The organism is Pseudoalteromonas sp. OOF1S-7 (assembly GCF_022347765.1).
In the GTDB taxonomy this organism is placed as follows: domain Bacteria; phylum Pseudomonadota; class Gammaproteobacteria; order Enterobacterales; family Alteromonadaceae; genus Pseudoalteromonas.
In genome coordinates this window covers 1-115,343 of record NZ_JAKRFZ010000005.1, presented here as the reverse complement: position 1 = coordinate 115,343, position 115,343 = coordinate 1, and the positions used below count along the sequence as shown (strand labels likewise).

The following is a 115,343-nucleotide window of genomic DNA, read 5'->3' as shown; positions in this document are numbered from 1 at the left end:
CACTCGCAAATCATTTTTTGGTCGCCATGCCAAACCTGCAAGATCCCTTCTTTAAGCACACGGTCACCTACATTTGTGAGCACAACGAAGAAGGCGCAATGGGCCTGGTCGTCAATCACCCTATTAATGTCACTGTGGGTGAGCTGCTTGACCAGATAGAGATAGACAATGATAAATCCAGTACAGCTGCTCGCCAATCTGTGTTTGCCGGTGGACCAGTCCATACTGACCGAGGCTTTGTACTGCACACGCCCAAACCCGGTTATGCATCCAGCCGTGAACTCAGTTCAGACATCATGATCACCACCTCCAAAGATGTGTTGGCGTCACTGACCTCACACAATTGTCCGGATGCATTTATCATTACGCTGGGCTATTCAGGGTGGGAACAAGGGCAGCTGGAAAAAGAGATCCTGGAAAACTCCTGGCTGATCATAGAAGCCGACCCGGCCATTATTTTTAATACACCACCGGAAAAACGCTGGGAAAAAGCGGTAGAAATGCTTGGCATTGACGCCGGCCAGCTGAGCACCGAGGCGGGCCACGCCTGAACCACACTACCCCAGTTAACAGCCTGTTGCCACTTAACCTGTTGGCGACGGCCTGTGATTAATTGAGACATACACCATGAGCAATAACGAAAAAACAGCCCCTGGCCAGCGTACAGTCATTGGCTTTGATTTTGGCACCCGCAGCATCGGCCTGGCCGTAGGACAGGAAATGACGGGCACAGCCAGCAGCCTGGGCGCAGTTAAAGCCCGTGATGGTATTCCCGACTGGCAGGATATCGCCCCGTATATCGAGCAGTGGAAACCCGACCTGTTGGTGGTTGGGCTGCCACTGAATATGGATGGTTCGCATCAGGATCTGACCTTTCGCGCCAAAAAATTCGCCAACCGACTACACAACCAGTTTCGCTTACCGGTCGAAACTCAGGACGAACGTCTGACGACGGCAGATGCCAAAGCCCGGTTATTTGAGCAAGGCGGCTACCGCTCTTTGGCCAAAGATAAGATTGATGGTATGTCTGCCATTATCATTCTGGAGAGCTTTTTTGAGGCGCAATGGGGTTGAGCACCCGATAGCGCCGCTGGTCGGGGATAAATCCGGCCTGCTCATAAGCCTGACGGATCATACCTTGCGCCCTGAGTTGCTTTAAGCCGCTTTGTAATGCCTTAAATGCTCTTTCCCCATCGGGATGCAGTCGCGACACCACAAAATGGCGACTGCCATCAAACTGCACCACTAAGTTGGGGTGTGCCACCAAAAAGATATCATCCAGCCTGAACTCATTATCCAGGCTCGGCATCAGCGGCATGAGCATAAAGTCGACCCATTGCCGGTTGACCATTTGGGCCTGCGATGCCCAGACGGGTTCATTCATCAAGTGCTTAAGGCCCAGACTGTTCAGCGTTTGCCAGTCTGTTCGCCAACGACTGGTGGACACCGCACTCAACTCACGCAATTCATCTAATCGGGTGATGCGTGCTACCGCCAGATTCTCCGGGGCATAGAAAATGCCGGCAAAATACTCACCCCGACGGATCACCGCATCACTGATAAACAGTTTATCGGCTTTGGCTTGAGCATCTTCGAGCCAGTAACTGTCGAAGCTCAGCAGCAGCTTACCCTGTTCGAGCAGATTAGAGTGGCGAAAACTGACATTACCAGGCCGGTAGGTGAAAACTTTTCTGAAGCCACCCAGAGCCAGTGCTTGTTGCGCCAGCACCATATCTACCACATCTCTGCGCACATAGTTGCCCGAGAACTGAGTCACTTCAAGAGGTTCGCGACCATTCAAAAAGCGCAGGTAGTCGGCATAGACATCGTCGCGGATAAACATATCTACCACATTGTCGCTGGCCGGCTGCTCAGCAGCAATCCTCGCTGCCAGCGCAGCGGGGCTGACCACCAGGCAGCACAGGCATATTAGCGCCGTGCGCAGCGCCCTGTTAACGTTTTTTATCATCCAGGCCGTCAACAGTCACCCCTTGCAAAAAGCCAGCGCCTTTTTGCTCGTTGTTCTGCAGTTTTATCATTAGGCGCAGATCATTCGGTGAGTCGGCATGGTGCAACGCATCGGCATAGTTGATCCTTTGTTGTTTGTATAAATCAAATAACGCCTGATCAAAAGTTTGCATCCCCATCTCTTTAGACTTAGACATGGTCTCTTTAATCGAACCAATGTCGCCTTTTTTAATCAGCTCTGCCACCATAGGAGAGTTGAGCATCACCTCAATGGCCGCCACACGCCCTTCCCCTTTGGCCGACGGTACCAGCTGCTGCGCCACAATGGCTCTGAGGTTGAGCGCCAGATCGTATTTCAGTTTGTCGTGCTTCTCTTTTGGTACCAGGTGCATAATACGGTCAATGGCCTGGTTGGCATTATTGGCGTGCAAAGTCGCAACACACAGATGGCCGGTTTCGGCAAAGCTCAGCGCATACTCCATGGTCTCACGAGAGCGGATCTCACCGATCAGGATCACATCTGGTGCCTGACGCAACGAGCTTTTCAGTGCCGATTCAAAGCTTTCCGTATCCAGCCCAACTTCACGCTGAGTGATGATACTTTTACGATGCTGGTGAACAAATTCAATCGGATCTTCTATGGTTAAAATATGACCGCGCTGGTTGCGATTACGATACCCCAACAGGGCCGCGAGTGAGGTCGACTTACCGGTGCCAGTACCGCCGACAAATAGCACCAGACCACGTTTAGACATGATCACATCGGTCAGTACCGAAGGCAGGCCTAAGTCGGTCACTTCAGGGATATCCGTGACAATACGACGGATCACCATCCCCGCACAGTCCCGCTGCCAGAACGCCGATACCCTAAAGCGGCCAATCTCATTCGCCACCGCAAAGTTACATTCTTTTTCACCATGAAATTGCTGTTTTTGCTTTTCGCTCATGGCCGACTCAACCATGACGAGTGACGCCTCAGCATCCAGCACATCATCGTCCAACGCCCGCAGTTCACCATCAATTTTGGCACTCACAGGTAAACCAGCAGACACAAACAAATCCGATGCCCCTTTGTCCTTCATCGTTTGCAAGTAATGTACAAGCTCCATCACGACCTCCCGGGTTTAATATGAAGTACCAAACTGGTTTTTATCATGGGCTTTCGCCTGCGCATCCTGGTTAGTGATCAGGCCGCGGTTTACCAGATTGGTGAGACATTGATCCATGGTCTGCATCCCGTGCATCGCACCGGTCTGAATGGATGAGTACATTTGCGCGATTTTATCTTCGCGGATCAGGTTCCGGATAGCCGGGATCCCCATCATGATCTCATGTGCGGCAACCCGGCCGCCACCGACTTTCTTCACCAGGGTTTGTGAAATAACCGCCTGCAGAGACTCTGAAAGCATAGAGCGCACCATGTCTTTTTCCTCACCCGGGAAAACGTCAATAATACGGTCAATGGTCTTAGGCGCTGAGGTGGTATGCAACGTGCCAAATACCAGGTGACCGGTTTCGGCTGCGGTCATGGCCAGGCGAATGGTTTCCAGATCACGTAGCTCCCCCACCAGGATCACGTCTGGATCTTCACGCAATGCGCTACGCAGCGCAGCATTAAAGCTATGCGTATCACGGTGCACTTCACGCTGGTTAATCAAACTCAGTTTGTTATCGTGCACAAATTCGATAGGATCTTCGATAGTCAGAATGTGGTGGTGCTTGTTGCTGTTAATATAATCCACCATGGCAGCCAGGGTTGTTGATTTACCAGACCCGGTAGGACCCGTGACCAACACTAAGCCACGCGGGCAATCGGAAATTTTGCGGAAAATTTCGGGGGCACCGAGATCTTCTAAAGTCAAAACCGAACTGGGAATGGTCCTAAATACTGCCGCAGGCCCGCGACTGGCATTAAACGCATTGACACGAAAACGTGCCAGGTTTGGCACTTCGAAAGAGAAATCTACCTCAAGATTTTGCTCATAGTCCTTGCGCTGGTTATCATTCATAATATCGTAAACGAGGCTGTTAACGTCCTTCGCTTCCAGTGCAGGAATGTTTACCCGGCGCACATCGCCATCAACGCGGATCATCGGAGAAACACCCGATGAAAGGTGTAAATCCGATGCTTTGTGTTGCACACTAAAGGCCAATAATTCAGTAATATCCATCTTAGACTCCACAACGAGCAAATAATAATATGGTTACAATAGCAGAACGGCTGAACAACGCCTATGATCGCATAGCAAAAGCGCAGCAAAAGTATGCCACCGATCAGGAGGTCGCTTTGCTGGCCGTGTCAAAAACCAAACCGATCGCACTTATAGAACAAGCTTACGCTGCTGGTCAGCGATTATTTGGTGAGTCCTATGTGCAAGAAGCCGTCGACAAGGTGCGTCACTTCGACAAGCAAAAGGACATCGAATGGCATTTCATTGGCCCCATTCAGTCGAATAAATCACGCCAGATAGCCGAGCATTTTTCCTGGGTACAAAGTGTCGATCGCCTCAAGATCGCCCGCCGCCTGAATGAACAAAGGCCTACTAACCTGATGCCACTCAAGGTGCTTATCCAGGTGAACATCAGTAACGACGAGCAAAAGTCCGGGTGCACTGCGCATGAACTGGACGAGTTGGCCGCTTATGTTGATGGCGCGCACCAGCTGGAGCTGCGCGGATTGATGACAATCACCGCACAAACCGATGACACACAGCAACAGCTGGAATATTTTAGCCAAATGAAGGCTTGCTTTGATAGACTAAAGGCTCAATATAAACAGCTGGATACTTTGTCGATGGGTATGAGTGGCGATCTGGAAATGGCCATTCAGGGTGGCGCGACCATGGTGCGCATCGGCACGGACATTTTTGGCAAACGACAATAAGGTGACACACTCCCAATGGCTAATAAAACGATTGCATTTATCGGCACAGGTAACATGAGCTATGCCATCATAGGTGGCATGATCAAAAACGGATTTGCCCCACAGAGTATCATTGCAACCAATCGCAACGCTGAGAAGCTGGCTAAGGCCCATGCCGATTTCGGGGTGCGTACCGAGCAGGATAACCTCAAGGCAGTGCAGCAGGCTGATGTGATCGTGTTGTCTGTAAAGCCACAGATGATGGCTGAATTATGTCAAACCTTTGTGGATGCCGGGCTGGATATCAGCAACAAGTTGTTTGTTTCTGTTGCCGCGGGGATCACCGTTAAGCGCCTGCGTGAGATGCTGGCACAGGATGTCAAATTAGTGCGCTGTATGCCTAACACACCGTCCCTACTTGGACGTGGCGTTTCTGGTCTGTTTGCCGCAGACATCAATGAGGAAGAAAAAGCCTATATTGAACAGGTCTTTTCATCAACAGGCATCGCCATCTGGCTGGAAGAAGAGTCGCAGATTAACGATGTGATTGCCGTCACGGGTTCTTCTCCCGCTTACTTTTTCTTGTTCATGGAAGCCATTGAAGAAAAGGCCATCGCGCTGGGCTTCTCACCAGAACAAGCGCGTGCGCTGGTACAACAGACCGCACTGGGTGCCGCGGAAATGGCACTGTCTCAGCAGGATATCAGTATTGCGCAGTTGCGTGCGAACGTCACCTCCAAAGGCGGTACCACCCATGCAGCCGTTGAACATTTAAAAGCAAACCAGTTACCACAAACCGTGGCTGACGCCATGGATGCCTGCATTGCCCGGGCACAGGAAATGGAACAACAAATTTAGAGGACACACAATGAACGCCATGCAATTTTTGGTAGGGATTATTTTTGACCTGTTTTTGATGGTCGTACTACTGCGTTTCTGGTTACAATTGGTTAAAGCAGACTTTTATAACCCACTGAGCCAGGCCGTGATTAAAGCGACTTCGTTCGCTGTGAACCCACTGCGTAAACTCATTCCCGGGTTTGGGGGGTTGGATCTGGCGTCGCTGATATTGGCACTGCTGGTCGGCTTTGCCAAGATGTCAGTCCTGATGCTGATGTTTGGTGGATACTGGGATGCCATGGGAGCAGCCATTTCAGGTGCACTGACTGTGGTCAAAGAAGCCTTTTCGCTGGTATTTTGGATTTTAATTATCCGGGCTATTCTCAGCTGGGTAGCACAAGGTTACAATCCAATCGCAGCGGTCTTTGACCAACTTACTGAACCTATGTTGCGCCCTATTCGTAAAGTTATTCCGCCACTGGGTGGACTGGATCTGTCTATTTTAGTGCTGCTGATCGGCATGCAGTTTTTGCAAATTTTAGTAATGGACTTATTACGTTAAGCATTTGGAGAATTCATGATGAAAACTTTATTTACACTGATGTCTTTGCTGGCTGTACTGCTGCTAGCTCAGCCTGCGAACGCCGCCAACACACAAGGTGGACAGTATAAGCAACTGGGAGATTGGCAGGTACATTATATCGCCTTTCCGTCGACTTTTATTCAGCCAACCATCGCCAGCGCATACGGCTTAACCCGTAGTAACAGCAAAGCCATTATCAATATTTCCGTGCTGGCTGACGATGCGAACAACACAGCACAGCGTGCCACATTAACCGGCCATGCACGCAATTTGATCGGCACCAAGACCAACTTGACCTTTAAAGAAGTGGTTGAGGGCGATGCCGTGTATTACCTGGCACAGATGGATGTGGATCATGAAGATACCTATCGTTTTGAAGTCACAGTCCGTCAGGGCAACACCCAACACGTACTTAAATTTCAGCAAAAATTTTATATAGATTAATATGACCAGACAAATTGTTCTTGCCACCGGCAACCAGGGCAAAGTCGCCGAACTTGGCGGTATGCTTAAAGACCTGAACATCGACATCCTGCCACAAAGCCAATTTAATGTCGGTGATGTCGCAGAAACCGGCACCACGTTTGTGGAAAATGCCATTATTAAAGCGAGACATGCGGCTAAAGTCACAGGGTTGCCGGCCATCGCTGACGATTCAGGTCTGGAAGTTGATGCGCTCAAGGGCGCACCGGGTGTTTATTCTGCACGTTTCGCCGGTCCGGGTGCCAGCGATCAGGACAATATAGACAAACTACTGGCCAGCCTGACTGATATAACAGAGCGTACAGCCCGTTTCTGGTGTGTACTCGTCTATATGCGCCACGCTGATGACCCAACCCCTGTTATTTGTCAGGCCAGCTGGGAAGGACGTATTACCGAAGACCAGCAAGGTTTACAGGGCTTCGGCTATGATCCGGTTTTCTGGGTTGAACAAGCTCAGTGCACTTCAGCACAACTGAGCAAAGAAGAGAAAAATGCCGTCAGTCACCGCGGTCAGGCCTTACAGCAATTGTTGGCACATTTTAAAGGTCAGCTGTGAAACTCCCACCGTTAAGTTTGTATATTCACGTGCCCTGGTGCGTGCAAAAATGCCCTTATTGTGACTTTAACAGCCATGGCCAGAAAGGCGAGATCCCCGAGCAGGAATATATTCAGCACCTGCTCGCAGACTTGCGCGCAGATTTACACCTGGTGCAGGGCCGTAAACTGCATAGCATTTTTATTGGTGGCGGCACGCCCAGCCTGCTCAGTGGCGCGGCGTACACGCAACTGCTGGGCGACATTGAAGCCCTGATTGGCTTTGCTGATGGTATAGAAATTACCCTTGAAGCCAACCCGGGTACGGTGGAAACCGATCGCTTTAAACACTATGTAGCGGCCGGTATCAATCGTATCTCTATCGGTGTTCAGAGCTTACAGGCGGATAAACTTAAGGCACTGGGCCGCATCCATGGTGAACACGAAGCCCGCCACGCCGCCTTAGAAGCGCACGACGCGGGTCTTAATAGCTTTAACATGGACCTGATGCACGGCTTGCCAAACCAATCCGTTGCAGATGCGTTAAGTGACCTGCAACAAGTGATAGATCTGAACCCACCGCATTTATCCTGGTATCAGCTTACCATTGAGCCAAACACGCAATTTGCTTCTAAACCACCTACATTACCTCAGGATGACGTATTGTGGGACATTCAGGAGCAAGGCCAGGCAATGCTTGCCAAACACGGCTATCAACAATACGAGATCTCAGGCTATGCTAAAGATGGCTATCAGTGCCGGCACAACCTGAATTACTGGCAGTTCGGCGATTATCTGGGTATTGGCTGCGGCGCTCATGGCAAAATTACTCAACCAGAGAGCAATGAGATACTGCGTACCGTCAAGGTCAAACACCCGCGCGGCTATATGGATCTCACTAAGCCCTACTTATACGACAGTTGGCAGGTGGCACCCGCAGATCGCCCGTTTGAGTTTTTTATGAACTGCTTGCGCTTACACTCCCCCTGTACTAAACAGGATTTTTGTGATTATACCGGCTTGTCACTGAACGATATTGAGCCAGCCATTAGCCGAGCGATTGAGCAAAAGCTGCTGACAGACCAGGGTGATTCATGGTTGGTAACAATTAAGGGCCACAGATATCTGAATGACCTGCTAGAATTGTTCGTCTGATACCTGCTCTTAGGATAAGATTGGGCTGGTAAGCTCATCGGTAGATGAAAATACACCTGCCGGTAGACAATTTTTGTTGGTGATATTGCACCAACACCCGAATCCAAGTGGAACACAATAAAAAAGGTAACCCATGCGTAAAATGACACTCCTTGCCGCAGCCGTGGCAGCAGCGCTCCTCTCAGGTTGTCAGCAAACAGCAGAGCAACCAACCAATACCGCTAAGGCGGCAACAACACAACAAGTGGTACAAAGTGAAGTAGAAAAGGCCAATGCTTTTTTTGACGAAGTTTTTATGCGCGGTGTGATGCGCAGCCCGGTTTATCAAACTTATCTGGGTATCAAACAAGACTACGACAAGTGGGATGATGATTCAGAAGCGCGTCAACTCGAAGATCTTGAACTGACGAAACAAGATCTCATTGCCCTGCAAGCCATCGATCGCAGTAAGCTGGATGCACAAACTCAGGTCAGTTACGACTTGTTCAAGCAAGGCTTAGAAAATCAAATTGCCGACTTCCAGTGGCGTTTCCATAACTACCCGGTTAACCAGATGTATGGTACGCACTCTATGCTACCGGCATTTTTGATCAACCAGCATCAGATCACCGATGTTAAAGATGCACAAGCCTATATTTCACGTCTGAATGGTATACCTGCGGTCTTTGAGCAACTGGTTAAAAACCTTGAGATCCGTGCAGATAAAGGGATCATTGCCCCCAAATTTGTTTTCCCTCATGTGATTGAATCAAGCAAGAACATTATTAAGGGCGCGCCATTTGTTGAGGGTGAAGACTCCACCTTACTGGCTGACTTTAAACGCAAAGTCGACGAGCTGGACATTGCAGACAACGACAAGCAAGCGCTGATCGGTGAAGCCACCGAAGCGCTGCAAACGGCTGTGAAGCCAGCCTACAGCATGTTGATTGGTTACCTGCAACAGCTTGAGAAGCGTGCGGATACCCGCGATGGTGCCTGGAAGTTCCCTGATGGCGAGAAATACTTTAACAACGCCCTGGCGCGCACCACCACCACAGACTTAACCGCCGCAGAGATCCACAAAATTGGTCTATCTGAGGTTGCACGTATTCATGATGAAATGCGTGAAATTAAGGAAAAAGTCGGCTTTAAGGGTGACTTAAAAGCCTTTATGGAATTTATGCGCACCGATAAGCAGTTCTACTTGCCGAACACTGAAGAGGGCAAAGCCAAATACCTAGCCGATGCAACTGCCATGATCGACAACCTGAAAGGTCGCCTTGATGAACTGTTCATCGTCAAGCCGAAAGCCGATATGATAGTCAAGCGCGTGGAAGCCTTCCGTGAAAAATCAGCAGGTAAGGCCTTTTACCAACAGCCTTCTCCGGATGGTTCACGCCCGGGTATCTACTATGCGAACCTGTACGATATGGAAGCTATGCCAACCTATCAGATGGAAGCACTGGCTTACCACGAAGGTATTCCAGGCCACCACATGCAAATCGCTATCGCAATGGAACTAGAAAACATGCCTAAGTTCCGTAAGTTCGGTCGCTATACCGCCTACACTGAGGGCTGGGGACTGTACTCTGAACTGGTACCAAAAGAAATGGGCCTGTATGAAGACCCGTATTCAGACTTTGGTCGCCTGGCAATGGAACTATGGCGTGCCTGCCGCCTGGTCGTAGACACAGGTATCCATGCGATGAAGTGGACACGTCAGGAAGGCATTGATTACTATGTAAACAACACGCCAAACGCGAAGTCAGACGCTGTTAAAATGGTAGAACGCCACATCGTGATCCCTTCTCAGGCAACCGCTTACAAGATTGGCATGCTAAAAATTGTGGAACTCCGTGAAGCTGCTAAGAAAGAGCTGGGCGACAAGTTCGACATCCGTCAATTCCACGACGTCGTACTGAAAAGTGGCCCAGTCCCTCTGAATGTACTGGAGCAGTTCGTGAACGAATGGGTTGCCAGCAAAAAAGCCTAATCACATGGTTCTGGTGACACCATCTTAAACGCAGTGTTTGCCAGAATAATGTGTAAACAAGCCCCGCCATGTGCGGGGCTCTGTATTTTAATCTCCCCGCCAAGCTTTTGCGTCACCAGATTATAGATAATACTCAGCCCCAGCCCAGTGCCGCCCGAATGACGTTTCGACGTGACAAAAGGCTCAAAAATTACAGGGAGCAGCTCTTTATCAATACCCTGTCCATCATCTTTAAAATAAAAATGAACATAGTCATTCACAATATGCGCCGAGACAATGATAGTCAGTGGCCGGTCCGGATGTTTACCATGTAATATACTGTTATTCAGGCTGTATCCAATGATCTGATTAAACACATTGGGATAGCTGCTGAGGATCAGGTTATCCGGTATTTCTATCTCGATTTTGTACTCATCTTCCGGTAAATCACTGCGATAACAGTCAAAAACGCCTTCTACCAGGGTTTTCAGATCAAATTCCATTTCTGTATCGTAATGTTGCTGTGCCGACACCTTCTTAAAATCATCGATAAGAGAGGCGGTACGATGTAGGTTATTTTCGAGTAAAAACAAGGCTGACTCGGCCTCCCCAATCAGATTAGTCAGCGTTGTTTTTTTCAGCTGCCCACTGTCTAAATCGCGACGCATGTTTTCGACCTGGGCTTTGAGATGCGACTGGCTGGTAATGGCAATCCCCAGTGGGGTATTCAATTCATGAGCAAAGCCACTGACCATATTACTCAGGCTTGCCATCTTAGCTTCTTCAATTAAGCGCTGCTGGGCGGCACTGAGCCGTGCCATCAGGGTCTCAATAAAGTCCAGCAGCTCATCCAGATGATGACCAATCTGTGCAATTTCATCTTCACTGTTCAGATTGACCCGCAAAGAAAAGTCTTCATGCTTCGCTACCCTGACCAGCACTCGGCCAATGGCCATGACCTGCGCAGATACACGACTGTTAAGATAGTACAGAAGGAGCAGACTAAAACCGCTGCTCAGTACAATTGATAGTAAACTTATCAGGATCAACTGCTGCTGTTCCTCCTGATAGGCACTGAAAAGCTGTTTGGCCACAATCGTAAAATGGCCACGTATTGCCAGTTTCAATTCACCCAACTCACCTCGTACGCCCTGATTATGATCCAGCCCCTGTTTTTTCAGGACATTGGTGTACACGATAAAGCCATTCTGGTAGTGCTCCAGCGTCAACAGAAAAGCCTCTGCACGCTCGGGAAACTGTGTCCGGATGCGGTTTTTGGCCTGTAAAATCAGATCGCCATGCTGGTTGAGGTAACTTCTGTCGAGCCTGAGTAGAAAGTCTTTTTCTCGTCGCCTCAGCTCCAGTAGCAAGATCTCCAGTTGTGGATCTTGTGCTGCTTTGGCCAGTGCCTGCAAGGCGTGAGCTTTACTACGGAATTCACCATATACACCATCGTTTTTGTCGTAGCCCAGCAATGCCTGCATCGAGGCCAGCTGCTCATACAGCCCGGCAAAACGCTTAACCTGCTCATCGAGTTTAAACAACAGCTCCAGATGCTGATGGTCCGTCATCAGTAAAGCAACCAGCTCATTGAAGCTATCCCGATACGCATAGCGATATTCATCAATGGAGAGCAGCGAGGCTTTCTGCCTTTCAATCACAAACCGCTCTTCCTGATCCAATAAACGTTGGATCTGGGTTTGTAATTTAAACAAGTGATCATTGAGCTGCTTGCTGTGGTCCAGCTCCCGATAAAGAAACCAACTCACCGTCGCAATGATCAACGCCGCACCAATTGCGGCCACTTTGAATAACAAAAGCGACTGTTTTAACTGCACAAATGACTTCCTTCGAAACTTTACACATGAACATAAGCTTAGCCACAATGTGACTATTAGGCGAAATTTCAATAACACTTTTCGACGCGAAATATGCAGACAGCTTAGACCATTCAATTCGCTCAAACGGTTTAACAGAACAGACTCATCTAAGGTCAGTTTTTGCTGTCAATTCTGGCACTTTGGGTCTATACCTAAGTGATAGTTGAGCTGGTCTTTACTGCGCGCTGTTTACATAAGGAATATATCCAGATAGCGGGAGAGTTCCTATGTTGAAAAAATTTTTGTTACCTATTCTATTACTTTTGGTGCTACTCACGCTCAGCGTGACCATACTCTTGCCTTCGTTAAGTGAGAAAGCAATGATAGAGTCGGGCATTGTTGATGCTCAGCTGACCGCCCAGCAGTTTAAGACACTACGCAGCTACTACACCCGCAACGTGATCAGTAAAGCAAAAGCATTTGGTATGCAGCCACATTACGAGCATAGCGATCCACAACGACTGCCATTACCTGCAACTATGATCCACGAATTGAGTCAGGAGCTGGAAAGTCAGGGCACCCGGCTTTCGTTATTCAGTCCTTATCCTTTCCCAAATCGAGCTTCGCGCCAGCTGGATGATTTTCAGCGTCAGGCCTGGCAGGCACTGAATAAAGATCCCAGTTCAACCTACATAGACACGCAAGAGATCAATGGTAAGCCCTTTATGCGTGTGGCCGTGGCGGATACAATGCAGGCTGAGGGCTGTGTGAACTGCCACAACAGCCACCCACTGACCCCAAAAACCGGCTGGCAGCTGGGCGATGTCCGTGGTGTGCTGGAGGTCATTAAGCCTCTGGAAGGAATTTATGCACAATCTACTCGCCTGCGGCTCACTATCATAGCAGCCACTCTGATAATTGCCTTGCTGTTAGCAATTACACTCACCTGGCTGTTTAAACATATCGTCTTACAGCGCAGTGAAGTCTTGCAGCAGGCCTTTGCTGAACTGGCATCGGGCAACGGCGATCTCACCCAAGACATTGATGAAGGGGCCAAGGATGAAATAGGTCTTATCACCCGACACTTTAATCACTTTTTGGCCAGTTTTCGTCAGCTGGTCAGTCGGGTGATCAAAACAGCGTCAGAAGTTAAGGTTGGCTCCAGCGAAGTAAATACCTCAGCTGATTCTATTTCTGAACGTTTACACAGCCAGGATCAGCAAACCGAGTTGATCGCAACCGCGATTAACCAGCTCACCGCCAGCATAAAAGAAATTGCCGACAATGCAAACCGGGCAGTGCAGTTCACTCACGATGCCAGACAAAAATTGCAGCACTCCACACAACAGGTGCAACAGTCAGTTGATAGAATTACCCAGCTGGATGCTAAAATGACAGGCACAGGCGAACTGATTGTGAGCCTAAAAGATAATAGCGATCAAATCGGAGGGGTGCTCGATGTGATCAAATCCATTGCCGAGCAAACCAATTTGTTAGCACTGAATGCCGCCATTGAAGCTGCCCGAGCGGGCGAACAAGGCCGGGGGTTTGCCGTCGTTGCCGATGAAGTCAGGGCCCTGGCCCATCGTACTCAGGAATCCATCAATGAAATCCAGTCCACCGTGGAAGGTCTACAGCAGCAGGCGCAGTTGTCCTGTGATCAGGTGCAAAGTAACTGCACCTTATCCGAACAGGTTCAGTCAAACATACGAGAAGTTGATAGTCAGATCTCTGCCGCACTTCTTAGCAGCGAAAACGTCCTTCAGGCCGTTGACAATATTGCCGCCGCCATGGAGCAGCAGTCCACTGTCGCAGAGGAAATGGATCGTAATGTCGTCTCTTTAAGCACAGTCAGCAGCGATACGGTCAAAGAGGTTGAAAACATTGTGCGCCAGATTGAGCTCGTTACGCAACACGCCAGACAGCTGGCTGACGATTTGGCCCAGTTTAAAGTTTGATCTGCCTGACATAGCATGCAAGTGAGATGAAGACTCAACGGAGTAACAAGCCCAGCTTTCCTGAGCGACGCACTTTTTTACGCCAAAGTGCAGTGCTGTTGCCCCTGCTCGGAACAGGCTTACCCGCTTTGTCTGCACAACAGCAAAGCTGCGCGGGTGCTCGGCATCGCCTGATCTTCGCCTCTCCCTACGACAGTGACTTGTGGCTTTCTTCTCCTCACATGCATCAGCAGTTGAAACACAATATTGAGGACTTTTCTAATGGCAAGATCTGTGTGGAGATCCGCGATAAAGGCCAGCAAGGTGTGGGCCATGAACTTGCTGTACAAGTTTCCCGGGGCGCCATTCAGGGTGCCCTGCTGAGTGTTTCTAACCTGTCACCCATAGTGCCTAAACTCGATATTCTCAATATTCCATTTTGGGCTGCGCAATCCCAGCCCTATCTGAATCTTATCACGTCAAAGCTATGGCAACAGCAGATCACAGATAAGATCCTGGCACAAGGCAAACTGGCCATTTTACTCCACCATCTGCCGGGCGCCAGAACCGCGACTTCCACCCGCCAGTACGGAAAAGTGCTGAAAACACCCGGTGACATTACCGACATTGTTTTTCGTGTCCCGGCCAGCCAGGTGCTCAGGCAGTTTTATCAACTTTGCGGCACAACACCGGTCCAGGTCGAATGGAAGAAAACCGCGATGTTGGCCGCCAGCAAACGCTTTGATGCCCTGGATCCCTCAGTCACCGGCTTGTATAACGGCCCGGGCGGGCTCAACCAGCACATTGGCGCGGTGTCCATGATTAACTCAGTGCAGGATGGCTGGGTATCGGTGATCAATCAGCAGTGGCTCAATTCTCTGCCACGAAAACTGCGTATCGCCGTTTGGGAAGGCGCGGAAAAAACCTTTACTCAGCATCTGTCGATGGCCCGCCGGGCTGCGCTTTATTGCCAGCGTGGCCTGCTCAGAAATGGCGCGACCATCTATTACCCCAGCGCCGCTGAGATGGCCGCCTGGCAGGATATTGGCGGTTATCAGCGCCGTGAATGGCACGCCACTAAAGTGGCGCTGTTGGGAAAAGTCAGTACCTTTGACGCCTTTGTGGCGGCCACTCAAGTCAACAATGGCCTGACTTTCCCAACCTAGCCAGGTTATCGTGATTGCTGTATTTGTACGTTAAAGCGTTGCAGCGCGGGCTTTTTCATCAGGCTGTAACACACCGGCAAGACCAGTAACGCTAATACCAGCGCACTGAGCATACCCCCCACCATAGGCGCGGCAATCCGGCTCATTATTTCAGAGCCAGTGCCTGTGCCATATAAAATGGGCAGCAAACCAATGATGATCGTCGCGACGGTCATCATCACCGGGCGCACGCGCAGTGCGGCACCATGCAGCAAAGCATCAATGTATTGCGACTCGTTCACGGCAACCTGTCGTGCTCTGGCCTCGCTTTGCAAGTCTTTAAACGCCTGCTCCAGATACACCAGCATGAGCACGCCAATCTCAACCGCCACACCGGCCAGTGCAATAAAGCCAACCCCCACGGCGACGGAGAAGTTAAACCCCTGCAGATACATCAGCCACAGGCCGCCCACAGTGGCCATAGGCAGAGTCAGCAGGATCAGCGCTACCTCACCAAAACGACGGAAGTTAAGGTATAGGAGCAACATGATGATTGCCAAAGTCAGCGGTAGTACATAACTGAGCTTTTCCTGGGCCCGGAGCATATATTCATACTGACCCGCCCAGTTTAATGAGTACCCCGCGGGTAATTCCAGCTCTTCGGCAACCACATTGCGCGCCTGTTCAACATAACTGCCCAGGTCCACACCGTCTATGTCGACAAAGGTCCAGCCATTGATGCGGGCGTTCTCACTTTTGATCCCCGGCGCGCCACTTTCTACGTACACATCGGCCACATCCCCAAGTGCAATACGCTGACCGGTGGGCGTCACTATTGGCAACCGTGCCAGCTGCTCGGGCGAGCTACGATAATCCTGCGGATAACGTAAATTCACCGGGTAGCGCTCCTGCCCCTCAACGGTTTGAGTGACATTCATACCACCAATGGCGGTGGCCACCACCTGCTGCACATCGGCAATATTCAGTCCGAAGCGACTGGCCTGCCCGCGGCGAATATCCACCTTAATATAACGCCCGCCCGCAACTCGCTCGGAATATACAGACGCCGTGCCCGGCACCTTGCTGAGAATGGTTTCCAGGCGCTGGCCAAGCGATTCGATAACGGCCAGATCCGGGCCCGCAATCTTAACCCCGACCGGCGTTTTGATCCCCGTCGCGAGCATATCGATACGGGTTTTGATGGGCATCACCCAGGCATTACTGACACCCGGTAGCTTCACCAGACGATCCAGTTCCGCTTTGAGCTTATCTGTGGTCATTCCCTCACGCCATTCGCTGCGTGGCTTAAGCTGAATAAAGGTTTCAATCATGGTCAGCGGCGCGGGATCGGTGGCCGATTCGGCGCGGCCGACTTTACCAAACACATTCTCTACCTCGGGCACTGTGGCAATCAGTTTGTCGGTTTGCTGCAACAGCTCACGCGCTTTACCGATGGAAATCCCCGGATAAGTGGTGGGCATATACATCAGATCGCCTTCATCCAGTGGCGGAATAAATTCGCTGCCGATTTTATTGAGCGGATAAAAGCCCACCACAGTCAGCGCGACCGCTGCCAGCAGCGTAGCTTTGGGGAAACGCATCACCTGCCGCAGCAGCGGCATATAGGCGGCTATAAGCAGCCGGTTGAGTGGGTTCTTGCGCTCCGGCGTAACTTTGCCACGGATAAAGTAGCCCATCAGCACAGGCACCAGGGTAATTGCCAGTCCGGCAGCTGCCGCCATGGCATAGGTTTTAGTATATGCCAGCGGCGCAAACATGCGCCCTTCCTGCGCTTCGAGAATAAACACCGGCAGGAATGACACTGTGATGATCAGTAAGCTAAAGAACAGGGCTGGCCCCACTTCCGTGGCGGCTTTTGCCACAACCTGCCAGCGATTGTCATCGGTCAGCGGGGTCTTTTCCATGTGCTTGTGGAGGTTTTCTATCATTACGATTGCCCCATCGGTCATCGCACCGATGGCGATGGCAATCCCGCCAAGTGACATGATGTTGGCATTGATCCCCTGAAAATACATGACAATAAAGGCCACCAGGATCCCCAGCGGCAAAGTGATCACCGCCACCAGCGAGGAGCGTAAATGGAACAGGAAGGCGGCACAGATCACGGCCACCACCACAAGCTCTTCAAGCAATTTTTGCCACAGGTTATCAACCGCCCGCTCGATCAGCTGGCTGCGGTCATACACAGTGACCACCTCAACCCCTTCGGGTAAGGACGCCTTCAACTCATCCAGCCTGGCTTTCACACCGGAAATGGTCTGTTGCGCATTTTCACCAAAGCGCATGACCACCACGCCGCCAACCACTTCACCTTCGCCGTTAAGCTCGGCAATGCCACGTCGCATTTGCGGGCCTATGGTTATTTGCGCGACATCACCCAAGGTCAGTGCAGTCCCCTGTGCATTAAGGCCCAGTGGGATCTGGGCAATGTCGGTGACCGAACGAATATAGCCGGTGGCCGTCACCATATATTCGGCTTCTGCCATCTCGATGACTGACGCACCAGTTTCCTGGTTACCCCGTTGCAGCGCCTGCTGAATATGACTCAGGGGCAGGTTATAGGCGCGCAGTTTATCCGGGTCAACCTGCACCTGATATTGCTTAACCATACCACCCACAGAAGCCACTTCGGAGACTCCTGGTACCGTCTGTAACTCGTATTTTAAAAACCAGTCCTGAAGACTGCGTAACTGGCTGATGTCGTGCTTACCCGAGCGATCCGTCAGGGCATAGATATACACCCAGCCCACCCCGGTGGCATCCGGTCCAAGCTCTGGTTTGGCAGTCGGTGGCAGTAAATTGGCCGCCTGGCTGAGATACTCCAGCACCCGGCTGCGCGCCCAGTAAAGATCGGTGTCGTCATCAAAGATCACATACACATAGGAGTCACCATAGAAGGAGTAACCCCGCACTGTGGTTGCGCCAGGGACGGACAACATGGCGGTAGTAAGCGGAAACGTGACCTGATCCTGGACCACCTGCGGCGACTGGCCCGGATAACTGGTTTTGACTATGACCTGGACATCCGATAGATCCGGAATGGCATCGACCGGCGTTTGCTTCAGTGCAAACAGGCCGCCCGCCACCAGCATCAGCGTGCTCAGCAGGACCAGTACACGATTGTGCAAAGACCAGGTTATGATTGCTGCTATCATGATAATACTCCTGGCTTAATGATGCGCATGTTCAGACATGGCTGAGTCTTGCTCGCCATGCTGCATCCGGGTCACAACAAAATCATCCCCCACCTCAAAGGTAAAGGTGATCTGATCGCCCACATTAAACGCACTCAGGTCGATGTCTTCGGCTATCACAAAGTCCATGGTGGCCGCTGCCCGGCCCCATTTTTCAATGGCACCGCGATGGATGGTGGCGATACGAGAGGCGGCGTCTATTGCCTTGATGTGGCCGTCCACGGTCGCCGTTGGCAAGGTCGGTTCAGCCATAATGTGAATGGTGGTGATTTCATACCCGGTATCCGTTTTGGTGACCTCAAAATGCAGCGACTGGCCGGTTTTTAGCGCACTGTTGTCGAGCGTCTCGGCAAGTTGAAAGTCCATGGTCATTTCGGGCCATTCCCACTCGGGCACGGCATCATGGGTTATGTTGATCACGTCCGATTGCGCCTCATAGTGGTTTACTATACCGGCCATCCAGACCTGAGTTGGTTTTGCATCCGCACTCATACGCTTAAAGTCAGAGCTTTTGCTGGACTCCGAATCAATCAGGAAATGAGCCGAGGTGACGACCCGGTCGTCCTGCTGAAGTCCATCGAGGATCTCAGTGCTTTGCAACCCTACTCTACCTAAACTGACGGCCACAGATTTAAAGCGCCCGTCGCCCAGCGCCACAACAACTCTGTCCTGCTTACCGGTGCGGATCACCGCCTCGCTCGGCACCTGCATGGCTTGTGCTTTGCTGCCGGCCTGAATTTGCACCTGAGCAAACATGTTAGGTTTCAGTTGCCCTGCTGCATTGTCAAACTTCAAACGTACCCGCAGGGTTCGGGTGGTTTCATTGAGGGTTGGATAAACATAATCTACATTGCCCTGCCAGCGCTCACCGGGCAGATAATCCAGCGTCATGGTAACGGGCTGACCGGCTTTCACCAGCGCGGTATCGCGTTCGAATACTTCGGCTTCTACCCAGACCTGATCCAGCTGGGCAATGCTCATCAGGGTATTACCCGGATTGACATAAAACCCTTCGCGGATCTTCAGCTCGGCTATCACGCCGCTTTGGCGAGCATAGAAGGTGATGGTCTGACGCACCTGACGCTGCGCCTCTAAACTGGCGATAAAATCGGCCGACAATTGCAGCGCCATTAAACGCTCGCGTGCCGCTTTGATCAGAGTGGCATTGTTACGATTTAGCGCAATCAAAAATTCTTCCTGCGCATTCACCAGCTGTGGCGAATAGAGCGAATACAAAGGCTGCCCCTGCTCCACCGGCTCGCCGGCCGCTTTGATGTACAGGGTTTCCACCCAGCCATCGACGCGCGGGTGAATGTGTACCAATTTGTCTTCGTCATATTGCACGTAACCGACCGTCGAAATTGTGCTGTGCATCGGCCCCACTTCAACCGCAGCGGTTCTCACGCCCAGGTTATTGACCACTTCAGGAGAAATGGTGACGGCCCCCGCCACCTGCTCTTCACTTTCGGCATAAACAGGCACCAGATCCATGCCCATTGGCGACTTACCGGGTTTATCACGGCGATAATTACTGTCCATTGGCGCCACCCAGTAGAGCGGCTTATTGCTATCGACCTCTGCATCAGCGGTATGAGAGGGAGTGGCGGTCAGCGTCATCAGGGCATAGCTCAGCGCGCCCCCTGATAAGCCGGCTAGCAATAGTTTCAGCGTATTATTCATCATTCACTCCTGGCTGATAGGTGGTGAGGTAATAGTTCAGTCTGGCAACGGTTTTAAGGGCATCGACGTCAATTTGTTTGGCCGCTACTCTGGCATTAAGCTCGGCAATGCGAGCACGCACGACCTCGGCAAAATCGCCGTTATCATTGGTGTATGCGGTAAGTGCAGCTTCTGCCTGTTCATGTGTTTGTTGCAGTAATTGCTCCCGATACAAGGTCTGACGCTCAGACAATCGCCTTAGCTGGCTGGCCTCTTTTTCAACCTGACCAGACAGCTCACGCAGCAACAGTAATTTATCGGTTTTAATCGCTTCGCGATTTGACTGAGCTGAGTTCAGCCATTGGTCCTGACGGTTGTCGGTAAATAAAGGCACATCCAGCGTCACCCCCAGCGAAAAGAAGTCGGCGCGACTGCTGCCATCTGGCATATCACTGCGATATCCATAACTGGCATTCACGCCCCACTGCGGCCTATATTGCTGGCGGGCAATCGCAACCCCTTTACCAGCCGCCTCAATACGCACATCCTGCGCCAGCACCACCGGATGGCTGGTGAGCCGTGCCAGCAGTCGCTCTGCATCCGGCTTACCTTGTATAAAAATAGCCGGGACAGCCACCTTTAGCTGAGGCAAGGTCTCTGGCAGATTGATATCAGACCAGGCGATGTGTGCCTGAGCGCCTCGCAGCCAGGCCAGCAGCTGTGCACGCGCAGACTCCCGTTTTTGGTATTCAACACTGAGGCGGTCGTCGAGCTGTACCAACTCCAGCTGCGCGCGGATCACATCCTGCTGGCGGGTACGCCCGACCACATTGGCATAACTGGCCTTACTGACATCGACCAGTTGCTCAAACAGGGCTTTATCCTGCTCTATCAGAGCAATGGTGCGCTCGGCCAGATAGGTATCGAGCCATAGCTGAGTGACTTGTGCCCGTATTTGCGCAACCCGGTCGGCGCGCAGCAGCGGGTACTCTTCACTGGCAATCTGTAGCTGCTCGCGTTTAAGTGCTAACTCATCGCCACGGCCAAACTGTTGGCTCACGCCCACCTTAAGCTGGGTCATTGCCTCGCGGTCGTGTTGCCAGCCATCCACCGGCAGATTCATCACAGACAAAGACACTTTGGGATCGGGTAACGTACCGGCAGCGAGGCCTTGCGCATAGGTGGCTTGCTGCTGATGGTGGCGTTTTTGCAACAAGGGATCCTGAGCGATTGCCTGCTCTATGGCTTGTTGTAAAGGCAAACTGGCAGAGGCCTGCACAGAGCCGGTTGCCATTATCAGTGCGCCCAACAGCGCGCAACGGGCTGTTGCAGGAATTAAAAACGACATCAAAACTGCTCCTCATAGGTATCAATTTGCGCATAAACCTGATGGCTGCCATCTTTCATCAGCAGTAAGACCTGATATGGCATAAAGCGCTCATCCACTTCCATGCCAGGCGAACCCAGTGGCATGGCAGGTACACTCAGCCCAATGGCATTCGCTTTAGGGTTGGCCAGAAACTGCTGAATAAACTTAGCCGGGACATGCCCTTCAAATACCCAGCCGTCATGGCTGAGCGCGGTATGACAAGAGCGGTAACGCGGTGCAATACCGTGACGTGATTTAAGCGCACTTAAAGACGCCAGCTCCCGGCCCTGCGCCGCTACGCCTTGCGCCAACAGGTGCGACAGCCACTTTTTACAGCAGCCACAGGTTGGTGTTTTGTAAACAGTTAACGCCTGTAACGGGCCCGGCTGAGCCTGGCTGCTCAGGCTCAGCAGCGAGAACAAACAGGCGCTCAGAAATAGACCATATTTATTGGTAGTAAAAGACATCATTTGCCTCCGTCTTCTTCTGCCTGCCCATTCAAATAACGAAAGCAGGTCAGAATCATATAAACATCACACTGCGCAGCGCAGTGAAATCATCTTAAGAAGTTGGATTGACAGGTCAGGCGCCGAATTTCAGACGCACTTCACCTGGGTCAGGCAAAAATGGGAGGGCGATATAAGGACTGAGCGACGGCAATGGGGAGTTGGTCGTCATGCCAAATTGCAGCAAGGAACACTAAGTCTGTAGTGAGAGAAAATTCGGCAACAGGCAGCAACTGTGCACTACCGCAAGCATGCGTCAGGCATACGCAATCACTGTCATCATCACAGCAGTCCATTGGCTGCTGCGTGTGACTCATCTTGCCATGGCCATGCTTGAGCTGAACTGAGGTCTCCGTTACTTCTGGCGCTGCAGCTTCATGGTGATGCTGCATCATAGCGGTGTGCATATCGTGACCCTGCATATGTGCTTCACACGCCATCACAGCATTCGCCATACCTTGTACAATAAAGGCAAGCAAAGCGGCTATCATCAGTAATGTGGCGGAGAATTTGCTCATAGGGTCCTCGGTTTATCGCTGTGAATTCTCACATAAACGACAAAAAAAGAAAAGCTTTAGCCTGGCAGCCGCGGTTAATTGCCTATACTGTCAAAGACGTGGCTTTAATGGTAGTAAACTTGTGTGGGTGGTAAAGCGCTTTTTTTATTTGATATTACTCATGCAGCTTAGCCCCTGCGTGGCTGCACAAACCAGCCAGCAGGCAAGGCCCGAACTGCACATCACTTTGCCGGTACGCCAGGTCAAATTACAGAAGTACCTGAGCGAATTACTCCATGAGTCGCTCTATGGCCTGGGCTACAACCTGACCCTCACCATGACCCCCAACCCTTTATATAAACGTGAGTCACGTCTGCTCAATAGTGGCAAGATCACGATGATCATGCGCCTGGCAACGCCCCAGCGTGATGCCACTTTTCATAAGGTAGCGGTGCCGCTTACTCAGGGTCTGATAGGCAAACGGCTGTTACTCATTCATCAGCGCAATCAGCCGCGTTTTGACACGGTAACATCGCTGGACGCCCTGCGAGACAGCAAACTGGTCGGTGTCTTTGCGCCTGGCTGGTACGACGCCCAGATCTGGCAGACCAACCACCTGCCTTATGTTGAAAGTGCCAGCGACCACGCTACCATTTTGCGAATGCTCACTGATGGCAATCGAGGGTTTGATTACTTTTCGCGGGGTCTCAACGAAATAGATGACTACACCCTGGACAATGGTCTGATCATAGAGCCTCATTTGGTGCTAAGTTACCCGCTGGATTTTTATTTTTACCTGCACCCGGACAACAAAGCCCATATTTCAATTCTTACACGCGCACTGGAACAGGCGCGGGACAGCGGTTTACAATCCCGGTTGCTGCGCAAGCACTTTGGCTATCTGCAGCAGCGCCACAGACTGTCGCAGCGGCGCGTTATTTCGCTTTCGCTCCCCCCCGCGTCAACTCATTCTAAACCACTTCCGACACCATCGCATTGAGCCATAACAGTAGCCCAGTTATTGTTGTATTAACCCTGTAAACTACACCTAACTTATTGAATAAATTATTTGCGTTATCTCAGGGTAATTCTCGAAGAGCTAGGCTAAAATAGCGATACATTTTATCTGGAGTATCTTTTCAATGAGCATTCATGTAATCAAACACCCGCTTGTACAACATAAACTTGGCCTGATGCGTGAGCATGGGATCAGCACAAAAAGCTTTCGCGAGTTATGTCAGGAAGTGGGTACCCTGCTGACCTATGAAGCAACTAAGGACATTCCATTAGAAGATATCACCATCAAGGGCTGGCAGGGAGATGACCTGACAGTACAACACATTAAAGGCAAGAAAATTACCGTTGTGCCTATCCTGCGTGCTGGGCTGGGTATGATGGAAGGCGTGATGCAGTTAATTCCAAGCGCCAAGGTCAGTGTGGTTGGCCTGCAACGCAACGAAGAAACGCTTGAGCCTGTACCCTATTTTGAGAAGCTGGTTGGTAACATTGAAGAGCGCATGAGTCTGGTAATTGACCCTATGCTGGCCACCGGTGGCTCTATGATTGCCACCATCGACATGCTGAAAAAAGCCGGCTGTAAAGAGATCAAAGTCATTGTGCTGGTTGCGGCACCTGAAGGCGTAGACAAAACCCTGGAAGCCCACCCGGACGTAGAGATTTTCACCGCCTCACTGGACAGCCACCTGAATGAAAAAGGCTACATAGTGCCAGGCCTTGGCGATGCCGGCGATAAAATCTTTGGCACAGTGTAGGACATTCTGAATGTCCAATACGTCTTTCACATCGCTTAAAACCATAGTGAGCGGTGCCCAGATGCTGTTTGTCGCCTTTGGCGCGCTGGTACTGGTGCCCTTGCTGACCGGTCTGGATCCCAACGTTGCACTGTTTACCGCAGGCCTGGGCACTTTGGTGTTCCAGTTTGTGACGCGTGGCCAGGTGCCGGTTTTTCTGGCCTCTTCCTTTGCTTTTATCGCGCCCATCATTGCCAGCGTGCAGGTGTGGGGGATCCCGGCGACCATGGGTGGACTCATGGCTGCCGGGTTTGCCTATATTTTACTGAGCTTGCTGGTGCGCTTTAAGGGCGCTGACATCCTGCATAAAATCTTACCTCCTGTTGTTGTCGGTCCGGTGATCATGGTGATCGGCCTGGCGCTTGCTCCTGTTGCCGTTAATATGGCCATGGGCAAAAGTGGCGATGGCAGTGTGCAGCTGGTTGCCTACGAGCAGGCAATGGTCATTTCACTCTTGTCACTCGTTGTGACCTTAGTGGTGGCCGTCACCGCCAAAGGGATTTTTCGTCTCATTCCCATTCTGGCAGGGATTATCACCGGGTATGCCTTATCGCTGTTTTTCGGCATAGTGCAGTTTGATGCCGTGGCCAATGCCAGCTGGCTGGCCGTGCCCGCGTTTGTCTGGCCGGAGTTTTACTGGCCTGCCATTTTGTTTATGGTGCCTGTGGCGATTGCTCCGGCCATTGAACACATAGGCGATATGATGGCGATTAGTAACGTCACCGGTAAAGATTACCTGGAAAAACCCGGCCTGCACCGCACCTTACTGGGCGACGGCCTGGCCACCTCTACGGCTTCTTTATTCGGGGGTCCGCCCAATACCACCTATTCAGAAGTCACCGGGGCGGTGATGCTTACCCGTAACTTCAACCCTCAGGTCATGACCTGGACGGCCGTGATAGCCATCGTACTGGCCTTTGTTGGCAAAATGGGCGCCGGATTACAGACCATTCCGACCCCGGTTATGGGCGGGATTATGACCCTGTTATTCGGCTCGATTGCGGTGGTTGGTCTAAACACACTGGTTAAGTCAGACACTGACCTCAGTGCACCGCGTAACCTGAGTATCATCGCGCTGATCCTAGTATTCGGTATCGGTGGTATGCAACTTGGCAGCACCGAGTTTAGCCTGCAAGGGGTGAGCTTGTGTGCCATTTTGGGCATTGTGCTTAATCTGCTGCTACCTAACCCTAAGCAAGAAAATTAAGTTACTAATAATGCTCAGCATAACCGGCTATGCTGAGCATGTTAAACTCTAAAAATAAAATAAAGTGCTATCTATTCACCCTATATGCTGTATAGTGGGTCACAGCTCAAACAGCTGAGCTATTAATGAATATTTAGTACAAGCTTTCCCAGTTTCTTTTCGATTCACTTCGTCATACTTACCCTGCGATATCTTTTCCTACATTACAGATTTAGTAGCTTAAATTTAAATTTTATCGAGGTATGTATGTCTAATAAAACAACTGGTTCAGTAAAATGGTTTAACGAATCTAAAGGCTTTGGCTTTATCACACCTGACAATGGTGGCGCAGATGTGTTTGTACACTTCAGAGCTATTGAAGGTGATGGTTTTAAAACTCTGGTTGAAGGGCAAAAAGTAGCTTTCAATTCAGAACAAGGCGCCAAAGGCCCACAAGCTGCCAACGTCACTGCAGCTTAATATCATAATAAAGGGATGTGTTGTTTAAAGCGCATATCCCTTTATGTAACCCCAAAAATACGGCTGAAATGCTAACCAGAAATTAATTCTCTATTTCTGACCCCTCCATATAGAAAACTGGCGTACAAAGTTAATCGTTATTACCGCATTATCAATTTGACCGGCCCGTATTTCTCATAAAACCTTATCTATCAAATTGAGACTTAGCATGCGAAAGCAATCAAAGAAAACCGCCAATAAAGGGCGAAAAATTAGTTTTGAAGAAAAGCTCGAAAAAATGGTGAATGAATATCGCCAGGAAAAAGAGTCTCTTGAATTATTAAATGAAGATGCCCCCGAATATCAGAATCAGCTTGAAAAATGCGACAAGCTTTTTGCCAACGTAGAGCGTTTTTTGAACCGAAACCGCTGATCTGCACGCCCTTATTCCATTGGGCTTAAGCTTTACGACACAGATCAGCGCTCACTCAAGATTAAGGCCATAACAGACCCCTTTGTTCGTCCTGAAAATAAACATAGCCGAGCGCTATAAATGTTCAAAGCAATTCAATTGGAACAAAAGGGTATGTCAGAGGCCTGTTACATATCAGTCATGCACATGCTACCTGGCTGGGCAAGGTAGCCAAAGAGCGCCATCCTCACTGCAGAGTTTTGTATGCGTGCCATCGCTGTGATAGGTGGTTTTAAGCCAATTCTTGTCTGCAAACCGCTCCGTAATCACCCGATACTCGCTGCTATTATCCGTCATCCGTTTATACCAGCTAAAAGCAGGTAGGGTCAGCGTTTTTTCCAATTCATAACCGCTCGCAACAAAATAGTCTGCCAGCTCTGTGGGTACTAATACAGTGTGTTTGTTTGCCAAAGAATGCCACTCACTCAATCCCGCAAACATCCCGTCACGCTGCTCTAACTGAGTGTACTTTTCTATCAGTTCTGTTCCGTATGTGATTGACAGCAGACGTGCTGAGCGCGCACTAAAGTCTTGCTGCCAGTCGCAGCCTTGTGCTTCGTTGTCGCGTTTACGTTCCATTGAATTGGATAACTCATAATTGATCCCATCCAGTGAAACTGAGACAGCTTCTCTGTAGACACAAGTGCCGATATCATCGACATGCTCTTTAATCAGGTCCACTTCCTCGCTATATCGACCGAATTCTCCCCACGGCCGATGAGCGGTGGTGCGAAGATATTCGACAAATAATACGTTTTCCAGCGTCTCGTCCATTTGTGCCATTTCACTGAAATAAGTACTATTGTGTTTGCCAAATACAGTGATTTCTCTATACCAGCGTGGCTCTCCCCCTGCCCTCGGCACTTTATGGTAGTGCACAACCCGGATCTCGAGCGCATCGGGATGCTGCTCTGCCAGCTCAAGACGCTTTTTCAGACTGGCTTTCAGGCCAACAACAATACGCTCTGCAAGTTGTTTTGCCTGCTCGTCCTGAGCGGCTATGTAATCACTAAACAGCTGTTGTTCAGAAATATTATAGTGTGCAATCACTTCATCTATCGTTTGACGCAGAATACTCAGTAACTCATTCAGCAGCCCGGGATCTTGCTGTAACTGAGCACAGCTTTTTCCCTTGAACGTCTCAGATTCACTCAGTGCCTGCCAGAGCACCGTTGTTAAAGGCGTGACATGTGCACTCACCCTGTCGTCTTCAACAGCATCCAAAGAGGGGGGTAGCACCAGCTGGTAGGGCTCCGTAACTTCACCTAAATCTTCATCAATTGCTCCCACAGGCACATCAACGTAAGTAGGCACATACACACTACATTGTCGTTGAGATTCGGTCAGCTCAAGTATATAGCTCCCCTGATCCGTCGACTGCACGCTGGGCTCATCGCTGTCGAGCTGACCATTATTATTGATGTCCAGCCAAACAGTGGCGCCTGAGACATAGCCATCAATCACTCGCCCGCGCTGACTATACCGGCTCTGCTCCCCATCCACCGAGCCAGCGTCTCCCGTGCCGGTTCCACCACTGTGATCATTTGAGCCATTCCCTTGGTTGTTTTGAGCATCATTATTGTTTGAGTTGCCCGAAACCTGGCTATTTTTCGATTTATCCGCCGTACCAACCGGCTCCGATTGTTTGAGCATATTATCTGAACCGCCACCGCACCCCGCAAGAGTACCAACACAGATAGCCAATAAACTGAGCTGGCCGAATTGTCTTTTGTTCATATTATTGTTTCCTTTATACTGCCTGACCCTGATCCACAAACGATTATTGGAAACCAGAACAGGGTTGATGATGGTTGCAATTGTACCCTGTGCGGTATAAAACCCAATATCCGAGATTAGACATATTTCTGTAAATATCGGCCATTTTGTATCTCTGCAGGTTTGTTTTTTACTTGCTGCAAGCTATGATTAACAGACTAAATACAATATAAAAACAAAAGCATAAATAACAACAACTTAAATCAATGACACACGTTCTAAACACAGCCTTGCTGCGCCCTATCACGGTTGCACTGATACTACTTTTACAGCTTAACCTGGCTGTACTTGCTAACACCTACACAACACTGACTGTCGCCGATGGCCTGCCCAGCAATCGTGTCTTTGATATTGAACGAGACCATCGCGGCTTCGCCTGGTTTGCGACCGACAAGGGACTAGCTCGCTATGATGGTGCCCGCATTGAGGTTTTTTCGCGTTATCACACCCCCAGGCTTAGTCAGTCTCTGTGGGTAAGAGATATTTTGTTTGATAAGCAACAACAACTCTGGGTTGCTGGTAAACAAGGCCTGGAAGTGCTCAGTCCACAAGCGGAACACTTTCAGTCTATCAGGGTGCCAAAACGCACTGAGCCGCTGAATATCTATGCCTTATACAAATCAGAAAACGGCCAGCTTTGGGCAGGTGCTGCCGACGGCCTGTACCTGCTGGAACAAGGTTCGCTGACGCCCATCTTAACCAAACTCAACGGTCAGCCTGTCAATTTCAAGATCCTGTCGATAACACAGGCTCAGGAAAAGACACTATTGCTGGCAACTTCACGCGGTTTATATTTGTTTGATCCGGCAAGCACTGTTGTAACTCCGATCACCAATTTAACCGGCGCACCTGTGATAGCCGATAAACTCTGGACATTGCCTGACAGCCAGATCTGGGTGGCCATGCATGGCATCGGGCTGGGGCGTTACCACCCCGAGCAGCGTACCGTGGAGTTAATTTATAAAGACCCAAACGAGTTTGACACTGTGGGTTATATATTTGACTTACATAGAGAGAATAATGAACTACGGGCTGCATCATTGAACGCCGGGCTACTCTATCTGAGCACAGATACAATCAATCGCACCCCGTCATTGCCACCGTTATTGTCACTCTTCAGGGACAATAACCTAAATATGTATGGCACTTTCAGTGAAGGCGTCATTATCGAGACTCTCAATCACCAGGCAATCAACAATTTTAGCTTTACGCACCCCAGTGATACCGGCACGTATGAAGTAAACCAGCTAGTGCAGACTGATGAACATCTATGGATAGCCGACCAACTTGCGGGTCTGTGCCAATATACACTAACCGGGCTGTTTCTCAATTGTGTCGCATCAGAGAGCCACTCAGCTCAGGCGCTTGCCCCCTCAAAGGACGGAAGCTTGTGGGCAGCGATGTATCATGAACTGCTTTTGCTCGACCCCAGCAGTGCAATTGTCAAAGCACGCTACCCCCTTGCAGAGCGAGGAATCGCAGAAGCAATCAACACCTTGTCACAGTCTGCAGATGGTGCACTGTGGCTGGCGCACAGCTTTGATGGCCTGAGCCGGTTTGACCCAGACACTCGTACCACAACCCGGTTTACCAGCGCTAACAGTCAACTGCTCAGCGATCAAGTCCATCACCTGGCAATCAGACAAGGTAAAATATGGCTGGCAACAGCGCAGGGATTACAGGCTTACTCATTCAACACCGCTCAGTTTGAGCACGTTGTGAGCCCGGCTTCTCAGCCATTTCATGCCGTTTATGCAGTCACGCCAGGGCCCGATAATAAACTTTGGCTACAAACAGACCGCGGCTTACGTGCCTATGATCCTGATTTACAACATTGGCAAAACTTGCCTGAACCGCTGAGCCGCCTCAGCAACACCAGCCTGGTATTTGATGAACACAACACGGTATGGGTCGCTTCAGATAAAGGCGTCTGGCACTGGCTGGGGGACAATAAAACGCTTGCTTTTTACAATCACGGAGACGGGTTGTTCAAAAACGGATATCTGGAGGGGGTCTCTGCACGCAGCAAATCAACAGCTATATTCGCATCTACGGAAGGAGTAACGCGTATCAGCACAGACAAATTGCACGCAGTTAACGCGCAACCTCAGATAAGCGCACTGTCGATCACCGCCCTCAATGGCTCCGAACAGCATTTTTACACTACCAGCTCAGTACCAGAGATAGACCCAAAGCATGCCAGTTTACGTTTTCAAATTGCGAATGGCGATCTGATAAACCAGACCAAACAAGCCTTTCGCTATCAACTATCGGGTTTAACAGAAACCTGGGTTGAACTGGGGAATGAGCACACCCTGATTGTACCACGTCTTCCGTGGGGCACTTATACCCTGCGACTCAAAGGCACAAATAATCAGGGCAACTGGTCCGAGCAAATCAGCGAATTACATTTTACCGTACGCACGCCATGGTATGCGACCGCCTCAGCTAAAGTGAGCTATGTTCTGCTGAGCATAATCACGATATATCTGGCATATCGGCTGCGGATCCGCTCACTGCAACGCCGGCAACAACAACTTGAAGACACCATTGCTGCGCACACACGTACGATGCGAGCACAAAACAACCAGCTTGAGGCTGCTCAGGCTCAGCGAGCCGCTTTGTTGAAAACCCTGTCTCACGAGCTTATGACACCCGTCACTTTGATCCAGGGACCTGCTGAACAACTGCGTACCAGTTCCAGCGAGGTACAACGCAATCAGATGGCAAACCTGGTAATAAGCAATACCAAGCGACTCAAAGTGATGATCGAGCACCTGATGCAGCTTTCGTCTCACAGTCAGCCATCGGATTCTGTCACACCTGATGCCTGGCAGCATTACGACTTAGCCACACTGGTCAAAGAACAAGTTCAGTCATTTGAGCCTTTAATCCAGAGTAAATCAATGCACTGCAGCGCTAAGCTTGAGTCAGGACTCAAGGTAAGTTCACCGCCTGATCAGCTCCAGCAACTCATCAGCAACTTACTGAGCAATGCCATTAAATATAGTTATGAAGGGGGTGAAATAAACCTGTTGCTGGGCCCTGATGAAACAGCCCAGCATGCGGTTTTAACGATTGCCGATCAGGGTGTCGGCATTGCCCAAGCAGACCATGAGCGAATTTTCGAGCCTGAATATCGCACCAAGCACGGCAGCGAGTTTGCCAGTGGCCAGGGCCTGGGGTTAAGCCGTGTCAGGGAACTAGTGACTCAGTTAAGCGGTCAGATCCAGCTTGAATCCTCAATTAGTAAGGGCACAACCTTTACCGTCAGGCTGCCTATTATTGATTGCCACAACAATGTGCAACCCCATTTCGACGTGTCAGCTCCCCCGCAACCCACAAGCCTGTCTCGGAGTATTCTGTTGATTGACGACACTCCTGATATGCTGGCCTTTGTGCATAGCATACTGGCTGCGGACTATCGCGTGCTTACTGCCAGCGACGGAGAAACCGGGCTGGCACTGGCACGCGCCCAGTTACCGGATATGGTCATCTCTGATGTGATGATGCCAGGTATCGATGGTTTTGAATTAACACAGCGACTTAAATCCGATCCCCTGACTGCACATGTTCCTGTCATGCTCATTACTGCAAACCTGAATGAAGAAAAACACCTTCAGGGGCTAAAACTACAGGCTGACGACTACCTGACTAAACCCTTTAACCTGGAGGCCTTCAAACTCAAAATCAGCAACACTTTTGCTTTAATTGAGTCGACTCAGGCTAAATTAAAACAACAATTTCGATTTAACGAAGACACACACAATCATAACGCAGACGCTAAACAACCACACGGCGACCAGGCAATCAAAGCGAAGACTCCCAAAGATCTGTTTGCAGATAACCCTGCCACTGTGACCTTTCTGGAACAACTCGAATCCGTTTTGTATGAACTATATAGCGAACCTTCTCTTACGGTTGCTGTCGTAGCTAAAGAAATGGCACTGAGCGAACGTCAGCTGCACAGAAAGCTCACTTCAGTGACTTCTTTTGGCGCCAATGAGTATCTTCGCCAGTACCGTCTGTATCGTGCACTGCCACTGTTACTCTCAGGTTTAAGCGTCGCCCAATCCGCAGAACAATGTGGATTCAACTCCCCTTCATATTTCAGTGCCTGCTTCAAAAAACAGTTTGGACTAACAGCAAAAGCGTATGTGCAGCTGCCCCAGTCCAAGTAGCTAAATTAACCTTCGTATGACTGCTATTATGTACTATAAATACACAAAGACAGTCTGAATTCAGTAAGCGATAACAACCTTATACGGCTTATACCAGCCTTGTTAAATCGAGCGCCTGGTTATTGTGCCGATGTAAAAGGAGCAGCCAAATTCAATCTATTTGATTATCCATAATTCGCTGATTATGGGGTAAGTTGCAGTACCTGCCCAAAATGGAATTACCTCACAGCCAGCCATATACAGACCTATCTTTTGTTCCGCAGCAAAAGCAGTTAAGGCAACAGAAAGAAAGTGAGACTTTGCCGGATTATCAGCACGAATATGCACATTCCCGATATTGTCACAACTTCCGGCCTTTCTCTCCAGCCCTTTAACAAACAAAGTAACGCCGCCGTTACTATGAACAAAAACTCCGCTCACGGTTGCTGTTGTGTCATACAAACCTGTCATATACCCTTTACCATGTGAGAGCGTTGGTACCAAGAATGCGAGCATAAGAAGTGTTCTTTTTAAATAGTTCATTAGAATTCCCCAATAATAAACCCGGGAATATACCGTGCTATATTACGGCTTTCAATAAAGTAACAGAGGAACCAGCGGCACTTTGCCGCGCAGATACGTACACCACCCAGAAAATACGTACCATATACGCTTGTCTCGCACTGCTATCAGATCGTTAAATCAAAGGGACTAAAAATTTTACTGTTAACTGAAAATACTGCTTCAGATGTTATTGCCTCTGTTGTTTGCAGCTCTGAACTAAGTTGAATATTTTCAACGACAACGGCGATGTCATTTGCAAGCTTTTGTCTGTTACTACCCAAGCCTAACGTGAAATACTCAACACTTTTTCAGGGGGACAGGTGATCACATGATCCTGCTGAGGTGCTGTAATATCGAGCTTTTTCTTGCTTCTAATTTCTGAGTTGTTATATGAAAGTCTTTTTTCATCCACAGCCGAGATAACTTCCGCGACTTTGAGATGCTGGCTCAGCTTTTGAGACTATGTCACAAGCTTTTTGCCAACGTAGAACGTTTACTGAAGAAATCTTTAATCTGCTTGTCCTTACTCCACCTTGCTTAACTTTTTACTGCCATTGAGCGTTCACTCAGATCACCAGCCAAAGTCCGACACGCCAGATAAGCCACTTGCTGACTCGCTCATCTAAATTAATTTCATAATCACAACATAAATACGAGCCAGTACAGGCTGGCTCGTCATTTTTAAAAGTGCAGCGCAGGGTGTCGAATTAGAAACCCTTAATAAATGTATCCGCCATCACAAAGTACTGATTAAGATACTTACGGGTCTCTTCTTTACGGTTTCTTTCTGAATTAATGTGAATATTTTCAACCACCACCGCAATATCTTCAGCCAGCTTTTTCTTGTCACCAATCAAGTTAAGCGTAAAGAATTCAACGCTCTTCTCCAGAGTGTAAGTGATCACATGGATCTCCTGAAGCTCGGTCGCATCCAGGTCTCGTTTACTTCTGATTTCCGATGTCTTTTCAATAAAGATCTTTCTCGCATCCTCAACCGAAGCCACATCCGCGACCTTGAGGTGCTGAATGGATTTTTCATCTGCATGGGCTGAAAAAGCAAATACAGCGCTCATAAGCAATACAATTAACGTTTTCATTTAATCTCTCTAGCGTTGAAATATAGGGTTCAAAAAGGTGATTTATGAGTATGACGTACTGACAAAACCGGTCAACTGATGGGCGTTATTTTACCGCCCATCATCGGCTTAAGAAGTGACAAAGTAAAGCCCTCAGAGCCGGGTGTGCAACCACCGATAATGGTAACCCGCACATAACAATTGACCCTTCCTGCTAGTGACTTCGACAAGCTCAAACTAAAACCGCATTACTCTATCAGTGTAAGACGTCCAGAAGCAGTAGAAATTTACAATTTATTATGCAAAATATATCTTCCGGCTCTAAATTGGCGCGGTGTTACCAGTGATATTCTTCGTCTTCTTCACCGATAATTTTTGCATCGAGTAGTTTGGCCAATTTAACAGCAGCTATTCTTACTGGGTTTTCAGGTACCTCTAGACTGTCTGTATATACAAAAGCACCATACGAATGTCTGAAAAAGAATGAAGTATGCCAACTCGTCTTATTCAGGAGCCCCAGGAACCCTCTTTCTGTAAACTTTACTGCGACATCTCCGTGCGCTCCCTGTATCGCAACTTTTTCACCGTTGCTTGGATTTAGTAACGCTACACCTGCTGTGTCGGGCTTAGTTAATTCGCATTTATCAACAGCTTCCAGCCACTTCTCAAGCGTAATACCTTCATCTCTCCAAATCATTAATTCATATGCCATCTTTGCACTCTTTCTTCCTGACTCTCGATTGGCCCACTTAAATTAGCGGCCAAATTATATTAACACGTAAATTTTCTGCACAAAAAACCAGCTTAATAGCTGGGTTATAAAAAGGGGTTCAGTGGGCGGATTCGTACCTTGCATCAGTGCCACGCCCGGCGTGGGGCTCAAGTCCGACTCCACTTCAAAAAGGCAGATTTCAGGCATAAAAAAACCCCGACCTATTCGGTCAGGGTTATAAAAAGTGGGTCCAGTGAGCGGACTCTTAACTTACATCAGCACCACGCCCTGCGTGCGGCTCAAGTCCGACTCCACTTTGCTTCAAGATGATTACTTGAATTACAGACATAAAAAAACCCAGCTAAAAAGCTGGGCTATAAAAAGTGGGTCCAGTGGGCGGACTCTTAGCTTACATCAGTGCCACGCCCGGCGTGGGACTCAAGTCCCACTCCACTTCAAAAAGGTAGATTTCAGGCATAAAAAAACCCAGCTAAAAAGCTGGGTTATAAAAAGTGGCACCTGTGGGTGGACTCGTACCTTGCATCAGTGCCACGCCCGGCGTGGGGCTCAAGTACGACTCCATTTCACAGGAAGTAAATTTCAGGCATAAAAAAAACCTGACCTATTCGGTCAGGGTTATAAAAAGTGGTACCAGTGGGCGGACTCGTACCTTGCATCAATGCCACGCCCGGCGTGGGGCTCAAGTACGACTCCATTTCACAGGAAGTAAATTTCAGGCATAAAAAAACCCTGACCTATTCGGTCAGGGTTATAAAAAGTGGGTCCAGTGGGCGGACTCTTAACTTACATCAGCGCCACGCCCGGCGTGCGGCTCAAGTCCGACTCTACTTAACATAGAAGTTTCAGGCATAAAAAAACCCCGACCTATTCGGTCAGGGTTATAAAAAGTGGTACCAGTGGGCGGACTTGAACCGCCACGCCCGAAGGCAACGGATTTTGAATCCGTCATGTCTACCAATTCCATCACACTGGCATAATTTTTCTTTTATCTTCTAACTTAGAGAAAATAAAGAAAAACCACTTTGAGCTTAGGCTTTGTTTTATATGCCTTCGTCTCTATGCCCAGCATTATACAAATTGGCGAGAGGGTAGCAAGCGTTTTTTACAAAACGTCGTTCAAGTGCTTGGTAAATGAACAATCGCTTAAAACTAATCAGGTTTTTTAGTGTTAGGTCAAAAATCAGGTAGAATGGGTCATATTTCAGCTTTAATGAGTGAACCAAATGGCTACGTTTCCCCGCGCGGGCTTAACCCGTCGTCTTGCATCTTTGATTTATGATGGTCTGGTCGTGATTGCATTTGCAATGCTGTCAATGGTGGTTTTTTTATTGGTGATTGAAGGCTTTATCTCAGCGGGTTGGATCTCACAAGGTAACCATGAAGATGTTTCGGCGCTGATCCAGGCTTCTCCTTTGTTGTCATTTTTCCGCGGCTTTGTACTCATTGCCGTCTCAGTGCTGTTTTTTGCTTACTTTTGGACAAAGAGCGGCCAAACCATCGGCATGCGTGCCTGGCGGCTGAAGGTGCAAACACCGGATGGCGAAATGCTAAGCTGGCCGAGAGCCAGCGTACGGGCTTTGTGTGCACTGTTAGGGCTGGGTAACCTGTTAGTCTTGATCGACTATAAACACAAACGCGCGCTGCAAGATATTATCTGTGGCACTGAAGTCGTGGTTTTAAGCAAAGAAGAAAATAAACGGATTTACAATAGCCTGGACTGATCTACGCAACACCAAAACTGAACACAAAAAAGCCTGATCCAGTCAGGCTTTTTTGTTGGTTTTATCATCACCCTCTGTGCTAACCGCGTTGCCGGTTTAACAGATAAAACGCCGTTGCAGTAAATAGCACACTGGGCATCACTGCGCCCACCACTGGAGGGATCTGATAAACCATCACAATTGGGCCAAAAATCTCATTGCTCAGATGGAAAATAAGCCCCGTGATCACGCCCATGATAATACGTGCGCCCATGCTCACTGAACGCAGCGGCCCGAAGATAAAGGACAGTGCAACTAACAACATCACGGCAATCGTCACAGGCTGCATGACTTTGCGCCACAGTGCCAGTTCATAGTTACTGGTATCCTGCTCGTTCTGCTTCAGATACTGTAAATACGACCACAATCCAGAAAATGACAATGCATCAGGTTCAACGGATGCCACATCCAGTCGATCCAGAGTTAGCTGAGAGGCATAGTTAAGGGTTTGCGCATACTGTGTGCGGATCTGCTGCTGCTCAATGAGCACTTCTTCAATGGCTCGCAACTGCCAGCCCTCATCCGTTGCTGTGCCTGACTTAGCCCGGGTGATCTTCAGCAGGTTCAGGTCATCGTCAAAGTGGTATATATTGATATTTTGCAGATTGCCGGACTTCTCGATATTAGCAATATTAATGAAATTGCTGCCATCTTTGGCCCACACGCCCTGCTGTGCCTCAAACACCTCGCCGCCATTAATTGCCTGATTACGCAACTGTTTAGCAGTTTGCTCTGCCTGAGGCGCCCCCCACTCGCCCAGCGCCATCATACACAGCGCCAGCACAATGGCTGATTTCATTACCGAGCCTATGATCTGCAACCGCGACATGCCCGCGGCCTGCATCACTACCAGTTCGCTGCTTGATGCCAACGCCCCCAGCCCGGTTAAGCCACCGATCAGAGCGGCCATCGGGAAAAACACGACAATATCACTGGGCATACTGTACAAAGTGAACAACAAAGCGTCCATCACCTCGTAGGTACCACGGCCCACTGAGCGTAATTGCTCGATAAACTTAATTAAGGTATTGATACCCACGAACACCAGCAACGCAAAGCCGGTGGTCTGCAAAATACTGCGCCCGAGATACCAGTCCAGGGTTTTCATCATTGTTGTGGCTCCCGTTTTAACAGCATGGAGCGCACCCAGACCCCAAATGGCCGGCCTTTGGCAATCAGGTAAGCACCAATAAACAACACACACAAGTGGATCCACCACAAGCCAACCGAGGTTGGCACCTTGCCTTCAGCGACCAAATATTTACCCGCGTTAAGCATGATAAAGTAGCCCAGGTAGATACAAATGGCCGGAACCAGCTTGGCAAATTTCCCTTGCCTGGGGTTCACCACACTGAGCGGCACCGCCAGTAAGGTCAGCAAAATAATGGAGATAGGCACAGATAAACGCAGCTGAAACTGGGCAATGGCCTCTGGCGTGCCCATCTGTAGCAAACTGGATGAGGGCAAATCTTCAAGTTTACGACGTCGTTGCTCAATTTCCTGTTCGCGGATCTGCACCTGATAGCTGCTAAATTCGGTCTTATTCAGGGCCTGACTGAAACCATCGGTTTCGAACCGCTTGCCATCACTCAGCACCAGTTGCTGCTCACCGGAGCCTTCTTCAACCACCCGACCACTCTGCGCAAACACAATACGCGCCGCCAGATTAGACTCGCGATCCGGTAATTGAGCAACAAACACCCGATTCAGCTCTTTGCCCTGATCACTGGTATTATGGACAAATACCACCGCTTTTTCATTGCCCGTCTGCTGGAATCGTCCTGCCCGGATCTGGCTGAGCCCGGACTCAGCATTGGCTTGTTCACGCAGCTGATTTTCTTTTTCACCTGCCCAGGGCGCCAAATATAAGCTCAGCACTGCGGCCATCAGCGCAATCACAAAACTGGATACCAAAGTCACACGCACGACATACCATTCACTGACACCGCACGCTTTCAGTACCGTCATTTCGCTGTCAGCATAGACCCGGCTATAGGCGAGGATAATGCCCAAAAATAAGCTTAATGGCAGGATATACACCGCCAGCTTGGGTAAGTTTAGGGCCAGAAAAGACATAACAAGTTTACCCGGAATGCTGCCACCCGAGGCTTCCGCCAGGATCCGGACAAACTTCTGCGAGATGAATATAGTCATAAGGGTCATGAAAACGGCGACCTGAGATTTTAAAATCTCAGCAGTCAGGTATCGAAAAATAAGCAATGTCCGCCCCTATAAAACGTCTCATTTCACTGGAATAGTGGGAAATTTTGAGTAAACTGGTTATTTTAATCACTTTATTATATGCCATCGGATCCAAATATCCTACTAAAGCAACCGGCTAAAGCGCCAAATGCGTGCGTTAGTTAGCCGTTTTTTAGTTCAGCCCCCAGAAATGGAGTGGCTGAGGCATAAAAAGTTCAAAAAAGACAGCACATTGACTCAGGAGTCGCAATGGAATTCAGCGTAAAAAGTGGTAGCCCAGAAAAACAACGCAGTGCGTGTATTGTTGTTGGCGTATACGAACCACGCCGCCTTTCACCCGTCGGGGAACAGCTGGATAAAATCAGCGAAGGGTATATTTCTAACCTGCTGCGCCGCGGAGATCTCGAAGGTAAACCCGGCCAGGTGCTTTTACTTCATCATGTACCAAACGTATTGAGTGAGCGTGTGCTACTTGTTGGCTGTGGTAAAGAGCGCGAGCTCGACGATAAACAATACAAACAGATCATCGACAAAACCATCAGCACCTTAAATGACACAGGCTCCATGGAAGCCGTCTGCTTTTTAACTGAGCAACATGTTAAAGGGCGTGATACTTACTGGAAAGTGCGTCAGGCCGTCGAAACCACTCAGGACAGCCTCTATACCTTTAACCAGCTAAAGAGTAAAAAGAGCGAAGCGCGTCGCCCGCTACGCAAAATCGTCTTTAACGTCCCAACGCGTCGCGAGCTGCCCATTGGCGAGAGCGCCATCGAGCATGGCCTGGCTATTGCTGCGGGCTCAACCTTATGCAAAGACGTGGCGAATATGCCACCCAATATTTGTAATCCTCGCTATTTAGGTGAGCAGGCGCAGGCACTGGCCGATGAATTCGATAACGTTACAGTTAACCTGGTCGGCGAAAAAGAGATGGAAGAGCTGGGTATGCACTCATATCTGGCAGTTGGCAGAGGCAGTGCCAATGAATCCGTGATGTCGGTGATCCACTATAATGGCGCACCGCAAAAGCAAGCCCCTATTGTATTTGTCGGTAAAGGTCTGACATTTGATTCCGGCGGTATTTCTCTCAAGCCGGGCGAAGGCATGGATGAGATGAAATACGATATGGGTGGTGCCGCCGGTGTATTGGGCCTGATGCGTGCTGTGGTACAGATGCAGCTGCCACTGAACGTGATCGGCGTGCTGGCTGGCTGTGAAAACATGCCAGGCAGCAACGCCTATCGTCCAGGTGACATACTAACGACTATGTCTGGCCAGACGGTTGAAGTACTCAACACCGATGCCGAAGGCCGACTGGTGCTGTGCGATGCACTGACCTATGTTGAAGCGTTTGAACCTGAAGTCGTGGTCGATGTTGCCACTCTGACTGGTGCCTGCATTATTGCACTGGGCCACCATGCAACGGGTTTGTTGTCGAACCACAACCCGCTGGCGCATGACTTGTTAAAAGCGTCTGAACAAAGTGGCGACCGTGCATGGCAGTTACCACTTTGGGATGATTATCAGGAACAACTAAAGAGCCCGTTTGCCGACTTCACCAACCTGGGTGGACGCCCGGCGGGCACTATCACCGCGGCTTGCTTCTTGTCTAAGTTCACCAAGAAGTACAACTGGGCACACCTGGACATCGCAGGGACAGCCTGGCGCAGTGGTGCCAACAAAGGCGCAACCGGTCGTCCGGTGCCCATGTTAATGCAATACTTGCTCAATCGCGCTGACGTCACTGAGCAGCCTCAAGACTAATAGGTGGCGTGACATCTCATGTCACTCTCCACGTTGATTGATGATAGCCGCATTCTGTGTCAGAATGCGGCTTTATTTTGAACGCCGTGTCATTTGCAGATTTACCCACTATGACAGGGCGTTTCGCTAGCTAGAAAACCACATGTCATGACCATCAACGCACGCTTTTTTGTATTAAAGCAGGACAATGAGCCGGGCAAACCAGTACCGGCTCATTTTGATCTCGCCGCACGCAGCGCCGCTAAGCTGTACCGCGCCGGACAACGTGTCTTTATTTACGTAGACAGCGTTGAAGATGCCCATGCGGTTGACGAGCATTTGTGGTGTTTTGAGGCCGACAGTTTTGTGCCTCACAATCTGCAAGGCGAAGGCCCCAAAGGGGGCGCACCGGTCGAGATTGGCCAGATGCCACCCGTTGGCAGACGCACCATTTTGATTAATCTGGCACAGCAGCTGCCGGATTTTGTGCGCCGATTCGACAAGATCTATGATTTTGTGCCGGTTGAAAGCAATGCCAAACATGCGGCACGCCAGCGGTTCATGCAACTGCGTCAGCTCGGCGCTGAAATTTCAACCAAAGAAATTGACAACTAAAGTATTTTTTAAGGTTCTGTGTAATGGATAAAACCTATAATCCGCAAGATATCGAACAGTCTTTGTACCAAGGCTGGGAAGAGAATGGCTACTTTAAGCCATCAGGTCAGGGCGATGCCTATTCGATCATGATCCCGCCACCGAATGTCACGGGTAGCCTGCACATGGGTCACGCTTTCCAGGACACCATCATGGACACCCTGATCCGCTACCAGCGTATGCAGGGCAAAAATACTTTATGGCAGGTGGGAACAGACCATGCTGGTATCGCAACACAAATGGTGGTTGAGCGTAAACTGGCAGCTGAAGAAGGCAAAACCCGTCATGATCTGGGCCGCGATGAATTCATCAACCGCATCTGGCAGTGGAAAAACGAGTCAGGTGGCACCATCACGAAACAGCTTCGTCGCCTTGGTGCCTCGGTAGACTGGGATCGTGAGCGCTTTACTATGGACGACGGCCTGTCTGAGGCGGTCAAAGAAGTATTTGTACGTCTGTATAAAGACGACCTGATCTACCGCGGTAAGCGTCTGGTGAACTGGGACCCGAAACTGCACACTGCGATTTCTGATCTGGAAGTAGAAAACAAAGACAAGCAGGGCCACATGTGGAACCTGCGTTACCCGCTGGCAGATGGTGTTAAAACCAAAGACGGCAAAGATTACATCGTGGTTGCTACAACCCGTCCTGAAACCATGCTGGGCGACACTGGCGTGGCTGTCAACCCGGACGATGAGCGTTATCAGGACCTGATCGGCAAAGAGATCTTACTGCCGATCGTCAACCGCCGAATTCCAATCGTTGCCGATGAGCACGCCGATATGGAAAAAGGCACAGGCTGTGTAAAAATCACGCCGGCCCACGACTTCAACGATAACGAAGTGGGTAAACGCCATCAGCTACCCATGATCAACGTATTTAACAAAGATGCGGCAATCTTAAGCGAAGGCGAAACCTTCACCTTTGATGGCAAGCCACTGGAGCTGGATGCGCCCTTGCCAGAGCGCTTCCATGGTCTGGACCGTTTCGATGCCCGTAAACTGATTGTTGATGAGTTTGAGCAAGCCGGCCTGCTGGAAAAAATCGACGACCACAGCCTGACCGTACCTTACGGCGACCGTTCTGGTGTCGTCATTGAGCCGTTGCTGACTGACCAATGGTACGTACGCGTTGCACCACTGGCTGAGCCGGCAATCAAAGCCGTTGAAGACGGCGACATTCAGTTTGTGCCTAAACAGTACGAAAACATGTACTTCTCGTGGATGCGTGATATTCAGGACTGGTGTATTTCTCGTCAGCTGTGGTGGGGACACCGTATTCCGGCCTGGTACGACAATGAAGGCAATGTGTATGTTGGCCGCGACGAAGCCGAAGTGCGCCGCGACAACAACCTGACAGACGACGTGGTGCTGAGCCAGGACGACGATGTACTGGACACCTGGTTCTCATCTGCCCTGTGGACCTTCTCAACGCAAGGCTGGCCAGAGAACACCGACGACCTGAAGATGTTCCACCCGTCAGACACGCTGGTAACCGGTTTCGACATCATTTTCTTCTGGGTTGCCCGTATGATCATGATGACACTGCACTTTGTGAAAGACGATCAAGGCAAGCCTCAGGTGCCCTTTAAAACCGTTTACGTGACCGGTCTGATCCGCGACGAAAATGGCGACAAGATGTCAAAGTCGAAAGGTAATGTACTGGATCCGCTGGACATGATCGACGGTATCGATCTGGAAAGCCTGGTTCACAAGCGTACCGGTAACATGATGCAGCCACAACTGGCCGCTAAAATTGAAAAGAACACCCGCAAGACCTTTGCCGATGGCATTGAAGCACATGGCACAGACGCCCTGCGTTTTACCCTGGCCGCCATGGCCTCAACCGGTCGTGACATCAACTGGGACATGAACCGCCTGGAAGGGTATCGTAACTTCTGTAATAAGCTGTGGAACGCCAGCCGTTACGTGCTGATGAACACCGAAGAGCAGGATTGTGGCTTCAACGGTGGCGAGATGCAGGTGTCTCTGGCAGATCGCTGGATTTTGGGCCAGTTCCAGAACACAGTAAAAACCTTCAGCGAGCACCTGGACAACTACCGCTTTGACCTGGCGGCGAACACCATTTATGAGTTCACCTGGAACCAGTTCTGTGACTGGTATCTGGAACTGACTAAGCCAATTCTGTTCAAGGGCAACGAAGCGCAACAGCGTGGTACACGTCATACCCTGATCACGGTGCTGGAAGGCCTGCTGCGCGTGATGCACCCGCTGATGCCTTACATCACAGAAACCATCTGGCAGCGTGTTGCACCACTGGCAGGGATCGAAGCCAACACTATCATGCTACAGAGCTTCCCACAGTTTGATGCGTCGCAGGTAGATACACAAGCGATGGAAGACCTGGAGTGGGTTAAGCAGTTCATCCTGGCTATCCGTAACATCCGTGGTGAGATGGACATCAGCCCAAGCAAACCGCTTGGCGTATTGCTGGCCAATGTCTCTGAACAGGATCAGCGTCGTCTTGATGACAACCAGGCATTCCTGAGTTCACTGGCCAAACTGGAAGACATCAGGGTACTGGCAAGCAAAGACGATGCACCTGCATCGGCAACTGCCTTTATCGGCGACCTGGAGATCATGATCCCAATGGCGGGTCTGATCGATGTCGAAGCCGAAATGGCCCGTATCGCCAAGCAGCTGGAAAAAGCAGAGAAAGGTCTGGCACAGGTTGAGAAAAAGCTGGCAAACGAGAAGTTCGTCAACAACGCGCCAGCGGCGGTACTCGACAAAGAAAAGGCCAAACTGGCTGAGTACAGCGATGCCAAAGCTAAGTTGCTTGAGCAAAAAGCGAAAATCGAAAGCCTGTAACAGTCATTGACTGTTGTTTATTTTGAAAAAGAAGTCGCTAAGCGGCTTCTTTTTTTCAGACCAAACCTTCCCTTCTATTCCAGCTGCAATATTTACAGCCGAAAATCTGGCACAAAAGCACCTCCGGCTTACTGTGGATTCAATAAACACCAGGTTATTCAATCTGCCAGGTTGCACATAAGCTAGTATTTTATAATACAGATTGAGCACAACCTGTCTGAAAACAGCCTGTTGTTACGCAATATTTATACTTGCCAGGATTACCGCCCTTCTTTTATTAACCAAATATCAAAATAAACAACCTTGCATTTTCAAATGTGACAATATAGGGTACACGCAGAAATAGGGACAAATCAGAAAGAAGAAGAATCCAAACTCATGATAAAAACCAAACTCACCATGCTGGCCACGCTTATCGCGGCCTCACACAGTGTGGCCGTTTCGGCTGCCGACTATCCCCTGATGCCGGGCGATCCGCTGGTATCTCACCAGTGGCATCTGCAAAATACTGGTCAGGCTGCGTTTTCAGAGCGCGGCGGTCAGGCTGGCGAAGATATGAACCTGTCGCTGACCCATGCACTGGGTATTATGGGCACCGGCGTTACCGCCGCGGTCATTGACGGCGCGGTCGAGCTGACCCACCCAGACTTGCGCGATAATGTGCGTCCGGGTTCATGGAACTTTACCACCGACACGCCCGATCTGGTGCCTGGCGGTCCTACTGATCGTCACGGTACCTCGGTTGCCGGTATTATCGCTGCCAGTGCATTCAATGGCATTGGTGGACGCGGCATCGCACCACGCGCCGGTATTGTGGGCTTTAACCTGATCTCGTCAGGCAACTACAACACCGCCAACTGGTTGCAGTCTCACGGCATGTATTCCGATGGTTACAATAAGCATTCGTTTGATTTCCCACGTATATTTAACCAAAGCTATGGTCGCACGCTGTCGGCACCAGTCGGCTTTGACTATGACGAAGACCCCTGGCTTAAAACCTATGAAGAGGCGCAGGAAGAGATCACTCGCACTACGCACGGTGGTCGCGGCGCGTTGTTTGTAAAATCAGCCGGTAATGGCTACACCAGCCAGAGATATACGGATCCACGCTTTGGCTCCGGCAACTTGCGCTTTGATGATAAAAACCACGGCTTGCCATTACAGAATGTCAACCTGGAACGCATGGATACCTCGTTCTGGAACCTGGTTGTTTCCGCTTATAACGCCGATGGCCAGCTTTCTTCATACTCCACCGTGGGCTCAGCGGTGTTTGTATCGGCTACAGGTGGCCAGTACGGGGTCTATTCACCCGCGATGATCACCACAGACTTGAGTGGCTGCGAGGCAGGATATAACCCGGCATATGGCCGTAACGCATTGCACGGCGGTCATCCACTGGATCCCACCTGCGATTATGGAGCGCGCTTTAACGGTACTTCGTCTGCCGCTCCCAGTGCTGCCGGTGCCATCGCCCTGATCATGTCGGCAAACCCGGCGCTGACATGGCAAGATGTCCGTCATATTCTGGCCTCCACTGCACGTCAGATAGATGCGGATAACCCCGGTGTCTCGCTGTCATTTAATGATGCTCAGGGCGAAACCGTCAGTTACCAGGCAATTGATGCATGGCAGACCAATGCTGCCGGCTACGCGTTCCACAATAACTATGGCTTTGGTGCCGTGGATGTAGACGCTGCTGTTAACATGGCGCGATTCTACAACCTGAACCTCGGACAATTTACTCAGACTGAGCGCTTCATGATCACCGCAAACGCAGAGATCCCTGATGGCGATGTAAACGGTGTACAAAGCACTTATCAATCAACTGAAGAGATGACCGTTGATGCGATTCAGGTACGCGTCAATATCGACCACACCAGCACCCGAGATCTCGCCATTGAGTTGATCTCTCCTGCGGGTACTCGCAGCGTGATCATGACACCACGCACCGGAACCATTCTGGGTAAAAATGGCATGGAAAACAGCCAAATGCTGACCCACCATTTCTATGGCGAACCGGCACAGGGTGAATGGACACTACGCGTGATTGATACTGCAGCCGAAGATGAATACTACATTTTTGATCCGCGCGCAGCGGGTGCGCCCAACGTCAACATGGTGCACAGAAACAATCTCGAAGATGGCTTGCTGAAGTCATGGGACATTCGCTTTATTGGTCGTAAATAAGGAGCACCAACATGAAAAAATGCTTAATCACAACCGCATTACTTGCCTGCGGTATGTCAGTTGCCAGTGCCTCCAGCAGCGAAGTTTACGAGGCGAAACCACTCAGCGTAAGCACCATGCAAACGCTCAGCCTGAATGGTAAAACGTACCAAACGGCCAGTGTCACCTTGCAGGCCGGTACTTCCCTGATTGATGTAAAATCAGGTACCGCCTACACCCTGACCGGAGAAGTGGTCACCGAGCTGGAGCCGATGATCAACGCCAATGAATTTGCCAAAGCTCATGATCTGGATCTGGTGTATGTTCGAGGCAGTCGCGCCATTTTTAGCGCAGATACAGGTGCAGACTTGCGCGAATTTAAGGCTCGTATTACGGCTTTGAGTGGCGTGCTCAATACTCAGTTCGGTATTGATATCGAAGGCTTAGAAGCTGAGTAGTCCAAAAGATAAAACCCAGCACCGCACGGTGCTGGGCTGTTGTTATTTTTTAATTTTTTGTTCACCCAGCCAGTTGATCCGATACAGATCTCGTCGTCTGTCAAGATAGTTTCTGACCGACCCTTCATGGCGCAGCTCATGCAGTTTTTCTAAATCCAGATCGACTATCAAAGTCATTTCCGTATTCGGGGTGGTTTCTGCCATGGTCGCATCATGGGGAAAGGCAAAGTCTGAAGGGGAAAATACCGCAGACTGAGCGTACTGAATATCGGCGCCGTCCACTTTAGGCAGGTTGCCCACACTGCCCGCTGTTACCACATAGCATTCGTTTTCGATGGCCCGGGCCTGTGCACAACAACGTACCCGCAAATAAGCATTCTTGGTATCTGTCCAAAATGGTACAAAGAGAATTTGCATGCCCTGCTCTGAGAGCAATCGTGCCAGCTCCGGAAACTCCACATCGTAGCAGATCAGGATCCCGATTTTACCAAAGTCGGTGTCGAATACGTTCAGGCTGTCGCCACCTTGCATGATCCAGGCGCTTTTTTCGTAAGGGGTTGGGTGAATTTTCGTTTGCGATTCTATGGTGCCATCGCGACGGCAGAAATACGACACATTGTAGAGCTCTTTGTCTTCAATCACCGGGATTGAGCCTGCGATAATGTTGATATTGTAACTGACCGCCAGATGTGAAATGGCCTCGACCACTTCATTAGAAAATTCAGCCAGTGCCTTGATCGAGTCGAACGAATTGTCGTGGGCTTCAATGCCCATTAACGGGGCGTTAAAGAGCTCAGGCAACAGCGCCAGATCGCACTGATAATCTGCCAGCGCATCAATGAAAAACTCCACATGCTGGGTCAGCTCTTCCACAGAATTAAGTGGTCGCATTTGCCATTGCACGCAGCCCACCCGGGCAGACTTTTTAACCGCACCGAATAAAGGCGACGCATTGCGCTCATAATAGAGATTGGTCCATTCCAGCAAGGTCGCATACCCTTTGGACTCCTTGTCTTCGGGCATGTACTTATTGAGGACCCGCTTCACCTCAAAATCGTTAGACAGCTGAAAGCTCAGAATGGGATCGTAAATTTCTTTCTTTTTAACCAGTTCAATGTACTTTTGTGGTGACATTTCACTGGCATAGTGCTGGTAGTTGGGAATACGCCCGCCCGCGACAATCGACTTAAGATTGAGGTTCTGGCACAGCTCTTTTCTGGCTTCGTATAAACGCCGCCCCAGCCGCATGCCCTGATAATCGGGGTGGACAAACACCTCTGCGCCATACAGCACATCGCCGAGTGGGTCGTGTGTTGTCAGGTAGGCATCACCGGTGATTTCATCATAGGTATGGTGATCGCCAAACTTATCGTAATCCACAATTAATGAAAACGCCGCGGCCACCACTTTACCATGGTCTTCAATGCAGATCTGGCCTTGTGGAAAGCTGGAGAGCTGAGCCCTGAACTGTCTCTGTGAAGGCGCGCCGCCAAGGTTAGGATAAACAATTTCCATCACCTCTTTGAGATCGTCATAATCACTCGCCTCCAGGCTGCGCAGATTGAGTTTATGTTCAAAGTTTTCAGTTAAATTACTGTCGCTCATTGTGTCTCCTGCTTATTTTACTTGTAGTTTATAATAGGATATTGGCGCTGCAATTGCGTATTCAAGTGCCAGCAGTCAATAAGCGCCCCCTCTAATCAGCACGTACCAGCCAGGCCATAACATTGAGTAAAAACCCCTCGTTGTGCTCGGCCCCGGCGCTGTTCATGCCGTACTTTTTGCCGCTGCTGGTATCGCGCTGAGACGAAAACATCATGCCTTCGGCAAAGACTGCAACCCGGCCTTTGCCAAGCTCCAGTACTGCCCCCTGGCTCCAGCCATCCACAGCAACGCGCGGCGTATCGGCGGTTACCTGAAAGGGGATATCCGGGGTCACAGACGTCGCGCCCGGACCCAGAGTCAGTAATGAGGTTGCGCCATCCGGCACCTTAAAAGCCGAGCCGCCAAATGAGCGCACCTGTTCAATTTGACCGGATGGCGGCTCTGCCACCGCAGCGGAGGCTGCCCCACCTACGGCACTGGTTACCCCAAACCCGGTCATAGACGTTGCCCCCGGCAGCTTTCTCAGTGCCGGCACCGAGGCCAGCGTGATTGCATGGGATGCCAGAGTTTGATCTGTGATGCTAAAGTGCGCGTTGCCAACATGACCATCGCTGAATTCAATGCCCAGCGCGGTGGTGAGATTGTCTATCACTCTGGGAAACGGAGTGTGATCGGCTACCAGAAATAACGCACCGCCCTGCTCTATCCAACGCATCACCGCAGCCACCTCTTGTGCTGTAAACGCGCTGCCAAATGGCGGGCTAAAGTCGCTGCGCTGTCGGTCCAGTGCGTTGGTAATCACCAGAATATCGGCCTGGTTAAGGTGTGCCTCGGTAAACGGCTGCGTGCTGGCAATAACGGTGTAACCATCGCTTTGTAAAACGTCAGTAAAAGCCCGATAACGGCCATGCATAGTGAGAAAGTTATGGTGTGCTTCATCGAATAAGACGAGCGGGCTATTATCCGATGAGAAACGGCGCTCGGTGTTTTGCGGGGTAAAATCGGGGTCGGCCTGCTGGTTGCTATCGCTGCAGGCACTCAGCCCCAGTGCAAACAAGCCCGTTGTCAGCGTTTTGGCTAACCAGTTCATTGTGCTGTCCTTGTTTATCAGTCGCGCATGGGCAAGTATTAGCAAAGATCCGCGCGACTTGCCAGCCAGGGACAGTCAAAGATGCGCTCGCTTCTCCCGGTAGAGATAAGTGAGCACGTCTGTTCAAAACGAGTTAGCGAATGCCAATACTCTCACGGATCTTGGCCATTTGCTCTTGCAGACTGTGCTGAATATCGCGCACCTGCTGATTTGAGCCATTCACCTGTTGTTTCATCGTTGCCATGGCACTACTGAAACTATCGACCAGAGAGCTTTGCTGCTGAGCCAGCTCCATGGCGTGCTCCGCAACCTGATTAGCACTCTGAGCCCGCTCGGCGACACCTTCCGAGTTGCTCTTCAGCTCCTGGGCATGCTCAGTCTGTTGCTGTGCTTCATCGGCCAGTGCACTGATCTGCGAAGATACTTTGCTTGAATTATCGCTGAGAATAGTCAGCTGCTCATTGATATCAGAGAGTGAATCCTGGGTTTGTTGTGCCAGCTTGCGCACCTCATCGGCCACAACAGCAAACCCTCGCCCGTGCTCTCCGGCCCGTGCCGACTCAATGGCGGCATTCAGCGCCAGCAAGTTGGTTTGTTCTGCAATGGTGCGGATCATTTCAATGACTTTGCCCACATCCGCAACGCCATTGAGTAGCTCGTTGAGACTCGACAAACCCTGCTCCACGCGCTGCTGAGTACTGGAACTGGCACTCAGCATGGATTCGGCATAGCCGACACTTTGCTTCATCGCAGAGAAGGTTTCACCGGCGTTATCCGCTACCTGCTGGTTAATGTCGCTGGCTTCAACGCCCAGCGCTTTGATCTCATCCAGCTGTTGCTGGTTTTGTTCTACCTGGGTTGAGGTGGTCTCTGCCAGCGCACTGATGCTGGCCAGGTTGGTGTTCATATCCTGCATAAAGTCGTTGATCACTGCCAGCATTTGCTCACGCTCTTCGGCTTCGCCACGCTGACGCTCAATCAACTGATTGAAGTAACTGGCAATCTCGCCAATCTCAGTATTGGCATTCTGGCTGTCGATGTTTTTCAGCTCATTGCTTTCAATCAGAAAAGCAAAGCCGTTTCGTAACTGACGAAGCGGCGTGAGTACCTGGCTAAACTGAACGATATACACCGCAATGGCCAGTAACACCAGCAGGCCTATGGCCACACCAAAGATGGTAAAGACCTTTTGTTTGAGTGCGTTTTGCTCAGCCTGCAGTGCTTCCTCAGCACTCAACACCAGTGCCGAAATAGCCTTAATATCACCCCGTAATTGCGCCATCCCCTGCTGTCGTTGCTCAGCCTGCGCCAGGGTGTTTTCCAGGTCACGACTGAAACGCTTGGGCCAGCTACCCAGCTCAGCTTTGATCTCCAGCGCCAGGTCTTCTGCTTCGGCTCCCAGAAACAGCTCGTCTTCATCAATTTCGCTCATCACCCCCAGATTATCCAGACGGTCTATCTGCCGCGCCAACTCCTGAAGACGGCGCACGCTGCTCATCAGGTTTTGTCGGGTTTGCTGTTCAAAGTGGATCACCAGCTGGTAGGTGTAAATACTGAGGTTGGTGACTTCGCCATAATAATCTGATGCCAGTGCATAGTAGCGCGGCGCCAGCGGGTGCTCAGGCGCTTTTGCGGTGTAACTCATTACAGACGATGCCGAGCCCGACATCTGCCTGATGGCATTGTCCAGTAGCGCCATTTCATTACCCGACAACTTGCCCAGAGCACGATATTTACCGTTAATGTCACTATCCAGCGCATCAAGCCTGCTGGTCATATCCCCGGCTAGTGTTGAAGGCAGCGCTGTCAATTGTTGCTGCTTAAGAACGCTTATTTGTTCGCTGGCTTTGCTGAGTTCCTGGCTGTCGCCTGTACTCAGATAGTCTTCGACCGTACCGGCTAAATCGATCAGTATGGTGTTTTTCAGCGTAACATAAGCGTTGTTTTGTTTGTCTAATTCACTAAAGACCTGACTGGCCCAGAACAAAGTGGCAGCCAGCACGATACTGGCAAGCGCCAGTAACACGGCAAGCAGCCGGGTAAAGGTAGAAACACGCATAGATACTACAGCCATATTGATTCAAATTCGGGCGTAGACTATTAATGTTTTATGACAGTTTAATGTAAAGTGGTCAAAAAACAATCTGGCGGTTTTAAAAACATACTTTTGGCGTAGGTGAACTCTATACCTTTTACAGGAACTTTACTTCATACAGGTGGCATGCTGCATCCAAAGGTGGTTTGGCTATCTTTCTGCTGCTTCCAAAATCTATTTGAGCACCCATTTTTATGGCTTTTACGTAAGGTTCTTACCGAAGGTATTCTGCAGCTCGTTACTCAGCCGATATGTCGTCTCGTCGTCGTTGAATACAGTGTCGGTGATTAATAACCTCCGCCATCGAGCCTCCACCTCAGTGCTCCCGGCCTCCGAGCCGGGAACCATGATAATTTAGCAAATGCCACCAATGCTCCACTGAGCTGCCTGTTAGCAGATCCCGCATCAAGTGCGGGAGGACTGGAAAGGATCTGGGAGTTGGTGCAATTGTCGGCACTGTGAGCCGCCTGTGCGTAGCACTCAAATCGAGTGCGAGCTAACAGGCAGAGTTTTGCAGGCTGGTATTACTTCATCGCGGCTTTAACATACACATCAAAGCGGTTCTTTTTGGTCTCGATCTGCATGCTGGGCTTTTGCTCGTTCAGGAAAGGCGCGTAATCGGGACGTTTCACCACCACGCGTTTGGTCGCCAGTGCATAGGCAAATGGTAACAAGGCATCGGCATCGGCATCCCCGCCAACCAGCGACTGGAATACCCGCATTTCTTTTTTAACCTGGGCAGATTTTTCACGATGCGGAAACATAGGATCCAGGTAAACCACATCTGGATTTAATTCACTCTGAGCGAGCAGGTCATGACTGGAGCCAAAGATCATGCGCATATTTTGCTGCATCCAGCTGCCTATTTCACTGTCCTGATACGCACGCTCCAGGCCATCAAACAGCAGGGCTGCCACCACCGGGTGACGCTCGTGTAATATCACTTCGCAGCCCAACGCAGCCAGCACAAAGGCATCTCGCCCAAGTCCTGCTGTGGCATCCAACACCACGGGAGTGGCGCCTTTATTCAACCCCACCGCCTTAGCAATGGCCTGCCCTTTGCCGCCACCAAACTTACGACGATGGGCACTGGCACCGGTCACAAAATCGACCCGGATACCGCCTAGTTTAGGTTCATCCAGCTTTAATAACTGTAAGCCGGCTTCATCATAGGTCAGCCGAAAGTTTGGATTCGCCTGCTGCCAGCTTTGCAATGCAAACTGTTGCTCAATACGTTCTAGGTGAGGTCGGTTTTCAGCAAAAGGGGTATGGATGATCAACAGCAGGCTCCGCAAGTATAAACACTGGGATTATATCTGGATCATCACAGTTATGAAATCTTTGTGGCGCTGCGCATTATCCCCGCTAAAATAGCTCTATGTCGGTTTGTGCCGGTACGTCTTCTTCGCCCCAGGGTTTGGCCATCTGATTCAGGCTCTGGATCAGTTCATGGCGCACTTCGGTTATCTCACCCAGTTTGTAACGGATAATTGAAAAATCATCGTTGATCAGTGAAAAATGCTCAAATAATAGCTTTGCCTCTGCCTGTTTGCCATTGGCCTGCTCGCAGCTTACATACTCTGAAAACTGCGCCAGTTTGTCATTATAGGCGCTCGCCACTTCTCCCAGCTGGTCGCTCAGCTCCTCAAAGGCGAGGCCGATTTGCTCCACTTTTGTTAGTGCCACTTCACTAACTTCCATATCTTTGATTTTGGCATTGGTGGCTTCCAGAATGTGCGGCAGCAGATCTTTATAGCGCCCGTACAAACCGACATCATCTGTTGGCATGTTTTTAATCAGCAAAGACACTTTGGGATAATTAATAATGGTGCGGCGACCAAAATCGACAAAGCGGTCGCCATCGCGGTGTTTTTCCAGCAGCTCTTGCTCCAGCGGCTGAATAGCCCCTTCCTGCGAGTAAAACACTTCGCTGTCGTGGTACCAAAACGCCACCGCGACCTGAAGCTGTAACGGCACAAAAAACTCAAAAAAGTACTCCGACAGCGTGTTCAGGTCATGGGCATGATACGACTGGCCCACATAGCGCATTATGCGGCCCATATCACCCGAATCCGACATAGCGATTTCAGCGGTGATCTGTGCTTTTTGTACATCCTGCTTAAGCTTGAGCGACTGGCGACGATATTCGTCCAGTACTTTGATCCGTGCCAGCATTTCATCGCTGTCGAACGGTTTAACAATATAGTCTGCCCCACCGGCGTTATAGCCACGCATCCGCTCAGAAATGGCGCTTTTGGACGATAAGAACATCACCGGAATATCGCACAACTGCGGGTTGGCTTTTAATCGCTCACACACCTCAAAGCCGGAAGGGCCGGGCATTTCAATATCGAGCAGGATGATATCCGGGCGCTGCTGCGCCGCCATTTTTAGTCCTTCTTCGCCACTGTAAGCGTGAATGACTTTGCAACTGTGCAATAAGGATTGTTCAACAATGTGGTGTACCAGTTTATCGTCGTCAATGGCCAGTACTAAATTGCTCATGCAGCGGTCCCTACAAGGTTAGTTCTTTAAAACAGCATAGCGTGAACTGTCTAATTTGCGAATGGAAAACACCACACAAAGTGCTTATGTGGTGTTTTTGAGGCGGCTCTGGTGGCATGCGGGGAACAGATGTTCAAAACGCCACCAAAGTGCAGTACTTATGCTGCTTTTTCGATGCCACTGTGACGCAGCAGTGCGTCTACACTTGGCTCGCGACCACGGAAGCGGGTAAACAGGGCCATAGGCTCTTCTGAACCGCCCTTCTCCAGGATATGCTGCATAAAGTCAGCACCGGCCTGACGATTGAAAATCCCCTCTTCTTCAAACCGCGAGAAGGCATCCGCAGATAATACTTCGGCCCACTTATACGAGTAATAACCCGCGCTGTAGCCACCGGCAAAAATATGGCTAAAGCTGTGCTGGAAGCGATTGAACTCGGGCGCTTTCACCACGGCGGTTTTTTCTCGTACGGCATTCAGCGTTTGCTGGATCTGGCACGGCCTGGCCGGATCGTAATCGGCATGAATATGGAAATCAAACAAGGAGAACTCCAGCTGACGCAGCATCTGCATCGCCGACTGGAAGTTTTTCGCCGCCAGCAGTTTATCGAGTAGCTCTTTTGGTAATGACTCACCCGTTTCGTAATGACCAGAGATAAAGGCCAGCGCTTCTTCCTCGTAGCACCAGTTCTCCAGGAACTGACTGGGCAGTTCCACGGCATCCCAGGCAACTCCATTGATCCCCGCAACCGGTGCGGCATCAACCTGAGTCAGCATATGGTGAATACCATGACCAAACTCATGGAATAAGGTCGTGACTTCGTTATGGGTAAACAACGCAGGTTTATCGCCTACCGCTTTATTAAAGTTACACACCAGGTATGCCACCGGCGTTTGTAGCTCGCCACTGGCACGCACTTTACGGCCCATGCAGTCATCCATCCAGGCGCCGCCACGCTTGTGCTCTCGGGCATACAGGTCCAGATAGAAATGACCGCGTAAGGTATCCTGCGCATCATGAATAGCAAAGAAACGCACATCAGGATGGTAGCTATCAAAATCTTTAACCTCAGAGACTCTGATGCCAAACAGGCGATGTACGGTTTCAAACAAGCCTTTGAGCACCGTATCGGCGGGGAAATAAGGACGCAGTAGCTCATCGGATATGGCGTACTTCGCCTGCTTAAGCTTTTCGCCATAGTAGCCGTAATCCCATGCGGCCAGCTCAGTCGCGCCATGTTCTTTTTCTGCAAATGCTTTAAGCTCAGCCAGCTCTTTTTCGGCCTGTGGCTTAGCGTGCAAGGCCAGGTCGTTTAAGAAAGTAAAGACCTGCTCCGGCGACTGTGCCATTTTGGTCGCCAGCGATTTATCTGCGTAGCTGTCAAAGCCCAGCAATTGTGCCAGTTCGTGACGCAGTGCCAGCTCCTCGCTCATCAGTGCTGAGTTATCAAATTCGTTGGCGTTGGGCCCCTGATCTGATGCGCGCGTCACAAAGGCGCGATACATTTCTTCACGCAGTTCTCGGTTATCCGCATAGGTCATCACCGGCAGATAAGACGGAATGTCTAAAGTAAACACCCAGCCTTCTAATTCTTTACTTTGCGCCGTATGCGCTGCCAGCGCCAGTGCAGACTCTGGTAAGCCAGACAACTCGGCCTCGTCGGTGACATGCTTAGTCCAGGCCTGTGTCGCATCCATCACGTTATTACCAAATTTGGCGGCCAGCTCCGACAAACGCGCGCTGATCTCGCCATAACGCTTCTGTTGCTCTGGTGCCAGTGCAATGCCCGACAACTGGAAGTCTCGCAGTGCATTATTAATGGTTTTTTGCTGCGCCGTGCTAAGCGTCGCGAAGGAGTCAGACTCTTTCAGCGACTTATAGGCCTTATACAGCCCCTGATGCTGACCAACATAAGTACTATATTCAGAGATCAAAGGCAGGCAGGCATCATAGGCCTGACGCAGTGCGTCGCTATTGACGACCGAATGCATATGCGACACAGGCGACCACATGCGAGACAGCCTGTCATCGACTTCTTCGAGCGGCAGGACCAGGTTTTCCCAGCTGTATGAATCGTTTTTTAAGACTTCATCTATGGTGTTACGGCATTGCTCGATGGCCTGTTTAAGTGCCTCTACAACGTGTTCTGGTTTGATTTTTGAAAACGGTGGCAAGCCTTCCATGCCAATTAACGGGTTAGTCATAACGCCTCTCTCTTGATCTTTGCATATCTCATGTATTTGGGGTGTTTTTTGACAAAAAACAAGGCCTCCTAGCCAATCCTGATAAATTAAATAGGGTCGCTGTATGGCAATACACGCGCTGTTCACTCGCAACCTCACTCGTTCATCGAAAAAAGCGATGACCGTCATCGGAAAAATTCATCCCGCCAGACTTTGCCCCGGCAGATATAGTGTTAAGCTAGGGCCATTTATCAGCATTTATAGAGATTAAAGCATGGCACAACATTTTGATTATATCGCCATTGGTGGCGGCAGCGGCGGGATTGCCTCGGCTAACCGGGCGGCAATGCGCGGCGCGAAAGTCGCCCTTATTGAGGCCAAACACATGGGCGGCACCTGCGTAAATGTGGGTTGCGTACCTAAAAAAGTGATGTGGCATGGCGCACAGGTTGCCGAAGCCATTAAGCTGTACGCACCGGATTATGGCTTTGATGTAGAAGTAAAAGACTTCAACTGGGGCAAACTGGTCGAGAGCCGCGAAGCCTACATTGGCCGTATCCACCAGGGCTACAACAAGTACCTGGCCAGCAATGGCGTCACTGTGATCAACGGCTTTGCCAAATTTGTTGATAACAACACGGTTGAAGTCAACGGCGAGCACTACACTGCCGACCATATCTGTATTGCCGTGGGTGGTCGCCCGTCCATTCCGAATATCCCGGGTGCTGAGCTGGGCATTGATTCCAATGATTTCTTTGAACTCAAGGCACAACCAAAAAGCGTGGCCGTGATTGGCGCGGGCTACATTGCCGTTGAGCTGGCAGGCGTACTGCACAGCCTGGGCACAGAAACGCACCTGTTTGTGCGTAAACATGCGCCGCTGCGTAACTTTGACCCTATCCTGGTCGACACCCTGACCGAAGTCATGGACAAAGAAGGGCCAACACTACACACCCACAGCGTACCTAAGTCACTGAGCAAAAATGACGACGGCAGCGTGACTCTGCACCTTGAAAATGGCGAATCACACACAGTTGAGCAAGTGATCTGGGCGATTGGTCGTGAGCCAGTGACTGATAAAATCAACCTGGCTGCCACCGATGTGGCCGTCACAGACGGCGGCTATGTCAAAGTCGACGAATATCAGAACACCTCGGTATCTGGCGTTTACGCTTTGGGCGACATCATGGACGGCGGCATTGAGCTGACCCCTGTTGCGGTTAAAGCCGGTCGTATGCTGGCCGAGCGCCTGTTTAACCCGGAGATGCCCAACGTCAAAATGGACTATAACCTGGTTCCAACCGTGGTCTTCAGCCACCCGCCGATCGGCACCATCGGCCTGACCGAGCCAGAAGCCATAGAGCTGTACGGCGAGGACAACATCAAGATCTACACCTCGACCTTCGCCGCCATGTACACCGCCGTCACTCAGCACCGCCAGCCATGCAAAATGAAATTGGTGTGTGCCGGTGAGGACGAAAAAATCGTCGGCCTGCACGGCATCGGTTTTGCGGTTGATGAAATGATCCAGGGTTTTGCCGTGGCCATGAAGATGGGCGCCACCAAAGCCGACTTTGACTCGGTTGTGGCTATTCACCCGACGGGATCTGAGGAATTTGTGACGATGAGATAAACCTCTTCGTAATCAATAAACTAAAAACGCGAGTCTGCTACAGCTGCTCGCGTTTTTGAAGGGCTTTTAAATGAAGGGATAGAATTATCCCCCACGACAACCCTATCTGAACAGAGCGTAACGGTGCTTTATGCACATTATTCCCTCTTAGGGTGATTCTGCCCTACTTGTTTTAACCATATCACGATACTGACTCGGCGTTTTCCCTGTGTATTTTTTAAACACCTGATTAAAGCTAGATTTTGAATTAAATCCGCAATCGTAGGCAATATTAATTAACCTGTCACTTTTAGGTCTTTTTCCCAGTTCCTCAATCACCGCATCCACCCTTAATTGGTTTACCAGCTCATAGAACCCACCTGAAGAATGCAGGGCCAACACATCAGACAGCTGATGCCTGCTTATATTCAGTTTTTCTGCCAGTTGAATTTGGCTGAAATCAGGTTGTAGATGAAGTTTGTTGGTTCTGAGCTCTTGCTCGACCAACATCAAGAGTCCTTTTTGTTGCGTTGATACCTCAGGTTTGATTTGCTCAGCGAGGTCTTTAGCAGTATCAGTCATATCCTCCTTTGCGAGAACACGATTAAAGCCTGCAGGCCTCCCATAGCAAATCAACAGATAACTTATAGAAAATATGCCCACCACAGTAGACAAATAACTCAAAGCAATCAGCATATCTGATTTATCAAGTTCCATAATTACGGCTGTCACAGAGACGATAAACACACTGACCATCATCAGGCAACAAATCAAAGTGACGACAAGCAACCAACACAGTTGGCTAAAAATACTGCTATTGCGTTGTTTCAACCAAAACATAAAAATCTGCCAACTACCATAAGCCAGATAAAGACAAAAATGCCCTGCCGTTACCAGGGGTATAATGGAAAATCGCTCAGTAAAGGGTCTGGTTGATACTGTATGTAAGTTTACAGCTTGCTCAGCCAGGAAATCACTTTGCTCATGCAGTGATATTGAACAGAGATAACCTACCCAAACGAGAAAGGGTAATAGATGAATCACATCTTTTTTATTAAATCGATACGCTGAATCCGTCATTGTCATAACAAACGCCATAAAAATGGGACCCAGTAATAAGTAGCTATTTAAGCTCTCCCAAATTGTAATGGGTAACATATCAGGTTTAAAAAGACCGCCGTCGACATAGAAGCCAACGCACATATTGGTTGAAATGAGAAGTATAAAAACAGCTAGCAATCTGCCCGGACCAGAAAACCCTAAGAGATACATAGATTGAATGCAGGCTTGAATACAGCCTAAGGCAACGATATTACTAAAACTGAACATCAAGACTCCCTTTTATTCAAAAACACGTCCAATCTGGCCTCTTCGCACCTTTCAAAAAGAAATAAAAAACAGACAAATCAAAAAGGTAAAAATAAACAGTCCATACTGGCCTGTATCACCGAAAAGCGCTTGGCATGAGCTTAACATACAAAACTACACCAACAAATTAGAGGTTAAGTATGAAGTCTAAGATAGAGTTACTATTCAATTACATTGTCATCGTAATCGCAGTGGCATATGGCGCTATGGTATTTATAAGCCTTAATTTTAAACTTACTCCGGAACAGATGAGCAACCCAGGCATGGTCATCGCATTTTTAATCTCCTGCACGCTCAACATTGCAAGATTAAAAGAAAAAGAGGCAAGCTTTAGAATTCACCTTACTTCTCTGTTCGCGAACATACTCACGTTTAGTTACGCAGCAGCATTCGCGGTGCAAGATCCGTGGGTAGCGAAAGTCGTCACGACGATTTTAATGGGGTTAATACTGGCGTTTTCTTTATCTGGAGCACTCCAGTGGAAAAAAGGTGCTGGCAGTCAAAAAGCATATAGTACTCAGCATTGAAGGGACACAAACACAGACAAGCAGAGGTGGATATAAACCTCTGCTTGTTAAAAACCAACATAACTTCTATATAATTGAATGATTTATCAAAGCTAATCGAAATAAAAACCAGCGTATTCATTATATAAAAGAAAGTCATGAATCAATCACACAACAAAAAAACACCATTGTTAGTTTCAATTTTCGACTCATTGCTTTTTCAGAACTTCATTGTTGATTCCAGCAATTGATCAGACGTCAGATTACGGCTTCTGTTCAGAACATAACCCACTCTAACATCTGATTGTATTGAGTTTAATTACTGCGAAGACTTACCTTCGCCTTTGCTTGCAGTCGCAACCCGGTTTTCAATATGAACCGCGCTGTACTGGTTCAGGTCCTGTACGTAGACCGCACCGGACTCTTTGCCGTTGGCGTCATGATGTGGGGTGGCTATCACAGCTTTACCGTCGGAGAGATCGACGTTCCAGCCGAGTTGATCGCCTGGCTGCGCATGTTTAGCAACCACTTTGGATGAATAGTGCCAGCCTTCAGCGTGTTTTTTATAAACATATAATGCGCCAGTGTCTTTGCCCTGCGCATCATGATTCATGGCGCTGATGATGGCGGTATCGCCGCTCAGTGCTACACCGCGACCAAAGCGATCATCGGCTGCACCATCAGGAGAAGTCAATTTCTGCGCCTCGGTCCAGCGCGTGCCCTGTCGCTCAAAAATATAGGCAGAGCCGGCATCCACGCCCAGACCCTCTAAGTCATCGCGTCGTGCAGAAATCAGTGCCGTATCCCCCGAAATTGCGACCCTGACGCCAAAGATATCGGTGTCACCACCATCAGAAGCCATCAACTTAGCCTGCTGATGCCATTGCTCCCCGTCTTGCACGTAAATGTATACAGCGCCAGCGTTTTCTGCGGTTTTATCATGTAAGTCAGCGCCAACGATAATGGTGTTACCATCTATCGCGACATCGATGCCAAATAAATCTCCCGCAGCGCCATCGCTGGCGGTGATTTTGCTGTGGTAGCGCCAGCTCCCCCCTGTGCGCTGAAAAATATAGGCAGCACCAGCATCATTCGCTTTTGCATCGTTACGCGGCGCGCCAATGACCAGTGTCTTGTCTGTTAATGCCAGGCTCTGGCCAAAGGCATCTCCGGGTTTGGCATCGGGCGCGGTAAAAATCTGCGTCTGTGTCCATTTATCGGCATAGCGCTCAAAGGCCACCACCGCGCCGGCATCTTCGCCTTTATCATCGCGCCTCATGCCACCGAGCATGGCGGTATGATTATTCAGAACCACCTTGCCACCCAACGTGTCGTCGGCGAACAGGGGTGAGACGATCAGCTTAGCCTGTTGCTGCCAGCCTTTATCACCGAGCACATACACATACCCGACACCGCCATCTTTGATGCCATTCACATCGGCCTGATGTGCGCCCACCAGCACCGTATTGCCGTCAATTGCCGCGCCGTAGCCAAAATAATCTTGCGCCCTGCCATCATTAGCCAATAATCTGTCTTGTGCAACGCTGTGACCGGCAAGTACGGTCAGTATGGCGCAGACGCCATATTTCATGGTTGGTTTTAACTTCACCCGTTCCTTCCTCATCTTTCCAGTTAGCCCTGTATAACCTGTCTGATTTTTGATTGTTTTTCAATAGTCTGATTCAGCATTTTGACAAATTCAATTTGTGCAAACAGGCTAAAAGCTCCGCGAACACTTTACTCAAGATTGGCACAAAATCATTCGTATCCATACTCATGCGCCATTCCACATAATCTGGAAGATAGCTACTTTGTTTGAGGACTCAGGGTAGGATTAACCTGAACACACAACTGCATTTGCGGATCCAGAATAATTGACCATGATTAGATAAACTGGCCAAGTTGATCTGATTATGAAAAGTCTCAAGGTTCAAATTGCACTTTACCTTACTCTGCCTACCCTGATTGTGATCTTTGCAATTATCGTGTTGTTAGCGTCAATGTCCATGGATCTGACACGACAACAGGCTGAGCACTCACTAGCACAAACCGTGAGAAACGTCGCGCTTGAGTTAAACCAGCAGAACGCAATCGCCTCCAGAACAGCAAAAATGTTAGTGTTAGCACAAGAGAATGGCCTGTTTGGCAATCGTGACAGCTCACTGGCATTGAGCAGGAGGACCCTGGCTGAATTTCCCGAATATACAGGTGCCTATTTTGGTTACGAGCCCAATGCCGATGGCCAGGATCAGCAGGCCAGCGACTCCACACAGGTTGCACAAAGCGTGGATCAATCAGGGCGCTTTTTGCCTTACTGGTACCGAGATGGCGGCAGTATTGCCATTGCGCCCCTGGTGGATATGGAATCCAGCCTTTATTACAATGGCGTGAAGCAACGCTTTTTAAAATCCGCTCAGGCCACTGCTATGATCACCGAGCCCTATATCTACGAGGGCAACATGATAGTGGAGTATTCCTATCCCATCATAGCCAGTGGCGAATTCCAGGGGATCGCGGGCGTAGACAAAGCGCTGGATGAGGTCAGTCACTATCTGGACGGCGTGAAACAGCGCACGGGCATTGATCTATTCCTGCTCAGCCAGAGTGGTAAGGTTATCGCCGCCACCTTTGAGAATCAGTCACTACGCACCAAAGCACTGACCCAAACCCCATATGCTGGTATATTTGGCCAGTTATTTAAAGACAAGCGCAACAGTCAGATCACGCTGACTACTGATCCGGTGCTCAAACAATCGTATTACTTTGCATCTGCCTACATCTCATCGGGAGAGTGGCAAGTGATAGGCAGGGAATCAGAAGATACCGTGCTCTCCCAAGTGCAAGCGATGTTTGGCAAAATGGCCCTGTTCAGCATCGTGTGCATGATAATTCTGATCGTCCTTTCAGTCTGGTTTATTCAAAAAATTAGCCAACGCATCGAACGAGCAGTCGCAATGGCTGAACAAGTGGCGCAGGGTGATATTTCAGGGATCACGCAGCACACAAGTGTTCAGGAAGATGAAATTTCAAAAATGGAAGCCAGTCTTAGTCGCGTCGTCGACTCCTACCGTAGTATTGAGAGGGCCTGCTTATCTATCACTCAGGGGAATTTCGATATCGACATGCAGCTGCGAAGTGACAAAGATCACGTTGCTATAGCAATTAAAACCATGGCGAAACGTCGTAAGGAAATTGGCCAGGCACTACGCAATCACAATCAGGTGATCTGTGCCAGTACCCGCAAGCAAAATCAGGAGCTAGAGAGCGTTGCAGCTTCCACCAACGAAATGTCCGCCACCATTTCTGAAGTAGCGAATCTGGCTACCCAGTCTGCCGACAAAGCCCATGCTGCTTTGCAGGCGGCCAAACACACTCAGAGCGACCTGACTCGTACTGTCAGCGAGATCCGGGCTTTATCGGACGAAGTTAATTCCGTTAAACAAGCCATTAGTGAAGTGGCTACAAGCAGCGAAAACATAGGCAACATTGTGAATGTAATCAATATGATCGCCGAACAAACCAATTTACTGGCCCTGAATGCCGCCATTGAAGCCGCAAGAGCGGGTGAACAAGGCAGAGGCTTTGCGGTGGTCGCCGATGAAGTCCGGAGCTTAGCGTCTAAAACACGTGCTTCAACGGAGGAAATTAATGAGTTGATCAGTCAGCTTAGTATTGGGGTAAACGCAGCGGTATCAAAAGTTCAAAACAGCGTTGAATCCTCCCAAACGACAGCAGAACAAAGCCGCGAGGCTGTCGCCTCGCTTGATGGCATCGTAAGCTCAATCGACGGCATTAGCCAGGATATGACTCAGATAGCCGCCGCAGTAGAGCAGCAAAGTGTAACCTGTGAGGCGATCAACGAAAATATCAACGTGATCCATGAAGAAGCCAGAGAATTAACCGCCCTTGCGAATCAGGACAAGGGTTAACCACATTGATAGAACTGGGCTGGCTGAGTGAAAAAACACGAGGTCAGCCCAACTGCCACCTCAGGTAACTGAATAACTTGTCAATACAATTCCCTGCTCCATATTCCGTGCAAATTTATCCGTTATCCTCGCAGTAGAAGTACCTAAAATAAAAAGTCTAAGGATTTCACAATGAATACCAAGTTAAATGCGCTCTGTCTGGCGCTTGCACTGGGCACCTCGGCGCAGGCGATGGCGGCCTGTAGCGGGCTTGCCGGCGGCGCTTCGGCCTATCTGGACGGCGACACACTAAAAGTTGCGGGGTCAGGCCACAGCGAACAATTCACCCTCAGTAAATCGGGCGATACCCTGACTGTGACCCGTAAAGTGGGTAGCAGCAATAGCTGTGAAACCTTCTTTATGAGTCAGATCAGTGCACTTGAAGCACGCCTGGGTAACGGTTCCGACTCGTTCGATGCCAGCAGTATTTCGGTGCCGCAAACCTTATACGGACAATATGGCAACGACACCCTGATCGCCGGCAATAAGAACGATCGTCTCTACGGTGGCCGGGGCAACGACACCCTTAAGGGCAACAGTGGCAATGACCAACTGTTTGGTGAAGACGGCAGCGACACACTCCACGGCGGCTGGGGTAACGACCAGCTTAAGGGCGGCAATCATCATGACAAGCTGTTTGGTGATTATAACGACGACACCCTGTGGGGCGATGATGGCGGCGATCTACTGATGGGTGGTCAGGGCGCCGATACCCTGTACGGTGGCAACGACAACGACTATCTTGGTGGTGGCTGTCGCCTGTCTAATGCGAACAATGGCTATATCTATGAACAGGGTGGCTGCAATAGCAATAAAGATGGTGCCGACAAGCTATATGGCGGTGCAGGGCATGATGTGCTCAGCGGTGACAAGGGCAATGACACTTTATATGGCGAGGATGGTAACGACTATCTGACCGGCAATGGCGGCCGTGAAGATCGCCTGCACGGGGGTAATGGCAACGACGCCCTGTTCGAAAATGGTGAAAACAACCCCAATGGGCTGCGCTGGCATAAAGCCTGGGGTAACAATGGCGATGATATCCTCTTTACCAATGGAGAAAACTCCAACCAGGAAGGCGGAAAAGATAATGACGTGATCATCACGTCGTCCAGTGGCTTTGAAGCGAAAATTCATGGCGGGAAAAGTGCCGACTACATCTGGACTGCCGACGCAGCGCCTCAGGGCACCTGTGGTAAAGGCAAAGATAAGGGCATGGTGTTCCTGAACAGCTGTGAAGGCACCACCTGGGTGAAAGACTACCAGGGTCTGCTGTCTAAGGTAGATAAGAGAAGTAACTTCAATAACCCGTATTACGAGGCCGCCAATGCCGTGGTTGAAATGTCTGGTGAATACTCAGGCTACAACAATGGCTGGCGCAGCCTGGGTGTGCGTCCAACTCCTTTATACGACATTGTATCCGGTGCTGTCTTTGCCCGCTGGCTGAGCGATCAGTCTACGCTGCCGTACTCTTACTATGAGTGGCGGGTTGATTACAATGTCGGAAATTCCGGTATTTACGGCACTTACTTTAACTGTATGGAAAACAATGTGGCCTATATGTGTCGCCACATCATTCAGCAAACTGAGACCTGTTATAACAGCAGTGGTGACTCCATTAGCTGTAGTTAACTTGCTGTACTCCGCCCGACAAGGAGGTTGGGAACTGAATGTGCTGCGTGCTCTGGCCGTGGCGAAGCAATTAAGGTAAAAATAGCATCACGATTGGATTTGCCGACACCAGGGTGTTGTTATGGCTCAGTTACTTTATATTGCCGCTGCGTTGTTAATGTTAGTCTCACTGGCTCATTCCTATCTGGGCGAGCGCTATATCCTTACCCGGCTGTTTAAACGGAATAATCTGCCTCACCTATTTGGCAGCAGCGACTTCACCATCCGAACACTGCGTTTTACCTGGCACCTGACATCAGTTGCCTGGCTGGGTTTTGCTGCGCTCTTGATTGCCCTTGCGGCACCAGAGTTCACCCACACACATCTGTTGTATATCACCGCAGTGACATTCACGCTGCATAGCTTAATTGCGTTGTTTATATCAAAGGGAAAACATTGGTCATGGCTGTTATTTGCACTGGTCAGTATGCTGCTTTTGATGTGTACCATGTAACAAGTACAAAATTAGTATGCACGTTAAAGGCAAGTTTATACCTGGTTGCTCAAAAATTTTTAGCCCGGCGAATGTTCGGCTACTCATTTCTCATACTATTGAATTAGTCAACAGCGAAACTGTGCGCTCACAGCAGACTGGCTGAACGCTTCATTTCCAAAGCCTCCGGGTAAGAATTGTAACATTTTGACTTAAAATAACATTCACTCTAATTTTTTGCTTACACCTAGCTTCAATTTGAGTACAATTTGCTGCCAGTCGGCATTTAATTGTATTTAAAAACAAAATAAAAGGACGCTTAACTGTGCATTCATCGGTAAAGGAAACCATTCCTTTGTCTTACAACGCTTGTTTGCTGTCACGTAACCAGGCTTTTCTCGCTAACTTACTTCCAGGCACTGTATATCAGCAACTCGTCTCACTGTGCCAGTCAGATGTTCAGCAACTCACTCATGACTTTTATGGTGCAGATCCCTTAGCCAGTTGTCAGGCTCAGGTCAATTTATTTTTGCAGCACCCTCAACACCTGAGTGCGCATTTTAAAACGATCCCAGAAACGCAAAATGCGCATCAGTGTGCAATTAATCAAATGAATACACTGGCCAGTGAACTGGGCTGGCGCCCCAATTCCAAACCACAGCGCGGCACTTTAATCGTACTGGGGAGCGGCGCGGGCTATCACATCAGTGAGCTGCTTCAGCAGATTAATTACAGCGATGTGATACTGATTGAACCACATGCAAAGCAATGGGCGATGACCTGCCTGCATACCGATCTGGTGGCATTACAAAAGCAATGCGAACAGCGTAATGGCAGCTTCACCCTGCTCAACTGTAACGAGTTTACACACTTTGAACGGGCGTTGAAGCAACTTGTACAGCAGCATGGTACGCAACTGGTGGCGGACATCAGTGTCTTCCGACACTACGCACACCCCCTATTTGACCAGATCTTGTCTGAGTTTAAAGCCTGGCGTAATAGTGCCCTGAGCATGTGGGGCTATGTAGAAGATGAGCTAATGGGGCTCAGGCATACGCTGATCAATAGCCAGAAACACAGTATCGCGGATCACAGCGATGCACTGATTGCCATAGGGGAAGTTCCGGTGGTTGTGGTTGGCAATGGCCCGTCACTGGACAGAGATATCGAATATTTAAAATCAGTTCGCAACCGGGTACTCATCGCATCCTGCGGCACCGCCTTAAATGCGCTATTGCACAATAACATAGTGCCCGATCTGCAAATTGAGATGGAACGCACACCGGCCACTTTCTATCTCAAGCAAGCACAGCTGACCGACCCAAGACTCAACAAGGTTGTGCTGATTGGGCTGAATACACTGTACCCGCCATTTGTTGAGCAATTTCCTCATCGCCTTTTGTTTGCCAAAGGCCATGATCTGGGAGCCCATGTGGTTGCCAGCCATAAATCAGGATTAAAACCCTTATTTCACTGCAATCCCACAGTCACAAATATGGCCAGCGCTGCGTTGTGCCGACTTGGGTTTCATCATCTGATCCTCATCGGCTGCGACTATGGCTATGAGACACCACAACAGCATCACAGCCGGCACTCAGGTTATTTCAACCCGGACAGCGCGCTGTCCTCAGCCAAATTTGCTGCGGAGCTCAGTGTACCAGGTAATTTCTGTGATTCAGTCTATACATCAAGAATTTACAATGAATCCCGGCTGGCACAGGAAGCGCTTATCCGCACTCAGCCGCAGCTGCGTGTAGACAACGCAAGCCATGGTGCATTCATTCAGGGCACTCAGAGTATTGCACTACGTGATATCCCGCTTGCCAGGCAGGATATGGATACCATCAGGAGTATACTACAAGCCTGTGCCGTGGCGCACACACCGCACCAAGTCGACGCGACTGCATTGTTGGAAACTGCGATTCGACTGCTCAAACAACTGCAGGCAGACCTTAAGGCGGCACGCACCTGCTATGAGGTACAAAATGCCCTGACCGCCGTGCTAAGGCAGTTGAACAGTCAGCCTGAGCTGGCATTGAGCCATATTGTACTCAGTGGTTCAGTTAAGTATCTCAACTGCCAGATTGCAAGCCATATCAACCACTTACCGCCAGGGGAAAGACAACATTACATCATACAACTGCGCCCCTGCCTGGACGAGTTTTGTACATCCGTTTTAACTAAATTGTCTCTGTGACAGTAAACTCCAATCGTAACTATAAGGATAGAAAATGAAGTTCAATATTATGACTGTGCTGCCCGTTGCACTTGCTGCAACCACAGCAGGCAAATCTATTGCAAGTACGGTAGACGCCATCATTGATGGTCAACAAGCCCCTTATCACGAAACAGGTTTTGATCGACAAGCGTTTGATGAGAGCCTGATGTCAAGTGACTCATTTGGTGCGAACGATTCCTTTGGTGGCAGCGACTCATTCGGCGCGAACGACTCCTTTGGTGGCAGCGATTCATTTGGCGCGAACGACTCCTTTGGTGGCAGCGATTCATTTGGCGCGAACGACTCCTTTGGTGGCAGCGATTCATTTGGCGCGGGAGACTCATCTGACACCCTCACTGGTGACATTACGCCATTCCCAACCAACAACACCAACCCTATGGGTGACTTTATGCACCTCGGTGTACTCTATTTGGAAATCAAGCGTGACCCGTTGGGCGAGTTCGAGGAATACCTGCGTGTTTGTGTTAAATCAAGCAGACACATGATCATCGGCACCAACTCAGATTTCGATATCAACCAACAGTCACGCAGATACATAATGAAAGGCCACTATGGTAAAAATTCGCATGGTGAAAAGTTTCAGGCACTGAAACTCAACCTGAATGATTACCAGAGTAATAAACAAGAGCGGATCAGGCTGTTAAAGGCAGATGACAGCGCAGGGAAGTATGAGTTTTATGGCACGACTTCATTAAGAAAGCAGCACCAAGGTGAGATCCGTGCTTACTACAAAGGAGAGAGTGCATACTATTATGAATACTGTACAAGTACTTTGGGCTATGACTACTAAACACATATAACCTGCCACAGAGCCCGGACAAACCAGCCCGGGCTCGTTCTTTAAAGCTCTTCTTCATCAAGCTATTCAACACACCAAAAATGATATATTATAACAAATCAAATTACTGTACGCAGCGGTACGTTTGACATCCCTGCACGAGTGCAGCACGGATCAGGATGAGGAAACCATGAGAAATCTATCTGAGAAACTGGACAAGTACGCCATTAGTCTGTCTGCGATGTGTGTCATGCATTGCTTGTTCGTGCCCCTGCTGGTTGCCCTGCTTCCGGCGTTCGGTGCTACCTTCTTTTCAGATGAAACATTTCATCGCTGGTTACTTGTTGGTGTGCTGGTGACCAGCAGCAGCGCACTATTTCTGGGGTGTAAAAAGCACAACCAATGGCGTATTTTAGGCTACGGCAGCGCAGGCATAGGCGTATTATTCTTCGCCGCATTTTTTGCTCATGACTTAATGGCAGAGGAAGGGGAAAAGCTGCTGACGATTTTGGGCAGTGTGTTATTGGTGATCAGCCACTATAAAAACTTTAACCTGTGTCAGAGTGGGCGTTGTCACTAACCACCACCGCGCCTGTTACAGCGCGGCAACGCAACTAAATTGTAGCCTGGTTATCCAAAAAACTTACCCGCATCGAGATGACGTACCTAATCGGGCAGGCTGTAATCAATCTGGAGCGGTATAATACTGTAGCCTTGCTCGATGATCTGTGCCTGAACCTCTGGCATGGCGATTTCACTATGGCAAAACTGGCATCTCCCCTGTTTGATTGACCCTTTTTCTATACCTAGAGAGCACAGGTAGGCATTGGCATATCGCTCAACATGCGGCACATTTTGGTCATTCACCAGCACATCAAAATGCAAATAGTCACCACTTTGGGTATGGACATGAGTATCATAAACATGAATCTTCATCACACGCTCCTACTGACTTTGACCTGGCAGACTCAAATCGCCTGAAGCCACATCAAACACCTTACTCACGCACAGTAATGGCGCATGCACCTGTTGATTGACTCGCAGCCCGGCTGTTACACCATCGAATGAAAAGTTGCTGGCAAAGCCAACCGCCGAAAGCGGTACCCGAACCAGCACTTCGCTTTGCTGGATAGTAAAATCAAACCCAGGGCTGTCAATAAAGATAGGTAAATTAGGCCAGGTTGCTGGTAACTTAGGTGTACTACCGGGTGCAATGTCCTTCACTTTCAACGCTCCCGCACCGCATGCCTTATCTTCTACCAGCACGACCCAGTGACTATGCCAGTTGTCACCGTCATTGGTTTTATTACCATCACCGTCTTCATCGTACAAAGGTGTATCGTCGAAATCCGGGTGGATCGTCAGCGCCAATGCCAGAATGCCCTGATCGGCTTCAAATCCCACCGCGGCACTGTTCAATGATGTTGGCCAGACATAACTGTACACTTGTGCACCAGCCAGAGCACCTTGCTTTTCAGGGTGCTCTCTGCCTGCCTCACCATTCACTGCTTGCTGAAAAATCAGGTGAGTTCCGTCGGTCACCACCTTAGCATGCACAATATCAAAGCTTGCCAAAGTTGCCTCCGTGGCTGGCGCAACAATGTGCCCCAGATGCTGCTGATGGGCAGCAGCGCTTTGTATTAGGCTGCATGCCAGCACGGCACTCATGAAGTGTGATGATGTATTCATAGTGTTTCTCCTTTGAAATATAGTTTTGACTCGAAACCATATTCATTAAATCATCACCACTTTCATCTTGTCAATTAAGTTTTGACTCGATACTATTAATCCATGAACGAAGAACTCTATAACTTAATTGAACGACTGGCTAATTTGCTGCGTCATGAAACCCGCCAGGCAGGTTTGGCGATGGGGCTGCAACCAATACAACAGGAAGCCCTGTACTATCTGTCTACCTGTAATCGTTACTCAGACACATTGCTGGCGGTGACCGACTATCTGGGGTTAACCAAGGGCACAGTGTCACAAACACTAAAAGTACTTGAAACCAAAGGACTGGTAGAGAAGATCAAAGATACCGAAGACAAGCGGATTACCCACCTGACAGTCACTGAGGCCGGACGAACATTTTTAAATCAAACCTGTCCGCCACGGCAGTTTTCAGAGGTGGCCTGCAACCTGCCTGTGCAGACACAAAGTGCACTGCAAGAGGCGCTCACAGAGATGCTCTATCAGTACCAACAACGTAGCGGACGCAATGGTTTCGGAGTATGTCGCCAGTGTAAATATAATCAGTCGTCACAGGGCAGGTTTGTTTGTGGGCTCACAAAAGAATCGCTGTCTGAGCAGGATACCAGGCTGATTTGCAGAGAGTTTACTCAGTGATCTCGTGCAGAGCGCTCAGGCTCGGCACATCGTCAAATAAACTGCTCAGTCAATAAAGTCCAGCGTGAGCAGCAGGCGCGCTTCTCCTGCTGCGGGTGCCGGCGAACGATGAACCAGAGCACCATCTTCATTGCCAAGCCAGCCAGAGCCTTTCAATAGCGCAACGTCGCCGGTGTTGAGTTGCTGAATGTCCGATCTGCCGCTGTAAATGCCGGATTCATGATCCTTTTTGCCTTTGCTGCCCACACCCAGTTTGCTGCGATCAACCTTGTCATGCGGCAACCACTGAGAGGCAATACCACCCAAGGTACTCACCAGCCGACAGGGAATGTGATCCACATGGAACTTAGGGCACATGGCTTTATTGAGTATCGTCAGCCTGAGCCCGGCACGCTTGAGTTCAAACAGCGTGCAGAACATATCCACCAGCATTGCCAAATGCTCGATCAGGGCTGGTTTATCGGCCAGTAAAGTGGATGCCGCGCGCAGTTCGTCCTTTGTATGTTCCGGAGTAACCGCTATCGACAATTGCAGTTCACTGGCAGAACTCAGTAAATCTGCCACTTCTGAATTAAGCGCCTGAGTCAGCGTACATTGCCAGACGCTCAGGTTGATCTCATCCCGATAAATATCCGTCAGAATATTCGGTTCAGGGGATATGGCTGCATACCGACTGGCCGGGATTGCTGGGGTTTCATTGGTGGCTAAAGCGCGATTCATGGTCTTCTCCTACATCTGCATCAAGTTGTGCGGCATTCACAACAAAAGTTACAGTATAACATATCGAATAGTTTTAAACTGGGCAAGGACTGCCTGATGGCAGTCCTTTCGTTGCTGGGGTTATGGTGCGACGTTCAGTCCACGACGCTTAAGCAGCGCTTCGGTGCTCGGCTCTGCACCACGGAACGCTTTATAAGACTCCATCAGGTCGCGGGAGTTACCCACTTCCAGGATGTTTTTACGATAGTGCGTACCAATTTTACGATTGAGCCCGCCCTGTGATTGCACATAGGCAAAGGCATCGGCCGCCAGGATCTCACTCCACATATAGGCATAGTAACCTGCGGAGTAGCCACCTCCCATTGAGTGAGCAAAGTAAGCCGATTTATATCTGGGCGGTACATAGCCGATATTCACGCCATGCTTACTCAATGCAGCTTGCTCGAACTCCACCAGATCCTGCAACGGCGCGTCCGCTGCCAGTGCATGCCACTCCATATCCAGCAGCGCAGCGGCTACATATTCCAGCGTATCAAAGCCCATATTGAAACTGCGGCTGGCAACCACTTTTTGAAGCAAGGCCTGTGGGATCGCTGCTCCGGTTTGGAAATGTTTGGCATAGTTCTGGATAACTTCCGGGTGAATTGCCCAGTCCTCTTCAAACGTTGACGGGAACTCAACAAAGTCGCGGGATACAGACGTTCCCGACAAAGTGGGATATTTAACCTGAGACAACATGCCGTGGAGGCCATGACCCAGCTCATGGAACATAGTGGTGGTTTCTGAATAGCTCAGCAGTGTCGGCTGACCTTCCGGGGCTTTTTCAATGTTCATCACATTCACCACCACCGGGCGCTGCTGGTCAAGGCCTGATTGCTTCACAAACGAACTCATCCAGGCGCCACCACGCTTGCCTTCACGGGCAAAGTAGTCGGCCATAAACAGTGCCAGGCTGGTGCCATCGGCATCAAACACTTCATAGGCTTTCACATCCGGGTGGTAGACCGGAATATCTGAGCGAGGCTTAAAGGTCACGCCATACAGGCGCTCCATGGTGAAGAACAAGCCGTCTTCCAGCACTCGATCAAACTCAAAATAAGCTTTCACCTCAGACTCGTCCAGAGCGAACTTATCCTGACGTACCTGATCGGCGTAATACAACCAGTCCCAGGCAGCCAGTTCAAAGTCTCCGCCCGTGGCGCGAATTTTGTCTTTGATGGCCTGGGCTTCGGCTTCAACGTTTTTCAGCAAAGCAGGCACCATACTGGCAAACATGTCGTAAACCGCAGTTGGTGTTTTCGCCATTTGCTCATCCAGGCCATAATGTGCCCAGCTCTCATAGCCCAGTAGCGCCGCCTTCTTTGCTCTCAGCTGTGCCAGCTGTGCAACAATTTCCCGGTTGTTATTCTCACCTGCTAAGCCACGTTCAGCAGAGGCGCGCCATACTTGCTCACGCAATTGGCGATCTTTCAGCTTAGCCAGAACAGGCTGGCGCGTGGTGTTGGTAATTTTGATCAGATACTGGCCCGGGTGCCCGGCTTGTTCAGCCGCTTGTGCCAGTTGCAAGATATGTGCGTCTGTCAGACCTGCCAGCTTCGCTTTGTCATCAACCAGTACCACATTGCTTTTAGACATGGCCAGCAGATGCTGCGAGAATTCAGTGGTCAATGAAGACAAAGCCGCATTGATCTCGCGGATCTCTTTTTGCTGCGCGTCTGTCAGCCTGGCGCCCGCTCTGACAAATTGCTTGTAATAAACTTCTGTCAGGCGTTTTTCTTCTGCACTCAGGTTAAGCACATTAAGCTGACCATAAACCTGGGCTACACGCTCATACAGTGCTTTGTTCAGATAAATATTGTCGTAGTGACCCGCCAACTTAGGGGCCATGTCAGACTGGATCTCACGGCGCCTGGCGTTTGAGTCGGTATTTGAGAGGTTAAAGAACACCCCCTGCGTACGCTTTAGTAATTCACCACTTCGCTCCAATGCCACAATGGTATTATCAAAACTGGCAGGCTCAGTTTGGCTGATGACGGCGTTTACCTCGGCCATTTGTTCCGCCATGCCTTGCTCAAAGGCTGGCATAAAGTGCGCGTCATTAATGCGGGTAAAATCAGGTGATTGATATTGCAATGTGCTTGATACCAGTAATGGGTTGCCCTCAGTTAGCGTCGCAGACGCCGCCGTATTTTGCAAGCCTGATGTACGATCCCCGCCCGTGCAGGCCGTCACCAGTAAGGCAGAACTCACCGCCAGTGCAAGTAACTTTTTCATCGTTGATTCTCTCATCTGTAAATTAGAATCAACATGTTATAATATAACAAAACATTCAACAAACTTTGTTGCGCCGAACGCACCCAGATGTGAGTTAGGTACGCACAGAAAGGGACGCACAATGTCGTCCGGGCCTGCATCGAGGCCCTCAGGAACCACTTTGAGTTTTGTTTATCTCTACAATTAATCAGGATACCAATGGCACGCTTAATAAAACACGCCACCTTAGTGAATGAAGGTAAGCTTTACGTTGCTGATCTCAGAATTGAAAACCAGGTTATTGCTGAAATTGGCCCGGATTTATCGGCCAGGCCCAATGAAACAGTCATCGATGCCCAGGGCATGTGGCTGCTGCCCGGCATGATAGATGACCAGGTGCATTTCAGAGAGCCCGGCCTGACCCATAAAGGTTCCATTGCCAGTGAATCGGCCGCGGCCGCAGCCGGCGGGATCACCAGCTTTATGGAAATGCCCAATGTCTCTCCTTCGACCACCACCCGACAGGCCCTCGCAGACAAACAAGCCATTGCACAGCGAGATTCAGTCGCAAACTATGCGTTTTATCTCGGGGCTACACCCGATAATTTAGATGAGATCAAAGCCGTTGATCCACGTCAGGTGTGCGGGGTGAAAGTCTTTATGGGCGCATCAACCGGCGATTTGCTGGTAGAGCACCCCGCGGCCCTGGATGCAATTTTCAGAGAGTGCCCCACGCTGATTGCCACACATTGTGAGCAGGGTTCGGTGATCCAACAAAATGCCGTGCGCATTGAGCAACAATACGGCACGCCACAGATCATCCACCACCCAATTATCCGCGATGATGAAGCCTGCTATCAGTCGTCTTCTTATGCCGTAGCGCTTGCTAAAAAATATCGTACGCAACTGCATGTGCTGCACTTAACCACGGCGAAAGAATTGAGCTTATTCAGCACTGCGCCTTTGGCAGAAAAGCACATCACAGCCGAGGCCTGTGTTCATCATTTGTGGTTTAACCAACAAGATTATCCGACCCTGGGCAATCTGATCAAATGTAACCCAGCCATTAAAGCCGAATCAGACCGGCTCGCGTTGCTAAAAGCTCTGCATGACGGACGTATTGATATCATAGCAACAGACCACGCCCCGCATACCTGGCAAGAGAAAAACGTGCCCTATCCGCAAGCCCCGGCAGGCCTGCCGCTGGTTGAACATGCCTTGCTGACCCTTATGGAGCAGGTCAATCGCGGCGCAATGACGTTGACTCAGGTGGTTGAGAAAACCGCACATAACGTGGCAACCCGCTTTGCCATCAGCAAACGGGGTTTCCTCAGAGAAGGGTATTTTGCCGATCTGGTGCTGGTTGATCCAAATCACTCAACCCACGTACAACACGAGCAAACTCGTTACCTGTGTCAGTGGAGTCCGTTTCATGGCACCACTTTCTCTCATCAGATCCGTGCGACCTTTGTTAATGGTGCAATGGTGTTTGATGGTGACCAGGTCAACACCGAGCACAATGCCGCACAGGCGTTACGTTTTAACCGTTAAGTGAGACTCATAAACCATGATGCAACTCCCCGATATTGCGACCCATATTGAGCCAGACAGTCAGAGCCCGCTAAAGTGGGTTGGGATGGAAAAAATCGCACTGCCAATGCAGGTACGCTGTGATCAGGCCAGCGTCAACATCAACACACTGATGGACGTTTTTGTCAGCCTTGATACTGGAGCAAAAGGCATCCATATGTCACGTCTTTACCTGCTTGCCAACGAAGCTCTGGTAGGAACTGAGCTCACTTTCGCACAGCTGGATAAGGTGCTCAAAGAGATTGTCGCGTCTCAGCAAGGGCTCAGTCAGTCTGCCAAGTTAGTCCTGAAGTTTGAGCTGCCATTAAACAGGCCCGCACTGAAAAGTAGTTACAGTGGCTACAATGCCTATCCGATAGAATTGCACTGTGAGCACCTTGAAGGCAAAACCCACTGCAAGCTCATATGTACCATTGCCTACAGCAGCACCTGCCCTTGTTCAGCGGCTTTGTCCCGCCAGTTACTGAGCGATACAGTAGAGCAACAGTTTGCCGAACAGGACAACATAGATAAAGCGCAGTTACTGGCATGGCTCAAGGGACCACAGGGGTCAGTGGCAACACCACACAGCCAGCGCTCTTATGCCTATATTGAAGCCAGCCTGGCCGGCGCTCACTTGCCGGATCTGGCGCACTGGCTGGCCCTGATTGAAGAAACCCTGGCTACGCCGGTACAAACTGCGGTGAAACGCGAAGATGAGCAGGCGTTTGCTGCACTGAATGCGAAAAACCTGATGTTCTGTGAGGATGCGGCAAGGCGCATTAAAGCAACGCTGGAGTCCATTTCTGAAGTCACAGACTACCAGTTTAAAGTTGAGCATCAGGAAAGCTTGCATGCCCACAATGCTGTGGTTTACGACCGTAAATCATAAGGTCAGCAGCACATCCACACAGCACCATGCGTGGATGTGCTTTAAAGATTAGAGACGGGTAAAGGCCATCTCCCAGTTGGTTTCCCAGCTCTCGCCACCATCTTTAGAAAAAGCTTGTGCCCAGATGGGTTGCTCAGGATTAGTGGCATCCCAGATAAAACGCACTTTAATGGCTTCGCCGTTATACGACTCGTCGGCATAAAAACGTCCTACCCCATCGCAAAATTTGCCCACCACCGGGGTATCCAGCATGCCCGGATTGCGCCCGTCCAGCCACCAGATAGACCACTGCCCGGTACGCTCGTTATATGACCGGATAGCCTTGGCTCTGACAGAGCCTTCCGGAAAATGCAGGAGGTTATCTTCCACATTGCCAAATCCGCCGAGCGTTTTAAGTGTTGATGACTCCCCTTTAAACTCAATCCACTCGTCTCCTCCATTCAGTATGTCTTTCAGACGACGGTGCTGTACCGACCACTGGCCAACCATAAAATCGAAGTCGCCGGGGGCGCCAGGCGCATTACTTTCAAGCATAGTAATCCCTTGTTTCATTATCATATTTGAGCGTTACTCTAGCACTCACCCTGTACAAGTAAACAGTACTTTTACGACAAAAACTCGACATTTTCAGACATGATATGAGTCGGTTTTTGCCCGGCTGACCATGTCAGAAAATGACTCATAAGCCAAATAAATACTTCGCTTTGACCACTTAGCTCACATTCCCCCTCACACAGACTCTGCAACAACCTCTGCACATCTATACGCGTCAGCGCAGCAAGCGCATTGGCATGAAGGCACTGTATACGGCACACAGGTAACCCAGCCCGTGCTATCCCATTCATCGTCACGGCATCCGGGGACACTGTCAGAGTGTGTGTACTGTCTGGCGTGCTCAATTCGAGCTGTAACTCGGGGACTTTACCGGACTGCGTTTCTCGCCACCCTTCCAGATAAGTCGCAAAAGAGCACCACCAGTCAGTCAGGCGCGTCGCATCAAGCCACGGTGCAGGCTTTGCAGTCACAGGTCTGGCAAACACGGCTTCCACTTCCTGAACGGCTTCCTGTAGCGCCACCAGTGTGACATCCACATCGTGTTTTGTGTGTGCAGCAGAGCAGATAAATCGTAACCGCCCGCGACCCGTTTCAACAATTGGATATGTTACTGCTGAGGCCTGAACGCCCTTTTCATACAGGCGCTGCACAATCGCATACAGCTTGTCTTTATCGCCAAAATGCGGCGTGACAATCGGCCCGTCTCCACTGCCCAAATCAAAGCCCGCGGCACTGAATTGGGCCCGCATGTAACGGGTGGTATCCCACAACCGTTCACGCAGTGACTCATCCTGACGGATACGTTGCAGTGCACTGAGCGCCGCAGCGATGTCCGCTGGGCTCACGGAAGCCTGAAAAATATAGGCTCTGGCAGAAGCTTTCAGCAGCTCAGCGTACTCAGCACGGGCGGCCACGACACCACCCAGACTGCCCAGTGACTTACTCAAAGTGGTCATGATGAAATCAACCTCGTCGCTTACGCCCTGCGCAGCACAGATCCCTGCTCCGTGTTCACCATAAAACCCAAACGAATGGGCTTCATCAACCAGTATCAATGCCTGATAACGCTTGGCGGTACGCACAATTTCTGCCACCGGTGCGGCCCCTTCCCCCATGCTGTACACGCCCTCAATAATTACCAATACGGTGCGATAGGGAGAAGTTTCGGTTGCCAGTACCGAGGCCAGATCATCGACATCATTGTGCTTAAAGGTACGCACTTTGGCACCGCACAAACGTGCCCCATCGACAATAGAGGCATGGCATAATTGGTCAATCACCACCACATCGCCTTCGCCCAATAACCCCGCCACGGCCCCGACATTAGCGGTATATCCGGTAGGAAATAAGCAAGCGGCCGGTTTGCCCACCAGCGTGGCAAATTGTTGCTCAAATGCCAGGTGCAGATCGGTTAAACCGGACGCAGCCGCAGAAGTACCCATGCCGGTACCAAAATCAATGACAGCCTGCCGTGCGGCATCAACAACAGCAGCATCCCGGTTCAGCCCCAGGTATAAGTTGGTGGTCCAGATAATCGCCTCTTGCGTGTCACTGTGATGGGCATCTGCAACCGTACCACGTGTACCGCTGCCCGTGCGCAGTACTTTGCTATAGGGATTGGCCCGGCGTTGATTCACCATTTGAGTGGCTACCTGCACCAACTTACTTTTATCCTCAGCCGACCAGGACCGGGCCCTGGCCAGAGCAAAGGTTGGGTGACTGGCGCGCAGCTGAAATTGCAACTCTTCCAGCGTATCGCGTAATGGGGTCTGATATGTGTGTAATGACTCATCAGCAGCTAAACTTAAAAGGTGCTGAGCCAGGCGTTGAGGCGTATTAAATTGATAAATCGCCTGCACGGAGCAAGTGATATCAAGTACATTGCTCAGACGATTACTCAGTTCCAGTGAAGTTAATGAATCCAGTCCCGCCTGCTCAAAGGTTTGTGACATCACCGCATAGGCTGAATGGCCCAGCAAAGTACTTAATTCATCACAGATCACCGTAATTAGCGTTGGCTGAGAATCCGCCATCTTTTCGGATCTCTGAGATCCTGTGTCCGTCGGTAATTCGGGTAAACGGCTCCTATCCAGCTTACCATTAGGCAGATAAGGTAAAGCATCAACAAAACGTATATTGTGAGGGACCATATGGGTCGGCAGCTGACGTGCTACGAAGGAGAGAATCACATCCGGGCTCAAGACCTCTCCCTCGTCACAAACAACACAAGCCTGCAGCCTGGCTTGTGTATGTCCGCACTGTAACACATTCACAGCAGCAGCAGCGATGCCTGGCATTGCATTCAGTAGCGCTTCGATTTCTTCCAGCTCGATACGAAAACCGCGGATTTTGACTTGCTGATCCGCCCGGGAGATAAAGCGCAGCTCGCCATTGTCGGTCCACTGACAGATATCACCGGTTTTATATAAACGCGACTCCGAAATATCACTCCCCCTTGCAGGTGTGATAAATCGCGCATCTGTACACTCTTTGTCAAACAAATAACCTGCTGCTAACTTATCACCCGCTAAATATAACTCCCCCATTTCGCCCGCTGATACTGGCTGTAACGCGTCATTGAGCACATAAGCGCGGGTGTTCCCCACAGGCCGGCCAATGGTGATTTCTTCCATATCCGGGCACAGCTGTGCTGCTGTCGAAAATACCGAGTCTTCGGTGGGGCCGTAAACGTTAATCACACGCAACTGAGGATGCTGAGCATACACTTGCTCTAGCAAAGCGGGCTTGAGCACTTCACCTCCGAAGATCAGACAGCGCAGTGTCGTTGGTAAAGTGTAACCACTGAGTAAGGCCCGGATGGCTGAGGGCACACCAATGCAAGTTCGGATCCGGTCAATATTCGGTAAACCTGGCAGTGCCAATATATTTTTTGCCAGGATCACGGTGCCACCTAGCAGTAATGTGCCGATTATCTCCATCACCGATGGATCGAAACACATCGAGGTAGCCGCCAGTACACCGCTGCGCTCTCCCTCCGTTAGCAGCGCTCCCATGGCTTGCACCATCGCAAGCACGTTACCCTGTGTCACTGCCACACCTTTTGGTTTGCCGGTCGACCCCGAAGTGTACATCACATAGGCCAGCGCCTGTGGGTCAACCTCAGGGTTTTGCTGGGGCAGCAACTCACCATCGGTGTCGGCAAGCCAGATCACCCTACTCACCATGTGACACAGCTCAGCGGTTGCGCTGCTATCAACAATAGCTGCCGCAGCACGGCTGTGTGACAACATATACTCAACCCGGGCTTGAGGATAAGCCGGATCCAATGGTACATAGGCACACCCAGCTCTGAGTACACCGAGTAAGGTAGCAACCAACTCCCAACGGCGTGCCATACACACGCCAACTAAAGCACCGGGCTCAATGCCACTGTTTATGAGTGTTGCTGCGACAGCCTCCGCACGGCGCAATAATAACTGATAGCTGATTTCGTGAGTGCCATCAATCAGCGCTATTTTTTCAGGGTTACGCAGTGCCTGGGCAGTAAATGCGGTGGCAACCGAATGCGCAATACACAGCGTATCACCCGTCATTGTTTCTCTTTTTGGATGCCGCTGTTGATTAGGTGAGACTGACGAGTCCGTCAAATAGTCCATCTCAATTTCCTTTGTTGTTATTTTTAAGCCTGCCGACAATCACTTGGTTGTTGCACGGCTTAAGTCAGCCTGGTGACATTGTGAGTGTTTGACATGACAGCATGCTTTTCAAATTAGCCATTATTTATACATATAAAATCAACACTGACACTAACATTAATTAACACCAGGAAGCCAGTCACTTAAAAGACTCAAATGCAGCGGACTTTTGTCTGGTTGTTTTTTATGCTCACCGGAGTAAGGTGACAGTTTGATAAAGAGTACGTGGAATGAGCATATGAGTATTGTTTTAACGACCCAGTGTCGTGATGATGTAGGATTAATCGCCAAGGTTACCGGGTTATGTTTTGAGCATAACCTGAATATTGTGCGCAATAATGAGTTTGTTGATAAAGCTGGTGAACGCTTTTTTATGCGCACTGAGCTGACGGGTCATGTCAGTGAGACATTTTTACCGCAACTGCGCCAAGCGCTGCCAGAGGGTGCCAAAGTACATTTACACGGCAATGAAAAAACCACAGTCGTACTGCTTGCCACTAAAGAAGCCCACTGCCTGGGAGGTATGCTACTCAAACAATACGAAAATGCCTTCAATGTTGAGATCCAGGCCGTGGTCGCCAACTATGATACGCTGAAGCCGCTGGTGGAAGGTTTTGGTATTCCTTTTCATCTGGTTTCTCATCAGGGCCTTACGCGGGCGCAACATGATGATGCCATGGCCAAAGTCATTGCGCAATATCAGCCCGACTTTATCGGTCTGGCTAAATATATGCGGGTCCTCAGCCCACAGTTTGTCGCACGCTTTAGCAATCAGATCATTAATATTCACCACTCGTTTTTACCCGCTTTTATCGGCGCAAAACCATACCACCAGGCGTTTGAACGCGGGGTAAAAATCATCGGTGCGACGGCTCATTTCGTCAACGATGAATTGGACGAAGGTCCGATCATCATGCAGGATGTAACCCAGGTAACACATGCCGATAGCGCAGCAGCCATGGCGAAAATGGGGCGGGATATTGAAAAAGTGGTATTCTGTAAAGCCATTCAACTGGCTGCAGAACACAAGCTGTTTATCAATGGCAATAAAACCGTGGTATTTGCCTAGTTGCATCAAAAACGCCAGCATCTTCATGCTGGCGCTTCGCTTTTCACGGCGTAACGCTTAAGTTGGGCTATCGAGGGGTTCCAGTTGCAACTTTGCCGCAATCAATACCGCCTGAGTCCGGTTGTACACACCCAGTTTACGGAATATCGCCGTAATATGTGCTTTGACCGTTGCTTCTGAGATATTCAGCTCATAGGCAATTTGCTTGTTGAGCAAGCCTTCATGCAGATATTGCAGTACCTTGTATTGCTGTGGCGTCAGTGAGGCAATTTGCTGCGCCAGCTGCTTGTCTTCTCCGTCGAGTTCAGCAATCTGATCTTTCAGGCTGGCCGGCAACCAGACATCACCTTCAAGCACCAGATTCAGTGCCTCAACAATTTCCTGTGACGAAGAAGCCTTAGGAATAAAACCCATGGCGCCATAACCCATCACTTTGGAGATCACATTAAGATCTTCACTGCCCGAGACTACCACAATGGGTAAACTCGGATAGTCTTCACGGATCCGGATCAGGCCGTATAAGTCGCCATTACCCGGCATATGTAAATCCAACAATAGCAGATCCAGCTCGTCCTGTTCGGATAATTGTTGCAAGGTTTGCTCAAAGTTTTCAGACTCAAAGATCTCTAAACCGTCAAACTGATTCTGCAGTGCCCCCTTTAATGCTTCGCGAAACAGAGGATGATCATCCGCAATTAAAAACTGGTTCATGCCTGGCTCCTAAAAAATCGGCTGTCATGTCGACAGCCGATATAGTAGGTCAATATTTTGTCATAATTCAAGCGATTAACGCTCAATTAACGGTTAAGTCTGTTTTCGATCAATTCGTCGACCACACTTGGGTCGGCCAATGTCGAGGTGTCACCCAACTGCTGGTACTCATTGGCTGCAATTTTACGCAGAATGCGGCGCATAATTTTACCCGAACGCGTCTTCGGCAGACCCGGGGACCATTGGATCATATCCGGCGAAGCAATCGGGCTAAGCTCTTTACGTACCCAGTTACGTACTTCTTTGGTGAGTTCATCAGTGACCGCTACACCTTCATTTGGAGTAACATACACATAAATACCCTGACCTTTAATATCGTGCGGATAACCCACCACAGCCGCTTCTGCTACCGCTTCGTGTGCAACCAGTGCACTTTCAATCTCAGCGGTGCCCAGACGATGGCCGGATACGTTGAGCACATCATCCACACGACCCGTGATCCAATAATAGCCATCCTCGTCGCGACGACAACCGTCACCTGTAAAGTACACACCCGGATAGGCCGAGAAGTAAGTTTGTTCAAAGCGCTCATGATCGCCGTAAACCGTGCGCGCCTGCGAAGGCCAGCTGTCCAGAATCACCAGGTTCCCTTCGGTTGCACCTTCCAGTGTATTGCCTTCAGCATCGAACAAGGCCGGTGCAATACCAAAGAAAGGACGCGTTGCTGAACCCGGTTTCATATCCGTTGCACCCGGCAACGGCGTGATCATGATCCCGCCGGTCTCTGTCTGCCACCAGGTATCCACGATAGGGCACTGACTGTTACCAATCTTTTCGTAATACCAGTTCCAGGCTTCCGGATTGATCGGTTCACCGACCGAGCCCATGATCCGCAAACTGGTGCGTTTTGAGCTGGCAATAGGTTCCTCACCTTTGGCCATCAGTGCACGGATAGCCGTCGGTGCAGTATATAAGATGGTCACGTTGTGCTTATCAACCACTTCACCGATACGACCAGAACTTGGATAGGTCGGCACACCTTCAAAAATTACCTGAGTACAGCCATTCACCAACGGGCCATAGGCCATATAACTGTGTCCGGTGATCCAGCCCACATCGGCGGTACACCAGTACACATCATCGGCTTTCACATCAAACACATACTCGTGTGTCATAGATGAATACACCAGATAACCGCCAGTGGTGTGTACGACCCCTTTTGGTTGGCCTGTTGAGCCAGAGGTATAAAGGATAAACAACGGGTCTTCGGCGTTCATTGGCTCGGGCTCGCACTCATTAGCCACATCGGCCACCAGCTCATGCCACCAAATGTCATGCTCATGCCACTCCACCTCACCACCGGTGAGCTGGTGCACAATCACATGTTCAATGCTGACGCCATCCTGACTAACCGCCTCATCGACATTGGCTTTGAGCGGCACACAGTTACCGCCGCGACGACCTTCATCAGAGGTGATCACCACTTTGGCGCCTGAGTCTTTGATCCGATCCGCAATGGCTGACGGTGAAAAGCCACCGAACACAACTGAGTGCACGGCACCGATACGGGCGCACGCCTGCATAGCGTAAATCGCCTGGGGGGTCATTGGCATATAGATGGCAACACGGTCACCTTTTTTAACGCCCAATTTTTTCAGGCCATTGGCAAGTTTAGCCACTTCATCGTGCAGCTTCTGGAAGGTGATATGCTCGCTTTGCGTTGGGTCGTCACCTTCCCAGATCAGTGCCACTTTGTCTGCATTGTCTTTAAGATGGCGGTCAATACAGTTATATGAGGCATTCAATACCCCATCTTCATACCATTTGATGCTGATGTGACCTTTATCAAAAGAGGTATTCTTCACTTTGCTGTAGGGGGTAAACCAGTCAAGGCGCTTACCGTGCTCTGCCCAGAATGCCTGAGGATCGTCAATGGATTGCTGATACAGTTTTGTGTATTGATCGTGATCTACCAGCGCTGCGCTGCGGATAGCTTCAGGAACCGGATAAATGCTCTGTGACATAGTTATCTCCATGTTGATTTTTGGCCAGACGGCGATGCCCAAAGGATCGCCCACTCTTTTTATATTAAGTATTAGACCTTAGTTGTACTTGCACCTGTATTGCAAACATAGTAGATAGACTGGGCACTTCTGCGGATGTACGACTGGTGCGCGATACATAGCCAGCCGTTGTTTTCATCAGGCATCCCACCTTAGTCGTATAGACCAAAGGTTAATTGAGTAAAAAGCCGCCATCAACAACATTGGAAGATAAGAGGCACATTCGCTGATCTCACCCGGGGTTTGTCTGCGCAACCCGGAGCAATGCAAACAGGAATTCAACTATGACAACAGCAAAAAAAACAAACTTAACGCTTAGCGCTCTGGCTGTGCAAAGTGCGCTACTTGGCGGCCTGCTGGCCTCCAGTGTTCAAGCTGCTGAGCTGGGCAATACCGACGTTAAATATGGCGGGTACATTAAACTGGATGCTATCTGGAGTGACTTTTCTGATGGCAGTTTAAGTTCGCAGCACATTGGCCGGGATTTTTACATACCAAGCACAACGCCAGTCAATGGTGGCGAGCCCAAAGATGCGGTATTTGATATGCACGCCCGTCAGTCGCGCTTTAATCTGGCCACCAATACTAAGCTGGACGATGGCAGCAGCATTCAAACCAAAATTGAGCTGGACTTTATCGCCTCGACCGGAGGCAATGAGCGGGTTACCAATTCTTACTCTCCGCGGATCCGTCAGGCTTATGTGACCTATAAAGGCTGGTTGTTTGGTCAGGCATGGTCTAACTTTCAGAATGTTAGCGCACTGCCGGAAACGCTCGATTTTGTTGGTCCGGCAGATGGTACTGTGTTCGTGCGTCAGGCCATGGCAAAATATACCATAGGAAACTGGTCTTTCTCCGCCGAAAACCCGGAAAGCACCATCACTTCTGAAGGCGGCGCCCGTGTAGTTACCGATGATGCCAGCATGCCCGATTTTACCGCTCGTTATACCTATAAAGCAGACTGGGGTCATCTGGTTGTTGCTGCGTTAGGCCGGGAGCTGACCTATAAAGTCGCAACGGCCGATGAGAGCGAAACTTCATTTGGAATTAGTGCTTCCGGCCGAGTCAATTTTGGTGACAATAACCTGAAGTTTATGCTCACCCAGGGTCAGGGACTGGGCCGTTATGTCGGCCTCAATGCGGCCCATGGTGCGGTCTATGATGGGAAAGACCTGCATGCTATTGATTCAACATCCGGCTTTATCGCCTATCAGCATTACTGGCATCCGCAATGGCGTTCAACCTTCCTGTACTCTTTTTTCTCTGCTGACAACGACAAAGATCTGCTAGGGATCACGGTAGATCCAACAGAATCGACCACCAGTTACAGCGCCAATATTCTCTATTCACCGGTGAAGAAACTCACCTTTGGCGCAGAGTACAAAGTTGCAACCCGCGAAACAGAAAGCGGTGCTGAAGGCGATCTGGATCGACTCCAGCTTTCAGTGAAATATGTTTTTTAATCTGTGTCTTAATCTCCCTGAGCAAAAAGCCCGCATCTGCGGGCTTTTTAGTCTCAATGGTGTACAGCACACTTATAACGTGGCTTTACGCTCGTTATAATATTCAATCAGTTTATCAACCGCTTCCTGACAATATTCACGTACGCCCGCAACCACCATATGTTTCTCACCCTGACCAACCTGCTCATCGCCGTGGAACAGATTAAACCGCAGCACGATTTTTCCGCGCTTGCCCTCAAAGGAAAACTCCGGCTCCGCCGGCTGAAGTGTGACTGACTCGATGTCCAGTCTGTCCAGGTGGATAGACATTGATTCGTAGATCACCATAGGACGTGCCGGGTTAATCATTACGTCCTGCTTTGCCATTAACGGAATAATCACGTGCGGAAACGTAGTACCAGAGAACTCGACATAGTTTCGGATCAGGCTATTAGTCAGACTGTCACACTGTTTGGATTCACCATTTCGTTTCACCGACAACATCACTTTACCATCTGAAGTGATATCAAAGGCATCGCTCACAGGTGGAAAGCGCAGACGGCTGGTTTCATCGACCATGCCCACAAAGTCAAAGTGCATATTCTCACTCACACCATAGCGTTCAAGGACCAATGAGAACAGCAAGTCGCCCGGTACACAGAATTTTTTGGCATCCACGTCGTGCAAAGGGTTAAAGTCATCCGCCACCTGTTTAGCGAACTGGCTGGCCTGCTCGCGGCTAATCGCCACGCTATCCATTTCTTGCTGGTAAAAAGGAGTTAGCATAATTCACTTCTATATTGCTTTAAAACCGCGCTATGTTAGCAGAATTATGACCCGCAGAGGTCATATCTGTTTAAGTTTCCTTAAAATGACGTCTTAATATGTTAAAAGTTTAGAAATTGCAGTAACTTAAAAAAATTAAAATAAAGCCATCAGTGGCTCATAGCCCCATGTAAATAAGAGTATTGCACTAAGCACAACAAAAATACCATAGGCCAGCAAGCCACTGCGCATCAACGGAGCCGGTGTCACAGGCTCTGCGGTTTTACCTGTAAAAAGCTGTTTAACCAGCTTTTTTCCTTTTAAACGGTAAATCACAATGGCACTTATATGCGCGGCAATGGCAATCAGCAGAATGTCGATGTTAATTTGGTGAATATCACCCGCGAGCTCCACCCAACTATAGGGTACATACGCCACTAAAGGCCCTTCAACCAAAATATCGTCTGTCGTGAATAAACCCGAAACCAATTGCACACTGATTAGCACAAAAAAGGCCAATACCATCTGGGCTCCGGCCGGGTTGTGGCCTACATGCGTTGCTGCCGATCTTAATGCGCTAATAATCGCTTTGGGTGAATGGAATAAGCTGCTGAATTTTGCTGTCTGGCTGCCAATCACACCCCAGATCAAACGCGTTACCATCAGCGCCAGTAACAAATATCCAGTTACAAAGTGGACGTCCAGCCAGCCTTCTTCGCCGCTGAAGTACAACACCGTAATGCCGATAACCAGTAACCAGTGAAAACCGCGTATGAATCCGTCCCAAACTTTTGTTGCCATGCTATTTACCCCAGGTGATTTTGGTTTTGACCACCGCAGGGTATCACAGGCTGGTAAAGTACGTGAAGTCAGGGCGAAGATTTGCACTCAACGCCCCAAACTCTGAGATGTGTATTAGAGGCACGCTTGCAAGATGGCGCGTGATTTAGTCAGGTCAACCTGCTGATGCTCTCCCAGTGCAACCATGCCATGACGCTCAAGCTGCGCGACGATTTTATCCACCGCATCCGCGTCAATGCCATAGTCTCCGAGGCGAGTTTTCATACCCAGCGACTGGAAGAAGGCTTCGGTTTTTTCAATGGCCTGATCAATGGCCTGGTCTTCATCGCTGATATCCAGCCCGAACACACGCTCAGCGTATTGCAACAGCTTGCCGCGCTTGGCATCACGCTGCTCGTGCATCATACGTGGTAATACAACCGCCAGCGTCTGCGCGTGATCTAAGCCGTAAACCGCAGTCAGCTCATGACCAATCATATGGGTCCCCCAGTCCTGCGGCACGCCAGAGCCGATCAGACCATTGAGAGCCATCGTTGCCGACCACATCACATTGGCACGAACTTTATAATCCACCGGTTCAGAGAACAACTTGGGTCCATCTTCTATCAAGGTCAGTAACAGGCCTTCTGCAAAGCGGTCTTGTACTTTTGCGTCAATGGGGTAAGTCAGGTATTGCTCCATCACGTGGACAAAGGGGTCTACCACCCCATTGATCAGCTGACGCTGAGGTAATGAGGCCATGACCTGTGGATCCAACACTGCAAATTTAGGTTGTACCAGTGGGGAAGCGAACGGCAGTTTATCATTGCTTTCTTTGTTAGAGACCACACTGAAACTGTTAGACTCTGAGCCGGTTGCCGGTAAAGTCAATACCACGCCTAACTCCAGCGCAGATTTGATTTTTGCTCCTTTGGCCAGAATATCCCAGGGTTCACCGTCAAACTCAGCTGCCGCCGCAATGAACTTGCTACCGTCAATAACCGAGCCACCACCGACAGCCAGCAAATAGGTGTAGCCTTCTTGGCGGATCAGCTCAACGGCCTGCATACAAGTCTGATAGCTGGGGTTAGGCTCAATCCCACTGAACTCACCCCAGGTATGATTAACCAACGCCTCACTTACCTGCTGGTAAATCCCATTGCTTTTAATACTGCCACCACCATAGATAACTAAGACTTTGGCATCGGCAGGAATGCTGTCCGACATTGCGGCTATCTGCCCTTCTCCAAATAGGATTTGTGTCGGGTTATGAAAACTAAAATTCAACATGCTCTGTTCCTGTTAATATATGACTGGATATGAAACGGACCCCAGTCTAGCCCTCCTGGCATAAATGATCATTAATCAATGAGCAAATTAATTTTGCCATACAGCAACAATATAAATATTATATTGCTATTACTTGCACTGGAGAGATAAAAATGTGGCAGGGCCTGGATATTTTTCTTGCCGTCGTAGAACAAGGCAGCTTCAGCAAAGCCGCTCAGGCGCTCGATGTATCAACCTCCCATGTCAGTCGTCAGATCCAACAGCTGGAACAACGACTGGGGACTCTGCTGCTGCAACGTACGACGCGCAGCATTAACCTCACCGACGCAGGCAAGCACTACGCCGCCAGGCTTAAATTGATCCAGCAGGAACTCAGCGAAGCAAATGACCAACTACTTGGTGGCCAACAAATACCTAAAGGACACATACGCATTACCGGTGCCGGAGATTTTGTCGCGAATACCGTTGCACCCGTGATCGCTGAGTTTTGCCTTCAATACCCGGAAGTCACCGTAGATATTGATTTTAATAACCGTAATGTCGATTTGGTTGAGGATGGCTTTGACCTGGCTATTCGCTTTGGTCGGATGCGCGACTCCAGTCTGATAGCCCGAAGACTGACTCCCAGACCTATGACTTTGGTTGCCAGCCCAGACTATCTCAATAAACACCCGGCGCCCACACACCCCCATCAACTGAGTCAGCACAACTGCCTGCTGGCTGCCAATAACCGCTGGCGCTTTGCCATCGACGACAACATTGAGGAGGTTAAAGTCAGCGGGAACTGGCGGACCAATCACCCGCATGCGCTGTTGCAGGCCTGCCTGCAAGGTCTTGGCATTTCACACCTGGCGCGTGATATTGTTGAACCGCATCTTGCTTCGGGCGCGCTGATCACCCTGCTGGACGAGTTCCAGGTCACGGACAATGCCTCCTGGCTGGTTTACCCGCGCAAAGATCTGATGCCGTACCGTGTGCGCTTACTCATTGATTTTCTGTTAGATCGTTTTAATACGTCGACCGACTAGCAAATGCCTGACTGAATAAAACTTGATCTCTTAACTTGGTTACACTAAATTATATCGCACACGATATAATCTTGAGAGATTTAAAATGACCAAACTATACGAATTCAGTGCCAATACACTGCAAGGACAACCCTTTGAGTTTAGCAGCCTGCAGGGCAAGGTGGTGCTGGTTGTGAATACCGCCAGCCAGTGCGGGCTGACGCCGCAGTATGAAGGGCTTCAGGCGCTACATGAGCGGTATGCAAAACAAGGCCTGGCTATCATTGGTTTTCCCTGTAACCAGTTTGGCCAACAGGAGCCCGGCAGTGCCAGCGAGATCCAACAGGGCTGCCTGATCAACTACGGGGTTGATTTTCAGATGATGGAGAAAATTGAGGTCAATGGTGACAATGCTCACCCGCTGTATGGCTACCTCAAAGACGCCCTGCCCGGCTTATTTGGCAACAAAATTAAGTGGAACTTTACTAAGTTCCTGCTGGGTAAAGACGGTCAGCCACTGGCGCGCTATGCACCAACCACAAAACCTGAGAAAATAAGCAAAGATATTGAAAAAGCTTTAAGTGCGTAAGATGAAAGAGCAGCCCACGCAATTGCGTCTGGACAACCAGTTATGTTTTAGCCTGTATGCCGCGTCACGCCAGGTCACCCGGCTCTACCAGCCACTATTGAAGGCCCACGGCCTGACCTATCCACAGTACATAGTACTGATGATCCTGTGGCAACAGGACGGGTTATTAGTCGGAGAGATAGGTAAGCGAGCGCAGCTGAACAGCAACACACTCACGCCACTGCTCAAACGACTGGCACAGCAGGCGTTAGTGACACGGGTACGCTCTGAGCGCGATGAACGTCAGTGTCATATTTATCTGACCGATGCAGGAAAAGCACTGGAGGCTGCCTGTAGCTGTATTCCACAGCAAATGCTGGCACAGACCAATATGCCAGTGGCAGATCTGCAACAGCTTAAGGCACTGCTGGATACCTTTTTAAGTAGCCAGCTCAGTGATAATTAGGCAATAAAAAAGGCTGAACCTGAGTTCAGCCTTTTTGACATGCGTTTCATTCAACCCCGACTTTGCGGGGTTAATCATACTCAGGCGTGCATTACCCGATGCTGGGGTATTCCCGGTATGCTTTTTCCAGCTTCTTCGCTTGCTTCTTAGACACTCCCAGGTGGTTCAGTGCCACACGTAAACGTGCACGCGACAAGTCAGAGCCCAGGATTTCCATCGCATCAACCACAGAAGTCGATGAAGTTTTGCCGGTAATAGCAACAAAGATTGGCTCCAGGAAGTCTTTGATCTTCAACTCATGGAAAGTCGCTACTGACTTAGCCACCGCGAAGACCTCACTCTTGTTCCACTGACGTAACTTATCCAGCTCCCAGATGAAGAATTGCAGGGCCTGACGCACCGTTTCTTCTTCCGCTTTACCAGCTGTCAGCAACGCAGGATCATATTCTGGAATACCGCCGACAAAGTGACCCGCCAGACCAACCAGATCCGACAGAGTATTAATTCGGGTTTTGGCTTCAGGTAGTACGCGTGCCAGCATCTGACCATTGAGCTTCCAGTCAACGAAGCGCTCAATCAGCTGCTCATCACTCAAGTCTTCACGGATCCACAGGCCATTCAGCCAACTCAGCTTGTCGATATCAAACACAGGCCCACCCAGTGAAACACGCTTCATATCGAAATGTTCAATCATCTCAGCCAGGGTGAACTTTTCACGCTCATCTGGCATAGACCAGCCCATACGGCCCAGGTAGTTTAGTACGGCTTCTGGCAGGTAACCCATTTCTTTGTAGTAGTTAATTGAAGTCGGGTTTTTACGCTTAGACAGCTTAGACTTATCCGGGTTACGCAGCAGTGGCAGGTGGCCAAGTACCGGCGCCTGCCAGCCAAAGTCTTCGTACAGCTTCAACAGCTTAGGCGCTGAGTTGATCCACTCTTCACCACGGAAGATATGGCTGATCTGCATGTGGTGATCGTCAACTACGTTGGCCAGGAAGTAAGTTGGGAAGCCATCTGCTTTGAGCAGTACCTGCATGTCGACATTTTCCCACGGGATCTCAATCTCACCGCGCAGATAGTCGTTAAACTTAAAGCTGCCTTCTGCTGGGATCATCATGCGGATCACATAAGGTTTACCCGCATCCAGATTTGCCTGAATTTCTTCCTGGCTCAGCTTCAGACCGCGACCATCGTATTTCGGCCTTAAGCCTTCTGCCATTTGCTGCTCGCGCATTTCGTCTAGTTCTTCGGCCGTCGCAAAACAGAAAAACGCCTTACCTTCTTCCACCAGCTGATGCGCATATTTTTTATATAAATCGCTACGCTCAGACTGACGATATGGGCCGAATTCACCACCGACATCCGGTCCGTGGTCCCATCCCAGGCCAAGCCAGCGCAGACTGTCCATAATCGCCTGCTCTGACTCCGGAGTGCTTCTTTGCTGATCAGTATCTTCGATACGCAGTACGAATTCACCGCCTTGCTGCTTGGCAAAACAGTAGTTGAATAACGCAATATAGGCCGTGCCTAAGTGGGGATCGCCCGTCGGTGACGGGGCAACACGCGTACGGATAGTCATGTTTTTTCTCTTAAATTGTGTCTAATGAGGTCATGGGGCTAATGCTAGCATAGCCCCTTGTATGGGCAAACCACTGAAAGATAGTTTGCCAGGTGTTGCCGTTAAGCGGCCTGTTCAAGCTTTTGTAAATACGCCACAATGTCGTTTGATTCATATAGCCAGGTAACCTGATGTTGCTCTTCGATACGAAGGCATGGCACTTTAATTTTCCCCCCGTGCTCTTGCAACTCCTGGCGATACTCCTGATTATTCTTAGCATCACGAGTTTCCAGTTTCAGGCCCTCGCGTTTAGCAGCACGGCGTACCTTGACGCAAAACGGACACCCTTTGAACTGATACAGCTTTAATTTTGCGGTTTGCGCATCCAGCTTGGCTTGTGCGTCTGCCGGACGCTTTTTGCTGCGCGGGGTAAAGATAAAATCAAACGCCAAGATTAGGCTGCCAAGCAGCATACGGATTAATTTCATTGTCATACTCCAGGTTTCATATGGCGCGTAGAATAGCACAAACTGGCAGGAGTTTTGGTACCACTTGACTTAAAAAAGTTCAATATCTGAGGTCATGAGCTGAGGAGAAGTCAGCCCCAATGCGCCATAAAAAACGACCTTGTCGCGACCATGCTGTTTGGCATGATACAAGGCCATATCTGCCTGATTGACCAATTCAGATACTTGCATCACATCCGTTACCTCGGTATAGCCGCCGCTGAGCGTAATGTTACCCACCTGAGGAAATGCCACCTGACCTATCACCTTGCGGACCCGGTCCAACAGTGATTGCGCTTCATCCTCACTATGCGCCTGAAACAATACCGCAAACTCTTCACCACCATAGCGAAACACGTAGTCTTCGGCGCGAAAATTGTCTTTCAGATGCTGAGCGGTTAATAAGATCACCTCGTCGCCAATCACGTGGCCAAAGGAATCATTCACGCGTTTAAAGTGATCGATGTCGAACAGTGCCAGATACCAACCGCGGGGGTCTGACTCCTCTCGAGGCTGCAAAAATCCCTGACCAGACGCGATTTCAAGGACCTTTTCATCAAAGGTTTGCCGGTTCAGCAGCTGAGATAAGGGGTCGACGCGTGCCAATGCCAAAGTATGCAGCTGATGGAAAAACACATTCATTAGATGGGCAGTCAGATTGCAATTAGCCGGGGTTAATGTCTCATAGATCCACAATAAACCTAAGACCTGCTCGTCAAGTCGTAGCGGCATACAGGTATAGGACTTGCTGATTAACGCAGGCTTCCCCCTGCACTGGCGGGCTTTTTCCAGCATCTCATCTAACAGCAATGGCTGGCGCACATGTTGCTGATAAACCTGTTTAAGCGCCTCTTTGCGAGACAGGCTTGGACGAATAAAAAAGCTCAGCGCCACGCCTGGCAGCAGTGATGTCAGAATATGACAAAACTGCTGATACAAAGCGCGCTCTTCTTTGAGCTGCAATAAGCTGATGGTGTATTCGTGTCCGCAGGTGGATTTAGTCACATGGCTATCCGGTGATCAGATTCACCCTAAAGATTAGCGTTTATTTACCAGCTTTCAATAATTGCCCGCACGGGCACCTGCTGAACCGAGAATACAGTCGGCAAGCGAGGTGTCAAACAGAGCCAGCGTAGATATCCAGCAACACTAAATCGTCACGATGTACCACAACATTAGAGGCCGGATAACCTAATACTAGCGGGATCTCACTGCTGTGCAGCCGCTTGATTTGATCCATTTCCTGATGATCAAAAGCGCTCAGCCCCTTAGCGACCAGCTGATCATCCAGATCGCGAATTTCAATCACATCGCCACGTGTAAACTCGCCGCCAATCGCTACTATACCTTTGGCCAGCAGACTTGCGCCCTGATGGCTGATGGCCGCAACTGCACCGGTGTCACAGTGCACAAAGCCGGTCGATTTTGGGCCTGACAACAGCCATTTTTTACGCCCCTCAAGCGGTGCATCAAAACGCACAAACGTGGTACTTTGCGCCGTGCCAGCCAGCACTTGCTCAATCACCTGTGGTTCAGCACCTTTGGCAATAATGGTCTCAATCCCTGCACGCTGCGCTGTGCGCGCCGCTTCGAGTTTTGTATACATGCCACCAGTTCCCAATTTACTTCCAGCCCCCCCCGCTAGCGCCATCAGTGATTGATCGATTAATTCCACTTCTGAGATCAGCGTCGCGGTGGGGTTATTGCGCGGATCGGCCGTAAACAAGCCGGGCTGATCTGTCAGCAACAGCAGCTTATCGGCATTGGCCAGAATAGCCACCAGCGCCGACAGATTGTCGTTGTCACCCACTTTGATTTCAGAGGTTGCAACCGCATCGTTTTCGTTGACGATGGGGACTACCTGATGCTTTAACAGCTGGGTAATGGTATCGCGTGCGTTGAGGTAACGTCCTCTGTCTTCGACATCGGCACGGGTTAACAGCAGCTGTGCCACGGGCTGGTCGTACAGCGCAAACAGCGACTGCCACAGGTGGATCAATTGACCCTGGCCTATGGCGGCAAGCATCTGCTTTTCAGCAATAGAGACTCCGACACTGTGCTCAACAGCATCTCTGCCCGCGGCCACTGCACCGCTGGAGACCAGTACCGGCTGATAACCTTGCTGCTTGAGCGCTATACACTGGGTCACAATGTCAATCATGCGCGGCTTATTGAGCTTGTCCGTACCTGCGGTTAAGACACTGGTGCCGAGCTTGATCACGATTACCTTACTTTTCTTCATTCCTCATTCCCTCACTGTACAAATGACAGGTGTTGGGCTTTGTTATATCACGAAGGTGCAGGCAAAAAAATGGCAGGGTAAAAAAGGGGCTGGATCAAAGAAACACCGACAATGGCTTGCGTTGTAAGGTCAACTCGTTTAAAAAGCCTGTGATGAAACGCACTGTACAGGCTAAAACCATGAGCAAACCTAATAAAGAACTGAAAATGCTACCTTTACTCTTTGTCAGTATCGCCTTATGCATTGGCGGGCACTTTATTTTGCAACCCAACTATCAGGACAGTCATATCGCGGAATATGCCTTAGCGGCGCTCCCTTTTCTGATGTTTGCCATCGTCATTATTGCCATCCGAATCGCAATTAAGGCCGACAAAGAGGAATAACCCTCTGCGGATCGCGTTACAGTTTATGGTAGCCAAACCACTGCGGTGTAAGCGGTTGTGACCGGCCACTGGGTGTCAGACGGACATAATGCTGCCCGTCAATCAAATCTATCGCCATACAATCATCCACGGCATACAAGTCATCTTTGTGTGGTAAGTCCACCCCCGGCAGCAAGGTGTCCAGGGCCCGCGCTTTGGCAACCTGAGCTGTAGGCGCGACAAACAAGCCAAATGCATGCTGCTCCGCCAGGCTGTCGTGCCGGTACCCGCCCAGGTTGACAAAATAGAGCTTAGGTTTTTGCACAGGCGGCTCACTGACCAGCTGTATCTGGAAGCCATCAATATGCTCAAGTGCAACATAGCTGTCCATATGCACCTTGTCCTTATCACCAACCCATTGTTGTTTAAGCTCCCCGAATGTATCTTCGATACGCTCGCCGACCACAAAACGAATATCATGCATTTCAATGTGGCAACCACTCAGGCGACCACCCAGATAAACCATAAATAACTGCATTATTGACCCTATAAAAAGTACATTCTCGCAATGATGTTATCACAACGGTTTTTCTGTCTCAGTTCAATGTCTTTTTTGGGCAAAATGCGGTATTGGTTGCTAAACGAATAAAATAGCACAAGGAAATTCCTGTCATGATCCGGTTTATTTACCTGGCGCTGACCTTGTTTAGTGGACTCAGCATGGCGCAGTTCACACTGGTACACAATGTCAACGGTTATACCCCTACAAGAAGCGGTGAGATCAATGCCTTTTCTACGCTGGTGATTAAAGATGGTAAAGTCGTCAAAACAGGCGACAAACAACTCGCCACGCAATACCCCAAAGCCCAAAAATTCGATGGCCAGGGGATGACCTTATTGCCCGGGCTGATTGACGCCCATGGCCATATTATTGGACTGGGTAATAATTTATCCCGACTCGATATTCGTGAAGCCAACTCCGTGGAACAAGTTGGCCAGCAGCTTGTCGCATTTAGCGAGCAAAATCCGAAGGGCTGGATCCTGGGACGAGGCTGGGATCAGACACGCTGGACGCCGAGCAACTTCCCTACAGCAGCTGATCTGGATAAATTTGTCAAGGACAGGCCTGTGGTACTGACGAGAGTCGATGGACACGCCATCTGGGTCAATAGTATGGCCATGAAACTGGCAGGCATTGATGCACAAGCAACGTCTCCCGCTGGCGGCGAGATCCTGCGTCATCCATCAGGCAATCCAACCGGTGTATTTATTGACAAAGCGGAAAATCTGGTAAAAAAACACATTCCCCCGACGTCTACGGCGCACCTAAATCAAGCTCTGAACAAGGCTGGTGAACACTTACTTAGCCTGGGCATAACCAGTGCCCATGACGCCGGTATTGACAAGCAGACCTGGAAGCTTTACCAAAGCAGGGCACAAAGTCAGACCTTGCCGTTGCGTGTATACGCGATGCTCAGTGCCGCAGATCCTCAGCTCGACAGCATGCTGCAAGCCGGCATCGTTAAAGATAAACGCGATATGTTGTCTATTCGCAGTGTGAAAATTTACGCAGATGGTGCATTAGGCAGCCGTGGTGCCGCATTACTCAAAGACTACAAAGACCGTCAGGGCTATCGGGGCTTAATGCTGGAGCAACCACAACACCTCGAACAGCTGATAGCACAAGCCGTTAAACATGGCTTCAGCGCGCATACGCATGCCATCGGCGATCGCGCCAACAGATTGGTATTAGATAGTTATGAAGAAGTATTTAAAACAACGGGTGGCAAATTGCTGAGAAACAGAATAGAGCATGCCCAGATTGTTGAACCAGAAGACATCCCGAGATTTAAAACCCTGGATATCATACCGTCGATGCAACCAGTCCACGCGACTTCTGACATGCATATGGCGGAGCAAAGACTGACCGACGAACAGCTCAGGGGCGCGTACGCCTGGCAAACCTTTTTACAACAGGGCAGCAAAGTGGCGGCAGGGTCAGATTTTCCGGTGGAACTGGCCAATCCGTTTCACGGCTTACACGCTGCTATCACTCGTATGAATGCACAACAGATTCCACAACAAGGCTGGCGCAATCACGAGAGACTGACCCGGACACAGGCTCTGCAGGCGTTTACGCTCGACGCAGCCTATGCAGCCTTTCAGGAATTCAAACTAGGGAGCCTGGAACAAGGGAAATGGGCAGATTTTATTCTGGTAGACAAAGATTATTTCAAAGTACCGGAACAAGCCATTCGAGACATTCAGGTTAAGCAAACCTGGATCGCGGGCCAGCTGCGGTATGCGCAAGACTAGCCAGGACGAGAGCTACGCTGGATTGCACGACAAGGAACGTCACGCAATGTGCGCTTTTTATGAAGTTGAATTATTGTCTGCGCGGTGCAATTTAGCTAAATGATAAATATTCACCAGCGCCAGTAAGCCGTTGGTCAACGCCACTGGCCAGGCGGTGATCATCACACCATAGATGGTAAAGCAAATACAGCCTGCAAGGTTGAACCAACGTAACTTGACCACGTTGGACATCATCAGAGAAACGACTAAAAAGGCAGACGCAATGTAACCTAAAAGTTCCCAAGTCATTTGTTCTCTCCTCACAGTTGAGTTAGCATTATTCAGTGTAGACGCCAAAAGTCGAAATGCGGGATAATAGCAACCGTCTGTTTGGCGTTGTCTTGCATCTTAGCAAGTGACACAGAATAAAAAGGCTAACTCACTAAACCCCACAGAAATTAGGACCTGAAATAAGCTCTAACACGGGAACGGGGGTGAAAAGCACTTAGCCTCTCAGTCGGGTGAGTTAGCGTGAAACCGATAAGTGTCATGCTATCTTCATAACAAATTAATAAATAGGACAATTGTCCGAAGAGCCATCCAGATGTTTCAATATCATTTTTCAACCACTTTGGTGGAACAACTGCTCAGTTTTGCAGGTAACAGTTTTCAGCACACAAAAAAAGAAGTGCTCATTCATCAGGATGAGCCACTCACTAAGCTGATCCTGGTGAGAAGTGGTACTGTGTCTTTTAGCTATGACGTAGGTAACGGCCGCCGCTTGCTATTAGGCCAGCTTGACTGTAACAACACCCTGATCGGTGAAATTGAAGCATTGAATAATCAACCATGCATTTATACCGTGACTTGCCTGAATGATGTTCAATATAACCTGATCGAGTTGAAGCATTGGCGACAACTCTTGCTGGCTCAACCCGAATTGAGTTTGTACACCGCGCAAACGATTGCAGCAAAATTCACTGAAAACCAAAAAATCAACCTCGACAAGTTATTGCTCCCACTGAGCTATAATATTGCGAAAGACTGCCTGCTCAGGGCGGAAAATAACCACCCGGCATTGCTACGAGCTTATTCTACAGTTAGTGCCGAAGCCGAGCGCTTTGCCACGACTGAGCGCGCATATCGTCGCGTGGTTAGTGAGCTTGTTGAAAAAGGGTTAATAGTTAGAACATCGGACGGCCTAAAGCCCGTAGACATGATTAAATTGCAGGCATTTATTGATGCATTTGCGCAAATCTAATTGTGTATTATTCTCTAGAAAAATGGATTATTAACACATTTGACGTGATAACCTAAAAGTACATCAGTAGGTTATTATTTTATGTGAAATTTTGGATAAAGATCGAGCAGTTCACTTGACGAAAAATTAATGTGGGCTTATCCTCTAAACACTAATTTGCGCGCGGGGCAAGGCTCTCTTACATCTGCAAAGCATTAGTGACTACTCTCAGTTTACTTGGATTTAAAGGAAAAGGTAAAAATCATGGGAAACAAACAATTCAAACTAACTAAACTTGCCCTTGCATTGGGTGTATCAGTTAGTTTAGCAGGCTGCTTTAGCGACAATGACAATAACGTTGATATCAAGCCGCCACCGGAGCCAACTCAAAAAGTTGTTGCTCCTCCTACAGATCAAGTTGTTACTAAACAAGCTGGTTCATTCTCTGTTGTAGTTACCGACTCTCTTGGTAATGCACTTGCAGACGATGTAACGGCAAGCATCACTTTCCCAGGTAACCCGACTACTGTGTTGAACACAGCTGGTGACGCACTAGGTAGCGATGACACAACTTCTACCGCGGGTTCATTTGCATTTACAGTGGCAGACATTCCTGAAGCGGGCCTGGAATTTGACTTTGTTGTTACGGCAAATGGCTTCCTGTCAAACTCTGGTACTGTTGAGCTAAGTACTGATGACACAGACGTTGCACAACTAATTCGCCTGACGCCACGTACTCTGACTCAGGAAGCCGGTAAGGCACCAATCATCGCGACGACTTCAGCGCTGACAGACCTGAAAGATGCTGACGGTAACGATGTAACCGTAACTTATACGGCAGGCACAGGTTTGGACCTGGGTGGTAAAGAGTCAATTGAGCTTACCAAAAAGCTAGACAGCACGATCAACGCGGGTAAAGCTGCGGGTGGCGTAAAAGTTAAGCTGAAACAAAACACTAAGTTCATTGCTAAAAACGAAGCGGGTGAGGACGTTGAACTTGATGAACTTCCAACCCTGACAGTTGCATACTACGGTAACGAAGCGACTGGTTTCCAGACCCGAGTAGCAGACGAAGACAACTTTAACGCAAACGCAGAAGCAGACTCTGCCCTTGATGCCTTCCCTGGTGGTCTGGCACTGAGCGTTGCAGCACCTGAAAGTGCTGATACAGCTAACGTGAATGGTTCATTCACTACTGGTGGTTTCGTTGCAATTGAATTGGTTGACAGCCAAAACCGTAAAGTTAAGAACTTCGGTAAAAACGCAGACAACCAGGATAACACGCTAGAAGTGGCGATGCAGGTTGACGCAACAACGATGAACCCGTGCCCAATTGCGTTGCCAGCAGGTGGCGATCTGGCCACTGAAGCTGCTAAAGCTTTCGATAAAGGTGTTTGTACAGTTGCAGCACCGGTAGCAAGACCTCTTGCTGCGGAAGATATCTTCCCGGTCTGGAGCTACGATGAAGACGCTGGTAAATGGTCTTTTGAAAGCTATGGCGTGGTAAAATCAAATGGTACAGAAGATACCTTCGACGTGGTCGTTGAAGTAAACCACTTGTCTTACTGGAACCTGGATTTCTTCACTTACATTATTAACGCTGAAAAATGTCCAAACCGTCGTTTCTCATTCGACATTGTTGATGGTAATGGCGATCCAAGCAAAGAATACGCAGACGTACTGGTTGAGGCAAGCGGCTACCGTTTACTGATCGGTGCATACAATCGTACTAACCTGGCGAAAGGCACATTCAGAAACCCACCTTCATTCGAAGTTAAACTGAAAATGATGAAGGATGGCAAAAACATTCTGGACAGCGCTATGGATAAAGATGGTAATGTCATTGGTAGTGCAGCCACTGATGGTGTGGCTAGCGCAGTAACTTTCGAGAATCTGTGTGATCTGGACGGTGGTAAGCTAACTCTGACTACAACGCCAGCGGCACCAATTGAGAAGAACCTGACGCCTCAGTTCACGTGTAGCAATAACGATGCGGGTGACATTCCTGCAACGCCAGTATCTACACCGACAATTGCTCAGCTGTTCCGTAACAACCGCTTTGTTAAGACTTTCTACCCATCAGGTACTTTCCCTGTAAGTCTTGAGCAAGCAGCTGCGGGCGCGAGCGTCACTTACAAAGTACGCTATAAGAACCCACGTAATAACACTTGGTTCACTAAAGATATCGGCTTGAATGCAACAGCTGAAACGCTTGATATCCCAGTAACGTGTACAATTAACGACGTACCAGTGACTGGTACCGGTGGTAACTAAACACTAAAGTAAACTGAATTAAAGCCGCGTTTTTTCGCGGCTTTTTTATTGCCTATCAAAAAGGCGCGCAAGATCCTCATTTTGCAACTCGTATCAAATTGCTGAATCAGAAGTTTTTAACACCTTGAGCATCATATTTTCTCGCCTCAAAATAGCACATTTAATTAAGTAAATCGGTACAACATGTTCTTTTTTGGACTCAAGACTTAGTCACAAAAGTTGGCAACCTTTCACAGGTGTAAGTATCTCAGCGATAACAGAATACATGCGCCGTTGTTGCTATCCAGATTGCCTCGCCTCTGAATATCTACTTAACTGTCTGAATTGGCTGAACTGTCTGAATTGGCTGAATTGGCTGAATTGGCTGAATTGGCTGAATGGGTATAACACAACCTGTAAGGGGAAAGACAAGTCTGAGAAGTGCGACGAACTTAATACGGCATATAAATTGGTTAAATAGAGAGTATATGGAATAACTGAGTTTGCTTACTCTTTGTCAGATATGTTTATCCGCAGCAAGTAAGGGCAGTTAAAGTAGTATAAATTGATTCAGGCAAATTTGAGGTGCCTTACGTCCCAATTAAACTAATCAATTGACGCAAGCAGACTCTCAACGGAGGGCTTAATTATTGCCTGTGAGGGATCCTGATTGCTGCAATATAAACGATATGCGCTTAGGTTGCGCTAACGCTCAAGAATGTTGACACATTTACAGCAGGCATATTGTCCAGAGCAAACAAAAGGAGCACTCATATGAACTGCTGAGTGCTCCGCTACGCTAGTAGTCGTTACAGTTCCAGGTCTTCCGCGTCAACCAGGCCCTGATCTTCACCTTCTTCAGGTTTAATAGTTGCCTGAAGCAATAGCATTTCACGCAACTTGCCTTCAATCTCATCAGCAATTGCGGTGTTTTCCTTCAGGAACTTAATTGAATTTGCCTTACCCTGACCAATTTTGTTGCCATTGTAGCTAAACCAGGCACCCGCTTTGTCCACTAGCTTGTGCTTAACACCCAGGTCGATCAATTCACCCTGCTTAGATGTGCCTTCGCCGTACATAATGATGAATTCAGCTTGCTTAAATGGCGGCGCCACTTTGTTCTTAACCACTTTCACGCGGGTTTCGTTACCAATGACTTCATCACCCTCTTTAACAGAGCCAATCCGACGAATATCCAAACGAACAGAAGCGTAGAACTTAAGTGCGTTACCACCTGTTGTGGTTTCAGGGTTACCAAACATTACACCAATCTTCATACGGATCTGGTTGATGAAGATACACAGCGTGTTTGAGCGCTTGATATTGGCCGTCAGCTTACGCAAAGCCTGAGACATCAAACGCGCTTGCAAACCAACGTGCGTATCACCCATTTCGCCTTCAATTTCCGCTTTAGGTGTCAGTGCAGCAACGGAGTCAACCACCACCACATCTACCGCACCTGAGCGTACCAGCATGTCACAAATCTCAAGGGCCTGTTCACCCGTATCCGGCTGAGAGACAAGCAGGTCGTTTACATTGACACCCAGTTTTTCTGCATAGACAGGGTCCAATGCGTGCTCAGCATCTACGAAAGCACACGTTTTGCCTTGCTTCTGTGCTTCTGCAATGGCTTGCAATGTCAGGGTTGTTTTACCTGATGACTCAGGACCATAAATTTCGACAATACGACCAGTTGGCAAGCCGCCGATACCCAAAGCAATATCCAGCCCCAATGATCCCGTCGAAACGGCTTCAATGTCCAATGCCTGGCTGTCGCCCAGCTTCATGATAGAGCCTTTACCAAATTGTCTTTCAATCTGAGACAATGCAGCGTCGAGCGCTTTTTGTTTGTTATCGTTCATTTGCTTCTCCAATCTAGCGTATTGACGACAAGTATACTGTATGAAATTACAGTATCAAGCTTAATTTAAGTATTTAACAGAGAAATTATTTTTCTTATAGAAAATTCAATAGCTTGCTTTCTTACTTCGGCCCTACTCCCGATAAAGTGGCATACTTCACACAGTACTTTTCCCTGTAAATAGAAGCCAAACCAGACAGTGCCAACCGGCTTTTCTAATGAACCTCCCCCCGGTCCTGCAATGCCGGATACGGCAATTGCTAAATCTGCGTGCGCCGCATTCGCCGCGCCCTGCACCATCTCGTCAACCGTTTGCCGGCTGACGGCCCCAAACTCACTCAAAGTGTTTTGTGCAACGCCCAGTAGCTGGGATTTTGCCTCATTGCTATAAGTGACAAAACAGCGCTCAATGTAGGCCGATGACCCCGGTGTATCCGTCAGCGCATAGCTAATGCCACCACCTGTACATGACTCTGCGGTAGTGATTGTCAGCCCGTTATTGGTTAGAATAGCCCCCAATTGTGCCGCCAGTTCGGCTATCTCAGTATGAAGCTCCATACTCATTTCCTTTAGGTATAAGTAATGTCGTTAGATCTTTATTCCGAACATACTATAAAACAACAAACCCCTATGATGCAGCAGTATCTTAGGATCAAAGCGCAACACCCGGATATTCTGCTGTTTTATCGTATGGGTGACTTCTATGAGCTATTCTTTGATGACGCCATTCGCGCCGCCCAGTTACTGGACATCTCACAAACCCACCGGGGGAAAGCCGGAGGCGCGCCTATTCCCATGGCGGGCGTGCCTTATCATGCGGTCGAGAACTATTTGGCCCGGCTGGTTCAGATGGGCGAGTCAGTGGCTATCTGCGAGCAGGTTGGCGATCCCGCCACCAGTAAAGGGCCCGTTGAACGTAAAGTAGTACGCATTGTTACGCCCGGTACAGTGACCGATGAAGCCTTGCTGCAAGAACGTCAGGACAACCTGCTGGCTGCACTGTGGCAAGACAAACAACAGTATGGCGTCGCTTACTTAGACATCAACTCCGGACGTTTTAACATTGTTGAGCTGGCCACCGACGAAGCCCTGACCTCCACCCTGCAAAGGCTGCAGCCAGCAGAGCTGCTCTACCCTGAATCGTTTAGTAATCTGCTGGTCCTTGAGCAGGTCAAAGGCGCCAGACGACGCCCGGATTGGGAGTTTGATCTGGATACGGCAACCCATCTTTTGTGCCAACAGTTCGGGACGCAAGACCTGATTGGCTTCGGTGTTGCCGAAGCCAAAGCGGGCCTGATCGCGGCCGGATGTGTGATGCAGTATGTTAAAGACACTCAGCGCACTGCACTGCCGCATATTCGGGCTATTACGCTAGAGAAAAACGAACATGCGGTTATTCTGGATGCGGCCACGCGTAAAAACCTCGAACTCACGGTTAACCTGTCTGGCAGTATTGAAAACACCCTGGCACAGGTGCTGGATAAAACCGCCACACCGATGGGCTCACGGCTACTCAAACGACGCATTCATACCCCGGTACGTAACCGTGACGAGCTTAATGCCAGGCTCAATGCCATCGCCAGCCTGATTGAATCCCAGCTCAATATCGAGGTCTACGACGCGCTGCGTCAGATTGGCGATATTGAACGTGTGGTTGCCCGCCTGGCACTGTGCAATGCCCGTCCAAGAGACTTAACGCGACTGCGTAATGCATTGCAGGCACTGCCCCCATTGCATCACCTGCTGGGAGAAAGCAGCGATCCCAGGCTACAACAGATCCGCGCGCATTCACCAACTTTGCCGAAGCTGCAGGATTTATTAGAACGTGCGATCATAGATAATCCACCCGTACTGATCCGCGATGGCGGTGTGATAGCGCCCGGTTACAACAGTGAGTTGGATGAATGGCGTGCCCTCAGTGAAGGTGCCACCGACGTACTGGATCAACTGGAAGAACGCGAGCGCGAACGCACCGGGATCAGCACACTAAAAATTGGCTACAATAAAGTACATGGGTTCTATATTGAGATCAGCAAAGCCAACTCCCATCTGGCACCGCCCGAATATATTCGCCGTCAGACACTGAAAAACAACGAGCGCTATATCATTCCTGAGCTCAAAGAACACGAAGACAAAGTACTGGGCAGCCAGAGCAAGGCGCTGGCACTTGAAAAACAGTTGTATGAAGAATTGTTTACTTTGATTGCGCCCTACATTGAGCAGTTGCAAACCATGGCAGCGGCGCTGGCCGATCTTGATGTGCTTAACACTCTGGCTGAACGGGCACAAACGCTGGATTACTGTAAGCCAGAGCTGAGTGATGGCGATGAGATCCACATCGACGCCGGTCGCCACCCGGTTGTAGAGCAGGTCAGTAAAGAGCCCTTTATTGCCAACCCGGTTCACCTCAATGCCGATCGTAAGATGTTGATCATCACAGGCCCCAATATGGGCGGTAAATCGACGTATATGCGCCAGACGGCACTGATCGTGCTGATGGCGCATATTGGTAGCTATGTTCCTGCCAGTGCTGCGCAGATAGGTAAAGTCGACCGTATCTTCACGCGCATTGGCGCCAGTGATGATCTGGCTTCCGGACGCTCCACTTTTATGGTCGAGATGACCGAAACGGCCACCATACTGAACAATGCAACGGCACAGTCTCTGGTCTTAATGGATGAAATTGGCCGGGGTACCAGTACCTACGATGGCCTCTCTTTGGCTTATGCGACCGCCGACTACCTGGCCGGTAAGATAGCCGCCAAAACGCTGTTTGCCACCCATTATTTTGAGCTGACAGAACTGGCTGAACAGCAATCTGGCCTGGTCAATGTGCACCTGGATGCCGTTGAGCATAACGACACTATCGCATTTAAACATACCGTCATGGAAGGCGCAGCCAGCAAAAGCTTTGGTTTACAGGTGGCCGGACTGGCCGGGGTACCCAAAGCGGTGCTGACCATGGCAAAGCGTAAACTGGCATTACTGGAACAACACCAGAGTGTGGTCGAAAATCCTCAGTCGACTTTATCAGCACCTCAGGCACAACAAAGCCTGCCGCTGACAAGCGCGCCATCTGAGGTTGAGAAAATGCTTGAGGAGATTGACCCGGACGAGCTTTCGCCCCGTGCCGCTCACGACTTGCTCTATCAATTAAAGGCACTTCTTTAGTTACAAAAAAAGCGGCTCACCAGCCGCTTTTTTCATTCCATGCAGGCATTAGAAGCTGTGATTATATTGCACACCGACCACCGTCGCGTGGCCTTTTGACTTAAAGCCCCACTCGCTGCCCAGCGCGTCTTTTTCAACAAAGGTCTGCGTTTTACCGCGCAGAATACTCAATCCTAAGTCCACACTCGCCGTTTCGCTCAGTTGATACTCAGCACCGAATGAGTACCAGGTACGGTCAGTATCCGGAATAGAGATAGACATGTGCGACTCATTGGCCGGTGAACTGTCATAAGCCAGACCCGCACGTAACTTCAGAGACTCGTTCCACTGATAGTCTCCACCCACTGAGAAGCGTAAAGAGTTGTCGAACAGCTCCTGCTTATTAAACACAGGCTTACCGGCCACTTGTGCCTCAAGCTCCTGGAAGCTGTTCCAGCCTGTCCACAACACACTGTAGTGCAATGTCATTGGTTCAGTCAGTGTATGAGTACCAGAAATTTCTGCCATTGCCGGCAATGTCAGCTCCAGTGTGCCTGCCAAAGCAACGCCATTGGTGCCGCCAAGTGCTGCCGGGATTTGATTGCTGAAGTGGCCATCAAAGGTGATGTCGGTTTCACTTCGATAATGAAAACCCAAACGGTTGTCGGCATCAATCTGATAGCTCAGACCCAGGTTCCAGCCATAGCCACTGTCGTCCCCTTCCAGATTAACCACTTCTGTGCTGGCCGGAGCCTGTAACGGGTTTGCCCCAAGATGACGGATCACTTTTGCGTCGGCATAAACATGATTCAGGCCCACTGCCAGTGCCCATTGTGAATCAATTTCATAGGCGACAGAGATGCCCGTATTAATCGTCACTATCTCGGTCTCACCGGCCAGCTGACCGGCAACATAGTCCTTATCGAATTCAGTAGCCAGACCAAATTGAGAGTACATACCCGCACCAACAGACCACTGCTCATTCAAACGCGCGGTCATAAATACGGCAGGCACCACGGCGCTTGGCGCGATGCTGTTATCATCCAGCAGGTTTGCGGGTAGCCCGTTGTTGGTCGATGTACCTTGCAAACTCACATCCGGCTCAACGTACATGGCTGCAACGCTCACCTGGGTCCCCTTAAACTGGCTCATTAGCGCCGGGTTGCGTGCAACAACCGATGCATCATCAGCGGCACTGGCTTCGCCGGCATAAGCCCGACCTAACCCGGAAACGTTTTGCTCAGCCAGCTGAAATGCTGCCGCCAGTGACTGCGAAGACGCCGCCATCAAGCCTGTCGCCACCAATGCGCGTAGTACTGTATTCATTCTCAACCTCAAATGTTATTCAACAAGAATAAAAAATTGCCCTCACAGTACAGAAAACAAAAGCAAAAATCCGCAACTTAAATGCTTTTAACGACTTATTTGCACAATATTGGAGCATGTTATGCATTTTATTTACAGTCGACCTCACAAAAGAGCAGATACTCTAACCACTTTTTCACACCCTTAAATGATATTAATTCTCATTACTGTTGAATGGAGGTGCTGATTCACATATACTCTTAGCCACATTCACCGCCTTGGTATTGCCGGGGTACTTGTAGGGAGATTCGGTCTATGCTGGCAGTTTTGATGTTCGGCGCACTGACATTCTGTGGGCTCAGTGTATTTAGCCTGTGCAAAGCAAATTACTGTGCCTGTAAGCGGGCCGGACAGTGTGATAACCCACTCAACCATTACTGGCTGGCGGCAATACTGAGCGCCTTACTGGCGCTGGCATGTAGCTGCCTGGCGCTGCATACTGAAAAAGGGACTTTGGTGTGGATCCTAATGATGGCCAGCTGCCTTGCCGGTGCTTTGTTCTCTGCGCAATGGCAAAAACGTAAGCTTAAACAAGCAGATGATCTTTTAACAGACGGGATAAATTAATTTGGTAATCTAACGGCCGCACCGTAGAGGCAATCTTGATTTTATCTTGTTCATTTAAATCAATATCCTTAGCTGTAATATGGTGCATGTGCTTGGTGTTATAGAACACCCGTACTTTGGGTGCCGTCGGTGCGCCCCGATTTCCTTCCAGTACTAACGCTAGTCGTTCATTGCTCAGCTTTACAATCGTACCGACCGGGTGCACCCCAATACACTTAATAAAGTGTTGCACCAGTACAGGATCAAACTGCGCCTTATTAGCCAACAAATAACGTAGTGCAACCAGAGGTTCATCTCCGTCTCGGTGTGGGCGCTCAGCAGTCATGCCTTCATAGACATCCACAATGGCCATGATCCGCGCCGCTTTACTGATTTGCATGCCTTGCAGGCGGCGTGGGTAACCGCTGCCATCCAGGCGCTCATGATGACTGACTATCATATCCAGCATCAAAGGGGTGATCCCAGGTGCGTCACGGGTCAGGCCCAGCGACTGTGCAACATGGCGCTGCATCGTTTTCATTTCCAGCTTATTGAGCGGGCCGCGCTTATCGATGATCCCCTGAGGTATTTTGGTATGACCCACATCATGCAGCATGGCACCAATGGCCATTTGCTCTATCACCTTTTTACCCAGCCCCAGGTATTTTGCAAACACAGTGACTAAGATGGCGCAGTTGATCATATGACGCCAGTTAAAGCCTTCTTTGTCCTTGATCCGGGTTAAAATTGCCATGGCATTGGTGTTTCTCAGTACCGATCCGACGATTTCCTGACTGATGTCGTTGATCAGTGTCATATCGACCTGCATGCCTGACGTCAGGTTGCCATACAGCATTTGTAATTGCTTGTTGTGCTGTTCAAACTGCCTCGCCGCACTGGCAAACTCGTCTTCCAGACTGATGGCTTTTTCTTTATCGGGTTGTGCTTTTTGCGTTTTGACGGATTTTTGCTGCGCTGGCTGTTTTATTGACTCAGTCCCGGCAGTGTCGGGCTTAAGCTCCGGTTGCTGGTATTTTTCGGGAAGCGGAATATCGCTTTGTGCAAAGTCGATATTCAGCTCAACCACTCCATTGGCGGCCAGGCGAGCAATGATAGCCTCATCCCGAACCATTCCCCGGGATTTAATCTTAACTTCAGCGCCTGACTTTTGCTTGTGAACGCTGTCCACAAACATGCCGGGTTTTAACTCTTCAATAGGGAGGGTGACTCGCATATCGCTCGCATGATGCCTGGCGGCAGTGTAAATTGCATTAATATGCATAGGCCAGACCTAATTGTCTAGCAAATGGTACGAGTTTAAGAAAAAAGAATGAGAAAATATGATGAAAGTGTCAGGCCAGAAGCTATAGAGCACTCTGACCTATCGTCGAAATACGGAACTATTCCTGAAAGTAAGTGCCCCAACCGTCATACTCAACCCCACAGAGGGTGGCAATTTCGACCAGCTTAGTCACGTCTTCCATGATCACCGCAGCGTCCAGTTCAGCTTCAACCACCACATCAAAGCCCCAAATTTTGCTGCCATCTTCCAGCTCAAGCTCTGCCGGGTCTTCAACATCATAACCAAGCTTAAACGCAGCCAGCGCCGCCTGCTCCAGCTTTTCGAACTCTTCGCTGACAAAATGATGTTCTACCTCATACAGGGTATCCGGATTCGACCCATCCTCTAACAACGAATCAACGATGTCTTCACTGATCTCTTGCCAATTTTCCACTTGCTGCTCTCACTTTTTCGTCTAACTGTGCAATATGTTCCGCCATTTTAGCATGGATCTGTTTGGCATGCTCACGTGCTGGAACGTCTTTATCCAGAGCGATAGGCGCCAGAATATCAATATATACCGTGCCATTGTCCCAGCGATTGAGCTTGATCTGGCCTGCCGTATTGTTCATACAGACAGGCACAACCGGGACATCGGCGCTGAGGGCGGTATGAAAGGCACCGGTTTTAAAAGGCAGTAATCCCCTGCCATAACTACGGGTCCCCTCTGGGAACATCCACAATGACATACCCCGCTGTTTAATTTTCGCAATCGACTTATCCAGGGTATTGACCGCTTTTGTACGATTCGCCCTGTCGATCAATATATTGCCGGACAGCCAGTATAACTGACCAAAAAAAGGCACCCATTTCAGGCTTTTCTTGCCCATGCTTACCGTGTTCTGTGGCACAACGGCAGGCAAAGTGAACAGGTCATAATTATTTTGATGATTGGCAATATACATCGCAGGCCCCAGATCTTTCGCCCCCGGGTCAATCGAGATCTTGAGCCTAACACCGATGACACGCGACATCTTACCAAACCAGGAAGCAACCACATGCACGTTATTGGCATGAAAAGGACGGATCAGACTCAACGTCAGGCCAGCCAGACAACTGAGGATGATAAACAGCGCCATTGCCAGAATTCGAACTACAGCTAACAAAATAGAGACTCCTATTATCAAGTCGGCGCATTATAATCAAATAGGCGTACACTTGTAAGCTCAATTTTGTTACAGCCATAAAAAATGCCGCTCGATTGAGCGGCACTTCAAAATTTATTTAGCAGGCTTAGGCAATTAGCTCATTGCTGCCTGTAGTTTCTTCATTGCAGATTTTTCCAGCTGGCGTACACGCTCAGCAGACACCTGATATTTATCGGCCAGGTCTTGCAAGGTTGCTTTGTCTTCCGATAACCAGCGTGCGGCAACGATGTCCTGAGAACGCTCATCCAGCGTCTTCATTGCTGCAATAAGACGATTCTGAGACTGCTCCTGCCACTGCTCTTCTTCAATCACCTCAGCCACATCACTGCTGGCATCTGTTAAATACTGAACCGGTGAAAAACTGCTGCTCGGCGCGTTGTCGTCATCATCTCCCGTCAGGTCAAAGCCCATGTCCTGACCACTCATGCGCGACTCCATTTCACGCACTTCTTTTTCGCTCACACCCAGCTCATTAGCAACTGTGGTGATCTCTTCCTGGTTGAACCAGCCCAGACGCTTTTTATTTTTGCGCAGGTTGAAGAATAATTTACGTTGCGCTTTGGTTGTCGCAACTTTAACGATACGCCAGTTCTTTAGCACGTATTCGTGGATTTCAGCTTTGATCCAGTGTACGGCAAACGACACCAGACGCACACCCACTGTCGGATTGAAGCGCTTCACTGCTTTCATCAGACCGATGTTGCCTTCCTGAATGAGGTCTGCCTGAGGCAGGCCATAACCGGAATAGCTTTTGGCAATATGCGCAACAAATCGTAAGTGAGAGATAATGAGCTGCTTGGCTGCGTGCAAGTCCCCATCTTCATGTAGGCGGGTTGCCAGCGCTTTTTCCTGCTCAGCGTCCAGCATCGGAATAGAGCTGACCGATTGTAGGTAGCCTTCTATACTCGCGCTTTGTTGCCCAGCGGTCAGTGCCATTGCATAAATATCTTTACTCATTTTTCACCTCAGTGATAATTCGTTTTGCCAATTTTAGCACTCTTTCCCTTAGAGTGCTAAATGCAATCTACTACTTTTACCCTTCAAAGATCAAGCTTTTTATTATTACACTTTAATAAATAAATAAGACGTTGATTTTAAAGAGTTATTATACTCATTAAAAAAGCAATTATGGTAAGCGAGCGTTCAGGTTAAGCCTACTGCGATATTTGACAGTGCTAACCTGGCTAGGAAGAGTGCTAATTTTTGCAATCGAGCGTGCTAAAACGAAGTCGGTTAGCACACTCGCCATGAAGCCTCTGAAGGCCCTATACCTTATCCGGTTCAATATCCTTTATATATTTTTGCACTGACAAAAAAGAACCAACAAAGCCCAACGCCACGGCCAGCAACAACAGGCACAAAAGCTCCACCCCAGTTAGCCCCTGCAGCACAAAGTTACTCTGGTACACACCAACCACCAGTGCAACAGCCGACTCCAGCCACCACAGCATCAGCATGACACAAATAAAGGCAATTAAACCACCGATGATCCCATACCAGATCCCGGTCCACAAAAACGGCGTGTGTATAAACGTATTCGTTGCGCCGACCAGTTTAAGTACCTGGATCTCTTCTTTCTTGTCCATAATCGACAAGCGAATGGTGTTACCTATGATCAACACTACTGCAGTGAGCAAGAGTAACCCTATGGTGATCACACTTTCCTTTAGCAGGCTCAGCAGGGCATTGAGACGTTCCAGCCACTCGATATCCAGCTTGCCAAACTCAATCTCTCTTTCCTGTTCCAACTTGCTTAGCAACGCCTTAGCAGCCTGAGCACTGCGATGACGTACCGTTGGCGTAACCAGTACGACGCTGGGCAAGGGGTTTTCTTCGAGGTAATCCAACGCCTGACCAAACCCGGAGATGGTTTTGAACTCTTCCAGTGCTTTATCTTTGCCAATAAAGCTCACGGTTTCTATTTCGGGGTAGAGTGCCAATCGCTTAACCAGAGTTTGTGTTGCCTGCTCGCTAACGCTCTCTTTTACAAACAGGGAGATTTCGGCGGCTTCCTGAAAGCCACTGCTGACTTTTTGCACATTCTTAACCACCACATAGAGTGTGGTAGGCAATGTCAAGCTCAGGCCTAACACCAGAATGGTCATCATGGATGCCATAGGTGTTCGCCACATTTCGCCTAAACTGTGCACGCCCTGGCGCAGTATAGTAATAATGAAGAAGTAACACTTGAGGAGCACTGATTTGCTTTGCTTGTCGTTTTGCGTACCGCGGCCTTTGAACAGTAAACTCATAGCGTGTCTCCCGGCAGCGAAGACCCCAGCAAGGGATCCTGAATTAAGCGACCGTGATCTAGAGTCAGACTGCGATATTTCATCCGTGCGATCAGCCCCAGGTCATGGGTGGCAATCAGGACTGACGTGCCATGGCGGTTAAAGTCCTCAAACAGTTTGAGAATTTCCATCGACAATTCCGGATCTAGGTTACCGGTTGGCTCATCCGCCAGTAATAAAGGCGGCGAATTAACAATCGCACGGGCAATCCCCACACGTTGCTGCTCACCGCCGGATAACGTGCTCGGCTGACACTTTACCTTATCTAACAGGCCGACTTTATCCAGCGCGGCATGCACCCGTTTGGTCATATGTTTATGGTGCGTGCCCTCAATCACCAGCGGCAGTGCCACATTATCGAATACGTTATAGCGCTCCAGCAGACGGTGATTTTGAAAAATAATACCGATATCGCGGCGAATGTAAGGCACCTGACTGTTTTTGATTTGATTCAGGTCGACCCCATTGATGGCAACCCGCCCGGCAGACGGGCGCTCCATCAGGCTGATCAGTTTAAGCAGGGTACTTTTACCCGCACCACTGTGGCCGGTCAGAAACGCCAGCTCACCTTTAGTAAGCTCAAAGCTGACCTTTTCCAGCGCCCGGTGACCACCGGGATAGGTTTTACTGACTTGCTCAAACTTGATCATTGCCTGCCCTGCTATTGTTATCTACTTCCGATTTTCCTGCTCCCGACGCACGATGCAGGAAAAACACCTGATGATCAGTCCTGATTATCAGTCCTGATTTTCCTGGCTAAATAATGCCTCAATAAAGTCATCACTCTTAAAGGTGCGCAGATCATCAATGCTTTCGCCCACACCAATGTAGCGGATCGGCACCTTGAACTGATCGGCAACCGCGAAGATCACCCCACCCTTTGCGGTGCCATCCAGCTTAGTCAGCGCGATACCGGTCAGGCCCACCGCCTGATCAAACAGCTTCACCTGACTGATGGCATTCTGACCTGTCCCTGCATCTATGGTGAGCATCACTTCGTGTGGCGCATCCGGATCCAGCTTTTTCATCACGCGGGCTATTTTTTCCAGCTCCTGCATCAGGTTATCTTTATTTTGCAGTCGGCCTGCCGTATCTGCAATCAGCACATCCACATCACGGGCTTGCGCGGCCTGGAAGGCATCAAACACCACCGAGGCACTGTCTGCACCGGTATGCTGGGCAATCACAGGAATATCGTTACGCTCGCCCCATACCTGCAGCTGTTCAACGGCCGCCGCGCGGAAGGTATCACCCGCCGCCAGCATGACCGACTTACCCTGGGCCTGGAACTGTTTTGCCATCTTACCGATTGTGGTGGTTTTACCGACACCGTTAACCCCTACCATCAAGATCACGAACGGTTTTTTAGTGGCCGGGATCTCCAGCGGCTTTTCAGCCTCTTTCAGAATGTCTGCCATTTCCTGCTTCATCAGGTCGTACAGGGCATCACCGTCTTTCAGTTGTTTGCGGTCTGCCGCATCGGTCAGGCTGTCGATCAGTTTCATGGTGGTGTCGACACCGATATCCGCCGTTAAGAGCTGGGTTTCAAGATCTTCAAACAGTTCATCGTCAATCTTCTTGCCACGGAAAATATTGGCAAAGCCGGAGCCGATATTGGTCTTGGTTTTTAACAGGCCTTGTTTCAGGCGTGCAAAGAACCCTTTCTTTTTCGGCTTCTCTTGCTCCTGAGCCTCTCGTTCTGCCTGTTCTTTCGCTAACCGCTCAACTTCTTCACGCTCTGCCTGTTCTTTGGCTAACCGCGCTGCTTCTTCACGCTCCGCCTGTTCTTTCGCTAACCGCGCTGCTTCTTCACGCTCCGCCTGTTCTTTGGCTAACCGCTCGGCTTCTTCACGCTCTGCCTGTTCTTTCGCTAACCGCGCTGCTTCTTCGCGCTCTGCCTGTTCTTTGGCTAACCGTTCGGCTTCTTCACGTTCCGCCTGTTCTTTGGCTAACCGTTCGGCTTCTTCGCGCTCTGCCTGTTCTTTGGCTAACCGTTCCGCTTCTTCACGTGCTGCCTGCTCTTTGGCTAACCGTTCTGCTTCTTCACGTTCGGCTTGCTCTTTCGCTAAACGCTCGGCTTCTTCACGTTCTGCCTGCTCTTTGGCTAAACGCTCGGCTTCTTCACGTTCTGCCTGCTCTTTGGCTAAACGCTCAGCCTCTTCGCGCTTCGCCTGTTCCTCGGCCAAACGTGCTGCTTCTTCACGTTCTGCCTGCTCTTTGGCTAACCGTTCCGCTTCTTCACGTTCCGCCTGTTCTTTCGCTAACCGCGCGGCTTCTTCACGCTCCGCCTGTTCTTTGGCTAACCGTTCGGCTTCTTCACGTTCCGCCTGTTCTTTGGCTAACCGCGCGGCTTCTTCACGTTCCGCCTGTTCTTTGGCTAACCGCGCTGCTTCTTCACGCTCAGCC

95 protein-coding genes and 1 tRNA gene (1 of these 96 running past the window's edge) are annotated in these 115,343 nt (G+C 49.7%); 45 read left to right on the top strand and 51 right to left on the bottom strand.

Annotated features, from left to right (window positions below; translation table 11 throughout):
- Positions 1-551, top strand: the 3' portion of a protein-coding gene (locus tag MHN33_RS09545) for a YqgE/AlgH family protein (protein ID WP_239397748.1). Its footprint begins 7 nt before the window's first position; the window shows 551 of its 558 coding nt (coding positions 8-558); its start codon lies beyond the left edge, outside the window; it ends in the stop codon at positions 549-551.
- A gap of 76 nt (positions 552-627) precedes the next feature.
- Positions 628-1,074: a Holliday junction resolvase RuvX gene (ruvX, locus tag MHN33_RS09540; protein WP_239397747.1), complete on the top strand. Its 447-nt coding sequence runs from the start codon at positions 628-630 to the stop codon at positions 1,072-1,074.
- Here ruvX and MHN33_RS09535 read toward each other — a convergent pair.
- Genes MHN33_RS09535 through MHN33_RS09525 form a run of 3 tightly spaced genes read right to left on the bottom strand, consistent with a single transcriptional unit; the run spans position 1,037 to position 4,139 of the window.
- Positions 1,037-1,969, bottom strand: coding sequence for a hypothetical protein (locus MHN33_RS09535; protein ID WP_239397746.1), 933 nt, complete (start codon positions 1,967-1,969; stop codon positions 1,037-1,039). The genes ruvX and MHN33_RS09535 overlap by 38 nt on opposite strands.
- Positions 1,953-3,077, bottom strand: a complete 1,125-nt coding sequence (locus MHN33_RS09530) for a PilT/PilU family type 4a pilus ATPase (RefSeq protein WP_239397745.1) — start codon at positions 3,075-3,077, stop codon at positions 1,953-1,955. The genes MHN33_RS09535 and MHN33_RS09530 overlap by 17 nt, the downstream gene beginning before the upstream one ends.
- Before the next feature lie 15 nt (positions 3,078-3,092).
- Entirely contained in the window at positions 3,093-4,139 is a 1,047-nt protein-coding gene (locus tag MHN33_RS09525) for a type IV pilus twitching motility protein PilT (protein WP_046003058.1), read from the bottom strand.
- A gap of 29 nt (positions 4,140-4,168) precedes the next feature.
- Between MHN33_RS09525 and MHN33_RS09520 the strand changes: the two genes are divergently transcribed.
- The 7 genes from MHN33_RS09520 (at position 4,169) to MHN33_RS09490 (ending at position 10,398) form a co-directional block, all read left to right on the top strand.
- Positions 4,169-4,852 (top strand): YggS family pyridoxal phosphate-dependent enzyme, encoded by a 684-nt coding sequence (locus tag MHN33_RS09520; protein ID WP_239397744.1) that lies wholly within the window; start codon positions 4,169-4,171, stop codon positions 4,850-4,852.
- Between the two features lie 15 nt (positions 4,853-4,867).
- On the top strand, positions 4,868-5,689 hold the full coding sequence (gene proC, locus MHN33_RS09515) for a pyrroline-5-carboxylate reductase (RefSeq protein ID WP_239397743.1): 822 nt from the start codon (positions 4,868-4,870) through the stop codon (positions 5,687-5,689).
- A 10-nt stretch (positions 5,690-5,699) separates the two neighbouring features.
- Positions 5,700-6,233 (top strand): YggT family protein, encoded by a 534-nt coding sequence (locus MHN33_RS09510; protein ID WP_239397742.1) that lies wholly within the window; start codon positions 5,700-5,702, stop codon positions 6,231-6,233.
- 39 nt (positions 6,234-6,272) lie between these two features.
- Positions 6,273-6,698: a DUF4426 domain-containing protein gene (locus MHN33_RS09505; protein ID WP_239397905.1), complete on the top strand. Its 426-nt coding sequence runs from the start codon at positions 6,273-6,275 to the stop codon at positions 6,696-6,698.
- 1 nt (position 6,699) lies between these two features.
- Complete coding sequence (locus tag MHN33_RS09500) at positions 6,700-7,293, top strand: XTP/dITP diphosphatase (RefSeq protein ID WP_239397741.1); 594 nt, start codon at positions 6,700-6,702, stop codon at positions 7,291-7,293.
- The gene (gene hemW, locus MHN33_RS09495; RefSeq protein ID WP_239397740.1) at positions 7,290-8,426 is read left to right on the top strand and encodes a radical SAM family heme chaperone HemW; all 1,137 of its coding nucleotides are present in this window, start codon (positions 7,290-7,292) and stop codon (positions 8,424-8,426) included. The genes MHN33_RS09500 and hemW overlap by 4 nt, the downstream gene beginning before the upstream one ends.
- Positions 8,427-8,559: 133 nt before the next feature.
- Positions 8,560-10,398 (top strand): DUF885 domain-containing protein, encoded by a 1,839-nt coding sequence (locus tag MHN33_RS09490; RefSeq protein ID WP_239397739.1) that lies wholly within the window; start codon positions 8,560-8,562, stop codon positions 10,396-10,398.
- On the opposite strand, the gene MHN33_RS09485 is transcribed toward MHN33_RS09490, so the two are convergent.
- Positions 10,395-12,215 (bottom strand): HAMP domain-containing sensor histidine kinase, encoded by a 1,821-nt coding sequence (locus tag MHN33_RS09485; protein WP_239397738.1) that lies wholly within the window; start codon positions 12,213-12,215, stop codon positions 10,395-10,397. The two genes, MHN33_RS09490 and MHN33_RS09485, sit on opposite strands and share 4 nt — an antisense overlap.
- A gap of 269 nt (positions 12,216-12,484) precedes the next feature.
- On the opposite strand from MHN33_RS09485, the gene MHN33_RS09480 reads away from it, so the two are divergent.
- A complete protein-coding gene (locus MHN33_RS09480; RefSeq protein WP_239397737.1) occupies positions 12,485-14,155 on the top strand; it encodes a methyl-accepting chemotaxis protein in 1,671 nt (556 codons plus the stop codon).
- A gap of 26 nt (positions 14,156-14,181) precedes the next feature.
- Positions 14,182-15,300, top strand: a complete 1,119-nt coding sequence (gene dctP / locus MHN33_RS09475) for a TRAP transporter substrate-binding protein DctP (RefSeq protein ID WP_239397736.1) — start codon at positions 14,182-14,184, stop codon at positions 15,298-15,300.
- Between the two features lie 5 nt (positions 15,301-15,305).
- Here dctP and MHN33_RS09470 read toward each other — a convergent pair whose 3' ends face one another.
- The 5 genes from MHN33_RS09470 to MHN33_RS09450 all read right to left on the bottom strand — a co-directional run bounded on the left by MHN33_RS09470 (position 15,306) and on the right by MHN33_RS09450 (position 22,546).
- Positions 15,306-18,455, bottom strand: a complete 3,150-nt coding sequence (locus MHN33_RS09470; RefSeq protein ID WP_239397735.1) for a CusA/CzcA family heavy metal efflux RND transporter — start codon at positions 18,453-18,455, stop codon at positions 15,306-15,308.
- A gap of 15 nt (positions 18,456-18,470) precedes the next feature.
- On the bottom strand, positions 18,471-20,174 hold the full coding sequence (locus MHN33_RS09465; protein ID WP_239397904.1) for an efflux RND transporter periplasmic adaptor subunit: 1,704 nt from the start codon (positions 20,172-20,174) through the stop codon (positions 18,471-18,473).
- Positions 20,167-21,501 (bottom strand): TolC family protein, encoded by a 1,335-nt coding sequence (locus tag MHN33_RS09460; protein WP_239397734.1) that lies wholly within the window; start codon positions 21,499-21,501, stop codon positions 20,167-20,169. Before MHN33_RS09460 ends, MHN33_RS09465 begins: the two co-directional genes overlap by 8 nt.
- The gene (locus tag MHN33_RS09455) at positions 21,501-21,989 is read right to left on the bottom strand and encodes a DUF411 domain-containing protein (protein ID WP_239397903.1); all 489 of its coding nucleotides are present in this window, start codon (positions 21,987-21,989) and stop codon (positions 21,501-21,503) included. The genes MHN33_RS09460 and MHN33_RS09455 overlap by 1 nt, the downstream gene beginning before the upstream one ends.
- Positions 21,990-22,138: 149 nt before the next feature.
- Positions 22,139-22,546, bottom strand: coding sequence for a hypothetical protein (locus MHN33_RS09450; RefSeq protein WP_239397733.1), 408 nt, complete (start codon positions 22,544-22,546; stop codon positions 22,139-22,141).
- A gap of 160 nt (positions 22,547-22,706) precedes the next feature.
- Between MHN33_RS09450 and MHN33_RS09445 the strand changes: the two genes are divergently transcribed.
- The 5 genes from MHN33_RS09445 to MHN33_RS09425 all read left to right on the top strand — a co-directional run bounded on the left by MHN33_RS09445 (position 22,707) and on the right by MHN33_RS09425 (position 26,414).
- Positions 22,707-23,525, top strand: a complete 819-nt coding sequence (locus tag MHN33_RS09445) for a transporter substrate-binding domain-containing protein (RefSeq protein ID WP_239397732.1) — start codon at positions 22,707-22,709, stop codon at positions 23,523-23,525.
- 142 nt (positions 23,526-23,667) lie between these two features.
- Positions 23,668-24,297, top strand: coding sequence for a uracil phosphoribosyltransferase (gene upp, locus MHN33_RS09440; RefSeq protein WP_046003070.1), 630 nt, complete (start codon positions 23,668-23,670; stop codon positions 24,295-24,297).
- Between the two features lie 10 nt (positions 24,298-24,307).
- Entirely contained in the window at positions 24,308-25,543 is a 1,236-nt protein-coding gene (locus tag MHN33_RS09435) for a uracil-xanthine permease family protein (protein ID WP_239397731.1), read from the top strand.
- Positions 25,544-25,789: 246 nt separating this feature from the next.
- Positions 25,790-26,002, top strand: a complete 213-nt coding sequence (locus MHN33_RS09430) for a cold-shock protein (RefSeq protein WP_046003072.1) — start codon at positions 25,790-25,792, stop codon at positions 26,000-26,002.
- Between the two features lie 208 nt (positions 26,003-26,210).
- Positions 26,211-26,414 (top strand): hypothetical protein, encoded by a 204-nt coding sequence (locus tag MHN33_RS09425; protein ID WP_239397730.1) that lies wholly within the window; start codon positions 26,211-26,213, stop codon positions 26,412-26,414.
- Between the two features lie 189 nt (positions 26,415-26,603).
- Here MHN33_RS09425 and MHN33_RS09420 read toward each other — a convergent pair whose 3' ends face one another.
- The gene (locus MHN33_RS09420; protein WP_239397729.1) at positions 26,604-28,190 is read right to left on the bottom strand and encodes a hypothetical protein; all 1,587 of its coding nucleotides are present in this window, start codon (positions 28,188-28,190) and stop codon (positions 26,604-26,606) included.
- Positions 28,191-28,435: 245 nt separating this feature from the next.
- On the opposite strand from MHN33_RS09420, the gene MHN33_RS09415 reads away from it, so the two are divergent.
- A complete protein-coding gene (locus MHN33_RS09415; RefSeq protein WP_239397728.1) occupies positions 28,436-32,410 on the top strand; it encodes an ATP-binding protein in 3,975 nt (1,324 codons plus the stop codon).
- Between the two features lie 156 nt (positions 32,411-32,566).
- On the opposite strand, the gene MHN33_RS09410 is transcribed toward MHN33_RS09415, so the two are convergent.
- The 4 genes from MHN33_RS09410 to MHN33_RS09395 form a co-directional block, all read right to left on the bottom strand.
- Positions 32,567-32,932 carry a hypothetical protein gene (locus tag MHN33_RS09410; protein ID WP_239397727.1) on the bottom strand — a complete coding sequence of 122 codons (366 nt, stop codon included), beginning with the start codon at positions 32,930-32,932 and terminating at the stop codon, positions 32,567-32,569.
- Positions 32,933-33,660: 728 nt separating this feature from the next.
- The gene (locus tag MHN33_RS09405) at positions 33,661-34,050 is read right to left on the bottom strand and encodes a DUF6746 family protein (protein WP_239397726.1); all 390 of its coding nucleotides are present in this window, start codon (positions 34,048-34,050) and stop codon (positions 33,661-33,663) included.
- Positions 34,051-34,366: 316 nt separating this feature from the next.
- Positions 34,367-34,741: a hypothetical protein gene (locus MHN33_RS09400; protein WP_239397725.1), complete on the bottom strand. Its 375-nt coding sequence runs from the start codon at positions 34,739-34,741 to the stop codon at positions 34,367-34,369.
- Positions 34,742-35,650: 909 nt separating this feature from the next.
- Positions 35,651-35,735: transfer RNA gene (locus tag MHN33_RS09395), tRNA-Leu, on the bottom strand.
- Between the two features lie 250 nt (positions 35,736-35,985).
- Between MHN33_RS09395 and MHN33_RS09390 the strand changes: the two genes are divergently transcribed.
- Entirely contained in the window at positions 35,986-36,483 is a 498-nt protein-coding gene (locus tag MHN33_RS09390) for an RDD family protein (RefSeq protein ID WP_239397724.1), read from the top strand.
- Positions 36,484-36,562: 79 nt separating this feature from the next.
- Here the strand turns inward: MHN33_RS09390 and lptG are convergent, their stop codons facing one another.
- Positions 36,563-37,633: an LPS export ABC transporter permease LptG gene (lptG, locus tag MHN33_RS09385; protein WP_239397723.1), complete on the bottom strand. Its 1,071-nt coding sequence runs from the start codon at positions 37,631-37,633 to the stop codon at positions 36,563-36,565.
- Positions 37,630-38,742, bottom strand: coding sequence for an LPS export ABC transporter permease LptF (gene lptF, locus MHN33_RS09380; protein WP_239397722.1), 1,113 nt, complete (start codon positions 38,740-38,742; stop codon positions 37,630-37,632). Before lptF ends, lptG begins: the two co-directional genes overlap by 4 nt.
- Before the next feature lie 231 nt (positions 38,743-38,973).
- Here lptF and pepA point away from each other — a divergent pair, with 231 nt between their 5' ends.
- The 5 genes from pepA (at position 38,974) to MHN33_RS09355 (ending at position 46,573) form a co-directional block, all read left to right on the top strand.
- Complete coding sequence (gene pepA, locus MHN33_RS09375; protein ID WP_239397721.1) at positions 38,974-40,485, top strand: leucyl aminopeptidase; 1,512 nt, start codon at positions 38,974-38,976, stop codon at positions 40,483-40,485.
- Between the two features lie 147 nt (positions 40,486-40,632).
- Positions 40,633-41,079, top strand: a complete 447-nt coding sequence (locus MHN33_RS09370) for a DNA polymerase III subunit chi (protein ID WP_046004999.1) — start codon at positions 40,633-40,635, stop codon at positions 41,077-41,079.
- Positions 41,080-41,102: 23 nt separating this feature from the next.
- Positions 41,103-43,949, top strand: coding sequence for a valine--tRNA ligase (locus tag MHN33_RS09365; RefSeq protein WP_239397720.1), 2,847 nt, complete (start codon positions 41,103-41,105; stop codon positions 43,947-43,949).
- Between the two features lie 378 nt (positions 43,950-44,327).
- Positions 44,328-46,136 (top strand): S8 family peptidase, encoded by a 1,809-nt coding sequence (locus MHN33_RS09360; RefSeq protein WP_239397719.1) that lies wholly within the window; start codon positions 44,328-44,330, stop codon positions 46,134-46,136.
- Between the two features lie 11 nt (positions 46,137-46,147).
- Positions 46,148-46,573, top strand: coding sequence for a hypothetical protein (locus MHN33_RS09355; protein WP_239397718.1), 426 nt, complete (start codon positions 46,148-46,150; stop codon positions 46,571-46,573).
- Positions 46,574-46,615: 42 nt separating this feature from the next.
- Here MHN33_RS09355 and MHN33_RS09350 read toward each other — a convergent pair whose 3' ends face one another.
- The 6 genes from MHN33_RS09350 to prlC form a co-directional block, all read right to left on the bottom strand.
- The gene (locus tag MHN33_RS09350; RefSeq protein ID WP_239397717.1) at positions 46,616-48,178 is read right to left on the bottom strand and encodes a bifunctional GNAT family N-acetyltransferase/carbon-nitrogen hydrolase family protein; all 1,563 of its coding nucleotides are present in this window, start codon (positions 48,176-48,178) and stop codon (positions 46,616-46,618) included.
- Positions 48,179-48,269: 91 nt separating this feature from the next.
- A complete protein-coding gene (locus MHN33_RS09345) occupies positions 48,270-49,268 on the bottom strand; it encodes a DUF4350 domain-containing protein (RefSeq protein ID WP_239397716.1) in 999 nt (332 codons plus the stop codon).
- Between the two features lie 133 nt (positions 49,269-49,401).
- Positions 49,402-51,327, bottom strand: coding sequence for a methyl-accepting chemotaxis protein (locus MHN33_RS09340; RefSeq protein WP_239397902.1), 1,926 nt, complete (start codon positions 51,325-51,327; stop codon positions 49,402-49,404).
- A 560-nt stretch (positions 51,328-51,887) separates the two neighbouring features.
- Positions 51,888-52,643: a class I SAM-dependent methyltransferase gene (locus tag MHN33_RS09335; RefSeq protein WP_239397715.1), complete on the bottom strand. Its 756-nt coding sequence runs from the start codon at positions 52,641-52,643 to the stop codon at positions 51,888-51,890.
- A gap of 85 nt (positions 52,644-52,728) precedes the next feature.
- On the bottom strand, positions 52,729-53,868 hold the full coding sequence (locus tag MHN33_RS09330; protein ID WP_239397714.1) for a response regulator: 1,140 nt from the start codon (positions 53,866-53,868) through the stop codon (positions 52,729-52,731).
- Between the two features lie 158 nt (positions 53,869-54,026).
- Positions 54,027-56,072: an oligopeptidase A gene (gene prlC, locus MHN33_RS09325; protein WP_239397713.1), complete on the bottom strand. Its 2,046-nt coding sequence runs from the start codon at positions 56,070-56,072 to the stop codon at positions 54,027-54,029.
- A gap of 253 nt (positions 56,073-56,325) precedes the next feature.
- Between prlC and gorA the strand changes: the two genes are divergently transcribed.
- Positions 56,326-57,684 carry a glutathione-disulfide reductase gene (gene gorA / locus MHN33_RS09320; protein WP_239397712.1) on the top strand — a complete coding sequence of 453 codons (1,359 nt, stop codon included), beginning with the start codon at positions 56,326-56,328 and terminating at the stop codon, positions 57,682-57,684.
- Between the two features lie 147 nt (positions 57,685-57,831).
- Here gorA and MHN33_RS09315 read toward each other — a convergent pair whose 3' ends face one another.
- On the bottom strand, positions 57,832-58,992 hold the full coding sequence (locus MHN33_RS09315; protein ID WP_239397711.1) for a helix-turn-helix domain-containing protein: 1,161 nt from the start codon (positions 58,990-58,992) through the stop codon (positions 57,832-57,834).
- Between the two features lie 179 nt (positions 58,993-59,171).
- On the opposite strand from MHN33_RS09315, the gene MHN33_RS09310 reads away from it, so the two are divergent.
- A complete protein-coding gene (locus tag MHN33_RS09310; RefSeq protein ID WP_239397710.1) occupies positions 59,172-59,558 on the top strand; it encodes a hypothetical protein in 387 nt (128 codons plus the stop codon).
- Between the two features lie 298 nt (positions 59,559-59,856).
- On the opposite strand, the gene MHN33_RS09305 is transcribed toward MHN33_RS09310, so the two are convergent.
- Positions 59,857-61,146 carry an FG-GAP repeat protein gene (locus MHN33_RS09305; RefSeq protein WP_239397709.1) on the bottom strand — a complete coding sequence of 430 codons (1,290 nt, stop codon included), beginning with the start codon at positions 61,144-61,146 and terminating at the stop codon, positions 59,857-59,859.
- 304 nt (positions 61,147-61,450) lie between these two features.
- Between MHN33_RS09305 and MHN33_RS09300 the strand changes: the two genes are divergently transcribed.
- The 6 genes from MHN33_RS09300 to MHN33_RS09275 all read left to right on the top strand — a co-directional run bounded on the left by MHN33_RS09300 (position 61,451) and on the right by MHN33_RS09275 (position 69,206).
- Positions 61,451-63,466: a methyl-accepting chemotaxis protein gene (locus MHN33_RS09300; RefSeq protein ID WP_239397708.1), complete on the top strand. Its 2,016-nt coding sequence runs from the start codon at positions 61,451-61,453 to the stop codon at positions 63,464-63,466.
- Positions 63,467-63,637: 171 nt separating this feature from the next.
- Positions 63,638-65,137 (top strand): calcium-binding protein, encoded by a 1,500-nt coding sequence (locus MHN33_RS09295; RefSeq protein WP_239397707.1) that lies wholly within the window; start codon positions 63,638-63,640, stop codon positions 65,135-65,137.
- 121 nt (positions 65,138-65,258) lie between these two features.
- Positions 65,259-65,630 carry a hypothetical protein gene (locus MHN33_RS09290; protein WP_239397706.1) on the top strand — a complete coding sequence of 124 codons (372 nt, stop codon included), beginning with the start codon at positions 65,259-65,261 and terminating at the stop codon, positions 65,628-65,630.
- Between the two features lie 304 nt (positions 65,631-65,934).
- Positions 65,935-67,806 (top strand): 6-hydroxymethylpterin diphosphokinase MptE-like protein, encoded by a 1,872-nt coding sequence (locus MHN33_RS09285; protein ID WP_239397705.1) that lies wholly within the window; start codon positions 65,935-65,937, stop codon positions 67,804-67,806.
- Between the two features lie 34 nt (positions 67,807-67,840).
- Positions 67,841-68,638, top strand: a complete 798-nt coding sequence (locus MHN33_RS09280) for a hypothetical protein (RefSeq protein WP_239397704.1) — start codon at positions 67,841-67,843, stop codon at positions 68,636-68,638.
- 178 nt (positions 68,639-68,816) lie between these two features.
- Positions 68,817-69,206, top strand: coding sequence for a MerC domain-containing protein (locus tag MHN33_RS09275; protein WP_239397703.1), 390 nt, complete (start codon positions 68,817-68,819; stop codon positions 69,204-69,206).
- An 86-nt stretch (positions 69,207-69,292) separates the two neighbouring features.
- Here the strand turns inward: MHN33_RS09275 and MHN33_RS09270 are convergent, their stop codons facing one another.
- Together MHN33_RS09270 and MHN33_RS09265 are read right to left on the bottom strand one after the other, a co-directional pair.
- Positions 69,293-69,562: a DUF2024 family protein gene (locus MHN33_RS09270; protein ID WP_239397702.1), complete on the bottom strand. Its 270-nt coding sequence runs from the start codon at positions 69,560-69,562 to the stop codon at positions 69,293-69,295.
- 9 nt (positions 69,563-69,571) lie between these two features.
- The gene (locus tag MHN33_RS09265; RefSeq protein WP_239397701.1) at positions 69,572-70,315 is read right to left on the bottom strand and encodes a hypothetical protein; all 744 of its coding nucleotides are present in this window, start codon (positions 70,313-70,315) and stop codon (positions 69,572-69,574) included.
- A 102-nt stretch (positions 70,316-70,417) separates the two neighbouring features.
- Here MHN33_RS09265 and MHN33_RS09260 point away from each other — a divergent pair, with 102 nt between their 5' ends.
- Entirely contained in the window at positions 70,418-70,972 is a 555-nt protein-coding gene (locus MHN33_RS09260) for a MarR family winged helix-turn-helix transcriptional regulator (protein ID WP_239397700.1), read from the top strand.
- Between the two features lie 45 nt (positions 70,973-71,017).
- Here the strand turns inward: MHN33_RS09260 and MHN33_RS09255 are convergent, their stop codons facing one another.
- On the bottom strand, positions 71,018-71,692 hold the full coding sequence (locus MHN33_RS09255) for a DUF1826 domain-containing protein (RefSeq protein WP_239397699.1): 675 nt from the start codon (positions 71,690-71,692) through the stop codon (positions 71,018-71,020).
- Between the two features lie 120 nt (positions 71,693-71,812).
- Positions 71,813-73,966 carry a M3 family metallopeptidase gene (locus MHN33_RS09250; RefSeq protein ID WP_239397698.1) on the bottom strand — a complete coding sequence of 718 codons (2,154 nt, stop codon included), beginning with the start codon at positions 73,964-73,966 and terminating at the stop codon, positions 71,813-71,815.
- Between the two features lie 198 nt (positions 73,967-74,164).
- Here MHN33_RS09250 and MHN33_RS09245 point away from each other — a divergent pair, with 198 nt between their 5' ends.
- Positions 74,165-75,496 carry a dihydroorotase gene (locus MHN33_RS09245; protein WP_239397697.1) on the top strand — a complete coding sequence of 444 codons (1,332 nt, stop codon included), beginning with the start codon at positions 74,165-74,167 and terminating at the stop codon, positions 75,494-75,496.
- Positions 75,497-75,512: 16 nt separating this feature from the next.
- Positions 75,513-76,406, top strand: coding sequence for a GTP cyclohydrolase FolE2 (folE2, locus tag MHN33_RS09240; protein ID WP_239397696.1), 894 nt, complete (start codon positions 75,513-75,515; stop codon positions 76,404-76,406).
- A 48-nt stretch (positions 76,407-76,454) separates the two neighbouring features.
- Here the strand turns inward: folE2 and MHN33_RS09235 are convergent, their stop codons facing one another.
- Together MHN33_RS09235 and MHN33_RS09230 are read right to left on the bottom strand one after the other, a co-directional pair.
- Positions 76,455-76,940 carry a DUF1579 domain-containing protein gene (locus MHN33_RS09235; protein ID WP_239397695.1) on the bottom strand — a complete coding sequence of 162 codons (486 nt, stop codon included), beginning with the start codon at positions 76,938-76,940 and terminating at the stop codon, positions 76,455-76,457.
- Between the two features lie 71 nt (positions 76,941-77,011).
- Positions 77,012-80,515, bottom strand: coding sequence for an amino acid adenylation domain-containing protein (locus tag MHN33_RS09230; protein ID WP_239397694.1), 3,504 nt, complete (start codon positions 80,513-80,515; stop codon positions 77,012-77,014).
- Positions 80,516-80,855: 340 nt separating this feature from the next.
- Between MHN33_RS09230 and purU the strand changes: the two genes are divergently transcribed.
- Positions 80,856-81,686, top strand: a complete 831-nt coding sequence (gene purU, locus MHN33_RS09225; RefSeq protein WP_239397693.1) for a formyltetrahydrofolate deformylase — start codon at positions 80,856-80,858, stop codon at positions 81,684-81,686.
- Between the two features lie 57 nt (positions 81,687-81,743).
- On the opposite strand, the gene MHN33_RS09220 is transcribed toward purU, so the two are convergent.
- Complete coding sequence (locus MHN33_RS09220; RefSeq protein WP_239397692.1) at positions 81,744-82,397, bottom strand: response regulator transcription factor; 654 nt, start codon at positions 82,395-82,397, stop codon at positions 81,744-81,746.
- An 86-nt stretch (positions 82,398-82,483) separates the two neighbouring features.
- Entirely contained in the window at positions 82,484-84,421 is a 1,938-nt protein-coding gene (gene acs, locus MHN33_RS09215) for an acetate--CoA ligase (RefSeq protein WP_239397691.1), read from the bottom strand.
- 323 nt (positions 84,422-84,744) lie between these two features.
- On the opposite strand from acs, the gene MHN33_RS09210 reads away from it, so the two are divergent.
- Positions 84,745-85,923, top strand: a complete 1,179-nt coding sequence (locus MHN33_RS09210; RefSeq protein WP_239397690.1) for a DcaP family trimeric outer membrane transporter — start codon at positions 84,745-84,747, stop codon at positions 85,921-85,923.
- A 72-nt stretch (positions 85,924-85,995) separates the two neighbouring features.
- On the opposite strand, the gene MHN33_RS09205 is transcribed toward MHN33_RS09210, so the two are convergent.
- The 3 genes from MHN33_RS09205 to MHN33_RS09195 form a co-directional block, all read right to left on the bottom strand.
- The gene (locus MHN33_RS09205; protein WP_239397689.1) at positions 85,996-86,688 is read right to left on the bottom strand and encodes a DUF3581 family protein; all 693 of its coding nucleotides are present in this window, start codon (positions 86,686-86,688) and stop codon (positions 85,996-85,998) included.
- Between the two features lie 135 nt (positions 86,689-86,823).
- The gene (locus MHN33_RS09200) at positions 86,824-87,468 is read right to left on the bottom strand and encodes a cytochrome b/b6 domain-containing protein (RefSeq protein WP_239397688.1); all 645 of its coding nucleotides are present in this window, start codon (positions 87,466-87,468) and stop codon (positions 86,824-86,826) included.
- A 114-nt stretch (positions 87,469-87,582) separates the two neighbouring features.
- Complete coding sequence (locus MHN33_RS09195; RefSeq protein WP_239397687.1) at positions 87,583-88,737, bottom strand: iron-containing alcohol dehydrogenase; 1,155 nt, start codon at positions 88,735-88,737, stop codon at positions 87,583-87,585.
- Between the two features lie 152 nt (positions 88,738-88,889).
- On the opposite strand from MHN33_RS09195, the gene MHN33_RS09190 reads away from it, so the two are divergent.
- From MHN33_RS09190 to MHN33_RS09180, 3 genes are all read left to right on the top strand, one after another.
- A complete protein-coding gene (locus MHN33_RS09190; protein ID WP_239397686.1) occupies positions 88,890-89,765 on the top strand; it encodes a LysR family transcriptional regulator in 876 nt (291 codons plus the stop codon).
- A gap of 85 nt (positions 89,766-89,850) precedes the next feature.
- The gene (locus MHN33_RS09185; protein WP_239397685.1) at positions 89,851-90,333 is read left to right on the top strand and encodes a glutathione peroxidase; all 483 of its coding nucleotides are present in this window, start codon (positions 89,851-89,853) and stop codon (positions 90,331-90,333) included.
- A gap of 1 nt (position 90,334) precedes the next feature.
- Positions 90,335-90,778 carry a MarR family transcriptional regulator gene (locus MHN33_RS09180; RefSeq protein WP_239397684.1) on the top strand — a complete coding sequence of 148 codons (444 nt, stop codon included), beginning with the start codon at positions 90,335-90,337 and terminating at the stop codon, positions 90,776-90,778.
- A 91-nt stretch (positions 90,779-90,869) separates the two neighbouring features.
- Here the strand turns inward: MHN33_RS09180 and gltX are convergent, their stop codons facing one another.
- The 4 genes from gltX to proB form a co-directional block, all read right to left on the bottom strand.
- Positions 90,870-92,357, bottom strand: coding sequence for a glutamate--tRNA ligase (gene gltX / locus MHN33_RS09175; RefSeq protein WP_239397683.1), 1,488 nt, complete (start codon positions 92,355-92,357; stop codon positions 90,870-90,872).
- A gap of 101 nt (positions 92,358-92,458) precedes the next feature.
- Complete coding sequence (locus MHN33_RS09170; protein WP_239397682.1) at positions 92,459-92,824, bottom strand: glutaredoxin; 366 nt, start codon at positions 92,822-92,824, stop codon at positions 92,459-92,461.
- A 69-nt stretch (positions 92,825-92,893) separates the two neighbouring features.
- The gene (locus MHN33_RS24025) at positions 92,894-93,847 is read right to left on the bottom strand and encodes a GGDEF domain-containing protein (RefSeq protein WP_239397681.1); all 954 of its coding nucleotides are present in this window, start codon (positions 93,845-93,847) and stop codon (positions 92,894-92,896) included.
- Positions 93,848-93,959: 112 nt separating this feature from the next.
- Positions 93,960-95,084, bottom strand: a complete 1,125-nt coding sequence (proB, locus tag MHN33_RS09160; RefSeq protein ID WP_239397680.1) for a glutamate 5-kinase — start codon at positions 95,082-95,084, stop codon at positions 93,960-93,962.
- A gap of 152 nt (positions 95,085-95,236) precedes the next feature.
- On the opposite strand from proB, the gene MHN33_RS09155 reads away from it, so the two are divergent.
- Positions 95,237-95,467: a hypothetical protein gene (locus tag MHN33_RS09155; RefSeq protein WP_239397679.1), complete on the top strand. Its 231-nt coding sequence runs from the start codon at positions 95,237-95,239 to the stop codon at positions 95,465-95,467.
- A gap of 16 nt (positions 95,468-95,483) precedes the next feature.
- Here the strand turns inward: MHN33_RS09155 and MHN33_RS09150 are convergent, their stop codons facing one another.
- Positions 95,484-95,984, bottom strand: coding sequence for a DUF1543 domain-containing protein (locus MHN33_RS09150; protein ID WP_239397678.1), 501 nt, complete (start codon positions 95,982-95,984; stop codon positions 95,484-95,486).
- A 134-nt stretch (positions 95,985-96,118) separates the two neighbouring features.
- Between MHN33_RS09150 and MHN33_RS09145 the strand changes: the two genes are divergently transcribed.
- Positions 96,119-97,762 (top strand): amidohydrolase, encoded by a 1,644-nt coding sequence (locus MHN33_RS09145; RefSeq protein WP_239397677.1) that lies wholly within the window; start codon positions 96,119-96,121, stop codon positions 97,760-97,762.
- A gap of 57 nt (positions 97,763-97,819) precedes the next feature.
- Here MHN33_RS09145 and MHN33_RS09140 read toward each other — a convergent pair whose 3' ends face one another.
- On the bottom strand, positions 97,820-98,065 hold the full coding sequence (locus tag MHN33_RS09140; RefSeq protein WP_343224837.1) for a YgjV family protein: 246 nt from the start codon (positions 98,063-98,065) through the stop codon (positions 97,820-97,822).
- A 280-nt stretch (positions 98,066-98,345) separates the two neighbouring features.
- Here MHN33_RS09140 and MHN33_RS09135 point away from each other — a divergent pair, with 280 nt between their 5' ends.
- Together MHN33_RS09135 and MHN33_RS09130 are read left to right on the top strand one after the other, a co-directional pair.
- A complete protein-coding gene (locus tag MHN33_RS09135) occupies positions 98,346-99,002 on the top strand; it encodes a cyclic nucleotide-binding domain-containing protein (RefSeq protein WP_239397675.1) in 657 nt (218 codons plus the stop codon).
- Positions 99,003-99,245: 243 nt separating this feature from the next.
- Complete coding sequence (locus tag MHN33_RS09130) at positions 99,246-101,255, top strand: hypothetical protein (RefSeq protein WP_239397674.1); 2,010 nt, start codon at positions 99,246-99,248, stop codon at positions 101,253-101,255.
- 788 nt (positions 101,256-102,043) lie between these two features.
- Here the strand turns inward: MHN33_RS09130 and recA are convergent.
- Positions 102,044-103,096: a recombinase RecA gene (gene recA / locus MHN33_RS09125; RefSeq protein WP_239397673.1), complete on the bottom strand. Its 1,053-nt coding sequence runs from the start codon at positions 103,094-103,096 to the stop codon at positions 102,044-102,046.
- Positions 103,097-103,161: 65 nt separating this feature from the next.
- On the bottom strand, positions 103,162-103,653 hold the full coding sequence (locus MHN33_RS09120; protein ID WP_239397672.1) for a nicotinamide-nucleotide amidohydrolase family protein: 492 nt from the start codon (positions 103,651-103,653) through the stop codon (positions 103,162-103,164).
- Positions 103,654-103,677: 24 nt separating this feature from the next.
- Between MHN33_RS09120 and mutS the strand changes: the two genes are divergently transcribed.
- On the top strand, positions 103,678-106,266 hold the full coding sequence (gene mutS / locus MHN33_RS09115) for a DNA mismatch repair protein MutS (protein WP_239397671.1): 2,589 nt from the start codon (positions 103,678-103,680) through the stop codon (positions 106,264-106,266).
- Positions 106,267-106,314: 48 nt separating this feature from the next.
- On the opposite strand, the gene MHN33_RS09110 is transcribed toward mutS, so the two are convergent.
- Entirely contained in the window at positions 106,315-107,571 is a 1,257-nt protein-coding gene (locus MHN33_RS09110; protein ID WP_239397670.1) for an outer membrane protein transport protein, read from the bottom strand.
- Positions 107,572-107,865: 294 nt separating this feature from the next.
- On the opposite strand from MHN33_RS09110, the gene MHN33_RS09105 reads away from it, so the two are divergent.
- Positions 107,866-108,177, top strand: coding sequence for a hypothetical protein (locus MHN33_RS09105; RefSeq protein ID WP_239397669.1), 312 nt, complete (start codon positions 107,866-107,868; stop codon positions 108,175-108,177).
- Here MHN33_RS09105 and MHN33_RS09100 read toward each other — a convergent pair.
- From MHN33_RS09100 to ftsY, 7 genes are all read right to left on the bottom strand, one after another.
- A complete protein-coding gene (locus tag MHN33_RS09100; RefSeq protein ID WP_239397901.1) occupies positions 108,137-109,390 on the bottom strand; it encodes an HD-GYP domain-containing protein in 1,254 nt (417 codons plus the stop codon). The genes MHN33_RS09105 and MHN33_RS09100 overlap by 41 nt on opposite strands.
- 166 nt (positions 109,391-109,556) lie before the next feature.
- Positions 109,557-109,892, bottom strand: a complete 336-nt coding sequence (rraB, locus tag MHN33_RS09095; protein ID WP_239397668.1) for a ribonuclease E inhibitor RraB — start codon at positions 109,890-109,892, stop codon at positions 109,557-109,559.
- Entirely contained in the window at positions 109,867-110,604 is a 738-nt protein-coding gene (locus MHN33_RS09090; protein ID WP_239397667.1) for a 1-acylglycerol-3-phosphate O-acyltransferase, read from the bottom strand. The genes rraB and MHN33_RS09090 overlap by 26 nt, the downstream gene beginning before the upstream one ends.
- 135 nt (positions 110,605-110,739) lie before the next feature.
- Complete coding sequence (gene rpoH, locus MHN33_RS09085) at positions 110,740-111,603, bottom strand: RNA polymerase sigma factor RpoH (protein WP_046005058.1); 864 nt, start codon at positions 111,601-111,603, stop codon at positions 110,740-110,742.
- Positions 111,604-111,911: 308 nt separating this feature from the next.
- Positions 111,912-112,898 (bottom strand): permease-like cell division protein FtsX, encoded by a 987-nt coding sequence (ftsX, locus tag MHN33_RS09080; protein ID WP_239397666.1) that lies wholly within the window; start codon positions 112,896-112,898, stop codon positions 111,912-111,914.
- The gene (gene ftsE / locus MHN33_RS09075) at positions 112,895-113,587 is read right to left on the bottom strand and encodes a cell division ATP-binding protein FtsE (protein WP_046005060.1); all 693 of its coding nucleotides are present in this window, start codon (positions 113,585-113,587) and stop codon (positions 112,895-112,897) included. The genes ftsX and ftsE overlap by 4 nt, the downstream gene beginning before the upstream one ends.
- A gap of 87 nt (positions 113,588-113,674) precedes the next feature.
- The coding region (gene ftsY, locus MHN33_RS09070) for a signal recognition particle-docking protein FtsY (protein WP_239397665.1) at positions 113,675-115,343 on the bottom strand (1,669 nt) is incomplete at its 5' end.

What these genes read in the sequence shown, in the direction of transcription:
- ruvX (WP_239397747.1), top strand. Translation starts at nt 628, where the DNA reads ATGAGCAATAACGAAAAAACAGCCCCTGGCCAGCGTACAGTCATTGGC.
- MHN33_RS09535 (WP_239397746.1), bottom strand. Translation starts at nt 1,969, where the DNA reads ATGATAAAAAACGTTAACAGGGCGCTGCGCACGGCGCTAATATGCCTG.
- MHN33_RS09530 (WP_239397745.1), bottom strand. Translation starts at nt 3,077, where the DNA reads ATGGAGCTTGTACATTACTTGCAAACGATGAAGGACAAAGGGGCATCG.
- MHN33_RS09525 (WP_046003058.1), bottom strand. Translation starts at nt 4,139, where the DNA reads ATGGATATTACTGAATTATTGGCCTTTAGTGTGCAACACAAAGCATCG.
- MHN33_RS09520 (WP_239397744.1), top strand. Translation starts at nt 4,169, where the DNA reads ATGGTTACAATAGCAGAACGGCTGAACAACGCCTATGATCGCATAGCA.
- proC (WP_239397743.1), top strand. Translation starts at nt 4,868, where the DNA reads ATGGCTAATAAAACGATTGCATTTATCGGCACAGGTAACATGAGCTAT.
- MHN33_RS09510 (WP_239397742.1), top strand. Translation starts at nt 5,700, where the DNA reads ATGAACGCCATGCAATTTTTGGTAGGGATTATTTTTGACCTGTTTTTG.
- MHN33_RS09505 (WP_239397905.1), top strand. Translation starts at nt 6,273, where the DNA reads ATGTCTTTGCTGGCTGTACTGCTGCTAGCTCAGCCTGCGAACGCCGCC.
- MHN33_RS09500 (WP_239397741.1), top strand. Translation starts at nt 6,700, where the DNA reads ATGACCAGACAAATTGTTCTTGCCACCGGCAACCAGGGCAAAGTCGCC.
- MHN33_RS09490 (WP_239397739.1), top strand. Translation starts at nt 8,560, where the DNA reads ATGCGTAAAATGACACTCCTTGCCGCAGCCGTGGCAGCAGCGCTCCTC.
- MHN33_RS09480 (WP_239397737.1), top strand. Translation starts at nt 12,485, where the DNA reads ATGTTGAAAAAATTTTTGTTACCTATTCTATTACTTTTGGTGCTACTC.
- dctP (WP_239397736.1), top strand. Translation starts at nt 14,182, where the DNA reads ATGAAGACTCAACGGAGTAACAAGCCCAGCTTTCCTGAGCGACGCACT.
- MHN33_RS09470 (WP_239397735.1), bottom strand. Translation starts at nt 18,455, where the DNA reads ATGATAGCAGCAATCATAACCTGGTCTTTGCACAATCGTGTACTGGTC.
- MHN33_RS09465 (WP_239397904.1), bottom strand. Translation starts at nt 20,174, where the DNA reads ATGAATAATACGCTGAAACTATTGCTAGCCGGCTTATCAGGGGGCGCG.
- MHN33_RS09460 (WP_239397734.1), bottom strand. Translation starts at nt 21,501, where the DNA reads ATGTCGTTTTTAATTCCTGCAACAGCCCGTTGCGCGCTGTTGGGCGCA.
- MHN33_RS09455 (WP_239397903.1), bottom strand. Translation starts at nt 21,989, where the DNA reads ATGTCTTTTACTACCAATAAATATGGTCTATTTCTGAGCGCCTGTTTG.
- MHN33_RS09450 (WP_239397733.1), bottom strand. Translation starts at nt 22,546, where the DNA reads ATGAGCAAATTCTCCGCCACATTACTGATGATAGCCGCTTTGCTTGCC.
- MHN33_RS09445 (WP_239397732.1), top strand. Translation starts at nt 22,707, where the DNA reads ATGCAGCTTAGCCCCTGCGTGGCTGCACAAACCAGCCAGCAGGCAAGG.
- upp (WP_046003070.1), top strand. Translation starts at nt 23,668, where the DNA reads ATGAGCATTCATGTAATCAAACACCCGCTTGTACAACATAAACTTGGC.
- MHN33_RS09435 (WP_239397731.1), top strand. Translation starts at nt 24,308, where the DNA reads ATGTCCAATACGTCTTTCACATCGCTTAAAACCATAGTGAGCGGTGCC.
- MHN33_RS09430 (WP_046003072.1), top strand. Translation starts at nt 25,790, where the DNA reads ATGTCTAATAAAACAACTGGTTCAGTAAAATGGTTTAACGAATCTAAA.
- MHN33_RS09425 (WP_239397730.1), top strand. Translation starts at nt 26,211, where the DNA reads ATGCGAAAGCAATCAAAGAAAACCGCCAATAAAGGGCGAAAAATTAGT.
- MHN33_RS09420 (WP_239397729.1), bottom strand. Translation starts at nt 28,190, where the DNA reads ATGAACAAAAGACAATTCGGCCAGCTCAGTTTATTGGCTATCTGTGTT.
- MHN33_RS09415 (WP_239397728.1), top strand. Translation starts at nt 28,436, where the DNA reads ATGACACACGTTCTAAACACAGCCTTGCTGCGCCCTATCACGGTTGCA.
- MHN33_RS09410 (WP_239397727.1), bottom strand. Translation starts at nt 32,932, where the DNA reads ATGAACTATTTAAAAAGAACACTTCTTATGCTCGCATTCTTGGTACCA.
- MHN33_RS09405 (WP_239397726.1), bottom strand. Translation starts at nt 34,050, where the DNA reads ATGAAAACGTTAATTGTATTGCTTATGAGCGCTGTATTTGCTTTTTCA.
- MHN33_RS09400 (WP_239397725.1), bottom strand. Translation starts at nt 34,741, where the DNA reads ATGGCATATGAATTAATGATTTGGAGAGATGAAGGTATTACGCTTGAG.
- MHN33_RS09390 (WP_239397724.1), top strand. Translation starts at nt 35,986, where the DNA reads ATGGCTACGTTTCCCCGCGCGGGCTTAACCCGTCGTCTTGCATCTTTG.
- lptG (WP_239397723.1), bottom strand. Translation starts at nt 37,633, where the DNA reads ATGATGAAAACCCTGGACTGGTATCTCGGGCGCAGTATTTTGCAGACC.
- pepA (WP_239397721.1), top strand. Translation starts at nt 38,974, where the DNA reads ATGGAATTCAGCGTAAAAAGTGGTAGCCCAGAAAAACAACGCAGTGCG.
- MHN33_RS09370 (WP_046004999.1), top strand. Translation starts at nt 40,633, where the DNA reads ATGACCATCAACGCACGCTTTTTTGTATTAAAGCAGGACAATGAGCCG.
- MHN33_RS09365 (WP_239397720.1), top strand. Translation starts at nt 41,103, where the DNA reads ATGGATAAAACCTATAATCCGCAAGATATCGAACAGTCTTTGTACCAA.
- MHN33_RS09360 (WP_239397719.1), top strand. Translation starts at nt 44,328, where the DNA reads ATGATAAAAACCAAACTCACCATGCTGGCCACGCTTATCGCGGCCTCA.
- MHN33_RS09355 (WP_239397718.1), top strand. Translation starts at nt 46,148, where the DNA reads ATGAAAAAATGCTTAATCACAACCGCATTACTTGCCTGCGGTATGTCA.
- MHN33_RS09350 (WP_239397717.1), bottom strand. Translation starts at nt 48,178, where the DNA reads ATGAGCGACAGTAATTTAACTGAAAACTTTGAACATAAACTCAATCTG.
- MHN33_RS09345 (WP_239397716.1), bottom strand. Translation starts at nt 49,268, where the DNA reads ATGAACTGGTTAGCCAAAACGCTGACAACGGGCTTGTTTGCACTGGGG.
- MHN33_RS09340 (WP_239397902.1), bottom strand. Translation starts at nt 51,327, where the DNA reads ATGCGTGTTTCTACCTTTACCCGGCTGCTTGCCGTGTTACTGGCGCTT.
- MHN33_RS09330 (WP_239397714.1), bottom strand. Translation starts at nt 53,868, where the DNA reads ATGAGCAATTTAGTACTGGCCATTGACGACGATAAACTGGTACACCAC.
- prlC (WP_239397713.1), bottom strand. Translation starts at nt 56,072, where the DNA reads ATGACTAACCCGTTAATTGGCATGGAAGGCTTGCCACCGTTTTCAAAA.
- gorA (WP_239397712.1), top strand. Translation starts at nt 56,326, where the DNA reads ATGGCACAACATTTTGATTATATCGCCATTGGTGGCGGCAGCGGCGGG.
- MHN33_RS09315 (WP_239397711.1), bottom strand. Translation starts at nt 58,992, where the DNA reads ATGTTCAGTTTTAGTAATATCGTTGCCTTAGGCTGTATTCAAGCCTGC.
- MHN33_RS09310 (WP_239397710.1), top strand. Translation starts at nt 59,172, where the DNA reads ATGAAGTCTAAGATAGAGTTACTATTCAATTACATTGTCATCGTAATC.
- MHN33_RS09300 (WP_239397708.1), top strand. Translation starts at nt 61,451, where the DNA reads ATGAAAAGTCTCAAGGTTCAAATTGCACTTTACCTTACTCTGCCTACC.
- MHN33_RS09295 (WP_239397707.1), top strand. Translation starts at nt 63,638, where the DNA reads ATGAATACCAAGTTAAATGCGCTCTGTCTGGCGCTTGCACTGGGCACC.
- MHN33_RS09290 (WP_239397706.1), top strand. Translation starts at nt 65,259, where the DNA reads ATGGCTCAGTTACTTTATATTGCCGCTGCGTTGTTAATGTTAGTCTCA.
- MHN33_RS09280 (WP_239397704.1), top strand. Translation starts at nt 67,841, where the DNA reads ATGAAGTTCAATATTATGACTGTGCTGCCCGTTGCACTTGCTGCAACC.
- MHN33_RS09275 (WP_239397703.1), top strand. Translation starts at nt 68,817, where the DNA reads ATGAGAAATCTATCTGAGAAACTGGACAAGTACGCCATTAGTCTGTCT.
- MHN33_RS09270 (WP_239397702.1), bottom strand. Translation starts at nt 69,562, where the DNA reads ATGAAGATTCATGTTTATGATACTCATGTCCATACCCAAAGTGGTGAC.
- MHN33_RS09265 (WP_239397701.1), bottom strand. Translation starts at nt 70,315, where the DNA reads ATGAATACATCATCACACTTCATGAGTGCCGTGCTGGCATGCAGCCTA.
- MHN33_RS09260 (WP_239397700.1), top strand. Translation starts at nt 70,418, where the DNA reads ATGAACGAAGAACTCTATAACTTAATTGAACGACTGGCTAATTTGCTG.
- MHN33_RS09255 (WP_239397699.1), bottom strand. Translation starts at nt 71,692, where the DNA reads ATGAATCGCGCTTTAGCCACCAATGAAACCCCAGCAATCCCGGCCAGT.
- MHN33_RS09250 (WP_239397698.1), bottom strand. Translation starts at nt 73,966, where the DNA reads ATGAAAAAGTTACTTGCACTGGCGGTGAGTTCTGCCTTACTGGTGACG.
- MHN33_RS09245 (WP_239397697.1), top strand. Translation starts at nt 74,165, where the DNA reads ATGGCACGCTTAATAAAACACGCCACCTTAGTGAATGAAGGTAAGCTT.
- folE2 (WP_239397696.1), top strand. Translation starts at nt 75,513, where the DNA reads ATGATGCAACTCCCCGATATTGCGACCCATATTGAGCCAGACAGTCAG.
- MHN33_RS09235 (WP_239397695.1), bottom strand. Translation starts at nt 76,940, where the DNA reads ATGCTTGAAAGTAATGCGCCTGGCGCCCCCGGCGACTTCGATTTTATG.
- MHN33_RS09230 (WP_239397694.1), bottom strand. Translation starts at nt 80,515, where the DNA reads ATGACGGGTGATACGCTGTGTATTGCGCATTCGGTTGCCACCGCATTT.
- purU (WP_239397693.1), top strand. Translation starts at nt 80,856, where the DNA reads ATGAGTATTGTTTTAACGACCCAGTGTCGTGATGATGTAGGATTAATC.
- MHN33_RS09220 (WP_239397692.1), bottom strand. Translation starts at nt 82,397, where the DNA reads ATGAACCAGTTTTTAATTGCGGATGATCATCCTCTGTTTCGCGAAGCA.
- acs (WP_239397691.1), bottom strand. Translation starts at nt 84,421, where the DNA reads ATGTCACAGAGCATTTATCCGGTTCCTGAAGCTATCCGCAGCGCAGCG.
- MHN33_RS09210 (WP_239397690.1), top strand. Translation starts at nt 84,745, where the DNA reads ATGACAACAGCAAAAAAAACAAACTTAACGCTTAGCGCTCTGGCTGTG.
- MHN33_RS09205 (WP_239397689.1), bottom strand. Translation starts at nt 86,688, where the DNA reads ATGCTAACTCCTTTTTACCAGCAAGAAATGGATAGCGTGGCGATTAGC.
- MHN33_RS09200 (WP_239397688.1), bottom strand. Translation starts at nt 87,468, where the DNA reads ATGGCAACAAAAGTTTGGGACGGATTCATACGCGGTTTTCACTGGTTA.
- MHN33_RS09195 (WP_239397687.1), bottom strand. Translation starts at nt 88,737, where the DNA reads ATGTTGAATTTTAGTTTTCATAACCCGACACAAATCCTATTTGGAGAA.
- MHN33_RS09190 (WP_239397686.1), top strand. Translation starts at nt 88,890, where the DNA reads ATGTGGCAGGGCCTGGATATTTTTCTTGCCGTCGTAGAACAAGGCAGC.
- MHN33_RS09185 (WP_239397685.1), top strand. Translation starts at nt 89,851, where the DNA reads ATGACCAAACTATACGAATTCAGTGCCAATACACTGCAAGGACAACCC.
- MHN33_RS09180 (WP_239397684.1), top strand. Translation starts at nt 90,335, where the DNA reads ATGAAAGAGCAGCCCACGCAATTGCGTCTGGACAACCAGTTATGTTTT.
- gltX (WP_239397683.1), bottom strand. Translation starts at nt 92,357, where the DNA reads ATGACTATCCGTACGCGTGTTGCCCCGTCACCGACGGGCGATCCCCAC.
- MHN33_RS09170 (WP_239397682.1), bottom strand. Translation starts at nt 92,824, where the DNA reads ATGAAATTAATCCGTATGCTGCTTGGCAGCCTAATCTTGGCGTTTGAT.
- proB (WP_239397680.1), bottom strand. Translation starts at nt 95,084, where the DNA reads ATGAAGAAAAGTAAGGTAATCGTGATCAAGCTCGGCACCAGTGTCTTA.
- MHN33_RS09155 (WP_239397679.1), top strand. Translation starts at nt 95,237, where the DNA reads ATGAAACGCACTGTACAGGCTAAAACCATGAGCAAACCTAATAAAGAA.
- MHN33_RS09150 (WP_239397678.1), bottom strand. Translation starts at nt 95,984, where the DNA reads ATGCAGTTATTTATGGTTTATCTGGGTGGTCGCCTGAGTGGTTGCCAC.
- MHN33_RS09145 (WP_239397677.1), top strand. Translation starts at nt 96,119, where the DNA reads ATGATCCGGTTTATTTACCTGGCGCTGACCTTGTTTAGTGGACTCAGC.
- MHN33_RS09135 (WP_239397675.1), top strand. Translation starts at nt 98,346, where the DNA reads ATGTTTCAATATCATTTTTCAACCACTTTGGTGGAACAACTGCTCAGT.
- MHN33_RS09130 (WP_239397674.1), top strand. Translation starts at nt 99,246, where the DNA reads ATGGGAAACAAACAATTCAAACTAACTAAACTTGCCCTTGCATTGGGT.
- recA (WP_239397673.1), bottom strand. Translation starts at nt 103,096, where the DNA reads ATGAACGATAACAAACAAAAAGCGCTCGACGCTGCATTGTCTCAGATT.
- MHN33_RS09120 (WP_239397672.1), bottom strand. Translation starts at nt 103,653, where the DNA reads ATGGAGCTTCATACTGAGATAGCCGAACTGGCGGCACAATTGGGGGCT.
- mutS (WP_239397671.1), top strand. Translation starts at nt 103,678, where the DNA reads ATGTCGTTAGATCTTTATTCCGAACATACTATAAAACAACAAACCCCT.
- MHN33_RS09110 (WP_239397670.1), bottom strand. Translation starts at nt 107,571, where the DNA reads ATGAATACAGTACTACGCGCATTGGTGGCGACAGGCTTGATGGCGGCG.
- MHN33_RS09105 (WP_239397669.1), top strand. Translation starts at nt 107,866, where the DNA reads ATGCTGGCAGTTTTGATGTTCGGCGCACTGACATTCTGTGGGCTCAGT.
- MHN33_RS09100 (WP_239397901.1), bottom strand. Translation starts at nt 109,390, where the DNA reads ATGCGAGTCACCCTCCCTATTGAAGAGTTAAAACCCGGCATGTTTGTG.
- rpoH (WP_046005058.1), bottom strand. Translation starts at nt 111,603, where the DNA reads ATGAGTAAAGATATTTATGCAATGGCACTGACCGCTGGGCAACAAAGC.
- ftsX (WP_239397666.1), bottom strand. Translation starts at nt 112,898, where the DNA reads ATGAGTTTACTGTTCAAAGGCCGCGGTACGCAAAACGACAAGCAAAGC.
- ftsE (WP_046005060.1), bottom strand. Translation starts at nt 113,587, where the DNA reads ATGATCAAGTTTGAGCAAGTCAGTAAAACCTATCCCGGTGGTCACCGG.